At 63.5% G+C, this 111,812-nt stretch carries 113 protein-coding genes and 5 pseudogenes (1 of these 118 running past the window's edge); 61 read left to right on the plus strand and 57 right to left on the minus strand.

Annotated elements, in window-relative coordinates; all coding sequences use genetic code 11:
- The 12 genes and pseudogenes from SAMIE_RS21375 to SAMIE_RS21430 all read left to right on the plus strand — a co-directional run bounded on the left by SAMIE_RS21375 (window position 1) and on the right by SAMIE_RS21430 (window position 12,644).
- Window positions 1-2,163 carry a ParB/RepB/Spo0J family partition protein gene (locus SAMIE_RS21375; RefSeq protein ID WP_107917700.1) on the plus strand — a complete coding sequence of 721 codons (2,163 nt, stop codon included), beginning with the start codon at window positions 1-3 and terminating at the stop codon, window positions 2,161-2,163.
- Between the two features lie 78 nt (window positions 2,164-2,241).
- Window positions 2,242-2,976: pseudogene (locus tag SAMIE_RS21380) on the plus strand (ArdC family protein); the annotation flags it as partial.
- A 168-nt stretch (window positions 2,977-3,144) separates the two neighbouring features.
- Complete coding sequence (locus SAMIE_RS21385) at window positions 3,145-4,536, plus strand: tyrosine-type recombinase/integrase (protein WP_030538911.1); 1,392 nt, start codon at window positions 3,145-3,147, stop codon at window positions 4,534-4,536.
- Entirely contained in the window at window positions 4,533-6,320 is a 1,788-nt protein-coding gene (locus SAMIE_RS21390) for a hypothetical protein (RefSeq protein ID WP_030538912.1), read from the plus strand. The genes SAMIE_RS21385 and SAMIE_RS21390 overlap by 4 nt, the downstream gene beginning before the upstream one ends.
- Complete coding sequence (locus SAMIE_RS21395; RefSeq protein ID WP_030538913.1) at window positions 6,317-8,542, plus strand: site-specific integrase; 2,226 nt, start codon at window positions 6,317-6,319, stop codon at window positions 8,540-8,542. The genes SAMIE_RS21390 and SAMIE_RS21395 overlap by 4 nt, the downstream gene beginning before the upstream one ends.
- Before the next feature lie 44 nt (window positions 8,543-8,586).
- The gene (locus SAMIE_RS21400) at window positions 8,587-9,489 is read left to right on the plus strand and encodes an ArdC family protein (RefSeq protein WP_030538914.1); all 903 of its coding nucleotides are present in this window, start codon (window positions 8,587-8,589) and stop codon (window positions 9,487-9,489) included.
- The gene (locus SAMIE_RS21405; protein WP_126516957.1) at window positions 9,486-9,776 is read left to right on the plus strand and encodes a zincin-like metallopeptidase domain-containing protein; all 291 of its coding nucleotides are present in this window, start codon (window positions 9,486-9,488) and stop codon (window positions 9,774-9,776) included. The genes SAMIE_RS21400 and SAMIE_RS21405 overlap by 4 nt, the downstream gene beginning before the upstream one ends.
- A gap of 10 nt (window positions 9,777-9,786) precedes the next feature.
- Window positions 9,787-10,104, plus strand: a complete 318-nt coding sequence (locus SAMIE_RS21410; RefSeq protein ID WP_048939587.1) for a DUF5983 family protein — start codon at window positions 9,787-9,789, stop codon at window positions 10,102-10,104.
- Between the two features lie 26 nt (window positions 10,105-10,130).
- The gene (locus SAMIE_RS21415) at window positions 10,131-10,742 is read left to right on the plus strand and encodes a DUF6927 domain-containing protein (RefSeq protein WP_048939588.1); all 612 of its coding nucleotides are present in this window, start codon (window positions 10,131-10,133) and stop codon (window positions 10,740-10,742) included.
- A gap of 44 nt (window positions 10,743-10,786) precedes the next feature.
- Window positions 10,787-10,987, plus strand: coding sequence for a hypothetical protein (locus SAMIE_RS21420; RefSeq protein WP_041380157.1), 201 nt, complete (start codon window positions 10,787-10,789; stop codon window positions 10,985-10,987).
- Window positions 10,984-11,499 (plus strand): thermonuclease family protein, encoded by a 516-nt coding sequence (locus tag SAMIE_RS21425; RefSeq protein ID WP_048939589.1) that lies wholly within the window; start codon window positions 10,984-10,986, stop codon window positions 11,497-11,499. Before SAMIE_RS21420 ends, SAMIE_RS21425 begins: the two co-directional genes overlap by 4 nt.
- Before the next feature lie 116 nt (window positions 11,500-11,615).
- Entirely contained in the window at window positions 11,616-12,644 is a 1,029-nt protein-coding gene (locus tag SAMIE_RS21430) for a deazapurine DNA modification protein DpdA family protein (RefSeq protein WP_048939590.1), read from the plus strand.
- A gap of 45 nt (window positions 12,645-12,689) precedes the next feature.
- On the opposite strand, the gene SAMIE_RS21435 is transcribed toward SAMIE_RS21430, so the two are convergent.
- Together SAMIE_RS21435 and SAMIE_RS21440 are read right to left on the minus strand one after the other, a co-directional pair.
- Window positions 12,690-13,178, minus strand: a complete 489-nt coding sequence (locus SAMIE_RS21435; RefSeq protein ID WP_048939591.1) for a hypothetical protein — start codon at window positions 13,176-13,178, stop codon at window positions 12,690-12,692.
- 72 nt (window positions 13,179-13,250) lie between these two features.
- Window positions 13,251-13,946 (minus strand): hypothetical protein, encoded by a 696-nt coding sequence (locus SAMIE_RS21440; protein ID WP_232037492.1) that lies wholly within the window; start codon window positions 13,944-13,946, stop codon window positions 13,251-13,253.
- Window positions 13,947-14,140: 194 nt separating this feature from the next.
- On the opposite strand from SAMIE_RS21440, the gene SAMIE_RS21445 reads away from it, so the two are divergent.
- Window positions 14,141-14,785 carry a hypothetical protein gene (locus SAMIE_RS21445; protein WP_048939593.1) on the plus strand — a complete coding sequence of 215 codons (645 nt, stop codon included), beginning with the start codon at window positions 14,141-14,143 and terminating at the stop codon, window positions 14,783-14,785.
- Between the two features lie 3 nt (window positions 14,786-14,788).
- Here the strand turns inward: SAMIE_RS21445 and SAMIE_RS21450 are convergent, their stop codons facing one another.
- Entirely contained in the window at window positions 14,789-14,968 is a 180-nt protein-coding gene (locus tag SAMIE_RS21450) for a hypothetical protein (RefSeq protein WP_066704209.1), read from the minus strand.
- A 104-nt stretch (window positions 14,969-15,072) separates the two neighbouring features.
- Here SAMIE_RS21450 and SAMIE_RS21455 point away from each other — a divergent pair.
- From SAMIE_RS21455 to istB (SAMIE_RS21475), 5 genes and pseudogenes are all read left to right on the plus strand, one after another.
- Window positions 15,073-15,441: pseudogene (locus SAMIE_RS21455) on the plus strand (hypothetical protein); the annotation flags it as partial.
- Window positions 15,442-15,680: 239 nt separating this feature from the next.
- Window positions 15,681-16,178, plus strand: a complete 498-nt coding sequence (locus SAMIE_RS21460; protein WP_048939410.1) for a TIR domain-containing protein — start codon at window positions 15,681-15,683, stop codon at window positions 16,176-16,178.
- Between the two features lie 49 nt (window positions 16,179-16,227).
- The gene (locus tag SAMIE_RS21465; protein ID WP_232037493.1) at window positions 16,228-16,587 is read left to right on the plus strand and encodes a toll/interleukin-1 receptor domain-containing protein; all 360 of its coding nucleotides are present in this window, start codon (window positions 16,228-16,230) and stop codon (window positions 16,585-16,587) included.
- 106 nt (window positions 16,588-16,693) lie between these two features.
- Entirely contained in the window at window positions 16,694-18,220 is a 1,527-nt protein-coding gene (istA, locus tag SAMIE_RS21470; RefSeq protein WP_066704330.1) for an IS21 family transposase, read from the plus strand.
- A complete protein-coding gene (istB, locus tag SAMIE_RS21475; protein ID WP_066704332.1) occupies window positions 18,210-18,980 on the plus strand; it encodes an IS21-like element helper ATPase IstB in 771 nt (256 codons plus the stop codon). Before istA (SAMIE_RS21470) ends, istB (SAMIE_RS21475) begins: the two co-directional genes overlap by 11 nt.
- A gap of 78 nt (window positions 18,981-19,058) precedes the next feature.
- Here the strand turns inward: istB (SAMIE_RS21475) and istB (SAMIE_RS21480) are convergent, their stop codons facing one another.
- A complete protein-coding gene (gene istB, locus SAMIE_RS21480) occupies window positions 19,059-19,898 on the minus strand; it encodes an IS21-like element helper ATPase IstB (RefSeq protein ID WP_126516958.1) in 840 nt (279 codons plus the stop codon).
- Window positions 19,895-21,397: an IS21 family transposase gene (gene istA / locus SAMIE_RS21485; protein WP_011950689.1), complete on the minus strand. Its 1,503-nt coding sequence runs from the start codon at window positions 21,395-21,397 to the stop codon at window positions 19,895-19,897. The genes istB (SAMIE_RS21480) and istA (SAMIE_RS21485) overlap by 4 nt, the downstream gene beginning before the upstream one ends.
- Before the next feature lie 230 nt (window positions 21,398-21,627).
- Between istA (SAMIE_RS21485) and SAMIE_RS21490 the strand changes: the two genes are divergently transcribed.
- From SAMIE_RS21490 to SAMIE_RS21550, 13 genes and pseudogenes are all read left to right on the plus strand, one after another.
- Complete coding sequence (locus SAMIE_RS21490; RefSeq protein ID WP_232037494.1) at window positions 21,628-22,431, plus strand: site-specific integrase; 804 nt, start codon at window positions 21,628-21,630, stop codon at window positions 22,429-22,431.
- Between the two features lie 4 nt (window positions 22,432-22,435).
- Window positions 22,436-24,238 carry a site-specific integrase gene (locus tag SAMIE_RS21495; protein ID WP_048939390.1) on the plus strand — a complete coding sequence of 601 codons (1,803 nt, stop codon included), beginning with the start codon at window positions 22,436-22,438 and terminating at the stop codon, window positions 24,236-24,238.
- Window positions 24,222-24,686, plus strand: coding sequence for a hypothetical protein (locus SAMIE_RS21500; protein WP_048939391.1), 465 nt, complete (start codon window positions 24,222-24,224; stop codon window positions 24,684-24,686). The genes SAMIE_RS21495 and SAMIE_RS21500 overlap by 17 nt, the downstream gene beginning before the upstream one ends.
- Before the next feature lie 103 nt (window positions 24,687-24,789).
- Window positions 24,790-25,392: pseudogene (locus SAMIE_RS21505) on the plus strand (hypothetical protein); the annotation flags it as partial.
- Window positions 25,389-25,739: a DUF3768 domain-containing protein gene (locus SAMIE_RS21510; protein ID WP_030090586.1), complete on the plus strand. Its 351-nt coding sequence runs from the start codon at window positions 25,389-25,391 to the stop codon at window positions 25,737-25,739. The pseudogene SAMIE_RS21505 and the gene SAMIE_RS21510, both read left to right, overlap by 4 nt.
- 45 nt (window positions 25,740-25,784) lie before the next feature.
- On the plus strand, window positions 25,785-25,979 hold the full coding sequence (locus tag SAMIE_RS21515; RefSeq protein ID WP_083216155.1) for a hypothetical protein: 195 nt from the start codon (window positions 25,785-25,787) through the stop codon (window positions 25,977-25,979).
- Window positions 25,976-26,305, plus strand: a complete 330-nt coding sequence (locus SAMIE_RS21520; RefSeq protein ID WP_062787874.1) for a hypothetical protein — start codon at window positions 25,976-25,978, stop codon at window positions 26,303-26,305. The genes SAMIE_RS21515 and SAMIE_RS21520 overlap by 4 nt, the downstream gene beginning before the upstream one ends.
- A gap of 73 nt (window positions 26,306-26,378) precedes the next feature.
- The gene (locus SAMIE_RS21525; protein ID WP_030090587.1) at window positions 26,379-26,699 is read left to right on the plus strand and encodes a DUF7673 family protein; all 321 of its coding nucleotides are present in this window, start codon (window positions 26,379-26,381) and stop codon (window positions 26,697-26,699) included.
- A 163-nt stretch (window positions 26,700-26,862) separates the two neighbouring features.
- A complete protein-coding gene (locus SAMIE_RS21530) occupies window positions 26,863-27,375 on the plus strand; it encodes a DUF736 domain-containing protein (protein WP_062787872.1) in 513 nt (170 codons plus the stop codon).
- 190 nt (window positions 27,376-27,565) lie between these two features.
- Window positions 27,566-27,826, plus strand: a complete 261-nt coding sequence (locus tag SAMIE_RS21535) for a type II toxin-antitoxin system Phd/YefM family antitoxin (protein WP_037505398.1) — start codon at window positions 27,566-27,568, stop codon at window positions 27,824-27,826.
- 147 nt (window positions 27,827-27,973) lie between these two features.
- A complete protein-coding gene (locus tag SAMIE_RS21540; RefSeq protein ID WP_255250192.1) occupies window positions 27,974-28,267 on the plus strand; it encodes a hypothetical protein in 294 nt (97 codons plus the stop codon).
- 65 nt (window positions 28,268-28,332) lie between these two features.
- A complete protein-coding gene (locus SAMIE_RS21545; protein WP_062787870.1) occupies window positions 28,333-28,524 on the plus strand; it encodes a hypothetical protein in 192 nt (63 codons plus the stop codon).
- Window positions 28,525-28,923: 399 nt separating this feature from the next.
- Window positions 28,924-29,244, plus strand: coding sequence for a single-stranded DNA-binding protein (locus SAMIE_RS21550; RefSeq protein WP_062787869.1), 321 nt, complete (start codon window positions 28,924-28,926; stop codon window positions 29,242-29,244).
- A gap of 32 nt (window positions 29,245-29,276) precedes the next feature.
- Here the strand turns inward: SAMIE_RS21550 and SAMIE_RS21555 are convergent, their stop codons facing one another.
- Window positions 29,277-29,633 (minus strand): hypothetical protein, encoded by a 357-nt coding sequence (locus SAMIE_RS21555; protein ID WP_066703409.1) that lies wholly within the window; start codon window positions 29,631-29,633, stop codon window positions 29,277-29,279.
- A 512-nt stretch (window positions 29,634-30,145) separates the two neighbouring features.
- Between SAMIE_RS21555 and SAMIE_RS21560 the strand changes: the two genes are divergently transcribed.
- Window positions 30,146-31,120, plus strand: a complete 975-nt coding sequence (locus SAMIE_RS21560; protein ID WP_030090592.1) for a DUF2493 domain-containing protein — start codon at window positions 30,146-30,148, stop codon at window positions 31,118-31,120.
- Between the two features lie 211 nt (window positions 31,121-31,331).
- Entirely contained in the window at window positions 31,332-31,910 is a 579-nt protein-coding gene (locus SAMIE_RS21565) for a hypothetical protein (protein WP_030090593.1), read from the plus strand.
- A 72-nt stretch (window positions 31,911-31,982) separates the two neighbouring features.
- On the opposite strand, the gene SAMIE_RS23525 is transcribed toward SAMIE_RS21565, so the two are convergent.
- On the minus strand, window positions 31,983-32,147 hold the full coding sequence (locus SAMIE_RS23525; RefSeq protein WP_157077779.1) for a hypothetical protein: 165 nt from the start codon (window positions 32,145-32,147) through the stop codon (window positions 31,983-31,985).
- Between the two features lie 731 nt (window positions 32,148-32,878).
- On the opposite strand from SAMIE_RS23525, the gene SAMIE_RS21570 reads away from it, so the two are divergent.
- Window positions 32,879-33,106, plus strand: a complete 228-nt coding sequence (locus SAMIE_RS21570) for a hypothetical protein (RefSeq protein WP_066703412.1) — start codon at window positions 32,879-32,881, stop codon at window positions 33,104-33,106.
- Window positions 33,107-33,219: 113 nt separating this feature from the next.
- Here the strand turns inward: SAMIE_RS21570 and SAMIE_RS21575 are convergent, their stop codons facing one another.
- Window positions 33,220-33,438 carry a hypothetical protein gene (locus tag SAMIE_RS21575; protein ID WP_030090596.1) on the minus strand — a complete coding sequence of 73 codons (219 nt, stop codon included), beginning with the start codon at window positions 33,436-33,438 and terminating at the stop codon, window positions 33,220-33,222.
- A gap of 658 nt (window positions 33,439-34,096) precedes the next feature.
- Between SAMIE_RS21575 and SAMIE_RS21580 the strand changes: the two genes are divergently transcribed.
- The 5 genes from SAMIE_RS21580 to SAMIE_RS23875 all read left to right on the plus strand — a co-directional run bounded on the left by SAMIE_RS21580 (window position 34,097) and on the right by SAMIE_RS23875 (window position 40,663).
- Complete coding sequence (locus tag SAMIE_RS21580; protein ID WP_030090597.1) at window positions 34,097-34,387, plus strand: hypothetical protein; 291 nt, start codon at window positions 34,097-34,099, stop codon at window positions 34,385-34,387.
- Window positions 34,377-36,671, plus strand: coding sequence for a type IV secretion system DNA-binding domain-containing protein (locus SAMIE_RS21585; protein WP_030090598.1), 2,295 nt, complete (start codon window positions 34,377-34,379; stop codon window positions 36,669-36,671). The genes SAMIE_RS21580 and SAMIE_RS21585 overlap by 11 nt, the downstream gene beginning before the upstream one ends.
- A 3-nt stretch (window positions 36,672-36,674) precedes the next feature.
- The gene (gene mobF / locus SAMIE_RS21590) at window positions 36,675-39,734 is read left to right on the plus strand and encodes a MobF family relaxase (protein WP_066703415.1); all 3,060 of its coding nucleotides are present in this window, start codon (window positions 36,675-36,677) and stop codon (window positions 39,732-39,734) included.
- 46 nt (window positions 39,735-39,780) lie between these two features.
- On the plus strand, window positions 39,781-39,981 hold the full coding sequence (locus SAMIE_RS21595; protein ID WP_066703418.1) for a hypothetical protein: 201 nt from the start codon (window positions 39,781-39,783) through the stop codon (window positions 39,979-39,981).
- 268 nt (window positions 39,982-40,249) lie between these two features.
- On the plus strand, window positions 40,250-40,663 hold the full coding sequence (locus SAMIE_RS23875; protein WP_228227682.1) for a hypothetical protein: 414 nt from the start codon (window positions 40,250-40,252) through the stop codon (window positions 40,661-40,663).
- Window positions 40,664-40,798: 135 nt separating this feature from the next.
- Here the strand turns inward: SAMIE_RS23875 and SAMIE_RS21605 are convergent, their stop codons facing one another.
- Entirely contained in the window at window positions 40,799-41,140 is a 342-nt protein-coding gene (locus SAMIE_RS21605; RefSeq protein ID WP_126516959.1) for a hypothetical protein, read from the minus strand.
- A gap of 33 nt (window positions 41,141-41,173) precedes the next feature.
- On the opposite strand from SAMIE_RS21605, the gene SAMIE_RS21610 reads away from it, so the two are divergent.
- Both SAMIE_RS21610 and SAMIE_RS21615 read left to right on the plus strand, forming a co-directional pair.
- Window positions 41,174-42,499: a hypothetical protein gene (locus SAMIE_RS21610; RefSeq protein ID WP_126516960.1), complete on the plus strand. Its 1,326-nt coding sequence runs from the start codon at window positions 41,174-41,176 to the stop codon at window positions 42,497-42,499.
- A gap of 109 nt (window positions 42,500-42,608) precedes the next feature.
- A complete protein-coding gene (locus SAMIE_RS21615) occupies window positions 42,609-44,135 on the plus strand; it encodes a hypothetical protein (RefSeq protein WP_066703424.1) in 1,527 nt (508 codons plus the stop codon).
- On the opposite strand, the gene SAMIE_RS21620 is transcribed toward SAMIE_RS21615, so the two are convergent.
- Window positions 44,132-44,653 (minus strand): SOS response-associated peptidase family protein, encoded by a 522-nt coding sequence (locus SAMIE_RS21620; RefSeq protein ID WP_066969933.1) that lies wholly within the window; start codon window positions 44,651-44,653, stop codon window positions 44,132-44,134. The genes SAMIE_RS21615 and SAMIE_RS21620 overlap by 4 nt on opposite strands.
- A 57-nt stretch (window positions 44,654-44,710) precedes the next feature.
- Here SAMIE_RS21620 and SAMIE_RS21625 point away from each other — a divergent pair, with 57 nt between their 5' ends.
- Complete coding sequence (locus SAMIE_RS21625; protein ID WP_066703426.1) at window positions 44,711-45,328, plus strand: SOS response-associated peptidase; 618 nt, start codon at window positions 44,711-44,713, stop codon at window positions 45,326-45,328.
- Window positions 45,329-45,332: 4 nt separating this feature from the next.
- On the opposite strand, the gene SAMIE_RS21630 is transcribed toward SAMIE_RS21625, so the two are convergent.
- Entirely contained in the window at window positions 45,333-46,109 is a 777-nt protein-coding gene (locus tag SAMIE_RS21630) for a hypothetical protein (protein WP_066703428.1), read from the minus strand.
- Window positions 46,110-46,161: 52 nt separating this feature from the next.
- Window positions 46,162-47,190, minus strand: a complete 1,029-nt coding sequence (locus SAMIE_RS21635; protein ID WP_233423699.1) for a hypothetical protein — start codon at window positions 47,188-47,190, stop codon at window positions 46,162-46,164.
- A gap of 13 nt (window positions 47,191-47,203) precedes the next feature.
- On the opposite strand from SAMIE_RS21635, the gene SAMIE_RS21640 reads away from it, so the two are divergent.
- From SAMIE_RS21640 to SAMIE_RS21650, 3 genes are all read left to right on the plus strand, one after another.
- Window positions 47,204-47,740 carry a hypothetical protein gene (locus SAMIE_RS21640; RefSeq protein WP_066703440.1) on the plus strand — a complete coding sequence of 179 codons (537 nt, stop codon included), beginning with the start codon at window positions 47,204-47,206 and terminating at the stop codon, window positions 47,738-47,740.
- The gene (locus SAMIE_RS21645; protein WP_066703444.1) at window positions 47,737-49,140 is read left to right on the plus strand and encodes a HEPN domain-containing protein; all 1,404 of its coding nucleotides are present in this window, start codon (window positions 47,737-47,739) and stop codon (window positions 49,138-49,140) included. The genes SAMIE_RS21640 and SAMIE_RS21645 overlap by 4 nt, the downstream gene beginning before the upstream one ends.
- Window positions 49,141-49,219: 79 nt before the next feature.
- Window positions 49,220-49,717, plus strand: coding sequence for a GNAT family N-acetyltransferase (locus tag SAMIE_RS21650; RefSeq protein WP_096367890.1), 498 nt, complete (start codon window positions 49,220-49,222; stop codon window positions 49,715-49,717).
- Window positions 49,718-49,795: 78 nt separating this feature from the next.
- On the opposite strand, the gene SAMIE_RS21655 is transcribed toward SAMIE_RS21650, so the two are convergent.
- The 8 genes from SAMIE_RS21655 to SAMIE_RS21690 all read right to left on the minus strand — a co-directional run bounded on the left by SAMIE_RS21655 (window position 49,796) and on the right by SAMIE_RS21690 (window position 61,334).
- A complete protein-coding gene (locus tag SAMIE_RS21655) occupies window positions 49,796-50,893 on the minus strand; it encodes a DUF4238 domain-containing protein (RefSeq protein ID WP_066703447.1) in 1,098 nt (365 codons plus the stop codon).
- A 17-nt stretch (window positions 50,894-50,910) separates the two neighbouring features.
- Complete coding sequence (locus SAMIE_RS21660) at window positions 50,911-52,827, minus strand: hypothetical protein (RefSeq protein ID WP_145988142.1); 1,917 nt, start codon at window positions 52,825-52,827, stop codon at window positions 50,911-50,913.
- Window positions 52,828-53,006: 179 nt separating this feature from the next.
- Window positions 53,007-53,735, minus strand: coding sequence for an IS21-like element helper ATPase IstB (gene istB, locus SAMIE_RS21665; protein ID WP_054590669.1), 729 nt, complete (start codon window positions 53,733-53,735; stop codon window positions 53,007-53,009).
- Window positions 53,722-55,236, minus strand: a complete 1,515-nt coding sequence (gene istA / locus SAMIE_RS21670; RefSeq protein WP_030093251.1) for an IS21 family transposase — start codon at window positions 55,234-55,236, stop codon at window positions 53,722-53,724. Before istA (SAMIE_RS21670) ends, istB (SAMIE_RS21665) begins: the two co-directional genes overlap by 14 nt.
- 80 nt (window positions 55,237-55,316) lie before the next feature.
- A complete protein-coding gene (locus tag SAMIE_RS21675) occupies window positions 55,317-55,517 on the minus strand; it encodes a hypothetical protein (RefSeq protein ID WP_126516961.1) in 201 nt (66 codons plus the stop codon).
- Window positions 55,518-55,859: 342 nt separating this feature from the next.
- Window positions 55,860-59,129, minus strand: coding sequence for an error-prone DNA polymerase (locus SAMIE_RS21680; RefSeq protein ID WP_066701113.1), 3,270 nt, complete (start codon window positions 59,127-59,129; stop codon window positions 55,860-55,862).
- Window positions 59,126-60,682, minus strand: coding sequence for a DUF6504 family protein (locus SAMIE_RS21685; protein WP_066701114.1), 1,557 nt, complete (start codon window positions 60,680-60,682; stop codon window positions 59,126-59,128). The genes SAMIE_RS21680 and SAMIE_RS21685 overlap by 4 nt, the downstream gene beginning before the upstream one ends.
- Window positions 60,603-61,334 (minus strand): ImuA family protein, encoded by a 732-nt coding sequence (locus SAMIE_RS21690; RefSeq protein WP_066701115.1) that lies wholly within the window; start codon window positions 61,332-61,334, stop codon window positions 60,603-60,605. The genes SAMIE_RS21685 and SAMIE_RS21690 overlap by 80 nt, the downstream gene beginning before the upstream one ends.
- A gap of 288 nt (window positions 61,335-61,622) precedes the next feature.
- Here SAMIE_RS21690 and SAMIE_RS21695 point away from each other — a divergent pair, with 288 nt between their 5' ends.
- Window positions 61,623-62,042, plus strand: a complete 420-nt coding sequence (locus SAMIE_RS21695) for a hypothetical protein (protein ID WP_315850630.1) — start codon at window positions 61,623-61,625, stop codon at window positions 62,040-62,042.
- Here SAMIE_RS21695 and SAMIE_RS21700 read toward each other — a convergent pair.
- The 6 genes from SAMIE_RS21700 to SAMIE_RS21725 all read right to left on the minus strand — a co-directional run bounded on the left by SAMIE_RS21700 (window position 62,028) and on the right by SAMIE_RS21725 (window position 69,973).
- Complete coding sequence (locus SAMIE_RS21700; protein WP_066701117.1) at window positions 62,028-62,246, minus strand: hypothetical protein; 219 nt, start codon at window positions 62,244-62,246, stop codon at window positions 62,028-62,030. The two genes, SAMIE_RS21695 and SAMIE_RS21700, sit on opposite strands and share 15 nt — an antisense overlap.
- Before the next feature lie 261 nt (window positions 62,247-62,507).
- On the minus strand, window positions 62,508-65,744 hold the full coding sequence (locus SAMIE_RS21705) for an efflux RND transporter permease subunit (protein ID WP_066701118.1): 3,237 nt from the start codon (window positions 65,742-65,744) through the stop codon (window positions 62,508-62,510).
- Entirely contained in the window at window positions 65,741-66,889 is a 1,149-nt protein-coding gene (locus SAMIE_RS21710) for an efflux RND transporter periplasmic adaptor subunit (protein WP_066701119.1), read from the minus strand. Before SAMIE_RS21710 ends, SAMIE_RS21705 begins: the two co-directional genes overlap by 4 nt.
- On the minus strand, window positions 66,886-68,154 hold the full coding sequence (locus SAMIE_RS21715) for a TolC family protein (RefSeq protein ID WP_066701120.1): 1,269 nt from the start codon (window positions 68,152-68,154) through the stop codon (window positions 66,886-66,888). Before SAMIE_RS21715 ends, SAMIE_RS21710 begins: the two co-directional genes overlap by 4 nt.
- Window positions 68,155-68,208: 54 nt before the next feature.
- The gene (locus tag SAMIE_RS21720; protein WP_066701121.1) at window positions 68,209-68,577 is read right to left on the minus strand and encodes a hypothetical protein; all 369 of its coding nucleotides are present in this window, start codon (window positions 68,575-68,577) and stop codon (window positions 68,209-68,211) included.
- A gap of 58 nt (window positions 68,578-68,635) precedes the next feature.
- Window positions 68,636-69,973: an MFS transporter gene (locus tag SAMIE_RS21725; RefSeq protein WP_066701122.1), complete on the minus strand. Its 1,338-nt coding sequence runs from the start codon at window positions 69,971-69,973 to the stop codon at window positions 68,636-68,638.
- A 91-nt stretch (window positions 69,974-70,064) separates the two neighbouring features.
- Between SAMIE_RS21725 and SAMIE_RS21730 the strand changes: the two genes are divergently transcribed.
- From SAMIE_RS21730 to SAMIE_RS21750, 5 genes are all read left to right on the plus strand, one after another.
- Complete coding sequence (locus SAMIE_RS21730; RefSeq protein ID WP_066701123.1) at window positions 70,065-70,334, plus strand: metal-sensing transcriptional repressor; 270 nt, start codon at window positions 70,065-70,067, stop codon at window positions 70,332-70,334.
- A 136-nt stretch (window positions 70,335-70,470) separates the two neighbouring features.
- Complete coding sequence (locus SAMIE_RS21735) at window positions 70,471-71,322, plus strand: chromate resistance protein ChrB domain-containing protein (RefSeq protein ID WP_066701124.1); 852 nt, start codon at window positions 70,471-70,473, stop codon at window positions 71,320-71,322.
- Window positions 71,319-72,734, plus strand: a complete 1,416-nt coding sequence (gene chrA, locus SAMIE_RS21740) for a chromate efflux transporter (RefSeq protein ID WP_066701125.1) — start codon at window positions 71,319-71,321, stop codon at window positions 72,732-72,734. The genes SAMIE_RS21735 and chrA overlap by 4 nt, the downstream gene beginning before the upstream one ends.
- A gap of 31 nt (window positions 72,735-72,765) precedes the next feature.
- Window positions 72,766-73,491, plus strand: a complete 726-nt coding sequence (locus tag SAMIE_RS21745; protein ID WP_083216031.1) for a superoxide dismutase — start codon at window positions 72,766-72,768, stop codon at window positions 73,489-73,491.
- Between the two features lie 331 nt (window positions 73,492-73,822).
- The gene (locus SAMIE_RS21750) at window positions 73,823-74,026 is read left to right on the plus strand and encodes a hypothetical protein (RefSeq protein ID WP_066701126.1); all 204 of its coding nucleotides are present in this window, start codon (window positions 73,823-73,825) and stop codon (window positions 74,024-74,026) included.
- 8 nt (window positions 74,027-74,034) lie between these two features.
- Here SAMIE_RS21750 and SAMIE_RS21755 read toward each other — a convergent pair whose 3' ends face one another.
- The 19 genes from SAMIE_RS21755 to SAMIE_RS21845 all read right to left on the minus strand — a co-directional run bounded on the left by SAMIE_RS21755 (window position 74,035) and on the right by SAMIE_RS21845 (window position 93,351).
- A complete protein-coding gene (locus SAMIE_RS21755) occupies window positions 74,035-76,848 on the minus strand; it encodes a conjugal transfer protein TraG N-terminal domain-containing protein (protein WP_066701127.1) in 2,814 nt (937 codons plus the stop codon).
- Window positions 76,849-76,866: 18 nt separating this feature from the next.
- Window positions 76,867-78,321: a conjugal transfer protein TraH gene (locus SAMIE_RS21760; RefSeq protein ID WP_066701128.1), complete on the minus strand. Its 1,455-nt coding sequence runs from the start codon at window positions 78,319-78,321 to the stop codon at window positions 76,867-76,869.
- A complete protein-coding gene (locus tag SAMIE_RS21765) occupies window positions 78,321-79,148 on the minus strand; it encodes a conjugal transfer protein TraF (RefSeq protein WP_083216030.1) in 828 nt (275 codons plus the stop codon). The genes SAMIE_RS21760 and SAMIE_RS21765 overlap by 1 nt, the downstream gene beginning before the upstream one ends.
- A gap of 283 nt (window positions 79,149-79,431) precedes the next feature.
- A complete protein-coding gene (locus SAMIE_RS21770; RefSeq protein WP_066701158.1) occupies window positions 79,432-81,225 on the minus strand; it encodes a conjugal transfer protein TraN in 1,794 nt (597 codons plus the stop codon).
- 38 nt (window positions 81,226-81,263) lie between these two features.
- Window positions 81,264-82,010 carry a type-F conjugative transfer system pilin assembly protein TrbC gene (trbC, locus tag SAMIE_RS21775; protein ID WP_066701129.1) on the minus strand — a complete coding sequence of 249 codons (747 nt, stop codon included), beginning with the start codon at window positions 82,008-82,010 and terminating at the stop codon, window positions 81,264-81,266.
- A gap of 12 nt (window positions 82,011-82,022) precedes the next feature.
- A complete protein-coding gene (traU, locus tag SAMIE_RS21780; protein WP_096367889.1) occupies window positions 82,023-83,042 on the minus strand; it encodes a conjugal transfer pilus assembly protein TraU in 1,020 nt (339 codons plus the stop codon).
- A complete protein-coding gene (locus tag SAMIE_RS21785) occupies window positions 83,042-83,311 on the minus strand; it encodes a hypothetical protein (protein WP_066701131.1) in 270 nt (89 codons plus the stop codon). The genes traU and SAMIE_RS21785 overlap by 1 nt, the downstream gene beginning before the upstream one ends.
- Window positions 83,311-83,898 (minus strand): type-F conjugative transfer system protein TraW, encoded by a 588-nt coding sequence (gene traW, locus SAMIE_RS21790; RefSeq protein ID WP_232037495.1) that lies wholly within the window; start codon window positions 83,896-83,898, stop codon window positions 83,311-83,313. Before traW ends, SAMIE_RS21785 begins: the two co-directional genes overlap by 1 nt.
- A gap of 65 nt (window positions 83,899-83,963) precedes the next feature.
- The gene (locus SAMIE_RS21795) at window positions 83,964-84,500 is read right to left on the minus strand and encodes a S26 family signal peptidase (protein ID WP_066701133.1); all 537 of its coding nucleotides are present in this window, start codon (window positions 84,498-84,500) and stop codon (window positions 83,964-83,966) included.
- Complete coding sequence (locus SAMIE_RS21800) at window positions 84,481-85,155, minus strand: TrbI F-type domain-containing protein (RefSeq protein WP_066701134.1); 675 nt, start codon at window positions 85,153-85,155, stop codon at window positions 84,481-84,483. The genes SAMIE_RS21795 and SAMIE_RS21800 overlap by 20 nt, the downstream gene beginning before the upstream one ends.
- The gene (locus tag SAMIE_RS21805) at window positions 85,148-85,507 is read right to left on the minus strand and encodes a hypothetical protein (RefSeq protein WP_066701135.1); all 360 of its coding nucleotides are present in this window, start codon (window positions 85,505-85,507) and stop codon (window positions 85,148-85,150) included. Before SAMIE_RS21805 ends, SAMIE_RS21800 begins: the two co-directional genes overlap by 8 nt.
- Window positions 85,508-85,512: 5 nt before the next feature.
- Entirely contained in the window at window positions 85,513-88,104 is a 2,592-nt protein-coding gene (gene traC / locus SAMIE_RS21810; protein WP_066701136.1) for a type IV secretion system protein TraC, read from the minus strand.
- 1 nt (window position 88,105) lies between these two features.
- Window positions 88,106-89,101 carry a TraV family lipoprotein gene (locus tag SAMIE_RS21815; protein WP_066701137.1) on the minus strand — a complete coding sequence of 332 codons (996 nt, stop codon included), beginning with the start codon at window positions 89,099-89,101 and terminating at the stop codon, window positions 88,106-88,108.
- Complete coding sequence (locus tag SAMIE_RS21820) at window positions 89,098-89,976, minus strand: DsbC family protein (protein ID WP_066701138.1); 879 nt, start codon at window positions 89,974-89,976, stop codon at window positions 89,098-89,100. The genes SAMIE_RS21815 and SAMIE_RS21820 overlap by 4 nt, the downstream gene beginning before the upstream one ends.
- A complete protein-coding gene (locus SAMIE_RS21825) occupies window positions 89,963-91,303 on the minus strand; it encodes a TrbI/VirB10 family protein (RefSeq protein ID WP_066701139.1) in 1,341 nt (446 codons plus the stop codon). Before SAMIE_RS21825 ends, SAMIE_RS21820 begins: the two co-directional genes overlap by 14 nt.
- A gap of 1 nt (window position 91,304) precedes the next feature.
- Entirely contained in the window at window positions 91,305-92,114 is an 810-nt protein-coding gene (locus SAMIE_RS21830; protein ID WP_066701140.1) for a type-F conjugative transfer system secretin TraK, read from the minus strand.
- On the minus strand, window positions 92,114-92,680 hold the full coding sequence (locus SAMIE_RS21835) for a type IV conjugative transfer system protein TraE (protein WP_066701141.1): 567 nt from the start codon (window positions 92,678-92,680) through the stop codon (window positions 92,114-92,116). The genes SAMIE_RS21830 and SAMIE_RS21835 overlap by 1 nt, the downstream gene beginning before the upstream one ends.
- 1 nt (window position 92,681) lies before the next feature.
- Window positions 92,682-92,972 carry a type IV conjugative transfer system protein TraL gene (traL, locus tag SAMIE_RS21840; protein ID WP_066701142.1) on the minus strand — a complete coding sequence of 97 codons (291 nt, stop codon included), beginning with the start codon at window positions 92,970-92,972 and terminating at the stop codon, window positions 92,682-92,684.
- 58 nt (window positions 92,973-93,030) lie between these two features.
- Window positions 93,031-93,351: a TrbC/VirB2 family protein gene (locus SAMIE_RS21845; RefSeq protein WP_066701143.1), complete on the minus strand. Its 321-nt coding sequence runs from the start codon at window positions 93,349-93,351 to the stop codon at window positions 93,031-93,033.
- Between the two features lie 377 nt (window positions 93,352-93,728).
- On the opposite strand from SAMIE_RS21845, the gene SAMIE_RS21850 reads away from it, so the two are divergent.
- A complete protein-coding gene (locus SAMIE_RS21850; protein WP_066701144.1) occupies window positions 93,729-94,193 on the plus strand; it encodes a hypothetical protein in 465 nt (154 codons plus the stop codon).
- A gap of 101 nt (window positions 94,194-94,294) precedes the next feature.
- Entirely contained in the window at window positions 94,295-94,873 is a 579-nt protein-coding gene (locus SAMIE_RS21855) for a hypothetical protein (RefSeq protein WP_066967399.1), read from the plus strand.
- Here SAMIE_RS21855 and SAMIE_RS23880 read toward each other — a convergent pair.
- Entirely contained in the window at window positions 94,870-95,319 is a 450-nt protein-coding gene (locus SAMIE_RS23880; protein ID WP_232037496.1) for a lytic transglycosylase domain-containing protein, read from the minus strand. The genes SAMIE_RS21855 and SAMIE_RS23880 overlap by 4 nt on opposite strands.
- 642 nt (window positions 95,320-95,961) lie before the next feature.
- On the opposite strand from SAMIE_RS23880, the gene SAMIE_RS21865 reads away from it, so the two are divergent.
- Entirely contained in the window at window positions 95,962-97,260 is a 1,299-nt protein-coding gene (locus SAMIE_RS21865; RefSeq protein WP_066701145.1) for a hypothetical protein, read from the plus strand.
- Between the two features lie 15 nt (window positions 97,261-97,275).
- Here SAMIE_RS21865 and SAMIE_RS21870 read toward each other — a convergent pair whose 3' ends face one another.
- Window positions 97,276-97,545, minus strand: coding sequence for a hypothetical protein (locus SAMIE_RS21870; protein ID WP_066701146.1), 270 nt, complete (start codon window positions 97,543-97,545; stop codon window positions 97,276-97,278).
- A 154-nt stretch (window positions 97,546-97,699) separates the two neighbouring features.
- Here SAMIE_RS21870 and SAMIE_RS21875 point away from each other — a divergent pair, with 154 nt between their 5' ends.
- Window positions 97,700-98,008: a hypothetical protein gene (locus SAMIE_RS21875; protein WP_066701147.1), complete on the plus strand. Its 309-nt coding sequence runs from the start codon at window positions 97,700-97,702 to the stop codon at window positions 98,006-98,008.
- Window positions 98,009-98,032: 24 nt separating this feature from the next.
- Here SAMIE_RS21875 and SAMIE_RS21880 read toward each other — a convergent pair whose 3' ends face one another.
- The 7 genes from SAMIE_RS21880 to SAMIE_RS21915 all read right to left on the minus strand — a co-directional run bounded on the left by SAMIE_RS21880 (window position 98,033) and on the right by SAMIE_RS21915 (window position 103,163).
- Window positions 98,033-98,278: a hypothetical protein gene (locus SAMIE_RS21880; RefSeq protein ID WP_019052496.1), complete on the minus strand. Its 246-nt coding sequence runs from the start codon at window positions 98,276-98,278 to the stop codon at window positions 98,033-98,035.
- Window positions 98,279-98,295: 17 nt separating this feature from the next.
- A complete protein-coding gene (tnpC, locus tag SAMIE_RS21885) occupies window positions 98,296-99,960 on the minus strand; it encodes an IS66 family transposase (RefSeq protein ID WP_019052497.1) in 1,665 nt (554 codons plus the stop codon).
- Window positions 99,961-100,031: 71 nt separating this feature from the next.
- Window positions 100,032-100,325: an IS66 family insertion sequence element accessory protein TnpB gene (tnpB, locus tag SAMIE_RS21890; RefSeq protein WP_232037497.1), complete on the minus strand. Its 294-nt coding sequence runs from the start codon at window positions 100,323-100,325 to the stop codon at window positions 100,032-100,034.
- Window positions 100,326-100,369: 44 nt separating this feature from the next.
- Window positions 100,370-100,717 carry an IS66-like element accessory protein TnpA gene (tnpA, locus tag SAMIE_RS21895; RefSeq protein ID WP_019052499.1) on the minus strand — a complete coding sequence of 116 codons (348 nt, stop codon included), beginning with the start codon at window positions 100,715-100,717 and terminating at the stop codon, window positions 100,370-100,372.
- A 697-nt stretch (window positions 100,718-101,414) separates the two neighbouring features.
- Window positions 101,415-101,756 carry a winged helix-turn-helix transcriptional regulator gene (locus SAMIE_RS24180; protein WP_076605463.1) on the minus strand — a complete coding sequence of 114 codons (342 nt, stop codon included), beginning with the start codon at window positions 101,754-101,756 and terminating at the stop codon, window positions 101,415-101,417.
- A gap of 412 nt (window positions 101,757-102,168) precedes the next feature.
- On the minus strand, window positions 102,169-102,897 hold the full coding sequence (locus SAMIE_RS21910) for a methyltransferase family protein (RefSeq protein ID WP_083216029.1): 729 nt from the start codon (window positions 102,895-102,897) through the stop codon (window positions 102,169-102,171).
- Window positions 102,894-103,163, minus strand: a complete 270-nt coding sequence (locus SAMIE_RS21915; protein WP_066701148.1) for a DUF2933 domain-containing protein — start codon at window positions 103,161-103,163, stop codon at window positions 102,894-102,896. The genes SAMIE_RS21910 and SAMIE_RS21915 overlap by 4 nt, the downstream gene beginning before the upstream one ends.
- Before the next feature lie 252 nt (window positions 103,164-103,415).
- Between SAMIE_RS21915 and SAMIE_RS21920 the strand changes: the two genes are divergently transcribed.
- From SAMIE_RS21920 to SAMIE_RS21940, 6 genes and pseudogenes are all read left to right on the plus strand, one after another.
- Entirely contained in the window at window positions 103,416-104,876 is a 1,461-nt protein-coding gene (locus tag SAMIE_RS21920) for an MBL fold metallo-hydrolase RNA specificity domain-containing protein (protein ID WP_171012665.1), read from the plus strand.
- Complete coding sequence (locus tag SAMIE_RS21925) at window positions 104,873-106,411, plus strand: thymidine phosphorylase family protein (protein WP_066701149.1); 1,539 nt, start codon at window positions 104,873-104,875, stop codon at window positions 106,409-106,411. Before SAMIE_RS21920 ends, SAMIE_RS21925 begins: the two co-directional genes overlap by 4 nt.
- Window positions 106,408-107,314 (plus strand): annotated as a pseudogene (locus SAMIE_RS21930) (ribose-phosphate pyrophosphokinase); the annotation flags it as partial. The gene SAMIE_RS21925 and the pseudogene SAMIE_RS21930, both read left to right, overlap by 4 nt.
- A gap of 147 nt (window positions 107,315-107,461) precedes the next feature.
- Window positions 107,462-107,658 (plus strand): annotated as a pseudogene (locus tag SAMIE_RS21935) (hypothetical protein); the annotation flags it as partial.
- A complete protein-coding gene (locus SAMIE_RS23885; RefSeq protein ID WP_140159542.1) occupies window positions 107,632-107,907 on the plus strand; it encodes a hypothetical protein in 276 nt (91 codons plus the stop codon). The pseudogene SAMIE_RS21935 and the gene SAMIE_RS23885, both read left to right, overlap by 27 nt.
- A 344-nt stretch (window positions 107,908-108,251) precedes the next feature.
- Entirely contained in the window at window positions 108,252-108,872 is a 621-nt protein-coding gene (locus SAMIE_RS21940) for a response regulator transcription factor (RefSeq protein WP_030541612.1), read from the plus strand.
- A 143-nt stretch (window positions 108,873-109,015) separates the two neighbouring features.
- Here the strand turns inward: SAMIE_RS21940 and SAMIE_RS21945 are convergent, their stop codons facing one another.
- From SAMIE_RS21945 to SAMIE_RS21955, 3 genes are all read right to left on the minus strand, one after another.
- Window positions 109,016-110,782, minus strand: a complete 1,767-nt coding sequence (locus tag SAMIE_RS21945; protein ID WP_066701150.1) for an oleate hydratase — start codon at window positions 110,780-110,782, stop codon at window positions 109,016-109,018.
- A gap of 79 nt (window positions 110,783-110,861) precedes the next feature.
- Window positions 110,862-111,710, minus strand: a complete 849-nt coding sequence (locus SAMIE_RS21950; RefSeq protein ID WP_021245233.1) for a F0F1 ATP synthase subunit gamma — start codon at window positions 111,708-111,710, stop codon at window positions 110,862-110,864.
- Window positions 111,707-111,812: the final stretch of a F0F1 ATP synthase subunit alpha gene (locus SAMIE_RS21955; protein WP_021245232.1), read on the minus strand. The gene runs 1,415 nt beyond the window's last position; 106 of the gene's 1,521 nt are visible here — the last part of the coding sequence; the start codon falls outside the window, past its right edge; the stop codon is at window positions 111,707-111,709. Before SAMIE_RS21955 ends, SAMIE_RS21950 begins: the two co-directional genes overlap by 4 nt.

A 111,812-nucleotide genomic window follows, 5' to 3' on the forward strand; every position in this document is an offset into this window, starting at 1 on the left:
GTGATCGACAGCGTCAAACTCAACAAGCTCCGCCTCTCGCCGATCAATGTGCGCAAGGTTTCGGAAGACCGGCTGCGTCTCGACGAACTCACCCCCGACGTCGAGGCCCGCGGCATCCTGCAGAACATGCTGGTGACCCCGGCCAAGCCCAAGGGCACGTTCGAAGTGCTCGACGGGGGACGGCGCTGGCGCGCACTGATGCGCCTGGTCGAGGCGGGTTCGATCGTCGCGGCCGACTATGACGTGCCGGTGCGCGTCATCACAGGCGACATCGCGCATCTGAGCGAAACGTCCTTCGCCGCCACCTATCACCAGCTGCCGCTCACCCCCGCCGAAGAATGCCGCGCCTATGAGCATTTCATCGGCAAGGGCGCCGACATCGACGGGGTCGCCAAACGCTTCGGCAAGACCCGCCGCTTCGTCGAAGGCCGCCTGCGCCTGGCCTCGCTGGCCGAGCCGATCTTCGACGCGCTGGCCTCGGGCGCGATTACGCTCGACATCGCCAAGGCCTATGCCTCGACGGAAAGCCACGACAAGCAGCTCGATGTCTGGAGCACCTACGGCCAGAACAGCTACGTCAACGCCGATTCCATCCGCCGCGTCATCGCCAACGACGCCCTTAAATCCAACGAACCGATCGCGCTCCTGATCGGCGAGGACCGCTATGCGGCCGCCGGCGGCCGGGTCGATCGCGACCTCTTCAGCGAGGGCGGCGACCGCTGGATCGATCCCGAGATCGCCAAGGGCGTCGCTGCCGAGATGATGGAAGCCGAGGCCAAGCGCATCGGCGAGGAATCCGGGCTCGCCTGGATCCGGCCGATCGCAAGCAGCTATGCCTATAACCACGCGCAGGATCTCTACCGCGTCATGCTCGATCCGCCCGAACTGACCGACGAGCAGGCCGCGCGCCTGGAAGCGATCGAGGCGCGGCGCAGCGAGCTCGAAGAGCTGATGCAGGACGAGGCGCTCGACGAGGATCAGTTCAAGGCACTCGACAGCGAGGACGACGCGCTGATGGCCGAGGCCGAAGCCATCGAGAACCGGCTGCCGGTGCTGCCCGACGAGCTCAAGCCGCATGTCGGCGCGTTCCTCCTCCTGACCCCGCAGGGCGAAATGCGCCTCGACACGCAGTTCTTCAGCGAACAGCCCATCCAGCGCATCGATGACGAGGCGCAGGGCGAGGGTGAGGAGGACGACGGCGAGGGCGGCGAAGAGGGCGAGCGCCTGGCAGGCGGTTTCCGCATCGGCGGGGCCGACAAGGAGGCGCCCAGCCTGCCCGAGGAAGCCGTGGGTCCGGGCGGCAAGCCGCTCAGCGCCCGGCTCTACGACGAACTCGCCATGCAGCGCCGTGACATCCTGGCGGCTTCGCTCCTCGCCGAACCCGCGCTCGCGCTCGACTATGCCCTCTTCACGATGATCGACGCGCGCAGCCAGTCCACGCGTCATACCGGCTACCACAGCGTCCACTATGGCTCGACGCTGCGGGCCGGAGCACCGCAAGACCCGGTCTCGGGTGATATGCCGGTGACCCGCGCGCGGCAGTATCTCGCCGAGGCCCATGACGGGCTCGACGCGGCCTGGACGGAACCGGCCGATATCGTGGAGCGGTTCGAGGCCTTCCGCGCGCTCGGCGACGACGCCAAGGCAGCCTGGCTCGCCTATATCGTCGCCGTCTCGCTCGAGGCCAAGGGCGGTTTCAAGGCGGAACAGATCCCGCTGCAGAACCGCCTCGCCTCGATCCTCGAGATCGATGTCGCCGCCTGGTGGCGGCCCACCGCGGAGAACTTCTTCGACCGGGTCAACAAGGGCACGATCCTCACCCTGCTCAACGATGTCGGCGGGGGCTCCCTGACCGCGCGCCATGCCACGCTCAAGAAGGGCGAGATCGCCGCGAGCTGCGAAAAGCTCTTTGCCGGGGAGTCGATCGTCGAGCCTGACGTCAAGGAGGCGGCGCTCGCCTGGGTCCCCAATGCCATGCGCTTCCTGGATCGCGTGCCGGAACAGGCAGAGGAATCCCTTGATGCGTTTGGCGACCCGGACGTGGCCGAAAGCGACGGGGCTGATGACAGCGAGACCGACGACGGTGACGCGGTGACCGCCGGGCCGACGGCTTCCGCGCCGGCCGAGGCCGACGAAGACGAACTCGCCGCCGCCGAGGCCTGAGCCTCAAATCCTGTCCGCAAGCGACCACCGGCGTGTTCTCGCGCCGGTGGTCGTCTCGTCTGTGAGGAGTTTTCCATCATGTCCAAGCCTGCACGAACCGGCCGGGATGCCGCGGCCGAAATCAGCGCCATCATCATCGATCGCCTTGAAAAGGGCGTACCGCCCTGGACCCGGCCCTGGCGCACGAGTGGCAGCGGCGGCCGGCCGCTCCGGCACTGCGGCACGCCCTATACGGGGATCAACAATCTCCTGCTTTGGGCGCTCGGCGACATGCACGGCTACCGGTCGCGCTACTGGATGACCTATCGGCAGGCGAGCGAGCTCGGCGCGCAGGTCCGCCGCGGAGAGCAGGGTGCCCTGTCCCTCTATTATTCCTCGTTCAAGAAGACCGAGACAGACGCCGTGAGCGGTGAGGCCGTGGAACGCAGCATCCGCTTCCTGCGCCATTACATCGTCTTCAACGCCGACCAGATCGATGGCCTGCCCGGCTATTATTACCCGCCCGAGGTGCCGGCCACGCCGCTGTCCCCCTCTCTGCGGCAAGCGGCGATCGACAGCTTCTTCGCGGCGATCCCCGCCGATGTCCGTCATGGCGGCAACGGCGCCTTCTACTCGCCCACCTTCGACTATATCCAGATGCCCAAGCGCTCGAGCTTCATCTCGATGGACCATTATGCGAGCGTTAGGGTCCATGAAACGGGGCATTGGACCGGCCATGGCGACCGGCTCGCGCGCACCTTCGGCAAACGCTTCGGCGACAAGGCCTACGCATTCGAGGAACTTGTCGCCTTATCTGGACAGTCTGCACCGTGCCTCACGCACACTTGAACGGTATGTTTTGGCGCAACGCAGGGGGGCATCAGGCCGGATGAAGCGCTATCCATAAGCTGGCGTAATCCGGCCTGATGACCACCGTCCCGCAGGCGCGCAACGTGTGCGATCTGGAGTTGGGAGGGGGTCTGGGGGAGGGACTGACAAGCTGTGGATACTTCAGGTGCGTCGATCGTCATTCAGGAGCGCCGGACGGCGGATGGCCTGGACTCCTACATCCCGGTAATCCTGCGTGATGGTGCGATCTATGATCTCCACCTTGAGCGCTACTTCCTCGATTTGCCGCTGAACGGTTCGCGTTCGCGACACTCGTTGCGCGCCCATGGCTATGATGTTCTGGTCTGGGTTCGCTTTCTCGCTTCGGCCCGTGGCAAGTCTGTTTGGCAAGCCGATGCCAATGATGTCGGTGCCTATCATCGTGCCCGGCGGCGCAGCGATGCTGAGTTCCGGATTTCGGCATCGACGTGGAACCGGGCGATTGCCTCGCTCGACAAGCTTTATCGATGGGCCGAACGGGAGGGTCTGATCGAGCGTACACCTTTTACGCATCGTCAGGTCTGGCGACGATCGCACGATGGGCGCCGGGCGGCAGTCACGGGCCGCAATGACGCCTATGAGCGCGCAGCCCGTCGTTCCGACGTCCGTTTCATCGATCTCACCGATTACCGCGCCTTCCGGGAAGTTGGTTTGCGCGGCCTGACCGTTGAAGGGACCGAGCGTCCTGGAGCGCGTGACCGCAATGGCGCGCGCAACGCGCTGTTCGCCGATCTGCTGGTCACCACCGGCCTGCGCCTGGAAGAGGCATCCCACTTGCTCGCAGCTGAGATTCCGGTTTGCGACGCCCGCTCGGAACGTCAGCGGCGGGTCGAGCTTCCGGCGGCACTTACCAAGGGTGACAGGGGGCGAAGCATGCTGCTACCGCGCCGTTTGTTGCCGGTGTTTGACGCCTACATCGCCGTTGAGCGAGCGGCGGCCGTCGCCAAGTTCGCACAGCGCCGTGGCTGGGAAGCCATCGACCGCCCGATCTTCATCCACAGCCCCTCATTCGGGCAGCGCGCATTGCCTCTCGTTGGCGGTGGCACGATGGACATGGAGGTCGTCACACCGGATGAACGCGCAAGGCTTGTTATTTGCGCTGACGATGGAACGCCGCGCGAAGCCGCGGTCCTCTGGCTGACCGAGGTGGGCCATCCTGTGTTGCCCAACTCGTGGGAAGCGATCTTCGCACGGGCAAGCCGCCGTTGCACGGACGCAGGCATCCCGGTCCGGCTTAGCCCCCATCAACTCCGGCATTCCTTTGCAGTCCACATGCTGGCCATGCTGATCCAGCGCCGCCTCGCCGACGCAGCGGCACCAGTGGGCGCCATGGAAGGTTATCGCCAGCTGGTCGGCGATCCGCTTCAACAGGTCCAGCGATTGCTTGGCCATTCGAGCCTCGCGACGACCTCTATTTATCTGGATCACCTCGCCACGCGTGCCGATACCGTCGATGCGGCAGTCGAAGAGCTGTTGGCACTCGTACCAGGCTATCTTCGATCATGAGCGCTGCTCCACGCAAAGGACGCAAGGTCAGCTTCGAGACCGAGGCGGCTGCGCCCCAAGCCGATCCATGGTCGCAGATCAGCACGCTGCGCTTCATGATTCATCCCTTATATGGCGGCGAGCTGCTCGTCGATTTCACGGGCTTGCGGCCGCGCGGCCTGGCGCTCGCTTTTGCCCGGAGCCTGTTCAAGCTGGCCGCACCGCGCGGCCCCATCATGGTACGTTCCTCCCTCAAGACATACGCCAACCAGCTGCCAAGCTTCTTTGCCTACCTGGCCGGGACAGGCGACCGGATCAACGGCCCTGCTGACCTTCGCGCCCATCACATCGATGGATTTGAGACATGGCTCAGCGCGCAGGGCAAGTCTCGCGTGCATGGACAAACCTATGTCGCCAAGGTCGTTTCCGTCCTACGTCGCATCGCGGACGACAGCCCTGAGCTTGTCGATTGCGGCTTGCGGGAACGACTGCGCTACGTCAGCTCACACGCACACGTTCGTTCCCGTCCACGCGATGCCTACAGTCCGTATGTAGCCCGCCAGCTGCGCGATGCGGCACGCGCGGATATTGCTGCGATCGAGGCCCGCTTGCGATCGGGGCCACAGATCGATGAGGTGGCGCAGATCGATGGCGCATATTGCAAAGCCCATGCTGCCATCGAGACATACGGTGTTCTGGGCTACCGTGATCCCACGTTTCAGAGCCTGTACAAGCTGCGCAAAAAGCGCGATCTCACCAGTGACAGGCTTAACCTGAGCCTCCACGCAGCCCACTATCTTACTGCCGACGATATCGTCCCGCTTCTTGTTCTGCTCTTACTCGAGACAGGGCTTGAGCTGGAGTGCTGCAAGTCGCTCACCCTCGATTGTCTGCGCAATGCCGCAGGTGGTACCGTCGATATCGCCTACACCAAGCTGCGGGCACACGGTGCCGAGCACAAGACAATCCGGGTGCGTGATCGCGGCTCATCCACCCCTGGCGGTCTGATCCGACGCATCATCGCCCTATCGTCCAAGGCCAGGGTCCATAACTTTAGCGATAACCTTTGGGTCTATTTTCAGCCGGGCGAGATCACCGCAGGTATTCGTCAACTGCGCTTGAAGGTCAGTGCCTGGACGCAGCGCCATTGTATTACCGATGATCAGGGTAAACCGCTCCATCTGTGTCTTTCGTATCTGCGCAAGACGCACAAGGCCTTGTGGTATCTGAAGACCGAAGGCCACATGGCCCGCTTCGCCGTAGGTCATACCGTCGATATCGCGGCACGGCACTACGCCGATATTCCCTCCCTCAGACCGCTGCACGAGCAAACCGTGGCAGATGCCCTCGAAGAGGCGCTCGCTGGTCCAATGATCCTGCCTCCTCAAGACGAGGACCGGCTGCGCGGCAAGTTGGCAAGCCCTGATCCCGATGATGGGGGCATTTCAACCGCACTGCTCGATGGCGAACAAGACGTCTGGCTTGCAAGCTGTGGCAACTTCTATTCCAGTCCCTTCGCATCCGTCGGCACGCCATGCCCAACACCGTTCTGGGCCTGCCTCGATTGCCGCAACGCGGTCATTACCGCGCGCAAGCTGCCTGCCATTCTCGCCTTTCTCTCCTTCGTCGACGCTCAGCGGATCGGCCTGAGTGCCGCTGATTGGACCGCCAAGTTTGGTCATGCCCATGATCGCATCGTTCAGCAGATCCTGCCTGCCTTCGCCGAAGGCGTCGTGGCAAGGGCCCGTGCGCAAGTCGCGAACGACCCTCCCACGGTCTATCTGCCGCCAGAGGCACGGGTATGACCGTTGTCCAGCTTCTGGCGGAGAGCGACGATGAGCGCGATGCCCTCCCTGTGCTTATGTCCGCGCCTTTGCGCCCCGGCTGCGATCGCGCGCATATTTCACGATACGGCGATCCGGTGTGGGATCTGGCTCCCGGCGTATTTCGCGACAACGCGCGGCGCTGCCATGTCACGGTACATTTCGGCGGTATTGAAGACCCATCTATTGCTGATGCCCTGCGCCAGATTCTCCATGCGCGGCTCAATGTCGATCTCCCCGGTCACCGTTCGCGGCTTGAGCCGGCCGGGGTGCGCGGCGAGGCCAACCGGACCTTGCGCTTTTTCGACTTCGTGAAGGCTCAGCTGGGGCGTTTCGATCTCGGCCGGGTCGATCAGGCTCTGGTCGATCGCTACGCCGGATCTTTGCGCCTTGCCGGGCTGCGCCCAGTTGTAGCGGCAGCGCTGCTGCGGATCGTCTTTGACCTGCACGAGTTGCAGCATCATCTGCCGACTGCGCACCTGTCCTTCGAACCGTGGCCGGGACGAAGTCCGTTTTCCGTGGCGGGCGCAAAGCATATTGCAGGGGAGAACCGGACGCCGCGCATTCCCGAATCGATCATGACGCCGCTGCTCTCCTGGTCGTTGCGCTACGTGACCTGCCACGCAGGCGATATCCTTGCCGCACGGGCGGAACTCGATCGCCTTGAAGCAACGCGCAACCGTCTGATTGCCGCTGGGGAAGGTCTGGATCCCGCTGTTCGTCGGTTACGGCAACGCGAACGCCTTCTCGACTATGTTGCATCCTTGCGGCAGCATGGGCGCGGCATTCCGATCTGGACCACGGCACATAACGGCGCAACGCGAACAGACCCGCAAACCGGCGCCGTCACGCCGCCGATCAACTACCACCTGATCCACCTCCATGCCGGTATCAACGCGCAGGCCGAACCTGCCATGCACCTTGGCCTCGCCACCGGTGCACCAGACCTCATCGCCGCTGCCATCGCAGAACTCGGCACCGAGATCGGCGGCATGGATACGCCCATTTCTGCCGATCCCGATACTGGCCTGCCTTGGCGCACCCGCTTCGATGCCAAGGTTTTGCCCCTCGAGGAAGTCATGCTGCAGTCCGCAGCCTATATCGTATGTGCCTTTCTCTCAGGCATGCGGGACAGCGAGATCCAAGCCATGAGGCAGGGATGCCTGTCTATTACCAAAGCCGAAGACGGTACGATCTTGCGGCATCGTATCAAGTCCACTGCTTACAAGGGCAAGCGCGGCGGCGGCGAGGAGACCGAGTGGGTTACCATCGCGCCAGTCGCTGAAGCCATCGATGTCCTCGAACGCCTTTCCGCGCGTGCAGGGCAAGCGCGCGGAACAACGACCCTGTGGCCAGTCCTCACGCTCCGGGCCAATACCAAGACGCACGTCTCTGCAGAGATAGTCCGGCAACTCAACCGGTTCCGCGATCACCTCAATGACCAATTCGGATCCGCGCAGGCACCCGTCATTCCTGCCGGACCCGACGGCCGACCATGGCGTCTGACAACGCGTCAGTTTCGCCGCACAATCGCCTGGCACATCGCCAACCGGCCCTTCGGAACAATTGCCGGCATGATCCAGTACAAGCATGCCAGCGTTGCGGCTTTCGAAGGCTATGCTGGCAGCAGCCGGTCCGGATTTCGGGGAGAGATCGAAGCCCAGCGTGCGCTCGGGCAGATCGACGATATCCTTGTCTACTTCGACGAGCGGCAAAGTGGCGCACGCCTTGGCGGACCTGCCGCGAACAGGGTCGGAGTTGTGCTTGATACTGCCGCCCACGAGTTGGCGCCGCTACCTGCCATGATTGCCGACCGTCCACGTCTGCGCACCATGCTGGGCAGTCTCGCGCGGACATTGCATGTCGGCCCGCTGGCCGATTGCTTCTTTGATCCGGCAACTGCCCTGTGCCTGAACCGGAGTTCGGAGCCAGGCGCAAGCGGGCCAATGATCTCCATGTGCGAACCGGTCCGCTGCCCCAATGCCTGCATCGCCGAACGGCATCGCCCGGCATGGCAGCGCGGTGCTGATGAGGCACGGTTGTTGTTGCGCGAGAAGCGGCTTCCAGAGCCGCAGCGGGTGACGCTTCAGGCCGAGGTGGCCAGAATCCAGCGTGTTCTTGAACAGATCGCACCGGGTACCGCCACACCGCATAACGGTATGGCGGGAGAGGAAGAGGAGGCGGGTTTGCGGGTGACGGATTGAAGGAGCGGAAGACAGTTTCCCTCCGCCCGTCGTGGAGACCTGCCATGTCCCGATCCTACCCTGCTACGCCGCGAGCCGACGTCTATTCGCGCATTACTACCGAGATTGTATGTGCCATCGAAGCCGGTGCCGGCGATTGGCGTATGCCCTGGCACCATGATGGCGCTGCCACCACCAGGCCGCAGAACGTCACCTCCCGCCGCCGCTATCGCGGCGTCAACGTGCTCGCGCTCTGGATCGCAGCCGAAGCGGCTGCCTATTCCAGCGGTCTTTGGGGGACCTATCGCCAGTGGGCATCGCTTGGCGCACAGGTCCGCAAAGGTGAACGCGGAACGACGGTTGTGTTCTGGAAACAGGCCGCATCGCGCACCGATGATGATCATGACGATGGCGAAGCCGGACCCGGCCGCATGTTCGCGCGGGCCTTCACCGTGTTCAACCTCGCCCAGGTCGAGGGCTATGAACCCTCACCTGTCGCAGTTCTACCCGAGGGCGAGCGGTTCGGGCACGCCGAAGCTTTCGTCGCGGCCCTCAAGATCCCGGTCACCGAGGGCGCCTACGATGCGCACTACCGGATCGACCTCGATCACATCTTCATGCCGACCTTTGCCTCGTTTCGGGATGCATCAGCACAGATGGGCACGCTTTTGCATGAGGCGGCCCACGCCACAGGGGCAAAGCACCGGCTCGACCGCAACTTTGCCGAACGTTTCAAGCGCGACAGCTTGGCGATCGAGGAAATTTGCGCTGAACTGACCGCATCGTTCGTGCTCGCCGACCTCGGGATCGCTCACCATCCGCGGGCCGATCATGCCGCCTACGTAGCATCGTGGTTGCGCGCACTCAAAGACGACCCTCGTGCCATCTTCACCGCCGCCAGCAAGGCGCAGGCGGCCGCCGACTGGATGCACGCCCAGCAGCCCCAGCCTGAGGAGATGGCCGCATGATCCGCGCCCCGAAAATTTGCGGTGGAAGTCACATTAGGGCTGGACTGTCAGGATATGCGGCCGAGATCACCGCCGGGCTGGTCTGCGCCGAGCTTGGCCTCCCCAACGAGTTGCACGACAGCCACGCGAGCTATGTTGGCCACTGGCTCGGCATCCTCAAGGCCGACAAGACCGCCATCATCCACGCTGCGTCCAAGGCCGAACAGGCCTTCGCCTATCTGACGGCGTTCGGCGAGGCCGGGCAAGCGGGCAGCGCCCCGCCGCCCGCACTTGCCGCGGCTGCATGAGGCGGCCGCCATGACCCCTGAAACCAAGATCCTGGCCTGCCTGTCGACGGCCCATCTCTCAGCCGAGGTCGCGGCGGAACTGGACGCCATCCTCGCCTATCCGCCGCCGCTTGCGGCCCGCCTCAACCCCGCGCTGTGGCAGGCGCATATCCTCATGGACCGCTGGCTGGATTATGGCTGGTTCATCTGGGTCGCATCTCCTGCCCGCGCGCATATGCCCGGCTCGCTCAAGGCCTGCCTCGACCTCGCCGAAGCGTCCGGCGCCGCCTGGCTGCAGTTCGACCGCGACTGCGCACCGATCGCCGAACTGCCGGTCTACGACTGGTAATCCCCTCTCATCCAAGGAGAACCCTCATGGGTTGGCTCACCATGTCTCGCCATTCGATGGGGGGGCACGCAACCGCGAAAGCCTATCTCGACGACCAGTTCACCTATGAGCGCGACCATCCCAAGGGCGGCACGCGCGGCCTCAAGGTGCTCGCCTCGTCCTGCCCTGCAAACCGCGTCTATTATGCGGCCGCTCAGGTGACACGCGACGGCATTGGCGGCGAGGTCTTCGCCATCGTCTGCCTCGTCCTGTGGAACCCGCGCAGCGCGAGCGGCGAAAATTTTGGCTACAAGGATATGACGGAAAATATGGGCCCCTGCGAGGCTGCCTGTCCCGCCGCGATCCTCGATCTTCTGACACCGACCACAAACGAGCATGCGCTCGACTGGCGACGTCGCTGCCGCGAGGCGCTCGCCCGCCGTTCCCGAAAGATCGAGACCGGCGCTCGCATCAAGCTGCCCGCGCCGGTCCGGTTCTCCGACGGGCATGTGGGCGAAGAATTCATCGTTGACCGGATCGGCCGCCGGGTCATCCTGCGCGATCCCGAGACGCGCATGCCCTACCGGATTGGCCGCTTCATGGACCAGGCCTGGACGATCGTCCCGGAGACCAAGGTCCACAAGACCCTCTTCGCCTGAGCGCTCTTGCCTCCCGTCCCTCCTGCGAAGACAAGGATCTGATCATGTTCCCTTTTCCCTTTCCCCGGTCCGCCAAGCGCGACCTCCTGTGCAGCCGACAGAATGCCGAGCGCGTCGCTGCACGTCTGTTCGCCGCCGGCGGCGGGCCGATCAGCGTCGTGCGCACCGGCGATCTTCTCCAGCCCTACCGCGTGGCCCTGGTCCCGGCCCGCTATGAGCAGGTCGAGACGGTCATGGTATCATGATGGGTCGCAAGGTCATGCTCTCAAGCGTCTTTGCAGCCCTGCTTATGGGCTCCAGCCTGTCGGACGCCCAGAGCTTCCATGCGCGCGGCCGCGCGCTCGACGGCGATACAGTCGCTGTTGATATCCGCCTGCTCGGGATCGATGCCTTCGAGACAAGGCAGATGTGCGAGCGCCGGAACGGCTGCTGGTCGTGCGGCAAGGCCGCGCAGGATCTCGCAGCACGGGCTCTGCGCGACGCCGAGGCGGTCATCACGTTGACGCCCTCATCAACCTATGGCCGTCCGGTCGCCACCGTGACCGTTCGCGGCGCTGACCTCGGCGAGACGCTGCTCCGCGCCGGGCTTGCAATCCCGCAATCGCAGTATCTTCGCCGCGATCCCGCGCGCCGCGCGCGCTATGAGGCGGCCTTCGCCGAGGCCCAAGGCCGCAAGGCAGGGGCCTTTGCCGGCACCTGGCTGCCCCCCGCACGATGGCGCAAGGGCGAACGCCTCGCCTGCGAGCGCCGACAATAATCCCTTTTCCGCAAGACCTCGGCGCTTGAAGCGCGCGGCACACCCCGCAGGCACCTGGGCGCGCCGAGGCTGGCGGCGGGCTTTGCCGATGAGGCTGGTCTCCAAGGACATGTCGCATGGTTACGTCCTCATCCCAATCGCGCGCGATCACGCTGATGGTCGGGCTGCCGCATCTTCGCTCCGGCCCGCTGCTCGCCCGCGCGCGCAGCCTTGCGCTGCCGGTCCTCGTCTCCGCCAACGCCTTCTCCCGCTGGGTGGACGCAGCGCAGGGACGTGAATGGGCCGGCTGGAAACTCCAGGGCCTGAAGAATGCGACCCGTCTCCACAGTCTTTGCCTGGACAGTGCCGGGTTCAGCGCCATGGCTCGCTATGGCGGCTTTCCCTGGACCATCGACGACTATGTCGCGCTCGCATCTGCCTTTCCCTTTCGCTGGTGGGCGAGCCTCGACTATTGCGTGGAGCAGGAGGTTGCCCGAGACCGCGAGGAGGTTCTCGACCGGATCGCGCGCACCGTCCGGGCCAATATCGAATGTCATGCGCGCGCTGTCGATCGGAATATCGCCAGCACGTTCCTGCCGGTCATCCAGGGCCGCCTGCCGCAAGATTACGAACGCTGCGCCACTGCGCTCGCAGGCCTTGTCGAGCGTCATACCCTCATCGGTGTCGGATCGATGTGCCGAAGACCCATCCATGGCGACGCCGGTCTCATCGCGGTGGTGGATCATCTCGACCGCGTCCTGCCGCCAGCGGTGCGGTTGCATCTCTTCGGCGTGAAGGGCGCGGCCATTCCCTTCCTCAAACCCTTCGCGCGCCGCGTCGCCTCGATCGACAGCCAGGCCTATGGCATCGCAGCGCGCAGCAAGGCGCGGGCGCATGGTTGTCGAAAGTCCGATGACCTCGTCGCCGACGAGATGGAGCGGTGGGTCGAGCAGCAGCGGGCGCGGCTACGCCAGCCTGCCCGCGCCCTGCCGATCGCGGCGCCAGCGATAGCGCCGCCGCTGCGGTTCGATCCTTGGGAAGAGGCGATCGCCCAAGCGCGGGAGGATCTGCGCGCGCTCATCGAAAGCGGCGACCTCGATCATGATGCGCCTGTGACCGGATGGGTCGAGCAATGGGCCGCAGACCTGATGCACGTTGAGGCTTGATGGCGATCACCAAGCACGGCGCCGGACGCGGCACAGCCCTGCAGCTCAGGATTTGACGACCGGCTCCGCCCACCAGGACGCACCTTGGACAAAATCGGCACGACTCTCGACGAGGGGGCCATCGGGCTCCGCCGCGACATAGGGGTTGGTCAGCGGGAGGATCGTTCGCTTTTCACGGTGGATCTGGCCGGCGACCCGGCCGCGCCGCTCGAGCAGATCCTCCAACCAGGCGAGGTCGTCGAGCATCTCGACCACGCCGCGACCAGCCAGGCAGAAATAGATCGTCCGCTGAAAGTCGTCGGCCTGCGGATTGGACAGGAGGCTTGCGAGCTTCCGTTTGCCTTGCGCCAGCCCCTCGTGGATCCACTGGGCCGCCTCGCGGATCTCGCGCACGGCATAATAGGCATCGAGCGCATCCATGCCGATGGCCGCATTGGCGATCATCCGGCGCGTCGGCCGATTGTCGGGATCAAGCGCGGCATCCCGTAGCGTGATATCGAGATCGAACCGGTCGAGAAAATTGGACATGCTCATGGCGGAAACTCCCTTCGCGTGGGAACGTACCGTGAACATCTGGCGTGGTCAACTGGTCGGCATCGACCTGGATCAGGCCTTGTCGGCCGCGTTGGCGAGTTCGCGATGAACGGCCCTGGCGAGATTGAGGTCGTAGCTGAGCGCGCTGCTGACCGGGAGGCTACGCACGCCCAGGGTCTGGAGCGTATAGTTGAGGTCGGGCGTCACCGCCGCGCCCGCCGCTTCGATCGGCAGGTCCCAAGGCCGAAGCGGCGAGACCGGCCATCGCACGCCCTCGGCCTCGCGCATTAGTGTATCGCCATGCAGGCAGAAGGCGGACGGATCGCAGCGATAGTCCATGTCGATCCGGGCCGCGATCGTGTTGTCGCCCGCGTGGCGCGCGACGAAGGCCCGGTGACGCCCCTCGATGACCTGATAGAGAGCGGGAAGTCCAGCCATCGTCAGGCGTTGCACCTTCACGGGCAGGCTGTTCTGCGCGTCCCGGCGGTCGCGTACGGCTCCGACCAGCCGGTCGAACCGGACCGGCTGGGCTAGCACGTAGCGCAGTTCGATTGCGGCCGCCTCGGGCGGCGCGACAATGCCACGGGAAAAGGCGGTGGCGCAGACGGCCCGCGCGAAAAGATCGACCTGAAACGGTCCTATGACGCTGAAGATACCGGTCGCATCCGGCCCGGCCATCTCGTTCGCGCGCTCACCAAGCTCAGGATGTCCAGGGATGCGCAGGTCCGACACGCCGCCACGCAGGCATTCCATCATGTCGATGCCCATCGCCTGAGTCCTCTCCATTTCGGAGGAATTTTATACCTTGCCGAGGCGTCTGACTATCCGGCGGTTCTTTCCCGTGGCCGCATCGGAAAGGTCCGCAGTCTGCAAGGACCTCCCAGCGCCAGGCGCCGGAAAAAGGGGAGGGGGGCCGAGAGGACGAGCGACGTGGATCGCTTGGCCCCTCGGAGACTTTCCCCATGAGCTACGATGTTGCGTTTCGCCACCAGCAGGCCCTCGACCCGAGCGCGCTCTCGAGTGTCACCACCACATTGCACGCGATCGGCGCCGCGATCACCGACTGCCGCAACGCTGGCAAGGACGCCGAGATCGACCCTGCGGTCATCCTCCTTATCCGTCACCTGTCGCAAGTGTGCGAAGCCCGGCCGCCCAGCACCCTGCTGCGCCGCGAATGCCTGGACGCGATCGCTGAGATCCGGCGGCATCCTGTGCTCAAGACGCTCGCCTATCGCGGCGTTGCCTATGACGAGCCCGCCAAGCGCCTCTTCCACAGCGAGGGACGGATCGCGATGCGGCGGCTCGCCGAGGCCCTGGATCTGGCCGAGGGCAGCTTCGATGTCCGGTCCAACAAGGGCGGCGTTGCCGTCTCCGGCGAAATCACGCTCCACGGCGAGGACATCTGGGTCCAGCTCAGCCTGGGCCTCATGGGACCGGACCGCGAGATCCTCTACCGGCGCGTCCACGGCCGAAAGGACCATATCGGCGAGCGCAACCATTATGCCTCGATCCGCGACCTCATGGCGCCCGATCGCTTCGCCCGGAAGATCTGCCGGGATCTCAATCTGGCACCCGCCACCCGATCGGACGGCCGGCTGTTCGCCTGACCCTCAGGCCGGCGGCGGCTCGACATGGCCCAGCCACCGGGCCAGCAAGCGCGCCATGGTGGCGCGATAGTCAGCGGGACTGTCGGGTTCGGCCGTCGCTTTCCATCCGCATTGGCACTGAACGGTGCGCACCGCGTCATGGGGCGGCGCTGCGTAGACGATCATATGCGCCCTGAGCGGCATCTTTCGTTTCCCCCCGCGGCGCGATGCTGCGCGCGCGCGGGGCGGCTGTCCACATTTTTGTCCGTAGCGCCCGCCTGCGGGCAGACTCCCTGAAAGGAGACCTCATGCACCGCTTGCCTAATGACGCGGCACCTTGCCGCGTGCCCGACAGGATCGCCCTCGATCCGCAGGCGCCCATCATCCTCGCCTATGGCATCGGGGTCGATTCCACCGCGCTTCTCATCGAGCTTCACGCGCGCGGCGAAACGCCCGATCTCGTCCTCACCGCTGACCCTGGGGCCGAAAAGCCCGATACCTATGAATATCAGGCGATGATGGCCGCCTGGATGGCGGCCCGGGGCATTCCCTATGAAGTGGTTGCTTACCGGCCCAAGCGCTTCAAGCACTATCCGCCCTATGCGACGATCCTCACCAACCTGCTGGCGAACGCGACGCTGCCGAGCATTAGCCTGGGCCGTCACAGCTGCTCGTTAGGTCTACCCATTGAAACTGTCTCCTTTGCGCGCGATGAGGGACGGGCCGACTGCCGCGCTAACCCAAAGAGCTGGCGGTGGTCGGCCCGTCCCTCGCGTCGCGCAGCGACGCTTAAGCGTCGCATGAGGCGCCGCACAAAAATGCCGCGCTTGTTATTCAAGCCATTCGTTTCCGAATCGATTTCTCTAGCGGAACGATGGCCGCCTCTGTAGAAGGTCGGAGAACAAAAGGGGGCCTTATGGCGCGGCGCGTTTTCTTCAGTTTTCACTTCGCGAACGATTTTTGGCGTACTCAGCAGGTGCGTAACATCGGAGCCCTCGAAGGGCAGACTCTTTGCACTGCGAATGCTTGGGAGGAGGTCAAGCGGAAGGGCAAAGCCTCCATCGAAAAATGGATCGATGACAACATGTACGGCAAGAGTTGCGTGGTGGTGCTCGTCGGTTCGGAAACAGCGAACCGGCCATGGGTGATCCGCGAGATCGTCAAAGGTTGGGACGCAGGCAAAGGCGTGGTGGGTATCCGGATAAACAAACTTCTTGGTCACGATGGGAACTCGTGCGTGGCAGGCAGCAATCCATTTGATGAAATAGGCTACGCCAATACAGGGAAGAAGCTTTCGTCCATAGTGAAGCTCGTCTCTCCTTCCGGAGCAGATAGCAAAGCCGCCTATGACTCGATTAAGAATGGGATCGAGACTTGGATTGAAGAGGCCATTGCGATCCGAGCAAATAACTGAAGTGCAGAGAATCGGAGATTTTGCGCGGAATTAAGAGCGGGCGGCAAGAATGATAGAATATATTACCAAATCCGAGCTTCGTAATTTCGCTGGCAAATTGAACATCAACGAGCAGGTAAACCTCAGGAAATCTGCTTCTTCTCGGGCGCTGTCGGGTGCTACATTTCTTTCGCACTCAAGCAAGGACGATGATCTCGTCGTTGGCGCCATTCGTGTATTAGAAGGGCACGGCGCCAAGGTTTATGTCGATGAAATCGACCCGGAAATGCCCCCATACACGACGGAGGAAACGGCAGGGCTGTTAAAGAGCCGTATTCGTCAGACCAAGCGCTTTGTCCTTCTTGCAAGCAAGAACAGCAAGGACAGTCGTTGGGTGCCCTGGGAGTTGGGCGTCGCGGATGGGTGTTGATTTCCACTGAGAGTTGACCCGGGAGGGGCATAAGTTTCCACTGAGAAGTGACCCATGTTTTGACTTCCCTCTGGCTGATTGGTCGGAGGATTCAGGAGTGATCGACATGGCGTTATTGAGTGTAATCCGGCGCTGGCATTTCCGGCAGCAGGTTCCGATCCGGGAGATCGAGCGGCGCACTGGTTTGTCGCGCAACACGATCCGCAAGTACCTGCGGGCGGACACGGTAGAGCCGCAGTTCAAGGTTCCCGAGCGGCCGAGCAAGCTGGACCCGTATGCGGAGAAGCTGTCAGGCTGGCTGCGGATCGAGGCTGGCAAGTCGCGCAAGCAGCGGCGCACGGCGAAGCAGATGCACGCCGATCTCGTGGTCCTGGGCTATAACGGCTCATACGGGCGCGTTGCGGCCTTCGTGCGGACCTGGAAGGCCGATCGTCAGCGCGAGCAGCAGACCAGTGGTCGCGGCACGTTCGTGCCGCTGGTCTTTGCGCCGGGCGAGGCGTTCCAGTTCGACTGGAGCGAGGACTGGGCCTTGCTGGGCGGCAAGCAGACCAAGCTGCAGGTGGCGCACACCAAGCTGTCACACAGCCGCGCCTTCACCGTCCGAGCTTATCTGCTCCAGACTCACGAGATGCTGTTCGACGCTCTGACCCAGGCCTTCCGGGTGCTGGGCGGCGTGCCGCAGCGCGGGATTTTCGACAACATGAAGACCGCGGTTGATCGGATCGGCACGGGCAAGGCTCGGCAGGTCAACGCGCGCTTTGCCGCGATGGCCAGTCATTACCTGTTCGAGCCCGAGTTCTGTAACCCGGCTTCCGGTTGGGAGAAGGGACAGGTCGAGAAGAACGTGCAGGATGCACGGCGCCGGCTGTGGCAACCCATGCCCAGCTTCCCCGACATCGATGCGCTCAACGTCTGGCTCGAGGAGCAGTGCATCGCGCAATGGGGTCAGATCCAGCATGGCGTCCTGCCCGGCACCATCGCCGATGTGCATGCCGAAGAGGTCGCCAGTCTGATGCCGCTGGGCCGGCCCTTCGATGGCTTCGTCGAGCACACCAAGCGGGTATCGCCGACCTGCCTGGTCTCCTTCGAGCGCAATCGCTACAGCGTGCCAGCCTCTTTCGCCAACCGGCCGGTGAGCCTGCGGGTCTACCCTGACCGGCTCGTCATCGCCGCCGAGGGCCAGGTCCTGTGCGAGCATGGCCGGATCATCGAGCGGTCCCATGACCAGCCAGGGCGGACCATCTATGACTGGCGGCATTACCTGGCGGTGATCCAGCGCAAGCCTGGCGCCCTGCGCAACGGCGCGCCCTTTGCCGAGATGCCCGAGGCCTTCCGGCAGTTGCAGGGCTTCCTGCTCAAGCGCCCCGGCGGTGACCGGGAGATGGTGGAGATCCTCGCGCTGGTCCTGCAACATGATGAGCAGGCGGTGCTCTGTTCCGTCGAACTGGCGCTGGAAGCTGGCGTGCCGACCAAGACCCATATCCTCAACATCCTCCACCGGCTGCTCGACGGCAAGCCAACCAGCATCGCCGCCATCGATACCCCACAGGCGTTGAGCCTGCGCCGGGAGCCGAAGGCCAATGTCGCGCGCTATGATACGCTGCGCGGGAAGGATCTGCGTCATGCGTCATGATCCCGCCAGCGCCGCCGTCATGGTCATGCTGCGCTCCCTCAAGATGTACGGCATGGCCCAGGCCGTCGCTGACCTCATCGAGCAGGGGGCACCCGCCTTCGATGCGGCCATCCCCATCCTCTCCCAGTTGCTCAAGGCCGAGATGGCCGAGCGCGAGGTTCGGTCCATCGCCTACCAGATCAAGGCGGCCCGGTTCCCGGCCTACAAGGACCTGGCCGGCTTCGACTTCGCTTCCAGCGAGGTCAACGAAGCCATGGTCCGCCAGTTGCATCGCGGCGAGTTTATCGATGGCGCCCATAACGTCGTCCTGATCGGTGGCCCCGGCACCGGCAAGACGCACGTCGCCACCGCACTTGGCGTCCAGGCGGTCGAGCATCACCGCAAGAAGGTCCGCTTCTTCGCCACCGTCGACCTGGTCAACGCGCTGGAACAGGAAAAGGCCATGAACAAGGCAGGCCAACTGTCCGAACGGCTCCTGCGCCTCGACCTCGTCATCCTCGACGAGCTCGGATACTTGCCGTTCAGCCCGTCAGGCGGCGCGCTGCTGTTCCACCTGCTGAGCAAGCTTTACGAGCGCACCAGCGTCGTCATCACCACCAACCTCAGCTTCAGCGAATGGGCTGGCGTGTTCGGTGATGCCAAGATGACAACGGCTCTGCTGGACCGGCTCACCCACCACTGTCACATCCTCGAGACCGGCAATGACAGCTTTCGGTTCAGGGCCAGCGCCGCGGACCCCAAATCACGAAAGGAAAAATAACCCGCTTGACCCACCACCCGCATAGCGGGACATACCTTCCAACCGGGTCACTTCTCGATGAAAATCCCGGGTCAACTCTCAGTGGAAATCAACATCGCTGATCGACATTTTCTCGATGGATTTGATTGTCGCGTATTTTGGGGTCCTTCCAGCCCCTGTCTGTCGCTGGAGGGCGGCCCTGCGACGATAGCTCTCGACATTCATCTCGAAGATGGTGGCGTGATGAACGAGACGGTCGACGGCCGCGAGCGTCATGGCGGGATCCGGGAAGACCCGGTTCCATTCGCCGAAGGGCTGGTTGGCCGTGATGAGCATGGATCGGCGCTCATAGCGTGCGCTGATCAACTCGAAGAGCACGGAGGTTTCAGCCTGATCCTTGGCGACATAGGCGAGGTCGTCCAGGATGAGCAGGTGGTATTTGTCGAGCTTGGCGATGGCGGATTCGAGCGCCAGTTCGCGGCGCGCGAGCTGAAGCTTCTGGACCAGCTCGGACGTGCGGGTGAACAGCACGCGCCAACCATTCTGGACAAGTTGCAGGCCGATGGCTGCCGCCAAGTGGCTCTTTCCTCCGCCCGGCGGGCCGAACAGGATGAGATTGGCGCCCTTTTCCAGCCATCCGTCGCCCGAGGTCATGGCCGTGACCTGCGCCCGCGAGACCATCGGCACGGCGTCGAAGGCGAAGCTGTCGAGCGTTTTGCCCGGTGGTAATCGTGCGTCGCTCAGATGACGTTCGATCCTACGCCGGTCACGTTCGGCCATTTCATGCTCGGTAAGTGCAGCGAGCAGTCGGGTGGCGGGCCAGCCCTCCTTGTCGGCACGTTCGGTAAACTCGGGCCAGATCACCTTGATGGCAGGAAGCCTCAACTCGTTGAGGATGAAGCTCAGGCGCTGGGCATCGACGTTATGGGCCTTGGTCATGCGGCCTCTCCCAGCAGCAGGGCATCGTAGTCGGTCAGGGGGCCAAGCTCGACCACCACCTCGGGCAGCGCGGCCGGATCGGGCGAGAAGCGCGTTCGCAACGCGGCGATGTCAGGCAGCCGGCCTTCGTCAAGGTCCTGGGCGAGAAGATCGGCAAGCTCGGCCTCGCAGGCCCGTTCATGGGCCATGGACAGCAACTCGACCATCTTACGGCAAGCGTCACGCTCGGACATGGCTTCGAGCAGCCGTTCGAACATGAGCCTGTACGCCTCGCGCGGGAACAACTGGTCGCGATAGGTCAGCTGCAGCAGGGCCATCGGCTTACGCCTGAGGCTATGGATCACGTGACGGTAATCCACCACATAGCCATGTTCGGTAGCGCTTTTCGGGCGACCGCGTGGCCGGGTCATGAGATAACTGCCGCCCAGGAACAGATCGAGCCGATCATCGTAGAGGCGCACACGCAGTCGATGCCCGATCAACCGTGACGGCACCGTGTAGAACACCTTGCGCAGAACGAAGGTGCTGGACGAGGTGACGGGAAGGATATGTTCCTCGTAGTCGCTGGTGCGACGATCAGGTAGCGGTTTGAGCGTTGCCCTTTCGGTGTCGATGCGGGCGGCACTGCGCCGGTTCTTTCGGGCAACGATCTCGTCGATGAACCTGCGATAGGCCGCGAGGTCCTCGAAGTCGGTCGATCCACGCATCGCCAGCGCATCCTCCACCGCCGCCTTGAGATGGCCGTGGGAGCTTTCGACGCTGCCATTCTCATGTGCGATGCCGCGGTTGTTGCGGGTCGGCGTCATGCCATAATGTTCGCACAAGGCGTCGTAGCGTGTGGTCAAGTCCGCACGGGCATCGGCATCAAGGTTGCGAAACGCGGCCGACAGACTGTCGCTGCGGTGTTCGCCCGGCGCGCCGCCCAGCATCCAAAGCGCGTTCTGCAGCCCCTCAGCCAATGCGACATAGCTCTCGCCGCCCAGGATGACATGGGCATGTTCGAAGCCTGACCACACCAGGCGGAAGTGGTAAAGCAGGTGATCGAGGGGCGCACCCGCGATCGTGACTTTGAGGCTCCTCATGTCGGTGAAGTCCGAAAGGCCCATTCGCCCCGGCTCATGAGTCTGGCGGAAGATCACTTCCTGTTCCGGGCCATGAACGGCCCGCCAGGCACGGATACGACGCTCCATCGTGCGGCGAACCCCAAAATCGAGATCGGGATGGCGACGGCGCATCTCCTCGAAGATCGCCACCGCCCGCAAGCCAGGTGCCGCCTTCAGCATTGGTACGATCTCGCTCTCGAAGATCGATTCCAACGGATCAGGTCGCCGTCGGCCGCGGGGCGCTTTACGGTGTGAAGGAAGCACCGGATCGCTCGCGATCCGGTAGCCCGTCGCGGTGCTGAACCCGGCCTTCGCCGCAGCCACCGGGACCGGGTTGGTCTGTCGCAATTTCATGAAAAGCCTCATTTGATGATCGTTGACTTGGCAACCCGGCACTCACGGCATCTCCCTCCAATCTGGATATGCCAATGAATATTGGGTCGGCCCCGACGATCTGCGGCTCCTCCATTAAAGGGCCATCGGTTGTTGGGGTCTCGGCTACGGGCTTCGGGCTACGCCCTCCGCCCTTCACCGACACCCCAACAACCGATTCTCATCTTGATTGTCGCTACGCTCGCATCCTGTCAGTCGCCGCGCAGCCGCGCCTGATCGAAAAGCTCCTTGCGATGACGGCGCCCCTATTACCGCATGTGGAGCCGTCCAAACGCGACCGGCTGTTCCTCCACCGCTTCCTCATGACGACAGGACGCCTCGAGCGCGAGCATCACGCCGGTCATATCGTGCAGGCCACGTTGCGATCGGCAATGTTGCGCTTCTACGAACGGCATAATGGCGCGATCGCCTCCTGGAACGATGCGCATCCGGGCAAGTCCCGTTCCTTGCTTCCCGACTTCTCGCCCAAGCTGTTCCGCAGCAGCATGGCAAGCGCCCACTACACAGCGTCGCAGGGCGATATCATGGCGGCCAAGGCGGTCCTCAATCATGCGAATGTCGCCACCACCGACATCTATGTCGATGGCGAGGCCGTCCGCCGCCTCGAACGCGATACGATCGCTCGGCTCCAGTCGCTGATGATCACATGGGTCACCGGCGAGACGCCCGCCCATGACTCGCAACATCAAGGGCCGGATACCAGCGCGCGGGTGACGGCGCTGTTCGGCCACGACTGCCTTCGACCGGTCGACGGCGGGCAGGCACAGCCTGGCCGCGTGTGCCCGAAACTGGGAGGCTGCCTTGCCTGTCCAGGCCTAATCGTCCCGATCGACCCGGGTCATCTGGCGCGCATTGTCCAGGCCACCATGCATCTTGAAGCGGCGCGGGAACGCATCGACCCGATCCGGTTCAGCCTCTTCTATGCCCCCAGCCTTCGGGCGCTGACACAAGACCTGCTGCCGGCGTTCCCGCCCGAAATGATGCCGGACGCGGAACGGCACATACCCGCCTTGCCGCCGCTGCCGGACCTGGAATAGCCTCATGGCCTCCGTCCCGACATCCACGCCTACCCAACTTCCGGCGCCATTGCTCGGAAACGAAGGCGTCCCCGCCGCCACGACGTTCAACTGGGGCTTCGAAATGCCGGACGGGAGCCGGTTCACGGACGATCAGTGGACGCCGCTCCGGCACGCCGCCGAACTGTTCCTGTTCTCGCTGCGGGCCGATCCGCCCGAAGGGCGGATGCCACTTCGCAAGGAAACGGTCGATGGTCACTTCAGCCACATCCGCTTCCTCGTTCGATGGATGGCAGCCGAGAACGTCCGATGCTTCAAGGATCTCGATCAAGACGCCGTCGACCGGTTCGTGGCCATGTTGCGCGCCCGTCCCGGCAGGAACGCTTCACGGCTCTCCCTCAGCACCGCCGAAGGCTATCTCGGCACGATCCGCACGTTCCACATGCAGCGCGACAAGCTGGACGACGCGCCGCTGATGGCGCCGCCTCGCGCCGGTTCGGTTGGGAAGCGGCACTGGAAACCTTATGGCGGCCATCCCTATACGCCCGACGAGATCGCCGTGCCTCTCATCAGCGGCGCTATGGAACTGCTCGGTGACCCAGCGGACCAGATACTCGCGCTGCGCGATCGCCTCGAAGATCTGTATGAGAAGTTTCGACAACAGCATCAGGGGCGAAGGCTCCACTGGCATATCAGACGCGCCATGTTGGCTGAGCCATGCCCCCACGCGGATCTGTATCCGAATCCGGAATGGCCGCTGCGCCGCCTGACGTTCATGCTCGATCGCCTTGGCGACGCCTGCTTCGTCGTCATCGCCTATCTCGTTGGCGCGAGAGCCTCCGAAATACTCAGGCTTGAGGAGGGTTGCCTCGAACGGCGCGCGGCCGACGGAGACGGCGAGGAACACGTCTATCTGGTCGGCACGATCACGAAGACGTCGCTGACGGAACATGGGGACGTCCATCGCTGGCTCGCGCCCGAGCCGGTCCAGCGGGCGATCCACATCCTCGAACGTCTCTCCGCTCCGCTTCGCGAACTTAGCGGGAAGAGGAACCTCTGGCTCCACCAGCTCGGCCGGGGACGCTCGCCGCTTCCGACGATGATGCCCGTCGCTCGACTGCGATCACCCATGGTCAATATCCGCTTGAACGAACGACTTGCGCCGTTCCTTGCCTTGCCGGAACACCAAGGCGGAACCTGGCACCTGACCACCTATCAGGGTCGCAAGACGTTCTCACGGTTCATCGGGCGGCGCGACCGCACCGGCCTGACGGCGCTGCAACGCCATCTCGGCCATGTCCACCGCGCGATGACCGACCGGGCCTATGTGGGCACCGACTTCGAGCTTGCCCAGCTGATCGACGACCAAGCCGCCGAAGAAACCCGCAAGGCGCTGGAAGACCTGCTCCTGGCGCCGAACGTCGCCGGGAAGGCGGGCGTCATGCTCTCCGAGCGATCGCCGTTCCGCGGGCGCACGCTATCGAGCGACGTCGATGGATATATCACCGAGATCCTCGCCGGCACGGATATGCGCCTCGGCGTATGCGACTGGGGCTACTGCCTCTACCGCCGGGAGACCTCCGCTTGCCTCGGCGGCGAGCGCGAGCCGAACCCGGTGCTTCGCACACAAAGCACCTGCTCGACTTGCGCCAACTTCGCCGTGACCGACCGGCATAGGCCGGTCTGGGAAGCGCGGCTTGAACGAAACACCGCATTGATCCAGCGCGATGACCTCGATCGCGAGAGCCGAGCACTTGCCGAAGCCCGCATCCAGGAATCTCGCCGTATCCTCGACCAGCTCGACGAAGGAAATGCCGGTGACGTCTGAATCTGACCTATCCACCCCGCAGGCCCGTCGCCGGGCGAACACCAATGCACGTCTGCGCGAAGCCCTTGGCGTCCTTGCCAAAGACCCGTCCGCCGCGCCAACGGTCGCCGCTCTTGCACGAGCAGCCGGGGTCGGCCGCAACATCATCTATACGCACCATGCCGACGTTCTTGACGCCCTGCGCGAGCTTCAATCGCAACGTGAGGGCGCCACTGAAATGGCCGCCGGCGATGCCGATCGCACACGCTCTGCTCTTCGGCACGTGGAAGCCAAGAACATCGCCCTCGCAACACATAATGCCAGCCTGCTGAAGCGCGCCCTCGAGGCCGAACAGCGCGCGGAGCGCCTTGAACGCCGCAACGCGCAACTCGTGCAGGAACTCGATCGGATACGCCTGCCCGTCCCTATCCGCATCAACGCCGAAGCGCCCGATCCCTCCACTGCCTGAAGGCGGTCACGCCCTAATCGGGCGTCTTGGAAGGGGAGGAGGACTGGGGATGTCGGAAATGCGGGCTTTGCGCAGCCAATACGACAGGTCGATGCAGACCTAATGCTCGCTCAAATGGAAGGTGGCGCCGCAAGACGCTTTCCTGAAGCAATGGGCACCGGCTCGCGCCGCATGGGCGAATGGGCAGAAGGTCGAGCGGCTGATCGGCTACGACACGTCGCCCTCCGATTCCCGGCGTCATGCCCATGCTGCCGGGCTGGACGATCCGCTGTTCCAGTGCCGCTATCCGCTGCGCGAATGGAACTGGACGCGCGATCGCTGCATCGCCCGGATCGAGGCCGCCGGTCTCCCGGTGCCGCCCAAGTCGAGCTGCTTCTTCTGCGGCGCCATCCGGCCCGATGAAGTACGCGCCCTGCCGGCGTGGTGCCTTCGCTTGATTGTCCTGATTGAGGCCCGCGCCGAACCGCGCCTGCGCACCGTCGAGGGATTGTGGCGCCGATCGACCAGGACCCGGCCCGGCAGGATCACCGATTTCATCCGCGCCGAGCGGCTGCTCCCCGAGGCCGAGATCGACGCGATCCGTCGCGATGCGCCGACCGATCTCATCCGTTTCCAGGACGCCGCCAGCATCGTGCCGATCGCCGAGCGGCCGACGATGGAAGAATGGATCGCGAGTTTCAACGCCGGCTTGATGGAGGCAGCATGACCAGCACCATATCCCGGATCGCCGAGCTCAATGACCGCGTGCGGCTCGGCCTCGATCGAAACGCGCGGATCGTGATGACGGCGACCTGTCTCGCCACATTGGCAGGCGGCGACCGCATCGTCAGCGAAGCCGTCGCCCAGGCCGCGGTACTCGCGGCCGTCCGGCGCTACGAATTCAAGCCTGATGACGGCCCGGAACGCAACTACGGGCAGTTCGAGCTCGAGGGTCACATCGTCTGCTTTCGCATCGATTATTACGATCCCTCGCTCGAATGGGGCTCGGAAGATCCTGCCGACGCCGCGGTGACCGTCCGTGTCCTGACGATCATGCTCCCCTGCGACGATTGAGCCGATCAGTCGCCTCGCCAATTTCCAACCAAAATGGAGGTAATCTTGCGCCGCATCACACCCGCGACGTCCGAGGACGGACAAGCCATTGCGATTGCCGTTGAACGCCTGCGCGAAGCCCGTAACCTGCTGCGCAGGGCGGGCGCGCGCCGCGCGGCATCGGCAGCAGGTCAGGCCATCAACAGCGCCGAAGGCGCCGCGCGGCACGTCGCGCACAGAATGCGGAGGACACACGCATGAGCAGGCACATTCTCCCGCCCAAGGCCGGCCATCCCGACGTCATCTGCGCGGCGGTAGGCTGGGACCGACCGCTCCAGACCTATTATGCTCAGGTGTGCTTTCGCACCGATGATGAGCCCGATGAAGGGGAAGCGCTGATCTGGCGGGGCACGGAACCGGGCGAGCTTCCCACGCCCGAGGCCGCGATCGCCGTTATCACGCCCTATGCGGAAATCCCGCCGAGGCTTGCCGAACAGCTCCTCGCCGACATGACCGCGACGATCGGCGAGAAGGATGGCCGGCACCAGGCCGAGGTCAAGCGGCGGCTGTTCGGCTCGATTCATTAGGATCGGGCCGTTCGAGGCAGAAACGCTTGCGCCCGGGTGTCGCCTCGATACCCTCTGCGCGCGGAGAAAACCGATGACGTCCGTACCGACAGATTATGATTCCGCCCGTGCGGCGCTGACACGGCTTATCCCGCTCGCCATGGGCGACACCGGGCAGGCGCGCCGCGTCGCGAACTTTCTGATGGCCTGGTGGAATGGCCCGGAGCTTGGTCATTTCGAGATCGCCGACATGTTCGGCCTCGACATCGACGTGGCAAACGACATCACGAGCGTGATCGGCTTTCTCGGCCAGAACGACCGCGGCGCCGTCTATATCGACGGTCTCGGTTTCGCCGAAGAGATGCAGGATGTCATTGCCCTGTGGCGGCCATCGGCAAGCGCTCCCCAGACTTGACACGCATCGCGTGATTGCGAGGCCCTGAAGTACCCGACGGCGCCGAAGTGGCGCGTCGGAGCGGCGCTGGCGCGCCTTACTCGGCCGAACGGCCGAGGAGAGGAGCGGGTGAGAGAAGGTGTTCGGACAAGGGGTTCGAGCGCACTTTCTCAGGAGACTTCCCATGAACATCGGCACCATCACCCAGAACGCCAGCGGCACCTACACCGGCAAAATCTCGACGCTCACGGTCGCGATCGTCATCGCCCTTCGCACCGTCCATTCCGCCAATCCGCGTGCGCCCAAGTTCGAGATCCTCGCGCTCTCGGCGGCACGCCAGTGGGTCCAGGTCGGCTCACTGTTCGAGCTGGCGTCCAATGCGACCGGCGAAATGTTCCTCAACGGCAAGATCGAGGATCCCAGCCTCGACAAGCCGCTCTACATCTCGGCGTTCCGTCAGGACGACGGCTCGTACAACATCGTCTGGTCGCGTCCCAACCGCCGCCGCGATGCGCCGACCGACACCGCCCCGGCCGACGACAGCCTGCCGCCGCTGCCCGGTGCGGACGAGCCGGCCAAGCCGAACGGCCTCGCCGGTACGGATGGCCTGGGTGAATCCTCGGCCGAGGGCGCGTTCGGCGGCGAGCCCGCGCAGGGCAATGGCCGCCGTCGCCGCACGCCCGAGATGGCCGACTGACGATCCTCTCTCCCTGCCGCGCGCGTCCCTCCGGCGCGCGGCAACCCCGCAGGGCTCGTTTGCCTCACGGCAAGCGGGCCCTGCCTTCGTTTCCCTGTGACCGTGTCCTCAGCTATCGTCCTCGCGCGCGCGACAGAGAGGACTTGAAATTTATCCGGAAACTCCGTACTTTCCGGACAGGAGAATCACCATGCCCCAGACTGTCAGTTCCGTTGAGGCGTCAAAGGCCTTCGGCCGCATCAGCCGCCAGGCGCTGGTTGCGCCCCTTACCATCACGCATCATGGCCACGATAGCCTCGTGTTGATGTCGGCCGCCGAATATCAGCGGCTCAAGCGGCGCGATCGCGAGGTCTTCACGTTGACTGACGTGCCGGAGGAAATCGTGGAGGGGGTTCGAGCGGCGCGAGCGCCGGCAGAAGCCGCTGCCTTCGATCACGAGGTCGAGTCCTGACGAGTGCAAATTCCCGATCCAGTTCCCGGCCTAGTAATTCGCTACTCGTATCTCTGGAGCCATGAAGCAAAGGCAGGTCACGAAGAAGGCAGCAAAGACCGTCCCTGCGCCGTGCTGCTCGCGACGACAAATAAGGCAGGCGCCAAGATGGTCACCATCCTGCCAGTGACCCATACGCCGCCGTCCGACACGAGCCTTGCCGTTGAAATTCCGCACGCGACGAAGGTTCGTCTCGGGCTCGATGATGATCGCTCGTGGGTCGTCCTCACGGAGCTCAACTATTTTCAATGGCCCGGGCCCGATCTTCGGACGGTGCCCGGAGATCCATTGGGCGAGGTTGCATACGGTCAGCTTCCAACCGCCTTCTACGAAACCATCCGCACCCGCTGGCTCGCCGCCTACGACGCCGGCAAGGTCACGCAGGTCAAGCGTACCTCCTGACCAGTATCGGCCGCGCCCGCATTTGCCACGCGGCGCGGATCATCGCGACTTCGGAGTGAGAACACATGGGAACGAACCAGCGGCACGGCAATCGGGCGGTGAGCACGGCCGAGACCTTGAGCGACAAGCAGCGGGCCGATCTCGCGGGCGCGCGACCTACGGACGAAGAGATCGCCGCCGACCGATGGGCTGATGAGCATGATACCGCGCGCGAAAGGTCCCGCCGCGCGAAACTCCGTCTGCCATTTCGCGCCTGAGGCCGCCGAGGCCGAGCAATACGAGGCTCTGCCCTCAATCCCGATCGCTGCGTCTAGCGGGCCTCGCCGAACGGGCTTGCCCGTGACCGATTGCTGAGCACGAACTCCTGAGGGCGCTCCGCCGCCGGCGCCGGGGTCAAGAGCAGCGCGCCGCGCGATCGTCCATCGGGTAGAGCCCCGCCGCGGCCAGCAGCCTTCCTTCGCCTGTTCCTGACACCTGCGGCGAGACGAAGACGTCCCGCAACCCCATCCGGTCGCCCGTGTTGCCGCTTCGCGGCTGCCCGCGCCAACTCCCTCCAGGGGTTCCCCTCCGCTGACGCTACGGTGCGGACCCTCTCCGCACGCCGCTCTTCGGTGTCACCGGCGGGAAGGCCGCTGGACCCAACGAGGAGCACTACCATGAACAACGTCAATCTCGCCGGCCGCGTCGCCAAGGACCCCGAGACCCGCGGCGCCGTCACCACCCTCATTGTCGCGACCGATCGCGTGAAGCTCAGGGACGGCAAGACCTATGTCGACGACGCCACCGGCTACACCGCCAAAGAGACAGAGTTCCACAAGGTCACCTGCTTCAACGGCCTCGGCAAGGCCGGCGCCTCGCGCAAGAAGGGCGATGTCGTCGCCATCACCGGCCGGCTGCACTATTCGAGTTGGGAGGATCGCGACGGAGTCACCCGGTACGGCTGCGAGATCATCGCCGACAAGATCGACTTCTTCTGACCCGGTAGAGCGGCGCCTGCGGGCGCCGCCCTTCAGCTCAACTGGCCCGGGAAGTTCGCGCGTCGCCCCGTCTCGAGGTTGTGGACCATGTTCTCGACGCCGATCGCGTAGAACTCGCCGACATGGAAGCTCGCCCCATCCCGGAGCTTCCACTCCTGATCGGTGACGACCTTGATCACGCTGTTCACCAGCGCGATCACGTCCTGCTCCGCCAGCGGATAGAGGATCGGCTCGATCTGCCACAGGCGGTCGCCATGAATATCACGTTGCCGCAGGAGCTGCTGATAGACGGCGAGTTTCGCCACCAGCCCCGGTGGCTCATTGCCATGCAACAGTGCAGCATATCGCGATAGACGCTCCTCATAGTTCGCCTGAATCTGGGCCTTCACTCTTCATTCCTTCAACATTGCCTGCGGCGTCGGTGCTCGATCATTTGGCGCATCCCGGCCCTTCGACAGGCTCAGGCCGGGACCGGCGCTCTACTCGCCTGCGGCTCCCGGAGCCACGGCCTTGCCGCGTCTCCGCCCTGCCGGGTTACGATCACCTTGCGGGGGTGATGGGGAGGGGGTTTCTCCTGGGACAGTATGGAGCGATTTGCTGTTAACCCGGCCGCCGCGCGGCCGGGGCAAATCCAATTCTCTCTCTAACATCTCGGTATCAGACAAGCTTCATCGCCGTAGTGTGATGTGCCTTGGGGGGCTTTCTCAAGGATGCGCGGTCCCCCCAATTTTCCCGGGACCGTCGCTGCGCTCTGGCCCCAAGAAAATCGGTTCCCCCACGCCCCGCCGAGGCGGCGCGGGGACTTGTCCCCGCGTCCCTGACAAAGCCCCGTCGGCCCATCCGATGAGATTTCATCTTTCATCCAATCCCGGATGAGAGATCGACTTGTTCGGAGGCTTTTATGACTTCTTTCAACAATTTCGCCGACCTTGCCAGCTTCGTCGCCGCGTCGCGTGAAAATGACGGACTGACCCAGACCTACGAGGGCGCGTTCATCGAACATAGCGAGATGGCCAAGCTCAGCATCGTCGAAGCGCCCGAAGCACTTGACATGCCCGATCCCGAGCAGGTGCGGGCCGCCACCGAGATGATGATGCAGACCATGTTCGACGTGCTGCGCGACACCCGCATGGAGCCGTTTGCGGCCGATCTGGCGTGGGGTTTCGCCAACAGCTTCCATGTCGTGGCGAAGCGTATCGAGGGCCGCGAGGATGACGCCGCCAAGAAGCTCGGCGATCTCGCACGCAGCTATGATCCGTCCGAGATCTACGCGACCGAACTCGAAGACACCCAGCTCCTCTGCCAGACCCTCCAGGGTTGCCGCGAGGCGATGGAATGCATGCGCGACCATGCCGCCGAGGTCTATCGGGTCGAAACCGGCAAGCCCTTCTCGCCGGTGCGGGGAAGCCGGGTTTCCAGCGCGCTTACCGCATCGATGATCGAGGCCCGCGACTATCTTGCCTCGAAAGCCCGGGAGCGCCGCGAGCAGTTCGCCCCCGAAGGCCCGGTCGTGGCGTTCTCCGGTGGTCAGGTGTGGGAGGACGTGGACCTGCTCTGGAACGGTCTCGACAGCATCAAGGCACGCATCCCGGAGATGATCCTCGCGACCACCGCGCAAGCGAAGGGCTGCGATGCCGTGGCGCACGCATGGGCGGCATCGCGCGGCGTCAAGGTCATCCAGTTCCGCCTCGATCGCAGTCAGGGCAACCGCGCCGCCTTCGTCCGCAATGACCGCATTCTCGGTCTCAAGCCGGTGGAAGCCGTCATCTGCGAAGGCTCGGGCATCCAGCAGAACCTCGCCCAGAAGCTGCGGCAGGCGGGGGTGCCGCTGCACATCGTCCGCCTCGCGCACCAGCGCACCCAGCGCAGCGCGTGAGTGCTCGCTTGGAGGGGCTCCGGCTTCGGCCGGGGCCTCTCCATCTTTTTCTGCGTGGACATGCGGCGCTCAGGGGCATCGAGCCCCTTCGCGCCGCGGGGGACTGAGCGCTGGCGCGCTCGCGCAATGGCCACCATTCGCACCGACTTCGCCCCGCCAGGCGGCCAGAGGGGAGAAGGGACGGGTGCTGCGTTCAGCAAGGGAGGACGAGATGTCCATTGTGTTTCGCATCACCACATCGGCCGACCATCAGGAACGCCAGACCGCCGTCATCAACGCCCGCCAGCTCGCCGCCTTCCGGGAATTTCTGCGCGGCCAAGGCGAGCGTCTCGACATGACCCTGCTGGATCCGGATTTCGCGGAGGACGACTATCTCTCCTATCGGTTCGAGGCGCGTGTCTGCCCGCTGGCGCTCGCCAGCATCGCACGCATCTTCGACTATCAGACCGATGTCATCACGGTGCTGGATGAGGCCCAGTTTCGCGGCCGCCGGGTCAGCGTCTATCGCGAGGGCGACACTGGCCCGATCACCCTGTCGGTCGGGCTGACCTCCGATCTCGGCCTCGAACTCGATCTGGCCTATCAGAATGCGTTCGCGCTGCTCGAAGGGCTTGGACTGCGACCGGAGAGCGTCGGCGAAATCCCGGTCGACAATGTCCGTGCCCGCCTCGCTGATCCCGCGATCCGGCGCAGCGTCGAAGCGCAGGGTGCAGCCCCATACCTGTCCCGGCTCGACCGCCTGATCGCGACCGGAGATCTTGACGACAGTTCCCGTCTGGAATGGGCATAGCCTCCGCCCGGACCAGACGTCGCGAAGGGGCGCGTCGCCGCGCGCGGCGCGCCCCGCAATGCCGCTGCGAGCCTATGCCGCGACCGGCGTTCGCGGTGTCAGCAGGGTATCGATCGCGCGCTGCAATTGGTCGGCGGCATCGACATCGTTTGTCGCCGCCAGATACTCTTTGGCCTGCCGCATCAATGCCAGCGCAAGCGCCCGTGTTACCGTCGGGTCCGTCTCCGAGAGGTCCATATCGCTACCTCGAGCGCGGTCCATCCTCGCGAGCTTCCGGGCCGTCGCTCCTCCCCGGAGAGCTCCCGCGCCGTGCGCGGGAGCCGGGGCTGGTAACACGTCGAGACATGCGCCTACGCTTTTAGTGCCAAGGCACCTGGACATGTGCGCAGGCACCCCGGCGTGAGATCACACCGAGCTGCCTTTCTCGACGGGATTACCAGTCCCGGCGCCGCAGCCTTCGCAGCGCAATCCGGCGCCTAACACAGACCTCCTGTGACACCAAGGCGAAGTCGTTTCGGCCCTGTCCAGCACCCTCCCGGATCAGTGGATTGTCCATCCGCTCCGCCCGCTGGCCGAGATCGGTGAAGGGTCCGTGCACGCCGTTCTCATAATTCGCAAAAGCCATGATGGGGCGGCGTTTCATCGTGACGACACCGGCTCGCTCGCGTGCCGCACGGACCCGTCGGTCCGCGCGCCGCTACGCCTTGCCGGAGGCGCTTCCCCGAGAGGAAAAATCTCTCACAGTCTTCCCATTCTGTCGGGCGGACGAGACCGTCTCAAGCCCGGCGGGGCCCCACCATTTTCTTCGGCGGATCGGGCGCTGCGCATCAATCTCGAACGACGGTGGCCGCCGAAGAAAATCGTGACCCCCACCGCCGCTTTGCGGTCGCCGGCAAGCCGGCGAGGCCTGACACGGTCCCGCCCGCCCGACGCCATTCCCCTGTCATTCAAGACGACAGGAGACGAACATGCAGACGATCACGAACATCGCCGCCGCCGATCAGCACGCCGCCTACTTCGCCGCCGTCGCCAATGCCGAGCGCCGCGCGATGCACAGCTACTTCGACCAGCATGTGGTCGAGCACGATGAGCTGGGGTTCCTCGCCATTGACGAGGGCGACTACGGCGCGCTCGGACAGGCGATGATCGACCGGATCGTCTACACCGCGCCGGGCGGCATCATCGACGAATTCTGAACGATAGGGGAGGGGCTGCGGCCTCTCCCCTTTTTTTGCTGGGAGAGGAACGGTCACGGGGGGCATCGAGCCCCCCATGACCGTGCCGCGGCGTTGCCGCGGCGGGGGATGATTCAGGCCTTGAGCCGCTTTTCGACTTCCTCGAAACCCAGTGTCTTGATGCGGGCCGTCAGATCGGCGAGCCGCTTAGGTTCAAGCTTCAGCAGTCCGGATTTCTCGATCGTCGCGATCGCCTGCTCGCGCTCTTTCTCTTCGAGCTTCCTGCGCCGCTCTTCCAGCCGGCGCTGATCCTCTTCGAGAGCCTGTCTCTCCTGTTCCAGTGTCTTTGCCATAGGTGCCTCTTGTGAAGGCTAATCGGGCTATGAACTGGCTGAACATAGCGCTGGTTGGTGAGGGCAGGAAGAAGAAGATTCATGGGGCTGGGCGCATCGGGCCTGCGCCCGACGACGGCTCTATTCGCTAGGGCTCCCGATGCCCTTCAGGCAACGAGAGCCCAACCTCACGGAGCCAAGGCATGCGCCTTGTCTCCGCCCTTCGGGTCACGATCCTCGCCTTTCCAACGCGGCCCTTTGGCCGACGTTGATGCTGCGCATCGGGGCTTTTCGCGCCCTGATCGGATCGGTGACACCGGCCTCGCGCGTTCCGCCTCACGGCGGCGCGTACCTCGCCGGTCCCGGCAACCGGCTCCTCTCCGACGACATCGTAACAGGCCCAGGGACAGGGGATCGGGCTCTTGGGATTAGCACACCCTACGCACCTGAAGGTGCATGAGTTCCGTTGTTTCACAACGGGTTAGCGCGGAAGGAAAGGAGACTACGTTGTAGTACGAGCTGGTGGGCGGGCAAAAACGGCGGAAATCAGCCATTCGCGCGTAGTCTGTGAGACTACGGCCTGCTGGTCCATGACGATCAACTTGCCGGAACCGGGTCGCTCGGCTATAAATAGAGCCATTCTTCAGTCCCCACCAGCCTCCCTGCTAGGAGGTTGGTCTTGGCTACCAGTTACCGGCATTACAACGTCCGCCTGGAGCGCGCCCAATGGGACCGCCTCAGCGTGATCGCCGCCGAACAGAAATTGAGCGTCGCCGACGTCATCCGGTCGGCCCTCAATGTCTTCCTTTCATCCTCCGACGTGCTGACCGCGAGCCAGCGCCGCCTGGCCCGGATCAGCGAGTTCCAGCAGCTCGTGCTCGACGTCATTCTGCGCGAGCAATATCCTGAGCTTCGCGACCGCCTCGTTGCCGAAACCGACAAGCGCCTGGTGCAATATCATGGCGCGTGAGGACATCCGCTCGAACGGGAAAAACATCCCGCTGACCCACCACTCTGCGCGCGGCCGCGTGCAGCGAAACTCGGGCAATTTCACCCGCGGCTCACAGCTTCTCACCCACGAGATGCTGATGTGGTTTTCGGGCGCGCGGCTGCCCATCATGGTCTGGTTCTTCGCCTTCCTCGCGGCCTGGTTCGTCATCCTCTCGATCCGCCTCGACGAGCACGGATTCCAGCTCGTCTGCATGAAGATCTATTCGGCGCTCTGGAACTGGGTCGACCTCAATCCCAACAAGCGCGTCAACGTCACCCTGCCCAATGGCGAGATCTACAAAACGGTCATGCCCGTGGTGCCCTATATCCCGGCCGTGCAGCAGGCCTGGGAGACCACCATCCGGGCGCTGATCGGCTCGATCCTCGTCTCGGTTTTCGTGGTCGCGCCACTCACCATCTGGTTCGTCGACATCTCGCGCAGGCGTGGGCGTTCGATCCTTCAGGAACGCCATGAGCGCGGCGCCATGCTGGTCGATCGCGCCGTGCTGGTCTCCGAAATCGCGCAGCACAATGCGGAAAAATTCGCGGAGGACGCGCGCGAGTTCTTCCCCGGCCGCTCGTCCGCCGCCGTGCTCAAATTGCCGTTCGCGACACGGAAGGCGGGCGGCATCCACCATCCCTATACGCTCGCCGGCATCCCCTATCCGCACCGCCTCGAGCAGTCCCATTCCATGCTGATCGGCACCACCGGCGCGGGCAAGACCACCGAGCTCAGGAGTCTGGTCAGCCAGATGCGCCAGCGCCAGGACAGCGCCGTGATCTTCGATCTCACCGGCGCCTATGTCGAAGCCTTCTACGATCCCATGCGCGACACGATCCTGAACCCGATGGACCAGCGCTGCCCGGCCTGGTCGATCTTCAACGACTGCTCGACCTACAGCCATTTCACGTCGGCCGCCGCGGCGCTCATTCCCTCCGATGGCGGCTCGTCCGAGCCCTTCTGGGCGCTCGCGGCCCGCACCCTGTTCATCGAGATGTGCGTCCGGCTTCAGGAGCGCGGCCAGACCACCAACCTGGCGCTCGCCGAGAACCTGATGACCGCCGATTTGAAGCGGGTGCATCGCTTCCTCGCGAACACCATCGCCGACCCGCTGACCGCCCCGGAAGCGGCCCGCATGGCGGAATCGATCCGCGCCGTCTTCAACACCAATGCGCAGGTCCTGCGTTTCCTGCCCGACGAAGGAGAGCCGTTCTCGATCCGGCACTGGATGACCACCGAGCGCGCGCCCGGATCGATCCTGTTCGTCACCTCCGACTACGACGATCTGGAGATGAACCGGCCGCTGCTGACGCTCTGGATGAACATCGCCATCACCAGCCTCATGACGCTGCCGCGCACGCGCAGCTTGCGGACCTGGTTCATGTTCGATGAGGTCGGCGCGCTGCACCGCCTGCCTGCGATCGAGAAGGGCCTGCAGACCGCGCGGAACTTCGGCGGCGCAATGATCCTGGGGCTCCACAGCTTCCAGAAGCTCGTCGAGGTCTATGGCGAGGAAGGCGCGCGAAATCTCGCCTCGCTCGCCCGCTCCAAGCTCATCCTCGCGACCAGCGAGTTCAAGACCGCCGAGGAGTGCTCGCAGTACATCGGCAACCGCGAAGTGCGGCAGATGGATGAGGCCTATAGCTACGGCTACAACAACAATCGCGACGCCTCGACCCTGACTCCGCGCAAGCAGGTCGAGCCCCTCGTGATCCCCGACGACATCACCAACCTGCCCTCGATGCACGGGTTCGTGAAATTCCCCGACGGTTTCCCGGCCGCGCGCATCCTTCTCGAATGGAAGAACTACCCCATCGTGGCGCCGGGCTTCCTGAAGCGTCCCGTGATGCAGCCCGTCCGGTCCAAGCGCGGGGAGGAGATTTTCGACGAGGAGGGCGGTGAGGCCGGCGGCAGGGACGGCGCCGTCCAGATCGTGGATGAGGTGGTCGAGCCAACCAATCTTGCGAAGGAAATGGCGGCGCGGATCCTGCAGTCGCCGAGCGAGGACCAGGCCGCCGAAACCCATCGTACCGCCCCGCGTAGCGATGACCGGCCGGTGCCCCCGCAGGCGAAGGGAGCGGGCGGCGGCAAGGAGGACGGCGCGCGCGGCAGGGACGCCCAGCAGGAGACCGGCCAGCGGCCCGCCGACGACCGGCGCGGACCGTCACCGCAGGCGCCGCAAGTCGAGGATCAGACCCTCATCGAACTGCGTCAGGGCTTCGCCGCGGGCCGTGACCAGGACGATCTCGACATGGGGATCTGATCCATGCTCTCGGTCGCCGCCGTCCGTTCCGCATCAGGCGCCGCGAACTATTTCGCGAAGGACGACTTCAAGGACAATTACTACACGGCCGATGGCTCCTCCGAGGTCAGTGCCTGGGGCGGGGCAGGGGCCGAAGCCCTCGCGCTTGAAGGCGAAGTCAGCCGCGAAAGCTTCGAGCAGATTCTGAGCGGCGTCCTGCCGAGCGGAGAGGGCGTCGCCCAGGTCGAAAACCGGCGCAACGGTGTCGACCTCACCTTCTCCGCGCCCAAGTCCGTGTCGGTCATGGCCTATGTCGCCGGCGACAAGCGGGTGCTCGCCGCCAACATGGTCGCGGTCCAGAAAACCATGGCCTGGGTCGAGAAGAATCTCGCCGAAGGGCGCAAGGACGTCGAGGGTCGCAAGGTGCCGGTGCCGACCGGCAAGCTCGTCTATGCGCTGTTCCAGCACGACACCAGTCGCGCGCTCGATCCGCAGGCCCATGTCCACTCCGTCATCGCCAATCTGACCCAGATGCCCGACGGCAAATGGCAGGCGCTGCACGCCGACAAGATCTGGTCGAATAACGCGGTCGTCGGGGCGATCTACCACGCCTACCTGCGCGCCGGGCTGGAGAAGCTCGGCTACCAGGTCGAGCTCAAGGGCAAGCACGGCACGTTCGAGATCATGGGCGTGCCCAAGGCGATCATCGATGCCTTCAGCCAACGGCGCGAGGCGATCCTCGAGAAGGCGGCCGAGCTCGGCATCGTCTCGGCCAAGGGGCGCGACGGCGTGACCACCACCACCCGCGATCCCAAGCTCAATGTCGAGGACCGCGACGGGCTCCTCAAAGGATGGATCGACAAGGCGGCGGAGCTCGGGTTCGACGGCAAAGGACTGCTCGCCTCGGCGCTGGCCCGGGCAGGGCAGGGCGCCGCCGACAACAAGCTGGAGCGGGGCTTCCGGGCGGTCACCGACGCGATCGCCGGCGCGCGCGATCTCATCGGCGGCTTCCTTCGCTCGCCCGATCCGCTGATCGACAGCGGCCTTGCCCGCGCCACCAAATCGCCGGCCGTCGCCCGGACGCAATTGGCGGTAGCCTCGGCCGTCCGCATCCTCGCCGAACGCGAGGCGGCGTTCGACGTCAACAAGCTCTCCAAGACCGCGCTGGACCTCGGCCTGAAGGGCGTCACCATCGAGACGGTCGAGCACCGGATCGAGCAGCTCTACGACAACCGCCAGCTAATCCCCGGTGTCGCCCGCGCCGGCGACAAGGGCGTCCGGATGGTGACCACCCAGGAGGCGCTGCGCACCGAGGAAGCCGTTCTCAAGGCGGTCGATGCGGGCGTGGGCAAGGCGGTGCCGATACTCCCCGCGCAGGATGGGCCCGCCCGCCTGCAGGAGGTCGCCGATCGCCCGCTCAATGCGGGGCAGCTCGCAGCCGCGACCCTGATCCTCTCCTCCGAAGATCGGACCGTGACTGTCCAGGGCGTCGCCGGCGCCGGGAAGTCGACCATGCTGCAGGCGGTTGCCCGGATCGCGGAAGGCGAAGGCAAGGATGTGCTGGGCCTGGCCTTCCAGAACAAGATGGTCGCCGACCTCGCCGAAGGGGCCGGGATCAAGAGCCAGACGATCGCCTCGTTCGTGCTCGCCAACGAGCGCTACCTGACCGAGCGCGATACGCCGCGCTACGAGGAGGCGCGCGAGCGGCTCGGCGGCGCGATGCTGGTCGTGGACGAGACCTCGATGGTCTCCAGCGCCGACATGCTGAAGCTTCACAGCATCGTCGAGGCGCTCGGCATCGACAAGCTCGTGCTGGTTGGCGATCGCCAGCAGCTCTCCTCGATCGACGCCGGCAAGTCCTTCGCGATGATCCAGGCCGCCGGCGGCACGATGGCCCGAATGGACGAGAATATCCGTCAGCGGACCGACACGCTGCGCACCGTCGCCGCGCTCGCCAATGTCGGTAAGGCGGGCGAGGCGATGAAGGTGCTGGGCGATAACGTCCACGAAAGCGCGAACCCGCCCGAAGAGGCCGCCGACAGGTGGCTCGCGCTGGGGGCGGACGACCGTGCCGCGACCCAGGTGTTTGCGTCTGGCCGGGAGTCCCGCGCCATCATCAACCAGCGCATCCAGGACGGCCTTGCCGCCGAGGGCACCGTGCGGGGCGAGGGCATCCATCTCATCGTCTATGACCGCGTGAACCTGACCCGCGAGGAGCTTCGCTACGCCGCCAGCTATCGGCCCGGCCTCACCCTCGATGTCGGCCGCGGCGGCGCGCAGGACGTCGGGCTCGCGCAGGGACGCTATGACGTCTCCAGGGTGCTGCCCTCGGGCAAGGTCGAACTGGTCGATGGGCGCCGCAAGATTCGCTTCGACCCGCAGCGCCTCTCGCCCACCGAAAAGCGGGACCGGCTCGAACTCACCGAGAAGAAGGATCTGCATGTCCGCGAGGGGGATCGCATCCGCTGGACCGCGAACGACAAGCCGCGCGACCTGCACAACGCGGCGCTCGCCCGGATCATCTCGGCCGATGCCTCGGGCATCACCGTCGAGACGGCGGGCAATCAGACCCTGACATTGGCGCCGGGCGATCCGATGCTCTCGCGTTTGGACCTCGCCTACGCGCTCAACATGCACATGGCGCAGGGCATCACCACCGACAAGGCGATCACGGTCATGGACAGCCATGAGCGCAACCTGTCGAACCAGCGCCTGTTCAATGTGGGCGTGACGCGGGTGCGCGACGAACTCACCATGATCGTGGACGATAAGGAAAAGCTCGAACGCCAGCTCGACCACAATGCCGGCAACAAGACCTCGGCCCTAGAGACGGTCGGCCGCCTCGATATCGACGGCAAGAAGGGCGGCGCCAAGCCGGTGAAGTTCGATCCCGGCCCGATCGACGGGATCAACCTCGCGGATCAGCCGGACATCCTCGCCGATCTTCCCCCCCTTCCGGACGGGCCGCTTGAGCCCGCAGCACCGATCAAGGGCGACGGCCTCAAGGCGCCCCCGGATCTCAAGCCCGAAAAGGCAGACCTGCTGCCGCCGCTGCCCGAGCGCAGCCTGGGCCTTGCTCTTTGATGACGAACGGTCGGCGCGGTGCCGGCTGAAAGCAAGGAGAGTGACGATGGCATGGGATTTTGACGAAGGCGGCAAGTTCGGCAGCGAGAAGGCCGCCGAGGACTATGCCCGGCGCAACGGCCTCAGCAATGCGGACTTCCGCACCCGGCGCAAGGGTGATGAGGTCGAGCTGGAGATCCGCCGCTCCGCCATCGACGGCCGAAACCTTCGTGACGCGGGCGAAGGCCGCAAGGGCGGTTGGTTTTGATCCGGACGTCGGCGGCCCGGACATTCGGCAGGAGGCGGCTGTCCAATGGGCATCGATGATCGCGACTATATGCGAGCGCGCCACAGACAGCGCGCCAACCGGACGAGATGGAACGAGGGTAGGGGGCGGATCGAGGCGGCCTGGCTTGATCCGCGCCACCAGCGATATCGCCGACAACCGTCTGCGGCGGCGATCGCTGTCCGTTTCGCCCTGCCGGTGCTGAGCCTGCTGCTGATCCTGATCCCATTCTATGGGGACGCGCAGCGTCATGGCTGGATTCCTGATCTCGAGCCGGCGCAGCCGTTTCCGGAGCGGGTCGGTTACGGTTGGGGCCAATGTTATCGGTCTGATCAAACGCAGCAATCTCACGATCGAGGCAGCCGATTCCAACACGGTGGTGCAATTGGTGGACCCGGATACGAACGCCCATGCACTGTCGATCTATGTTGCCGCCAATGACCGGGTGTCCCTGCCGGTGCCTGCGGGTACGTACCGGGTCCGCCTGATCGAGGGGCGGAAGTGGCACGGCGCGAGGCGCTATTTCGGGCCGAACACATCCTACGAGACGGTGGCCAGTCTGATAGAGTTCACGCCGACGATGGGTCACGTCATCGACCTGCATCGTCGGCCCGGCGGCAATCTGGAGACGCGGATGATGGGCTCTCGACCAGCGCCGCTTTGACCGGGGCGGCCCGCCCCACCAGAACCTAAGATGCCATCAATGACACTTTACCCCGAAACGCCTGGTAGAGTGTCATTGATGACAATCATTCGACGAGGGAAAGTGCGTCCATGATGCTTGGGCCAGGCAGGCATGTTAGCGAGGGCGACCACCATAACGACGAGAATCGCTACCTGAATGCCGCACCAAATCTTCTATTCCTGGCAAAGCGACACGGAGAACCGGATCGGTCGCGGCTTGATTCAGTGGGCGCTGGACCGCGCCATTCGAACCGTCAATGCGGACGCCGACGTTGATCCCGCCGATCGTGAGCTTCGCGCCGATCGCGACACTGTGAATGTGCCGGGCATGCCGCCGCTCGCGGACACCATCTTCGGAAAGATCGACCGGGCGGTCGCCTTCCTGTCCGACCTCACGCACGTTGCCACGCGCGCCAAGGGCCAGCTCTCGCCCAACCCCAATGTCCTGCTCGAGCATGGCTGGGCGCTAAAATCGCGCGGGTGGGGCAGGATGATCGGCGTCATGAACACAGCGATGGGCCATCCCGACGAGCATCCTCTTCCGTTCGACCTCACCCATTTCAAACGGCCGATCCTCTTCCACTGTCCGGCCGACGCGACCGACGAGGAGCGCCAGGCGGCGCGGGCAGGGCTTCAGAAGGATCTGGAGAGCGCTCTTCGCCTGATTCTCGACGACGAGGTTCTTATGGCGGCTGCGCCGCCGGCCGAACCTCACCCTCATGATGTTGAGCTGTTGCAGCGGTATCGCCAGCAAATCCCGGAGCTGCTGCGCCAGTTCCTGCGCGAGCATAATTTCGGGACGCCCTATCCGCGCAAGGCACTCGATCCCCTCGATGATATGGCTGCTACCTGGGCGGGCGCTGCCTTCGATTTCGAGGACACCGCGCTACAGGAGGCCGCCATGGCGCTTCGCGCGGCGAACACCTCTCTCATGGAGCTGGTCTATGAGCGCATCCATGTGATGGACCGGAACCCCAACATGGTCTGGCCGAAGACCGACTATGACGTGCGGCACGGCACGCAGCAGGTCACCCTGGATGCGATCCGGGAACTCAATGCGCGCGCCGGAACGCTGATCGGCGCGATAGATGCGTTCGAGAAGGTTGGGCGCTCCCGAATTCGTGTCGCGCCGCCGGCGCCAACGGCGCCGCAGGTGGATCCCCGCTGGGAGGCCGCGCGGACCGCGATTTCAGAGCTGGCGGCGGACCGGATGCGAGGAGGGCTTCCCGAGATCGTCGCCATGCCCAGCATGACGCTGCGCATTGTGCCGCTCGCTGCGATGGATCGGCCGGCTCTCGATCCAAAGACCGTCCTCGCTGCGGCGCTCCGCTTTCCGCCTGACAGCCAGGTCCGGGTTCAGTCAGATTCGGATGAGCGCCAATGGTGGAGCTATGGCCTGCCGCTCATTCAGACCGAAAATAACCCGGAGACCCGGTGGCGCACGCGCCTTGTTCGACCCGGCCTGATTGAATTCGAGGCGATGATCGGCGCCCGGATCGACGATGATCCCGAGATCCTGGTGAATGGTCGCGAGCTGGAAGCATCGATCGCCGCCCATCTCGAGCGTCTTGCCGCCGTGCTCGCCGACGTGGGCCTGGCCGGTTCCGGCCTCGTTTCCATCGCATTCCGGGGAGTGGAAGACGTCCAGTTGACGCGCGCCCGCGGTGGCGGTCGCAAGATCCGAAAGCCCGAGCTGTTCCTGCCTGAGCTTCAGGTGACCGATCTAGCCGCGCCGATGCAGCCGCAGCTGCAGGAGCAATTCAATATCCGCTGGCAGGCGTCGGGCTGGGCCGACGGCTCGCCGTCGTTCGACTGACCGGGTGCGCGCTGTGGAGCTCAAGCCCCCGTCACCGGAAGAGGGAGATGCCGGTCTTCAGGCGTTCCGTGAGGCAGCCAAGCTCCATGAGGATACGTTGCGCAGCCGGATGTCCCGCGAATTCTATCGAAAGGACCTGGCAAAGTGGCAGAAACTCTACGCGACGCTCGCAGGGAAACGCGCGGCAGGCTCGGCAACGGCCGTTCATTTCACTCGACTATCGGCGCTCTGCGGTGAGCTGCTGACAGAATATGGACCGGAGGCGCCGCCCAAGAAGCGGGTGCCCAAGGCGGTGGAGCCGGTGCCGTTGAGCTATCCCGACTTCCCCGACGACATTACCCATCGCATTCACTTCCTCGAAGGGCCGGGGATCCGGCGGCAACGCGCCGTTAAGCTTTCCGTCCATGCGCCGGGCATCTTCCGGCAGATCTCGGCGCGTGGCCGCGTCCTGCTCTCGATCGGGGTCCGTCAGGATCAGGTCCGGCTGTTCGAGCGCATCGTTGAAGCTATCGGCGATCTCGCCATGGCTGATTACGCCGCCGCGGGATTCGACATCGGCTATGTGATGCGGCCCGATGGAATCGCCCAAGGTCAGTCCTGGACGCCCAATCCCCTCGATCCAGCCTTGCCGACTGCCCGCGTATGGGAAGACAATCAACGGGCCCGGAGTTACGGATTGCAGGCACGCCTGCTTGGCGACCAATGGCGTGGCGCTGACGGCACCGGCCTCCCAGGTGATCTTCCGGATGTCGATGGCGAACCTTGGGATCCCGATCCGCATTGGCAGCGCGTTCTTGAACTCACACAGGCTGATCGGCTCGACGAGGCACTTACGCTGGTCGAGGCGGTGCCCGGCCGCGATCGTGAGCCTCTGTTCGACGAGGTCATCTATCTCAGATTCCTGACAGGATCGCCGCTGCGCGCGCAGGATATTCGCGTACTGGCGCGCAAACATGCGGAATCATCGCTCATTGCGGGGCGTCTGCTGGAGGAATTCGAGGCATTCCTGGGCCATCTCGATGCGCAATTCACGCTGGAGCCGCCTGTCCTGGAGGAAATGATCAGGCTTCGGCCGGATTTCGGGTCGACCATGATACCGCCCATGCCGCCCGCTTCGGATTGGGCCGCCTATCGGCGTCATATGGCGCAGTTCACGAACCACGGTGCGCGGCGCGGCCGGATTTTCTCCATCAACATCGGGGCCGCCGACACCGGGGCATCCGCGTTCTTTGCGACCGCCATGGTCGCTGCCGAAGAGGCGTTCCGCCGCGAGAGGTCGATTCCCGAGATCGGACGGGGCTGGGTGTCCGAGGTGGCGCTGCTCGATCTGGTTCGAACCCTATGGCCCTCCGCGGTCCATCAATGGCGCCCGGCGTTCCTCGGCATGCAGTCCGTCGATATCCATGTGCCGGAGCTGGGCCTCGCCATCGAGTATCAGGGGCAGCAGCACTACGCGCCCGTGACGCTCTTCGGCGGCGAAGAGGGGTTCAAGCTCACGCAATTCCGCGACGAGAAAAAGCGCGCGCTGCTGGCTCGCCACGGTGTGCGGCTCCTTGAATGGCGCTTTGATGTTCGGATCACCAGGGCAGAGCTGATCGCTCAGATGGCGGCGATGGAAATCCAGATCCCGGACTAGACGGCAAGCCTCTTCTGCCTCGGGCCGCCGTTTATTTCCTCGACGATGAAGGTGCGGGCCGGCGGTGTTTCGAGAAGGTCGATCTCTGGGAGCAGGTGGTCGAGCCATTGCATGCGTTGCCGGCGCAGGATGATGGCATCGTGTCGATCCTGATAGTGGCTGACTTCAGGATTGGCCGCGACGGTGATGACCCGGAAGGACAGGGGCCACTCTGCCATGGCCGGCTCCCAGATCGCCGCGAGATAGAAGAAATTGCCGTCTTCGAGCCGCACCCGATACTGCTTGCCGCCGCTAACGGTCATGTGGAATTCCGAGGCGGGCACCAGACAGCGCTGGCTGGGGAAGATCTGGCCCTCCGAGCGCACGAAGCGGAAGGAGGCCCCGCCGCTGAAGCGTGGATTGGAGCCCCACCGGGCCTCGACCATTTCCATTTCTTGCATATCGTCCGGATTTCGCCGGATGATGGGCAAGAGCTTTTCGAGGGGGGCCTCGGAGTCGAACGGTGTTGGCGTCGCCATGACAAGAACATATATAGAACGACGATGAGTCGCAAGGACCAGTGGAACGGATGACCGATGTGCAATGATTATCGCCTGGAGGTCGATATCGCCTCGATCGTTGAGGATTTCGACGACCTCAAGATCAAGATCAAAATGCCCGAAGGGACGCCCAATGTCGCGGCCCGCGCAGACATCAACATCAGCGACGTCGCGCCTATCGTGCGCAGCGGCGAGGGCAGGGGATCGGGCGAGCTCGTCAATCGGCGATGGAGCTGGCCTGGCCAGAATGGGCGGCCGGTCTATAATTTCCGCTCCGAGGGCCGCGAGTTCACTTCGCACCGCTGCCTCATTCCGGCCGACGGTTTCTATGAGTTCACGGCGCCGCTCGAACCGGGCCAGAAGCGCAAGACAAAATGGCTGTTCACGATGAAGGACCATCCCTGGTTCTGCATCGCCGGCATCTGGCGATCGCATCCGGAAATCGGCGAGGCGTTCACCATGCTGACGATGGAGCCCGGCGAGGATGTCGCGCCCTATCATTCCCGTCAGATCATCCCGCTACCGCGCGACCGGTGGGCCGACTGGCTTGATCCCTCAGTACCAGCAGAGGAGGTGCTTGGCCTCCTGCCGAAGGGCAGCCTCCTGCCGCTGCAGGTCTATCCACCGGCCGCGGCGCAAGCGTCGCTGCTTTGAGGTCTCAGGCCGCCGGGGGCTCGACATCCGGCGGGTTCATATAGACCCTGAATCCAGCAAGATCCTCGTCGCTCGGATTCTCCATCTCGGGGATATAGCGGATCGTCTCAGCCATATCGCGCCGCGTAACATAGTCGATGATCGAGCCACCGTTGGAGAGCTCATATTGCATCGATCCGCAATGGCGATCGACGGTGGCGAGCCCGGGCGCGAAGGCGATGGGCTTCTTGTTTCCCTTTTTGCTCACCTCATGCTTGGCGAGCGCAACGCGCAGGAATTCCAGCCTGGTGAAGCCCATTTCCGTCCGGCGTAGATCGATCCGCATCTGATCGACGAGTTCGGGTCGCTCCTGAGCATCGCGAAGCTGTTGGGCCCGCAGCTCCCTATCGTAATGCCGGTAGCCGAGATCGCGTTCGAGGTTGGTGGCCTTGAGATTGATCCCGCCATTCTCCGCGAGCTTGATGACCTCCTCGCACCGTTGGCGCCAGGTGCGGAGCAGTTCGTAGGCCGCATAGATCCACATGGGTGTCAGGGCCGACAGCTGCGCCATCCGGCCGCGCGGCGGTTCGTCGTCGAGCTGATGCTCAAGGATCTCCTGCTCGATGTGATTGAGCATGTTGTCGACCAGGCACAGCTGGCTCGCCTGCATCCTCAAAAATGGATTCTCGCCGAACCCTGCCAGGGTCATCAGGGCTTCGTAGAGTTCGGCCTGTCCGATCTCAGCCACCGGACGATATCGAGGCTCGTCATCCACCTCGTCGGGATAGGGTTCGTAGTCCACGGTCAGTCCTTTCGCGCCGGCCGTGATCGCGCCGGTCCGGGGGTGATAGTGCTCACGAGACCTTCTCCCGGAGCCAGGACGACAGCCCTGCGTCGAGGACCATTCGCGCGAGGCGCTGCGGCCCGAGTAGGATTACCCCGTCCGGGCCTTCATTCTCTGGGATGTTGCCGGTGTGCCATACGAAGAACATGCGATCATAGGCCTCCGCTTCGGCCAGCCGGCCGACATAGTCGTCGAGAGCTGCCCGAGTGGCTTGAGATTTCACTTGCACGAAGGCGCGTTCGGCAGTGCTCGGAAGCACGAGTTCGAGGTCGATCGTTTTCTGGGTCCGGCCGACCTGGCTGAGCCGGCGCCATCCGCTACTCGAGAAGACCAGATCAACCAGCAGTTCGAAATCCTGCCAGGTCAGCAGTCGCATCAGGGGAATGATCGCCGCTGTGAGGGCGCGTTCCGCCTCTTCCGCCGCTGCGACCTCCGGTGACAGCTCATCGCTCAACCGGCGCAGCAGATAGTCGGCCGCGCGCACGTCGCAGATCGTCCCGCGGAACATCTGGACCTTGAGCAGTCGCCCGGACAGCCGGTCAGCCGTCAACAGACTGCCGCCGACCGACGTGCTGTGCCAGCCATCCAGGGTCGCGCGGCGATGGCTGTTGTCGGGCAGGATCTCGATCTCGCCGACCGGCCGACACCAATAGAGCAAGCCGCCGACGAAGGTGATGAAGATGGTATCCTCGTCGCTCTCGTAAAATGCCCGGATTTGCTTCACATCGCGAGTTGCAGCGCCGGCGTCCCCTCGACGATCCTTCATCGCGTCCCAAACGCCGGGCCAGTCGCCTGCCACGCAAAGGTCGTGCGGCACTTCGCGGTAGCCAAAGCGCAGCACGCCGTCGCGGATGCTCTCCGTCTCCCAGTCACCGCCCCGGCCCAGCTTGATGTAAAAGACGTTCGCCGCCGTAACTGCGGTCATGGAATCCCCCGTTATAAGCAGGGCAATTCCGATCAGCCCGCCCGCATCGCAAGCTATACCTTCATCGTAGAAAAGATATTGAAGAGCTTGCCCTGATCGGGCGGCGGGCAGCAAAATTGGGGGGCAAATGGCTAAGGCAAACAGCAACGCACATCGCGAGAAATCGTCAAAGCCCTATAACGAACGCACCGATCTCGAAAAATTGCAGTCACAATGGACCAAATTATCCGGCCTGCACCTTCGAGAAGAGCCATCTGCGGCGATCGTCCGTTGCGCCACGGCAGCGGAGATCGCGGCCAACTATGCCATTCGGACGGAATGGGCCCGCAAGACCGAATTCGATGACACCATCGTCGACATGTTCCTGCGTTGGGCCAATGGCCTTCCGCTAAAGGTCACTCGGCTGTTCGTTCCGATCTATTTCGAGACGCCGGACAAGAGTCCGATCGGAAAGGCGCTCAAAGCGTCGGCCGAGAAGATCAACACGGTGCGCAATGCCGTGGTGCACCAAGGAGCCTTCAGCAATCCCGAGGAGGCTGAAGCCGTGATCGCCGAGGCGAAGGCCTTCATCAACACGATTGTCGGCCTGTCGATCGAAGGGTTCGACATCGAGGCGGCGGCGCGAGAATGGCAGGCGTCCCGCAAGAGCGAGGGGGGCGAATGACCTCGACGCTCGGCGGTCTGACCGTCACGCTCGGCAAGAAGCTCAAACAGTCCGACGATTTCCTGAAGGCCAAGCACAACCTGCTGACCCAGTTCGACAGCATCGACGATCTCGTCACGGACGAAACCAAGCTGTCTGCCAAGGATCGCCAGGCGATCGAGCATCATATCCTGCAGCTCCGCGCGGCGATCGCGCGCACGCTATGGTCGAACGAGTTCTACATCGGGCGCTCTCTGCTCGACGACTATATCCTGCACACCGCCAAGAATGGGGGCGGGGATGTGCCCGCGCGGGTCATCGCCGGGCTCGCGACCGCAGGCGCCGACAGGCCGGGCTTCGTCCTCTATCCGCTGACAGGTTTCGGGATGGAGATGCCGCGGATCTTCGCGAAGGACAGCAAGCTCCGCTCCGAGGCGATCTTCAGGAGCGCGGGCTTCGCCGTGAGTACCCAGAGCAATTCGTTCGACGCGGCCGTCGCCAGCATCGAGCGGATGGCAAGGGGGCTCGGCGTGAAGCAGCGCATAGACAAGTCGGATTTCCGGCACTTCGCTTACTCGGCAAAGTGGTTCGGAAAGAACCCGCTCATGCTGGTCCGCCTCACGTCGTTCACTGGCGATATGTACGAGAACCAGTTCGTCTATTCACTCAAGATCAGGGTGGCAGCGGCGAACCTGCTGATGCTGCATAGCCTGTCGCAGGAGGCAGTCGGGCCGCTCGACCGGCACCGCAATTCGTCCTTCGTCAACAATTTCGAGACGCTCGACATCGCCCATTATATGATCGGTGAGGCGATCCCTGGCCGCCCGATGTCCACGCGCCGCGTGCCCATGAACGTCTCCCAGCTCGAGCTGGCCAAGCTCTCTGACGTCGCCGCGACGCTCTCCACCACCGCACTGGCGACGTCCCGCATGCGGCGGCTTGCGGCGAAGGTGACGCAGGCGTTGAACACGGTGGAGCGAGGCTATTTTCGTCACGTCAGTATCGCCACGCATTCGAAACCGGAGAACCGCCTTTACCGCCGTCTGCTCACTGCCTTGGACTGGTTCCGGCAGTCGTTCAGTGCCCGGGCGAACGAGGCGGAGGCGATCGTCGCGCTGGCGGTGGCGTTCGAGACGCTGCTCACGGACCAATATGCCCCCGCGATTGCAGAGCGCCTGCGGCGCCGGATTGGGATTTGCATCAAAGGGGTGCCAGGCGTGGCGAACTATCAGGCCAGCGTTCTGGCGATCTACTATGCCCGCAGCGCCATCGTTCATACGGGCGAGCCTGACCACGCGATTGACATTCATCGCGGCCAGGTCGCCTTCGCGCGCTGCTTCTGTGCAATCGCCGAACGGCTCACGGCTTGGACACCGACCTCGAACAACGCCATGGGCGACCTGTTGGGCGATATTGCATGAGACCTTCGTCAGGCTGAACCTATCGATAGGCCGCCGCCCTACCGTTGAGGGCCTTCGACACTTTGCTATGATGATACCGATGCAGATACGACCCGAGAAACCTGCGGACGAGGAATTTATCCGCGCCGTAACTACTTCCGCTTTCCTCGCAGCGGAGCACAGTGACGGCAACGAGGCCTCAATCGTTGATGGGCTGCGCAATGCGGGTGCGCTGACGATCTCGCTTGTCGCTGCCAACGGTGGGAATATCGTAGGCCATGTCGCATTCTCCCCAGTCATGATCGACGGCATTCTCGACGGGTGGTTTGGGCTTGGCCCCGTGTCGGTTGACCCAAATTGCCAACGAGAGGGCGTCGGCAGTGCGCTGATCGAGGCAGGTCTCACCGACCTGAAGCGGCAAGGCTCGAAAGGATGCGTGGTTCTCGGCGATCCCGCTTACTACCGCCGGTTCGGCTTTGCCGTCGATCCCGACCTGCGGTTAGCAGGAGCCCCGCCAGAGTTTTTTCAGCGGCTCTCGTTCGATCAGCAGCACCACAGCGGCATCGTCACATATCATCCCGCATTTGGCGGCGAGTAGAGAGCCCTATTCGCTGTTTCTTGCGCTGCGTTCCGGGCCGGGTGCGTCAGCGGAAATCGCGCTATCGGCGCCCACACGCTAGACCGAGATCTTTCGATAGCCGCTTCCCTGCACGAATCCCTGTTCAAGGCACCATCGGCGGGTCAAGCCGGCGCCGGTGTCATTCGAGTAGGCGTGCGCGTTCGAGCGGAAGCGCAGAAATGAGGGCCAGGTCGAAGGGGCTGGGTGGTTCGTCGCTACATGGACAAGGACCTTCTCCCCGTTTCTGATATCGGTGGGCTTCCTGACGGCGTAATATTCGCCCCAATCGTCGCTCTTTTCGAGGACGGCCTGGGTCACCGTTTGCCGAGTGGCAGGCCGTCCGGGTTTACCGGCCTCTACCTGCGACGCAATTGTATCGCGATCGCCCCATTCCCGGAAATACACGTTGGCCCAGCAGCCAAGAACCTGATGGGCGTTGAGCGCCTCGATATCCTGGTGCCGATCGATGTCGATCCAGTGCGCCCGGTGGCCAGAGGTGTAGACAGCCCCGTCGTAAAGGATTGCGCAGAGAGAAGGTGAGAGCGGCAGGAAAAAGATGGCCCCAGCGGTCTTTACCCCGAAACTCGGTCGGCCCTTGCGCGGCCGTTGAATATGCAGGCGGTTGGTCAGGATGGCCGGATCGTCGGAGGTGAAGAATGGGAGGTCTGACCGGTTTCGCGCGATGCAAAGCGTGAGATCGTCGACGATCCGCATCGTGTCCTTGTAGTTCAGCATCGCGGCCTGGACGGCCTCCTTCGATGCCTCCTTCACCGTTGGCACGGGAAGGTCGGATCCAGGAACATCTTGCAGCGCCAGCGCCATTTCACTGGCTTTCAGCGAGGCGGCTTCCGTCCGGAGGTATTGGAGATAGATGAACCGCTTGAGGACGACCTTGACCGCTGAACCGACCGCGCCGCCATCGGACAAGTGGCGGACGATCGGCCCATAAGGGTCCTCGATGAAGTTGATCGCGTTCTCGAGAAGCTTGTTTTGCCCGTAGAAATAGTCGCCCGAGCATTGATTCCTGACGGGTGCGTTGGGAATGGCCTTCATGCGATCGAGATTGAACAGGTTGATCGCCAGCCCCTCTCCGTTGACCGTGAACGGCCGAAGGTGGACCCGAGGGACGAAGTGCTGGTTCTTGTTGTCGGCCATCTATCGGCGTGTCCGCATCATGCGTGTTCAACGGCCGGGTAGCTTGCCTCCATGATCCCCTGAAGTTTCAGAGGATCAAGGACATAGGTCGCGAGCGTAAGTCGCCTGTATCCCATCGCGACTTCCCAGTCTGTGGGGTCGAGCGCCGCAAGTTGTTTGGCGGCGATGGAATCGCCCTCGAGATAGGTCACAAGATCGAGCGCATGGAATTCGCTTCCGGCCCAGATCGACAGACTGCGCTCCTCACCGCTCAGCTTGCCCATGGTCAGGACATTGATGAGTTCATGCGCCTGGCGAACCGGATGGCCGTTCAGGGCCGCACCATGAAAGATACGATTTGCGGTGACGATTCCGGTGTGGACTTCGGCAGACGGATCGACCGCCCAGCCATGCTTCTTCAACAATTGGCTCTTGTGGGTCGTCTCCGAAAAGACCCGCCGCCGCTTGTCCAGCTGGTCGCGCCCGACCTTAATGTGATCATAGCTGTTGCGCATCTCGTGTGGTGAGCACGGGTGGTAGGCGTTCTTGCATTCGAAGAAAAACAGATGGCCATCGCGCCAGGCGACGATGTCGAGTTCAAAATCGAGCCCGCCAGCACGCAGTTCCACGCCGGATTCAACCTTGAACCCCGCGGATTTGAGCGCGTCGATCACTGCGTTCACCATCTGGTCTTCGGGGCCGAGTGCGATCGGTCGCAGGCCGTTGGCCACGATGGTGTTACGGACGAGATTCGAGGCGGCCAGCACCTGAGGGGCAATGACGTAGTAGCCGCCGAGGTCGATCAACGGTCGATATTGCAGATCGATGTGACCGGTGCTGATGGTCATTTTCATCAGATCGATCAGGGAGCGCACCTTTGCTTCGCTCCTAAAAATCAACATCATCTGCATGAAGAGATTGTCGTGAGACATCACAAAGACGGTCGACGTGAAGGTGAGGAATGTGCGCTCGGCCTCGTCCTCAATCCGCGCCAAGGCCCTTTGGTACACACCGCTCAGGAAGGTGAAGTACCTCTGAAATTTGAAGATGTCGGTGGTGGTGACATGCTCATTCACATCGGCGATCAGATCGCTGACGTTCCCAAAGTTGTTGACATCGAGGAGGAGGAGGCTCTCCACCTCCTCGCGAAACATCTGGTCCCCAGCGAAGATCGAGAAGATTTCCGGCGCCGTCGGCAGCATCATTCGATAGCGTCTGACCGGCTTTTCCGCGAGTTCGAGCAAGCCGGGAAAGGCGTCACGTTCAAAGCCCATGTCGAGAAAGTCACTCATGGACATCGGCGGGTTTGAGTTCCGGAAACGGTGGATCCGGATGATCGCTTGATTGTCGCTCTGAATGTAGCCCAAGCGGACGGAGCGCTCTATGTCCGGGTCGATCGATGAGATTGTGACGGTCTCGCCTTCGAGCGTCGCTTGATAGGGCAACCCATCAATCTGGGTTTCCGCGTCCTTGAATTTTGTGAGGCGCACGGCCGCGAGGAGCAGTCGTTCATAGACCACCGCGTCCGTCGTGATGGCAGCAATATCGACGTGATTGCAGCATTCGTCGGTGATCGGGAACAGCGAGGCATAGATCGAGAAGATCAGCGAGGCGCCGTCTACATATTCTTCCGTGGTGTAGCGGCGAGGCGACCAGGACGGCTGCGAAGGGTCGGCGACCCAGCCCTGGTAGAACTGGTTATTGAGAATCACGAGCAGGGTCTTGAGAACGCAATCTCGCCGGCTCCCGAGGATTTTGACGATTTCGTCGTAGAGCGCGCGCGCGTTGGAGGCCAATTTGCTGAGCGCAATCACGGACTCGAAATAGCGAGCGCGTTCTGGAGCGTTCAACAACGGCCGTATCTGGAGTGCGGTCTTGGCGAGGGTGCCGATCAGATTGCCGGCGTAGCCGTAACGCGAAGCACGCAGCACACCTGCCCGGCGCAGGCGGGGCACCACATGTCAATCGGCGTGCAAACGGGACCCCCTATCGGCGCGCAAAAGGGACCCCCTTTTCAAGATGGCGCAAGGTTGATCGGACACGCGCCCTTGCGCTGCGCGCGGCGTAGGGAGGGCGGAGCCCGACCGGAGGCGCGCGCAGCGCAAAGCATCTTAATCCCGGTGTGCAGCGGAGATCAGTTTCGGTTCTTGAAGCGCCAGCTGTCATTGCCGGTCTCGATGATGTCGCAATGATGGGTGACGCGATCGAGGAGCGCGGTGGTCATCTTGGGATCGCCGAAGACCGTGGGCCATTCGCCGAACGCGAGGTTGGTGGTGATGATGACGCTGGTCTGCTCGTAGAGCTTGCTGACCAGATGGAACAGCAACTGGCCGCCTGAGCGGGCGAACGGCAGGTAACCTAGCTCATCGAGCACGATCAGATCGAGACGGGATAGCTGGGCGGTGAGTGCGCCGCTCTTGCCGATCCTGGCTTCCTCTTCGAGACGGGTCACCAGATCGACGGTGTTGAAGTAGCGGCCGCGCGCACCGGAGCGAACGACATTGGCGGCGATAGCGATGGCCAGGTGGGTCTTGCCGGTGCCCGTGCCGCCGACCAGGACGATATTGCGCCGAGCGGGCAGGAACGCGCCGCTGTGCAATGAACGCACCAGCCCCTCGTTGATCGGTGTGCCCTCGAACCGGAACGCGTCGATGTCCTTCACGACCGGCAGCTTTGCGGCCGCCATCCGGTATCGGATCGACGCGGCATGGCGATGCGTCGCTTCCGCTCGGAGAAGGTCGGTCAGTATCTCCATCGTGGTGCGCTGACGCTGAAGGCCGGTGGTGACCGCATCATCGAACGCGCCCGCCATGCCCTTGAGCCCAAGCCCGCGCATCGCCTCGATCATGTCATGCCGCTGCATCGAAGGTCCTCAGCTGGTCGTAACGGGCGCAGTCGGCGATCGGCGGATGGCGCAGCGCGCTATCCTCGGAGGTGATGATCGTAAGTGGGCGCGGCGGCTCGCGGTGCCGCGCCAGGATGTTGAGGATCAGATCGTCGCTCGCCGTGCCGGTCGCCAGCGCTTCGCGCACGGCCGCTTCGACCGGATCCAGGCCATCGATCAGCACGGCCGACAGCACACGGACGAACCGGCGGTCGGCATCGTCGCCATTACCAAGCTTGCGGCGCAGGCGCGCCAGCGCAGGTGGCAGGTCCCAGTCCTGGAAGGGCGCGCCGTTCCGCAGCGCGCCGGGCTTGCGGGCCAGCACCGGCAGATAATGCCAGGGGTCGTAAATCGTGCGGTTACGCCCGAAGGTGCGAGGATGCTCGGCGACAACCTCCTCGCCGCAGCGCACGATGATGCGGTCGGCATAGGCACGGACCTGCACCGTGCGCCGCGCCATCGTCGAGAGAACCGAGTAGCGGTTGCGGTCGAAGCTGATCAGGCAGGTGCCCGTCACCGCATGCTCGCTCTCGTTGAAGCCGTCGAACGGCCCCAACATCGGTTGCAGTGCCGATCGTTCGATCTCCAGCGCCTGCGCTACGGTTAGCTCGCCCTGTTCAGGATGCGCCTGCCGTTCCGCCCAGCGCCGACACTCGGCCTCCAGCCAGCCATTGAGCTCCTCGAGGCTGGCGAACCGCAACCGGGGCTGGAAGAAGCGACCCCGGATCGTCTGCACCTGGTTCTCGACCTGCCCCTTCTCCCATCCCGCCGCAGGTGAGCAGGCGGTCGGCTCGATCATATAATGGGCGGTCATGATCAGGAACCGCCGGTTGAAGACCCGTTCCTTGCCGGTGAACACGCTCGTCACCGCCGTCTTCATATTATCGTAGATGCCGCGCCCTGGCACCCCGCCGAAGAAAGCAAAGCCGCGCGCATGCGCGTCGAACAGCATCTCCTGGCTCTCGCGCGGATACGCCCGGACATAGACTGCCCGCGATGCACACAGTCGCATATGCGCGACCTTCACCCGCATCGGCTTGCCCGCGATCTCCACATCCTCATGGCTCCAGTCGAACTGGTAGGCCTCGCCGGGCTTGAACATCAGCGGGATGAAGGCCGTGACACCATCGCCGGCATCCTTGCGCCGATCGGCCTTCCAGCGCGCCGCGTAGCGCCGCACGGCATCGTAGGAGCCCTCAAAACCCTCGCGCTCCAACAGATCATGGATCCGCGTCATCCGCAGCCGCTCGCGCTTGCCGCGCACCTCATTCTCTTCCAGCAGTGTGTTCAGGCGATCCTGAAACGGACCGATCCGCGGCAACGGCTGAACCTTACGCTGATAATCGAATGCGCCTTCCGGCGCCCGGATCGCCTTGCGGATCACCTTCCGCGATACATGCAAATCCCGCGCGATCGCCTTGATCGCCTTACCACCGGCATACTCGCGCCGAATCCGAACCACTGTCTCCAAAACCAACATCCCGATCTCGCCGCCTGATTATCCAGCCGGCTGCTTAAACCATCGAAATGAGGGGTCCCTTTTAGACGCCGATCACCCCGCTAACGGGGTCCTTTTTGCACGCCGATCCACAGCACCACATAGGCGGCATCGATGTACAACAGCGCGAGGAGCGTCACGGTCGCCTCGCGGCGGCGTTTTGCTTCGATATGACCGCCGAGCGTCTCGATTGCGGACCGGATCTCGGCGCCGATCGCCTTGGACATCGCAGGCCGCGGCGATTGGCCCAGCTTGGCAATCATGTCGGTCTGATTCCGTGTCGCAAGCAGTGTCGCGATGAGGGCTTCAACTGTCGCGGCGGACGAAGATACCATGAAACGCTGCTTTCCTGCTCCGGCTGTTGCTGGCGCGCCTCGTTCACCCGCTCACACGTCAATGGCGTGAACAGAAACACTGTGACGCGTTGGCCGTAAGCTGGCCCCCGAAGGCGATATAGGAATGGTCCAGGCTCCCTGCCATGAGCTGGAATGATGTCTCTCGCCCGAATACCTATGCACCGACCGGCTAGTCTAATGACAAGCTCCCACTGCGCCGAACTTCTCTCGTTTTCCCCCGGAGCTGCGAGCCGGCGAGTTTGGACAGGATCAGCGGAAATCACGCGAACGGACCCTTATGCCGGGATCAGGCGGTGGCGTCAGCGATCTGCGATCCCACGATACCAGATCACGGGGATCGCACCGCAGCGGATGTTTGGCCACGTCAGCGCGACTAACCCGGTAGATATCGGCGACATCCGTGCGTGTGCCAACGCTGGCAAGGAGCGGCGACAAATCATCGAGCCGCTGGGCGACCACATGGATCACCTCGCCCTCGCGCTGCACCTGGCCTCGCACGCCCATCATCGACGCACCCAGGACGGCGCGCCGATGCTTCTCGAACACGTTGGTCCATACCACCAGGTTGGCGACGTTCGTTTCGTCCTCCAGCGTGATGAACATGACGCCCTTGGCGGAGCCCGGCTTCTGTCTGACCAGCACGATCCCCGCGAGATTGATCCAGCGGCCGTCTTTCATGGACTGCAGCTCATCGCAGGTGATCATCTTGCGATTGCGCAATTCGTCGCGCAGGAACGCCAGCGGATGAGCCCGCAGCGACAGGCCAGAGGCCCGATAATCCTCGACCACTTCCGCGCCGGCGCCCATAGGCGCAAGGATGACCGTCGGCTCGATCGCTTCCTGGCGTAGCTTGCCTTCACGTTCGTCCGCCGCAGCGAACAAGGGCAATGCTGCATTGCCGAGCCCCTTAACGCTCCACAGTCCCTCACGCCGATTGTTCCCCAATGAGCCGAACCCATCGGCTTCGCCGATCCGATCCAGAGCGCCGCGCCCCACGCCGGCACGCCGCTGGATTTCCTCGACGCTCTCATAGTGTTGATCGGCGCGCGCCGTGACGATCGCCGCGGCATCGCGGTTGGCGAGCTCATTCACCATGCGAAGGCCCAGCCGAACGGCGAGATAGCGGCCGCCCGTTGGCTCAAGGGTGCAATCCCAGCGGCTGTGATTGACGTCGATCGGGCGGATCTCGACGCCATGCTGACGCGCGTCGCGGACGATTTGGGCCGGGGCATAAAAGCCCATGGGCTGGGCATTTAGCAGCGCGGCGCAAAACACATCTGGATGATGGCATTTCACCCAACTGCTGGCGTAGGCGATCAGCGCAAAGCTCGCGGCGTGGCTTTCCGGGAAACCATAGGAGCCGAAGCCCTCGATCTGTTTGAAGGTGCGCTCCGCGAATTCCTGATCGTATCCGCGCGCGACCATGCCATCGATCAGCTTGTCCCGAAAATGTGAGACGCCGCCTGTCAGCTTGAACGTCGCCATCGCGCGCCGAAGCAGATCCGCTTCGCTCGGTGTGAAGCCAGCGCATTCGATGGCCACGCGCATCGCCTGCTCCTGAAACAGCGGCACCCCCAAGGTCTTCTCGAGCACGCGCCGCAGTTCCTCGGTCGGATAGGTGACGGCCTCCTCGCCGTTGCGCCGGCGACGATAAGGGTGGACCATATCGCCCTGGATCGGCCCGGGGCGCACGATCGCCACCTGAATGACCAGATCATAGAAGGTGCGCGGCGCCATCAACGGAATGGACGCCATCTGTGCGCGGCTCTCGATCTGGAAGACACCCAAGGTATCGGCCTTGCGGATCATCGCGTAGGTCGCCGGATCCTCGGCGGGGATGGTCGCGAGATCGAGCTTCAGGCCCTTGTCATTCTCCATGAACTCGAACGCCCGCCGCATGCACGACAACATGCCCAGCGCCAGGACATCGACCTTCATGAAGCCCAGGAGATCGATATCGTCTTTGTCCCATTCGATCACCTGTCGATCTTCCATCGCAGCCGGCTCGATGGGCACCAGTTCGTCAAGCCGATCGCGCGTCAGCACGAATCCGCCAGGATGCTGCGACAAATGGCGCGGCGTATTGATGAGCTGACGGGCCAATTCCAGGGTCAGCACCAGGCGCCGGTCGGCGAGGTCCAGATTGAGCTCTTCCGCGTGTTTTTCCTCGACGCCATCCTGGCTCCATCCCCAGACGGACCCGGCCAGACCCGCCGTCATGTCCTCGCTCAGGCCGAGCGCCTTGCCGACTTCGCGGACCGCGCCCCGCGCGCGATAGCGGGTCACGACGGCCGTCAGCGCCGAGTGCGTCCGCCCATAAGTCTCATAAATCCACTGGATCACTTCCTCCCGGCGCTCATGCTCGAAATCGACGTCGATATCGGGCGGCTCGCGCCGCTCGGCCGACACGAAACGCTCGAACAGCAATTCCGAGCGCACCGGATCGATCGAGGTGATGCCCAGCACGTAGCAAACGGCACTGTTCGCGGCCGACCCACGTCCCTGGCAGATAATCTCGCGCCGCCGCGCTTCGGTCACGATGGAATGGACGGTCAGGAAATAGGGCGCATACTCAAGGTCCGCGATGAGCTTCAGTTCGTGCACCAGTTGCGAGCGCACCTTGTCATCGACCCCCTCGGGATAGCGGTCGGGGGCTTTCTCCCAGGTCAGCCGCTCCAGCTCCTCCTGCGGCGTCCGGCCGGGCACATTGATCTCATCCGGATATTGGTAACGGAGCTCCTCAAGGCTGAAACTGCACCGCGCTGCGATCTCGAGCGTGCGAGAGACGGGCGACGCATCCTTGAGATAGCGACGGAACAGCCGCTCCATTTCCTGGCCGGTCTTGAGATGCCGATCGGCGAACCGCTCGCGCCGAGCGCCCAATTCGTCGATCGTGCATTTCTCCCGGATGCAAGTGACAACATCCTGCAGCATGTGGCGCTCCGCCGCGTGGTAGAGCACGTCATTGGTCGCGACCGTAGGAACGCGAGCCGCAGCCGCCAGGTTCGCGAGATCACGCAGCCGGATCGCATCTTTCGGTCGCCGCCGGATCGTCAGAGCCAGATAGGCACGGTCGGCGAAAATCCGTTTCGTCCGCGCAAGGGCGGCCTCGGTGCCGACGTCTGCCCGGTCAGGACTCAGGATCGCGATGAGCCCGTCATTCCATTGTTCGACATCCGACCAGTCGAGATGACAGGCTCCCTTGCCGCCGCGTTCTTTGCCGATGCTGAGCAGTCGGCACATTCGGCCATAGGCTGCGCGATCCGTCGGATAGAGCAGTAGCGCCGTGCCGTCGCTCAGATCGATCCTGCATCCGATGATGGCACGAACGCCGGTGGTCCGTTCGGCATCCCAGGCCCGGACGATGCCGGCGACCGATCCTCGATCAACGACGCCGAGAGCAGGCAATCCGAGCAATGCGGCCGCGGCGAACAGCTCCTCGGGGGATGATGCGCCCCTCAGGAAGCTGAAGTGCGTCGTAACCTGCAGCTCGACATAGTTGGCGTCGACCTCGCTCATGCGAACGCACCGTGGATGAACCAGCGCATGGTGCCCGTAGCCGGATTTACGCCGTCACCGAGCCGGAACAGCCAGTACCGACCGCCTGTCTCGGTCTCGACCTGATAATAATCCCGGACGATCAGCGCCTTGTCGGCCTCATTGCCGCTCTCGCGCCACCATTCGCCGTGCAAGCGTTCCGGACCATCGCCTCGGGTCACCCGATAGCGCTTTCGACGCCACACGAAGAGGCGAGGGGCATCGTCTGGCAGCAGGGCGACCACGTCGATTGGCTCGGGTCGATCCAACATGCGGGCGGGGCGAGGGAGGTCATCGTCCCACTGGGCGCCGCTATCTTTCGCAAGGGCGGGCATCGTGGTGATCGAGCGCTCAGGCATACTGCTCGCGTGCGGTGCCGCCCGATGCAGGCTCCGTGGACCAAAACGGTTGGCGAGCGCATCGACCAGAGAGGCGAGGTTCGGCCCGCGTCGCGGGCTTTCCAACCCTTCATCCTGTTGGGCCGCGAGCGCGTCAGCCAGCGGCGTCACGAGGGTCATTGCCTCAATGCCAAGCCCTGGCTCGACCGTCTCGATCTTAGCGCACAGCAATTTCGCGAGATGGCCTGCGTCGCGGGATGCGGTTGCGGTCCCGATGCGGATCGCCTGATTGTGGCCGTCCACACGGTGGAAATAGCAATCCAATCGGCGAGCACCCTTGCCGATACAGGTGAGCTGCCCCACCACATCGGCAACGAGATCGCCGATCACCTGGGCGAAGGCTTCAGGTGTCGCGATCGGCTCCATGAAACCTCGACGGGCCCGCGGCAGATGTTCAGGGTAGATCGGCTCGATCGGCTCGGGCACGAAGCCGAGCGCCTGATCCAGCCGCCGATGCAATTCGCGGCCGAACCGTTTGGCGAGAGGGCCGCGCGGCGCACCGATGAGCTGTTCGATCCGCTCAAATCCGAGCTTGCGCAAACCTTCGACCTCGCGTCCTGGCAATCGCAACGCCGATATCGGCAGGATGGAAATGGCAGTGCGGTGTCCGCCCGGCTCGATCGTGACCGGCCGGCCGGCGGGTACATGCCGCGCAACGGCATGGGCGCAGCCTGCAGTGTCGGCCACAGCGATCTGCAGAGCCAGCCCCGACGCGGCAACACGGCGATGGAGATCCTTGAGCAGCGCCTTCTCGGTGCCAAAGAGACCCGCGCAGCCGGTGATGTCGAGCCAGATTCCGTCGGGCGCATCCGGTGATACGAAGGGTGAGTATCGGCGGCCCGCCCATAGCGCGAGATCGCGAAGTCCCTGCAGGTCGCCCTCCGGGTCGGCATCGACGACCTGCAATTCAGGGGCAAACGCTCGGGCCTTCGTCACGGTCATGCCGACGCGGACACCGAGCGCCTTAGCCTCGGCATCGACGGCAGCAATGACTTTCCTGCCGTGATCGGGCACCGCGGTCACCAGCGGAAGATCAAGGACCAGGCCGTCACGGCACTCAGGCGACAATTTTGCGATCTTCCGCCGCAGCCGGTCGGTCGACCAGTGCGGCAGGAAGAGCGATACGACCCGTCGCATCGCACGCCTCCACGATCCAGGCGTGCGGATTACCACCGCGCACACGTTCCAAATCCACATGCCAGCGAGGGCGACCCAGGCTCGGCAGACCGAGATCTTCGCTTGGTGAAGCGGTGATCCGCCAGCGTGTCATCGCTGCCGTCCCTTCGGCGACCTGTTCGGCCTTCGCCGCGCGACGAAACACGAAGGCCGCTACACCCGAGCTTTCCGCCGCCAATTGCAGGCGCTTCGATGCAGTAGTCGAATATTTCCCGACTTCGCCAACCACACCGGCGATGCCAGGGTGATGCAGGCACTCCTCCATCGCGAGCAGGACATTGGTGTCGCTGCCGGCCTCGACATAGATGACCCGATCTGGATGAAGACCGGCGAGATGAAGGGCAGGGGCAAACAGGTCGCGCCAGCGCAGGCACCAGAAGACGGGACCTTCCATTCGCGCCAGGATTCCCGCCAGAAAGACCGTCGCACTCGCCTCGTCCGCGAGATCGGGACTGCCCATCATTTCATGGAGAGCACCTGCAGCAATGCCTCCGCCCGGCAATCGCTGATCCAGTTCGTCGATGCCGAACGGGATCGCTTCGCGCTGAACGCCTACGCCCTCGATACGCGCGATGCGCGCTCGCAAATCTTCAAGGACGGTTGATTGACGCATGGCATTCAGGAGACTCGGGACTCGTTGATTCGTTCCTTATTTGTTCCTGTTCCCGGCGATGAGTCAAGCAGCTCAAATGCACCGCTTCCGAAGCCTGTGGAATCCGCCAGAAAAAAAGCGCCTTCGGTCCTTTGTGGGATTCACATCCACCAAAGTGCATAGTAGATTCATGCTATGTTCCATCAGGCAGACCTATTCGAAGCATCCGTCGAACCCGCGCGAGGGATGGACACGCCGGGGCTTTTGGCGGCGATCGCCGCAGCTTCGCCGCGGCCAAAATTCTCCTACATGCTCCTCCAGCTCCTGGAGGAAGTCGCTGACGAAAAGGGCAGGGCTGGACCGAGCGTGATGGTGAACGGCGACGCCGTGCCTGTCCGCGACTGGCTGTGCGATGCGCTGGCTCCGATCGCGCAGCGTACACCCTGGCGCCGTTCGACGATCGAAACCGTGCGGTCGGCACTTGAGCAGGCTGACGAACTACCGGCCGATCCGACACAGGCTGACCGTGTCATTGAAGAAAGGGTCCGTGAGCGGGTTCGCCAATCGGGCCGCTGCAATGTCAGCCGCGCAGTGTCGGATCTATGTCGGGGCGGCCTCCTGCGACGCCACTATCAGGGCTATCGGGTGGATCATCAAAATCGCGGCGCCCAGCGCGAGGCAGTCTACACGATCATGCCGGACACCTTGGCGGCGCTACGCCGGCGATGAGCTGCCGCTGATCGCAAGATCGGCTTCTACTGCGGTCGCGCGCATCAGGCGATCGGGCATCTCCAACAACTTCACGGCCGCCGCGGTGATCGCTTCGGCTTCGGTGGGATAGGATTCGGCCGAGCTGATCGATACCCCATCGGGCAATGCGACCGTTGCCTGAAATCCGTTGCCTTTAGGTGTCGCGCTCAATCGGACTTCCATGAAAGGTCTCCGCGTTGTATCGGGACTGATATTCTTATAAGATATTGATATTTAACATAATTCTTATTATCGCTCTAAGAATTTGTAAGCGCAACTTCGAAAAGAGACACCTCCGCAATTTCCAAATGAGACTCGTCTCTTGAGGACGCCCCTGCCGCGATCCAATGCTGCTCTTCGAAGCCCGACTTATCCCGCCAACCAGCGGACGGTCAACTTAGCTGACCGTCCACTCCTCGGTAGTGTAGCCTTCGTGGCCCGCCGTTAACTCTGGACAGCGGCGTCGATCTTGGATCGTTGATCACGGCGGACTTGCCACCGAGCAGCAAGAGCCGTGATCGCCGGCAAAACGAGCAATGTGAGCACGGTCGAGGTGATCAGTCCGCCGATGACCACGGTCGCGAGCGGCCGCTGGACTTCGGCACCCGTACCGGTTGCCAATGCCATCGGCACAAATCCGAGACTGGCGACTAACGCCGTCATCAACACGGGGCGCACGCGCTGCATCGCGCCACTGACGATGGCGTCTTCCTCGCCCGCCCCTTCTTCGCGTCGCTTGCGGATCGCGCTCATCATGACAAGGCCGTTGAGCACCGCCACGCCCGACAGCGCGATAAACCCGACCGCCGCGGTGATCGAAAACGGGATGCCGCGCAGGAGCAGCGCGAACACGCCGCCGGCGAGCGCCATCGGCACCGCGCTAAAGACGATCGCTGCCGGCACGAGCCCGCCGAGTGCCATGTAGAGCAGTGCGTAGATGGCAACGAAGCAGATTGGCACGACGATCAGCAAGCGCAGCCGGGCCGATTGCAGGCTTTCGAATGTGCCGCCCCAGGCTGTATACATGCCGGGCGGAAGATCGAGGTTGCCGATCTTCGCCTGCGCTTCCTGCACAAATCCGCCCAGATCTCGGCCGCGGACGTTGACCTGCACGACCACCATGCGCTTGCCGTTCTCGCGGCTGATCTGGTTCAGCCCCTGGGTGTAGCTGAACCGCGCCACTTCGCGCAGCGGGATCGAGCGGGCAATCTGGCCATCGGCCGCGGGCAGCATCACCGGGATGGCGCCGAGCGTTTCAAGATCGTCGCGCTGGGCGTCGGGCAAGCGAACGACCACCGAGAATCGCCGGTCACCTTCAAACAACAGCCCCGCCTCACGGCCTCCCAGTGCTGCGGCGACGGTACTGGCGACCTCCTCAACCGTCAGTCCGTAGCGCGCCGCCGCGAGCCGATCGATCTTCACATCGAAGGTCGGCGCACCGTCAGTCTGTTCGGCGCTGACGTCGCCCGCGCCGGGTATCGTGCGCAATACGCCGGCGATGCGCTTGGCCTGCGCGCTCATCGCATCAAGATCGTCGCCGTAAAGCTTGACCGCGACATCGGCGCGCACGCCCGCGATCAGCTCGTTGAACCGCATCTGGATCGGCTGCTGGATCTCGGTGCGGTTGCCGATCAGCGGCTTCATCCGCTCCTCGATCCGCCGCAGGATATCCTCCTTGGATTTGACCTCGGCGGGCCATTCGCTCTCGGGCTTGGGGATCACATAGGTGTCCGAGGCATTGGGTGGCATCGGGTCGGTGCCGAGATCGGCGTTGCCGTTCTTCGAGAAGACCAGCGCCACCTCGGGCAGCGTCTTCAGGGCGTTTTCGATCTGCAGCTGCATCTGGGTCGACTGGTCGATCGATGCGGAGGGCACGCGGAAGTTGGTGACGGTGATGTCCTTCTCGTCGAGCTGCGGCATGAACTCCTCACCGAGGAACCCGAACGCGAACACAGCCGCGGCAAACACGCCGACCCCACCGAGAATGAACGGCATCGGGCGCGCGACCGCCTTGTCGAGCAGCGGGGCGTATTTCTCCTTGAACCAGCGGATCGGCTTGACCTCGGTCTCGCTGACCCGGCCCTTGATGACGATCGCGATCATGGCGGGCACGAAGGTGATCGACAGCACGAATGCGCTGGCCAGCGCGACCATGAGCGTGATCGCCATCGGCGAGAAGGTCTTGCCCTCGACCCCCTGGAAGGTGAGCAGCGGCACGAACACGAGGAAGATGATCAGCTGACCATAGACGGTCGGCCGGACCATCTCCTGCGCCGCCTCGATCGTCTCGCCCATCCGCTCCTCGAGCGTGAGCAGACGGCCTTCATGCTCCTGCCGCTCCGCAAGGCGCCTGAGCGCATTCTCGACGATGATGACCGCACCGTCGACGATCAGGCCGAAATCGAGCGCGCCGAGGCTCATCAAATTACCTGATACGCCGAGCCCATTCATGCCCGCCGCCGTCATCAGCATGGTGATCGGGATGACCGCCGCCGTGATCAGCGCGGCGCGGACATTGCCGAGCAGCAGGAACAGGATGACGATGACGAGCAGCGCGCCTTCGACCAGGTTCTTCTCGACCGTGGCAATAGTCGCGTTGACCAGTTTCGAGCGGTTATAGACCGGCTCGGCGAAAACGTCAGGTGGAAGGGCCTTGTTGATTTCGGTGAGCCGCTCGGCCGCGCTGTTGGCGACGATGCGGCTGTTCTCGCCGACCAGCATCAGCACAGTCGAGATGACCGCTTCCGATCCCATGCGGCTGCCCGAACCGGTCCGCACCGCGCCGCCGATGACGACCTGACCGACATCCTTGACGCGCACGGGGACGCCCGCGCGGGTCGCGACGACGGCCTGCTCGATCTCGTCGATCGATCTGAGCCGCGCATCGGCGCGGACGAGGAAGCTCTCGCCCGCGCGCCGGACATAGTTGGAGCCGGCCGAAAGGTTCGCCTTCTCCAGCGCATCGGCGAGGTCGGTGATCGATAGGCCGTAGGTCGAAAGCGCATTGAGGTTCGGCTCGACCAGATATTGCTTCACATAGCCGCCGTTTGAATCGACGCCGGCGACGCCTTTCACGTTGCGCATCTGCGGACGGATGATCCAGTCCTGCACCGTGCGCAGATAGGCCGCCTTGGCGAGTTCGGTGGTGAGCCGCTCGCCCTCGGGCGTCAGGTAACTCCCGTTGGACTGCCAGCCGGGCTTGCCGTCGGTATGTTCGGCGCCGCCCTTGCCGTCGGGATGCCGGAACGCGACCGAATAGAAGAAGATCTCGCCAAGCCCGGTGCTGAGCGGTGCGAGGTTGGGCTGGATGCCGGCAGGCAGGCTGTCCTTGGCCTGGGCGAGACGCTCGGTTACCTGCTGTCGCGCGAAATAGATGTCGGTCGTGTCCTCGAACACCGCCGTCACCTGGCTGAAGCCATTGCGCGAGAAGGACCTGGTCATCTGCAGGCCCGGAATTCCGGCGAGCGCTGTCTCGACCGGGAAGGTCACCTGCTTCTCGATATCTACCGGTCCAAGCGTCGGCGCAAAGGTGCTGATCTGCACCTGCCGGTTGGTGACATCGGGCACCGCGTCGATTGGCAGCTTGGTGATCTGCCAGGCGCCGAACGCGACGACCAGCAGGGTGAGACACGCAACCAGCCAGCGGCCGCGCACCGAGAGTTGGAGGATGCGGCCGATCATTCCGCCGACTCCTTCTCGAGTTCGGCCTTGAGCAGGAAGGCGTTGATAGTCGCAATCGGCGTGCCGGCCTTTAGCCCAGATACGATTGCAACCAGTCCGCCGCTGCGGCTGCCGACCTCCACATTGGTCGCCTTGAAGCCGTTCGCCGTGCGGACGAACACGACCGTTCGGTCGCCGACGGTCTGGACCGCGTCCTGCGGCACCATCACGCCATCCTTGGCGGCGCCACCGCTGCCGAAGATGCGGGCCTGTATGAGCTGGCCGGGTGCCAGCATCGACACGCCGGCACTTGGTTCGATGACCACCGTCGCACCGCGCGTGTCGGGATCGACCACGCCCGTCGAAGACCGCACCCGGCCTTCGATGATCTGGCCGTCAGCCAGGCTGAGTTCGACGCGATCTCCCGCACGGACACGCGGCGCATCGGCCGACGGCAGGCTCGCCGTGATCTGGAGACGGCTGGGATCGGCCACTCGGAACAGCTCGGTCTCGGCCGAAACGAACTGGCCAAGGTTGGCGGGAGCTGCGGTGACACGACCTGAGACCGGGCTGGCTACCACCACCGATCGCCCGTCACGCGCGACCCGCGTTGCGCCGGCGGCAGCGCTGGCGCGCATTGCGTCGGCGCGGGCGACCGCGAGGTTGGCTTCAGCCGTTTCATAGTCCGCGCGCGGCGAGACGCCCTGCGCGAGCAGGCTGCGCTCGCGCGCCAGTTGCCGGGCCGCGAGCGTCACCCGCGCGGAGGCAGCAGACTGGTCTGCGGCGATCGCCGAGGCATCGCGACTCTCGACCAGCGCCAGCGTCTCGCCGGCGCGAATGGGATCGCCGATCCGCTTGAAGATGCGGCTCACCGTGCCGGCGGCGCGCGAGGTCAGCACCGCCTCCGCGTCGGGCGTCGCCTCGAGCGTTGCGGATGCCGCGATCGCCGCGTCGAGTTCGCCCGAGGCAGCGGGCGCGACCGAGATCTGCGAGGTCTTGATCGCCTCGGCGGTCATCGCGACGCTGTCCGATGGCGCGGCCGATTGTTCGGCGGCTGCTTCGACCTGTGGTGTGGGAGCGGTCAGGCGAGCAATGCCGAACCCGGCGCCGGCAGCCAGCACGAGCGCCAGCGCAGCGCCGGCAGTGAGTTTCTCATTGGCGTTCATTGGATGGGTTCCCCCGTGATGGTGCGGCCAGCGAGGCGGGCTAGGCGTGCGCGCGCTTCGAACCGGGCGGTTTCGGCGTCGAGAACGGTGCTGCGGGCGGTGCCGAGACCGTGGCGGGCGGCGAGCAGTTCGACGAGCGGCGACTTGCCTGCCTCATAGGCGATGCGGGCGAGACGATAGGTCTCGTCGGCGGTGGCAAGCGCGCCGCGCGCGGCGGTCACCCGGCTTTCAGCGGCGGAGAGCTCGGCGGCCGCCGATTGCGCTTCGGCACGGGCCTCGGCGCGTAGCACCGCAAGCCGGGCTTCGGCGGCATCGACCTCGGCGCGCGAGGCGGCGATGTTGCCGCGGTTGCGGTCGAACAGGTGAAGCGGAATGGTCACGCCGCCGAGCACCGCGGTCGCACCCTCATATTCCAAGCGGCGCACGCCCACGCTCGCGGTGATGTCGGGTGTCGCACGGCGGCTTTCGACATCGAGCCGGCGCGCTGCGGCCGCGCGTTCGGCTTCGGCGACGAGCAGCGCGGGACTGGCCGTCGGATCGACTGGGCCAACCATGTCCGGGCTGGGACCGGTATCGAGCAGCGATTCAGCGAGGCTGGCAAATGGCGCATCCGCTCCGACCAGTGCCGACAGCCGGACATAAGCGGAGATGCGGTTCGCTTTGGCGAGATCGAGCTGGGCGCTGACCTCGTTGAGCGCCGAGCGTGCCTGGAGCGCGCGGAGCCGCGTTTCCTTGCCCGCACCGACCAGCGCTTCGGCTGCCTTCAGGTCGCTCTGCGCTTCCTCGACTTCGTCTTCGGCAAGGCCAACGCGCCGGTCACCGATTTCGGCGGCGGCGTAGGCGCGTGCGAGATCATAGGCGAAAACGACCCGGGCATCGCGGTCGCGAGCACGCGACGCGACCACGCCGGCTTCTCCGGCAGCGATCCGTGCCGAGCGCTTTCCGCCCAGTTCGATCGGCTGGCTATATTGCAGCGTCGTCTCGGCGCGCCCGAACCCGGAATAGGGTGACGATCCCGCCACATTCTCGGTCATCACATTGATACTCGGATTGGGCCGTGCGCGCGCCTGATCGCGCAGCCCTTCGGCCTGGCGGACGCCGGCTTCGCTTACCGCGAGCCGCGGAGCGTCCTCGCTTTCACGCAGCAGCGTGGCGAATGGCGGCGCTACCTGCGCATAGGCGCTCTGGGCGACCGCCATGAGGCAGGTCGCGGCCAGCATGCCGGCAACCGCACGCCGCGGCAGCCGGCCTCGAAAGGCTTGCATCGGTATTTCCCCTTGAAGGCTTGAAGATCGGGCGCGCCAGACGGGCGCGCGACTTCAGCCTCGCGGGGGTCTCAGGAGTCCGTCGGGGTGGATCGCGCCGGGCGCCTGCGGGCCGGCAATGCTCCACTGGAGCGGCACCGGCTTGAGCATCGCAGCCAGCACGGGCTGGCGCGGTACATCGATCGTCTGGATCACGGCGTGCGCCGCCATGTGCAGGACATCCGCCATGTCGGGCGTCTTGCTTGGCGCATGCTCGTGATGATCGCGATCGACACTGGTTGCATGAACTGCGGCATGGCTGTGCGGCATGCCATCGTGCCACGTCGATAGCGCCAGCACGCCGATCATTGCGAACAACGCCATAAGCGCGGCGACGCGCCCGAGCGCGCCACCGGAGCCGAAGCGCCGCGTGGAGATCGACATTGCTGTCATACGACAAGACCTATCGCGAGAGCTGTGAACTCACAAGACGAACGCGCGATCATTGGCGCGGCCAATGCTGGTGCAGATCGTCGATCACGAAGACATGGCTCTGGTTGCCGCCGCTATGATCTTGGCGAAGATGCGGATGGTCCGGGCCAAGCGTCTCGTGATCATGCGCGATCTCTTGCGGATCGCTCTTCGGCCATAGCGCGACGGCTGCAAAGAACCCGATCCCGGAGAGACCTGCCATCGCGGTCAGCGCCGCGGGCATTCCAATCGTCGCGCCAAGCTGGCCGACCAGCGGATAGGCGATCAGCCAACAAACATGGCTGAGCGCGAACTGGGCGGCGAACAGCGCGGGCCGGTCTCCGGCGCTGGCCGAGCGACGCAGCAGGCGCCCCGATGGCGTGACGCTCATCGAATAGGCGATGCCGAGCAGCGGCCATGTGAGCAACAGCACCGTCCAGCCAATCCGCCCGCCGCCCGCGGTCGCGCCCCATGTGGCGAGGCCGGCGAGCATGACGGTCAGCAAGGCGGCGGCACTCACCATCACCGCGCGATCGGCAATACGATCGAGAACGCGCGGCAACAGCAGCGCCGCGAGCATCGAGCCGCCGCCATAGGCGGCAAGCGCCAGGGCGACCTGCGACTGGCCGAAGCCGAGTCCGCGGACGATGACGACGGTGTTGACGATGACCATCGCGCTCGCCGCGGCCGCAGCAAGCGTCACCGCGAGCAGGCCGCGCAGGCGCGGTGTCTTGAGATAGATACGGATTCCGCGGGTCGTCTTGTCGTAGATGCCAGTATCGGCCTTCGGTGAAGCGGCGCTCCTGGCGAGGCCTGATGAGACCACCAAAGCCGCCGAGGCGAGGAACCCGATCGCGGTCCCCGAGAACAGCCAGTGGAAATTGATGATCGTCAGCAATGCCGCCGCGAGCATCGGGCTGGTCAGGCTCTCCATGTCATAGGCCAGCCGGGACAGCGACAGAGCGCGGGTATAGTCGCCCTCGTCGGGGAGCACGTCGGGGATGGTTGCCTGGAACGTCGGCGTGAACCCTGCGGACGCGGCCTGCAGCACGAAGATCAAGACATAAACCTGCCAGACCTCGCTGACGAACGGCAGGCAGATCGCGACCGCCGCGCGGACCAGATCGAGCGCGACCAGCAGCGCCTTGCGCGGCACGCGGTCGGCGAACGCGCCGGCGATCGGACCAACGCCGATATAGGCGACCATCTTGATCGCCAGCGCCGTGCCAAGCACCGCGCCCGCATCACCACCGGCGATGTCATAAGCGAGCAGGCCGAGGGCGACCGTCGCCAGGCCGGTCCCGACCAGCGCGATGAGCTGGGCGAGGAAAAGATGACGATAGGTCCGGTTGGCGAGCACGGTAAGCACGCCCGCCCCATATCCCCCTGGGGGGATACATGTCTATCCCCCCAGGGGGATATTTTCTCGACAGTCGGTCGCCTGCATGCGATGCTATCTCATGGCCCACTATGCACACTCCAATCATCCGGCGATCATCAAGCGGCTGAACCGTGCCGCTGGTCACCTGAAAAGCATCGTCGGGATGATCGAGGAGGAGCGGCCGTGCGTCGATATCGCGCAGCAGCTCCAGGCGGTCGAAAGCGCGATCGCCAGCGCGAAGAAGGCACTGATCAACGATCATATCGACCATTGCCTCGTCCATGCCGAGGAGGGTGAAGGACCGGCGGAGGCGATCGCGCAGTTCCGCGCGATCTCCAAATATCTCTGACCAATGCGCTTTCTTGCGCAGAGCTTTCTTGACAGTCGCGGGCTCCGGAGGCTTATTCGCGGCATGGGGATCGCGATCACCCCATGAGGCGACAGGCTGAAGCATCGCGTCCTTCTTGATAACTCAAGGACGCATCATGCCTGCGCTCAATTCCATCCAAGTCGACAAACTATTTCGCCTGATCGGCACGCCCAAGGCGCCGGTCATCATCGATGTTCGCACCGACGAAGACTTCGCCGCCGATCCGCGCCTCATTCCCGGTGCGATGCGCCGACCCTGGGCCGAGGTCGCCAACTGGGCGGGCGGCTTCCGCGGCAGGCCGGTCGTGGTCGCGTGCTGGCAAGGCCACAAGCTCAGCCAGGGCGCTGCCGCATGGTTGCGGCAGGATGGCGCGGAAGCTGAAGCACTCGACGGCGGCGTCAAGGCGTGGGTCGATGCCGGTTATCCGCTGGTGCCCGAAGCGATCCTGCCAACGCGCGATCCGCAGGGTCGTACCGTGTGGGTCACACGCGCGCGGCCGAAGGTCGATCGCATCGCTTGCCCTTGGTTGATCCGCCGCTTCGTCGATCCGAACGCGGTCTTCCTGTTCGTTGCGCCCGGCGAGGTGGTCGGGGTCGCAGACCGGTTCGGTGCGGCGCCGTTCGACATCGAGGGCGACGGCATCCGCTGGAGCCACGACGGCGATCGCTGCACCTTTGACGTGATGCTCGACGGGCTCGGCCTGGCCGGGGTCAAGCCGCTTGCCCATCTCGCCATGATCGTGCGCGGCGCCGATACCGGGCGTCCCGATATCATTCCCGAGGCAGCGGGGCTGGTCGCGCTGTCGCTCGGTCTGTCGCGCATGTATGCCGACGATCTCGAACAACTCGACGCCGGAATGCTCGTCTATGACGCGCTCTATCGCTGGTGCCGCGATGCGACCGGGGAGACCCATGACTGGGTCTCGCATCAACCGAAAGGCGCGCGCGCGAAGCCGGTGACGGCATGAGCACCGCATCCGTGGAAGTGGGCGTCGCGTCGTCGCGGCAGCCGGGACCGGTCGCGCCGGTCACACTTGGCGAAGCCTTCTGGGTCTGGCTGCGCATCGCCGCGCTCTCGTTCGGCGGTCCCGCCGGGCAGATCGCGGTGATGCACCGCATCCTCGTCGACGAGAAACGCTGGATCGGCGAGCATCGGTTCCTGCACGCGCTCAACTATTGCATGCTGCTTCCCGGTCCCGAGGCGCAGCAGCTCGCTACCTATATCGGCTGGCTGATGCACAAGACGCGTGGCGGCATTGTCGCCGGCGCGCTGTTCGTGCTGCCCGGCGCGGTCTCGATCATGGCCTTGAGCTGGATCTACGCGCTCTACGGCCGGGTCGGCATCGTCTCTGCCTTGTTCTTCGGCCTCAAGTGCGCGGTGCTCGCGGTGGTGTTGCAGGCGGTCGTGCGGATCGGCAGCCGCGCACTCAAGAACACCATCATGCGCGGGTTGGCAGTGCTGGCATTCCTGCTCATCTTCTTCCTCGGCGTGCCGTTCCCGGTCATCGTGCTCGGCGCTGGCCTGATCGGCTATTTCGGTGGGCGCGCGGGGATCGCCGCGTTCCAGGTCGGCGGCGGGCACGGCGCGGCCAAGGGCGAGATCGTCGAGGATGCCGACACGCTGCTCGGCGAGGCGCTGCCCGCGCACGCCAATCCCACGATTCGTCAGTCGCTGCGCCAGGCGGTCGTCTGGATGGTGCTGTGGCTGGCACCGGTTGCGGTGCTCTTATTGCTCCTCGGGCGGACCAATGTGTTCAGCCAGATCGCCACCTTCTTCTCGACCATGGCGGTGGTGACGTTCGGTGGTGCTTACGCGGTGCTCGCCTATGTCGCGCAGCAGGCGGTCGAGGGCTATCACTGGCTCAGCCCGACCGAGATGCTCGACGGTCTCGGTATGGCCGAGACGACGCCCGGACCACTGATCATGGTGCTCCAGTTCGTCGGGTTCATGGGCGCCTATCGCAATCCGGGGATGCTCTCTCCGTTGCTCGCGGGGACGCTCGGCGGACTGCTCGCAACCTGGGTAACGTTCATTCCCTGCTTCCTGTGGATCTTCCTCGGCGCGCCGTTCATCGAGCGGATGCGCGGCAACAAGGCGCTCTCCGGCGCGCTCGCGGCGATCACCGCGGCTGTCGTCGGCGTAGTGCTCAACCTTGCCGTCTGGTTCGCGATCCACACGATCTTCCGGCAGGTGCGGCCGCTGCGGGCCGGCCCGATCGAGTTCGACATGCCGATGCTGACCAGCGTCGATCCGTGGGCGCTCGCCATCTCGCTTGCGGCGATCATCGCCATGTTCCGCCTGAAGGTCGGTATCTGCCTGACGCTCGGCGGCGCTTCGGCCGCAGGCGTCGCCCTTCACCTCGCCGGGCTGGTCGGATGACCGGCCACAGCCATTTCCAAAGGAGACGCCCATGACTGACCCCACGATTGATCGCCGCAACCTTCTCGCCGCCGGCGCGATGGTGACTCTTGGTGCCGCCGCCCTCGGTTCGGCCGAAGCCGTGGCACAGGCTCCGGCCGCGGCCGGTCCCGCCGGCAAAGCGTTCGCGCCGCAGCCCGTTCCGCTGCCGTTCGATCCGAAGTCGATCACCGGCTTGTCCGAGCGGCTGCTCGTCAGTCATCACGACAACAACTACGTCGGCGCGGTGAAGCGGCTCGGGGCGATCAGCACGCAGTTCGCGGGGATCGATCCGATCAAGGCGCCGGGGTTCACGGTCAACGGCCTCAAGCGCGAGGAACTGATCGCCTGGAATTCGATGATTCTGCACGAGCTCTACTTCGCTGGCCTTGGCGGAACGTCGCGCCCGGGTCGCATGCTTGGCCAGCTGATCGAGCGTGACTTCGGCAGCTTCGATCGCTGGGCAGCGGAGTTCACCGGGATGGGCAAGGCACTCGGCGGAGGATCGGGCTGGGTGCTGCTCCAGTGGAGCCACCGCGACAACCGGCTGACCAACCAATGGGCCTCCGACCACACCGCGACCCTCGCCGGGAGCACGCCGCTCCTCGCGCTCGACATGTACGAGCATGCCTACGCGATGGATTACGGCGCCAAGGCAGGAGACTACGTCGATGCGTTCATGCGATCGATCGCGTGGAGCCATGCCGACACGTTGGCCAGCCATTTCGGTGGCGGTTAAAAAGACGCCCGCCAACGAAGCTTTCGCTCTGTCTGTTCAATATTGAGGGAGCTCATCGCAGAGCGATGGTTCCTTTGGTTTGTCGACAGCGAGCGTCGTTATGAGCCGGGGCAGCGTTGAGCTGTGTGGAGGGCTCCACACTGCCCCGGCTCATAACGACGGTTGGGCAGCCCTATCGCCAGCGAGAGTCTCGTTTCTAACTTGCGCGAGAATGTCTCTTTTCAAAATTGGTTTAACAGAATTTGCGATTGTGGCACGTGTCCGCATCGGCCTATTCCGGTTTGAATGCGAAGTTACTCAATGATATGATGTCGGCGGTAGAAAGTCGCCCATGTTTGATACGATCACATACGCATTCACCAAAGATCTACCCGGCGGCCCAATCTATAGGCCGGCCGATCCGATGCCGCATGAGATCAATTCCGACGAGAGCGATGACGATACTAGCGAGCTTTCGCGTGGCCGCCTGATCGGTGGCGTGATTTCGCTTGTCCTGCTCGTGGCGACGGGTGCCTATCTTTACCTGACGCTCTGACCGGTCCTTTACTTCCGCAAGTTCGGATCGGTGAAGAAACCGCGATTGAGTTCGCGGCCGACCTCGGATTGTAGATCAACATTCGCGCCACCGCGATTGTTACGGGCGGCTTCCGCTGCCGCCCGATCACCGTCCAGCTTCGCCTGTCCATCAGCGATCATGCGGGCAGCGGCGCCAGGGTCGCCGCCTCCCCCACCGCTACCGATCCCGCTAACCCCGCGCGGATTATAGGAGCCGCGCACATCGCCGGCGTCGAGATCGATCCGCGACACGTCGACCAGCGACGGGTCCTTGATATCGCCGCTGATCTCGGACCAAAGCGCGTCTCGTTTTTCCTGTGCCCACTGTTGAATCAATTGGTCACGGACCGCGCGCTTCTGCGGCGTTAAGTCGGTCGCCCAAAGCTCGGGCGCATCAAGGTTGGGATGAAGGGCCTGTTGCAGCCTGTACCATTGCGCAAGATCCTGGCTCATATTCTCGCTGAGCTGCATCCCGTGCGATTCGGCGAAGCTCGCATCGCGCGCGAGGGATTGCGATAGCTCTTCCATACGCCGCGCGGCCTCGGAATAGGATCGTGCCCGCGAAAGGGCGTCCTCGGTGCTCACCGAGGACGATGACGTCACCGATGACCGGCTGAACGAGCCTGAACGAACATAAGTGCCGTCGGATGTGCTAGCTCCGCTGCCGTTGGAGTGCTCGTCGCGCACACCGCTTGAAGACGAGCTGGAGCTGTCGGAGGAACGCGTTTGATCCGTGCCATAGCGAAGATTGTCGACCTGTTGCCCGGTCTTGCTGACCCCAAGGGAACCGCCGACATTGGGAAGAAGTCCCCCGCCGCCTGCCCGCCCACCGCCACCCTTACGACCTCCGCCGCCGCCGATGCCGCCATTGATCCCGCCGGTCACCTGATCGAGCGTGCCGGCTGACCGATCACGGCCCATCGAGATCCGATCGGTCAACCCGGTCGAGGAGCGCTCCTCTAGGCCCTGCGAGCTCGACCCGGTAACACGATCGAACTTCTCGACATTTGTATTTGCGGTGGACCCGCTTCCAGATTCAAAGCCTCTGGATCGCTCGGACGAGACCCCAAACGCACTTCGGTTCGTGTGTGTGCTGGTCAGAATATCCTGCGCGGCATTCTCCCACGCTTGCGCTTGGCGATGCGCCGCGCTCGACATTTCCCGCCATTCCGCGACGGTGCCGCTGTTCATGGTTGGCGTGAACCCCAGCCGCGAGATCGCGCCCGACATGTCGATGACATCTTGTCCATTGCCGAAGCCCGACACCACGGCGCCGTTGTCCTGGCGCCAACCCACGCTGGTCGCACCGCCCGTGAAACTCGGCGCAATCGACCATTGGTCGCTCTGGCGCATGTTCGACGTCGCATTCGCCCAGCTCACATTGCCGTAAGAATAGTTTCCCGTGGTCTGTTCCAGCGCGGCAGCCTCGGCGGCGTTCTGTGCCGGCGCAAGCATCGAGGTCGCCTGGCCCGCGATCGACATCGCGCCCCGTGCAAGACCCGCGGCGAGAAATGGGATGCTCATCAGCATGAAGCCGGCGATCGTCGCAGTCTCTCCATTCACGGCGCCGATGCCGGCATAGGTGCCCAGCGTGACGCCGCCGGGCGCGACCCCCGCGGCGGCGGCCTCGGCTCTTGTCATGCAGATCATGTGCAGGATGACATAGAGAGGCCCCCAGGCTGCGAGATAGAAGAAGCCCATCGCATAGCCCTTCAGGGTCGCGAGACCCGTTTGCGGCATCAGGAACAATGGGAATATCACCGGGAACATCGCGAAGAAGACCACGGTCAGCACGATGTTGAGGATGGGCACCCAGGCCATCGCCTGCTGTGCGATCGAATTATAAGTGTTGCGTGCCTGAATGTCGGCGCGGGTCTGCGCGAAGGTGTCGATCGTCGCCGCGCCCGATCCGCCCGCCATGCTGTTGCGGGCTTGCATGAAGGCGTTGATCGCCGTGTTCTGCCGCATGGAATCGCTGTAGTTGCTGCCCGAGCCGGTGAACGCGGCATTGGCGATCGGCAGATCGTGCCTCAGCTTGTCGGCCGCCAGCGCGTTGCTCAGCTTCGGGTAAAGCTCCTTCCCCCAGAACGGCGTGTTCGCCTCGATCATCGGCGCCCACCGCGCATTTAGCATGTCGTAAGCCTGCCGGCAGGTGACGATCGCGCTGGTGACGGTCCCATCGCCCTGCCGTTCGAGCCATTCCTGCGATCGGGCTTCCGAGCCGGGACCGATTTCCGCCCAGAGATCCTTCGATTGCGCCAGGACGGTCAGCGACTTCCGGTAGAGCATCACGTCCCCGAAGACGCATTTCTTGAAATGCTCCTCAAGATTGGTCGAGAACTCGGCATCGCGGATCACGAAGTTGCGAGTGGCGTCGAACAGGCGCGCGCCATAGACCATGCCGTTGGTCGAATAGTTGAGCTCGCTCGGCATCACGAAAACGGTCTCGGCCGTCCGCGTCAGCCAGTCGCCAATCTGCGTGGTGAAACTTGCCAGAACACCAAGCCCGAGCGGCACGTTCGCGACCGTTGCCGGTGCCAGTGACGGATTGATCCGGTCGGTGACCTTCACGTCGATGGTCGGCACCATGAGGCAGAGATAGATCGCCGTCGATTGCAGAAACCAGTTCATCCACACGCGAAAGTTCATCGTGAAGGCGACGACGAGCAGAGAGTAGATGAGCCCCATCACCATCACGACGCGGAGGAGCGAGCGGTATCCACCTCCCCCGGACCAGGCAGCGACGGCGTTGAAGGTGTTGACGAGATATTCCCCGCCCCCGACCGTAAAGACCTCGAGCATCGCGCCGGCTCCCCTGCCCTAATTCAGCCCTTGTGCGTTCAACCCGCGCGAGAAATTGAGCGCGGACGCCATGCCCGGCGTCATCGAATTCTGGAGCGTGGATTCGAGCATGATGCTGCGATCGATGATCTGCATCGTCACCTGCAGCTTGTTGGAGAGCTTCACGTCACGCTGCGCGAATTTCTGCCGCGTCGCAGCGATTTGCTGTTTCCACTGCGTCGCGGTGGCCTGGTCGAACGTCTGATAGTGAGTCTGCGCCTGCTCGACGCGATCGAGCATGTTATCGAGCATCGCGGCCAGCAGATCGACTGCGACGATCTCTGAGAGCGTTTCGATTTCGCCGTCGGTCAGCGCGTAATGCGCATAGGCCTGGACTGACAGGATCTTGTAGAGCGGTACGGTCGCGAGGTTGAGGAGCTGCTTCTCCGAACCGTCGAGCGCGGTGTCCGTCCTGATCTTGCTGCTCATCGAGCGGATCATCCCTGCGATCCGCGGCCGCAACGCCGACGAGGCCGGCACCGTCAGGGTCTGCTCACCGACATCGTAGCAATCCGTGTCGTTGCACTTGAGCATCTTCACCGCCGGTGCGTTCGCCGTGCCGTCGAGCAGCGCCGTAACCACCGCCTCCTCGGCGGGCCCGAACATGATGACCTTCCCGCCTACGCTCGGATCGGTTGATGGCGTGGTGATCACCGTGCCGACGAGCGTCATGATATATTCGGAGAATGACTGGTCGAACGCCCCGAATTTGGCGGACTTCTTCAGCGCCTCCCAAGTGTAGTTGTGTGGCTCGCCGACGAGCTGGTCCTTCATGCTCGCATCGGTATTGCCAGCGATTGTGCTGTCCCGGCGGTTGCCGTTGTTGCAGCCTTGCCGTGAAGCGGCCCAATCGGAGAATATGCCCTGGCTGTTGCCGACCGCCTCGCAGATCGTCGAGCGGGTGGTTTCCATCTGCGGCCAGATTCCACCGACCAGCGCCTGCGCCGTCTCGCAGCTCGATATATTCATCTGGTTGAGAAGCTGCGCCTTCTGGCTGAACTCATCCATTACCTTCCCGATCTCTGGCGAAACGGAATCGATCGCGAGCTTGAAGGCGAAACCAAGGGCATTGTTGGCGGTCGCCTTCAACATCGCCACGATTTCCGAGGCGTTGATGAAGGAGAAGCTGCCTGCGAACAGGTCGATGCCGCCGCAGCCCGCCCGCGCGCTCGGAAGCTGCAGATTGAACGGCGAGACGCTCTTCTGCGGAAAGCGGGTCCACACGTTGCCAAGCGAGTAATAGCCCGCGGACTGACCCTGGAATGCCGTCGGCCCGGTGACATTTGCGGCGCCACCGGCATCGTTGAAGAAGCCGTTCATCTCAGACGCGACATCAGCGTGCGCGACGCCGACGATCGCGAAATGGGAAGCTGCGATTAACGCCAGACCAGAGCCGAACTTCCGGCGCAGGACGCCCTTTTTTGCCTGTGTCATCAATAGTCGCTCCCGACCTTGGTGTTGGTCAGCATGAAGATGCGGTCCATGATTTCGTCGGCGCTGAGCACGCCGTAGCCGACCGGAATCGTCCGCTTGGTCTGGGTATCGAACAGGACCAGCGCAGGCGTTTCATTGCCCGGCACACCCATTCGTGCCCGCTGCCCGGAATCGACGACGTAATTCGGAAAATCCCTGCTCGGCCCGCCGTCCATGGATACGGCCATCACCGTCATCCGATGACTATCGGTGACCGATCGCAGGATCGGCGCGAACACCTCGCACGCGCCGCAACTTTGGGCATAGAAATAGAACAGCCCGTAGCGCTGGCCGAGGCTGGTGAGGACAGCATCGCGGTCGGCCTTCCGATTATCGAGCCACAGACGCTTGCCGACCGTCGAAACCGGGCGTTGCAGCGTATAGTCGAGGTCCGGGTTCTGCCAGAGCGCGCGTTGCCAGGTGTCCGAGAATGTCGACGCGCGATCGAGCTGTTCGCGCTGGAAGCGGATATAGTTGATGACGTTCGCTTCCGTCGGCTCGAGGATGGCCTTGGCCTTCAGCTCGTCGAGTTGCTTGGCGATCGCGGCGATCCGATCCGTGGCGCGATCCGCTTCGACAGGCGTCGCCGGCTTGGCGTTGTCCATCGGCTTTGGCTTCGCGCAATAGAACCACTGCCCCAGCCTGCGCTCGCCGCAGTAGAATTCGTCCGGCCGATCCTGCTCGATGGTATCATTTCGGGCCGCGGGCGCGTCCTGGGCAAGCGCGGGCGCCCAAATCGCCGCCGAGAGAGCTGCCGCAAGGATCACCGTCCGGTCAAGAATTGCCATGTTCCGTCCCTCCCTCGGCCTTACCGGGCGACTGTGCAGGGCGTTCGCGGGGCGGGCTTTCTTTGCGCGCTTCCCAATCCGGTAAATGAACACAGCAATCGGCCACCGTTGCGGCGTGCCGGGAGGCGCACGGCGGGCGCGGCGACGGGCTCTCGTGCGCTGGCTGAAGCAGCAGCGCTGCCGCGATGACGGGCAGCTCAAGAAGCGGCATCGACATGATCATTCTCCCTGACTTTCTGGCTTCGGACGGCCTCCCCCCGGCGTGGTGCACATCTGACCCGCCTCATTTTCCGTGGAGGTCGTAGTAGGACTGAATTTTCGCCTGGATGTCCGTCATCGTCTGGACTTCGTCAGGCAGCTTCGCCGCATCCATGAAGTCCGCATACACCTCGGTGAAATTCATGACGGAGAGGTCGAGGCGGGCAAATTCGTCGACGGTGAAGCCCTGACACGTTTCCTTTTTGGCGCTCCCCCAAGGCTTGCCGAGCTGTGGCCGGCCCTGTTCCTGAAGCACGCGGCTGAGCTTGCTTTCAAAGCAGCAATAGGCGGTCCGCTTCGTTGTGCAGATGCCGAGGATCTTCGATGAGCAATAGGTTCCGAGATTGTGGCACAGACCCATCCGATCCTTGATGTCGAGCTTCATCTCGTCCTGCGAACAAGCGAACAGGGTCAGGAAGGGCGTCGCCAACGCGGCGATCGCCGCAGGCCCGCCGGCCAGTGCGGCTGCGCCTGCACCGACCGTCAGCAGGCCTGACGTTTTGCCGGCGCAGCAGTTGATGAGCCCGAACACCGGCTTGTGACAGGTCTCGCGATTGCCCTTGAAGACCGTGAAATTGGTCTCGTCGAACTCCTCACCGGCCTGGTCGATCGAATGCAAGGCGACGAGCGCATCCTTGAATTCGGTCGACGCCTCGCGAACGATCGGCTCGCAATCACCGTTGATGCAGTAGACATCGTCGCCGCAAATATATTGCGGTGCGTCGCTGGTCCCACTCAAGGGCGTCGGGCATTTATAAACCCGGTTTTCGACCTGACATGCGCCGCCGTTCGGTTCGTCATCAAGGCATTCGGTCCGCAAATAGGTGCAGGCCCGATTGCTCTCGAGGTCGCCGCAGTCGCTGGCGGGAGTCAGCGTGTGGCAGGTGAAGTCTCTTTTCCACGCCCAGCATGCCTGGGTTATCGGCACCCCATTGATGACGCGGGTCTCCGGGCCCTCGGTGCAAATCTCCCCCGCAGGATCGGCCATGCACATGGCATCCGCTGTAAGAGGTCCACAGCCGTCGGCCCTCTTGACGGTGACCTGCGTGTCGGTCGTTTTGGCATGCCAATCCCGTCCGGTAATCGGGCTAGGGAGGAAGGCAATTCCCGTCAGGTCCTGGGAGCAAACATATTCGGTGGCGTTGTAATCGTCGCAAAATTTGTTCGTCGAAACGCCGTAGATGCGATGGGCGGCGCACGCCTGCATCACCACGCCAGTCGGACGGCATGTCCCGGCCGTTATATGCGGCGCCATCGAATCGTACCGTGCGAACGGGGTGCCGTAGGCGCTGTTGGGAACCACAAAGAATTTGAAGGCGTCGACCGTCGTCGTCTCCGGCACCATCGTGATCGAGCAGGAGCGCGGCTGGTCCTCGATCTTCGTGCCCTGATTGCAGGTCGCTTCGTAGTAGCCTGCGTTCCCAACCGCCGGTGGCAACGGCACACAAGACCCGCCACCGCCGCTATAATCTTCACCGGCCAGATAGGTGGATGGATCGTTCTCAACCGACGTCGCCCTCTGCGTGGCCGCCAAGATCTCCGAATTGCTGAACGTCGCGCGCGTCCGATCGGCGTCCGTCGTGATGCGATATTGCTCGTTCGAGGACTTCGCCGATTGACCGGCCGCCTCAAGTCGCTCGGGATCGTCGAAATAGGAACCTTCGGGCAGGCTCGGGCCGGAATAGCCGGGGACCGCTGCCGCCTGGGCGTCACTCGACGGTACGAGCGTCGGATCGTTGCGCTTCTGGGTGCCGAGCTCCTTGCCCTGCTCCCGCGCCTCCTCGACGGTCGTTTGCGCCAGCGCCGGCGTTACGACCATCAGCGCGACAACGAGCGCAGCCGAGGCGGGGATCGACCTCACCGATTGACCTTGCGCATGTTGGAGAGCCCAACGGCGGCGACGCGGGCACCCGGGCCATTCCCCTCGGCAAACTGCTCGAGCGCATATTCAACCGAGACGTTGCCAATGAGACGGTCGTGGGGCGGAACCTTGGTCTGGCACGAGAAACCGGCGCAAAGGTCGAAATCGGACGAGACGGCGATATAGGTCGGAACAGCTTGGACGTCGAAAGCGCGGAAGAGGCGCGGATCAATACCGACATTGGCGAAATCGTCCTGCCGGGTCACGATCTTCCCGAGGGCGGACGAAAACTCCTTCATCGAATTGTTCGGAAAGCCCCGGAAGACGACCACACCGCCCGCGCGCGCGGTATCGCCGATCAATTGCTTGAGCGCCTGTGGCGGCATCGACAGGCTGGCAAACACTATGAACTGGGGTGCTTCGCCCTTCCCCACCGTCGCGTTCGACGCGGCGCCCGCTACGATTTCGTCGAAGTCGACCGGACCAGCGGGCCCCTTGGGCAGATCGGTCTTCGCAACGCGCTGCATGTTGGCCATGCCACCGTCATTCACATTGGCCGCCTCCTCGCGGAACGCATCACCCCTGTCCTTCACCTGATTGACGAACGCCTCGGCATCAGCCTGAAGCTCGGCTGAGCGCTTCTTGATCGCCTGAACGTCGATCCCATCGACGCTCTGCGCAAGCACCGCCGATATGCTGGCGATGCCGAGAACAGCAGTAGAAGCCCAAAGATATCCGCGCATCGAAAGGCCCCCCTAGAGAACGCAGCAGTTGCGTTTGCGCCAGACCAGGTAGCCCATGTCCTCGCCACCGGCGGGATAGGCGCGGCCTGCGTCGGGCGGCATGGTGGATGCCCCGATCGCGGAGCAAGCGAAGCGACCGCTCACGGTCGGGATCGGATTGACCATCTGAAAGCGGTATTGCTGCTTCCGCATGATCGGCATGAGGTACTTCTTGCAGAGGCCCGCCGACCCCATCGTTCCCCACGCCAGCGCCTCGCGGTGCATCTTGTACGCAAAGCGCGACAGCGCGAGCCGCGAGGACTGAACGTGGCCGATCGACGACGGCACGTTTCCATTGAGCGGATACATGCTGCCCTGGCAGCCAGCGCACCAGAATAGCGGATCGAGCGGCAAATGGGCGGTGCCGGCGATGCAGTCTCCGGCGCAGGCAACCTGGGCGATCGGATTGGCAAAAACGATGGCTTCCGGGTTGATAAGTGCTGTCAGCGAGTCGTCCTGCCAGAGCGGGTCGATCTCGGTCATGTACGCGATATCGAAACTTGCCTGCTCGAAGCAGACGAAGTCGGTCAGGATTTCCATCCAGTAGAGGAGCGGGTACACATACCAATGGACGTGCCATTTGGCCGTGCTCTGGGAGCGGCCGCCCACCATCGACGGGCCGGCCAAATAGCCCTGTCCGATGTCGAAGCCGGGTGCGATGCGGATACCACCAAGGTTCGGAAAGCACCAAGGCTTCATGGTCACGTCCGCGAGGCGCGCTGGTTCCCAGAAACCGACGGAGATACCGATCCGAGGAATGGGGCTGCCGCAGGCGCAAATAGGCGAAGCCGGATTGGCTGTATCCGGCCGGCCGCTCGGCCAGATCTTGAGGCCGCCCACCGACAGCGGGAAGAGGCACGACCAACAGACATCGGTGATCGGGTTGACGAACTTCCCGTGACAGGTCGGTCCCGCGGCCTGAGCGCTCGGCGCGAGAATGAAGGCGGCGATCATCGTCAGGAGGAGCCGCAGAGCCCATCGCGCGCTATGCATCATTGCTCCTCCCCGCTTGCTTCCAGAAATGAGGTGTCGGCGCGATGCTTCCGCGCGAGGTAGACGGCGGTCGTGCAGATATTGGCAAGCAGAAGTACTGCGATCGCGCATGGCGCCGCCCGCCCGAAGGCGAGCGATAGCGGCTGCAGGCCAATAATCGCGGCGCCGAGCATCAGACAAAGCATCTGCCAAATCAGGCGCAGACGTCGCAGCGCGCCGGTCTCGGGGGCCGCCATCGGCGTGCGAAGCATGTCTAGCCAAGGTGGCATCAGCCTGTTTTTCCGGGCTTGAGCGCGACTTCGGACACGCGCATCACCCTGCCGGCCTGGGTGACGATTGCCGGTGTGTGCTCGATGCCGAACCGGGTCGTGAGCTTGCCTGCCTGGTCGAAATAGAAACGCCGCTTTTTCGCGGTCATCAGCTCGACCGGCGAGCCATTGACCAGGATGATCTTGGCCTTGATGTCGGAGTAATGCTCGATGGCCCACGCCGTCTGCGCGGGGTCGTCACCATCGATGAAGACGAGGTCCTGTCGGACCGAGACGAAGTCGAGCGGATTGATACGCTGGCCGGCCGCGGCGATCAGGTTTCCTTTCTGATCGCGAATGTCGCGCTCCATCATGACCGAAGGATCGAAGTCCCAGCTTCGGGCCGCTCGCGCCGCGGTTATCCCCGCCACGGGATCAGGACGCCGAACCTTCGCCTCGACGCGCTTGGCAAACATCTCATTGGTGCGCGCGAGTTCGCCACTCGCCTCGGCCCTGCGCAGTCGGGCTTCGATCGTCGAAAGCAGATCCGGCTCGATCACCGGAAATGCCTGTGCCGCCTGGCCATAATCCTTCGCTTCCGACCGCATCGGGGGAAAGACGAGCGCCGCGCCTAGCGCCGCAACCGCGCACACGCAGCTCGTGACAAGCATCCTCATAGGATTGGCTCCCCTGTCCCAATGATCTGGCGCCCGCAGACGAAGCCAATTTCGCCGTAACGGCTGTCGAAGCCGTCCTTGTGAGGCGTCGCCGCGAAATAGCATCCGGCCGGCACCCGTCCGGTGGCGCCAGGAGTCAGCGGCTCGCCGAAGCGTGTGAAGGGCTTCATCTGCGCGACCGGGTGACCATTCACGGCGACCGTCCGGCCGATATGGCTGATGATGTCGCCGGGCACGCCGTAGGCGATCTTCCCGAACATCTGTGGCTTCGCGCCGAAATGGCGGCGGAGGAGCTCGCCGGGCGGCGGATCGAAGAACACATAGTCGCCGCGTGCCGGCAGCTTGTGGCGCTGGATGAGAAACGCCCAATTCGGGAGCGAGTCCGTCGTGTTGATCAAAAGGGCGTGGCCATCACGCCATTCGCCGATCGCGCCGAAGCCAAGCGTCCCGGCGACGGCCACCGCCAGCATCCCCCACATGCGCGTGCGGGGACGCCAACGCAGGGCTTCCACCCTATTGGCCGCCGTTGCCATCAGGTCCTCCGAACGTCGAGACGGACGCACCGGGAATCTGCGGCGGGATTGGCTGGGCCGGAAAAGCCTGGCCCGCGGGCACCTGAGGGCTGGCGCCGGGGACGCCAGCCATCGGATCGATGGTTGCCCCCGGCGCCGCCAGCGGTGCTGCACGCGAGGCGGCCAGCGCCGATTGGGCAGCCGAGAGCTCCTGCATCCGCTGCAATTCCTCGACGGACATACGCTTGGGTTCGGGAACGCCCGAGGCAAAGACCGCCATTTTCAGGCTGTCGGTGATGTCCGGCACGTTCTTGGTGAGCACGGCTTCACCGACAAGCACGATCTGGCCGTCTTGGCTCCTGCGCTGCAGTTCCTTGTCGAGCGAGGACATGAACGCCTGCATCTCGGCGCGCACGCGGTCGGGCGGCGAGCCTGAGAAGCGCTGTGCCTCGACATAGTCGCCGACCAGCGCCGACAACCGTGCCGAAACGATATGGTCTTGTTTCGACTGGGTCAGTGCCCGCGTCACCCACATTCCCCAGATGATCGCAGCGACGAGCAGCAACAGGATCAGCATCTGGACGCGCGTGAAGCCGCCAAAACCGACCCTGCGCTTCGCTGCTCGGGTCTCAGGCGCGGAAGGGGGAGGAAGGTCGAGTTGGGGTTGGTCAGCCATGAGGCGGAACTCCCTCATCCGCACGCTGCGGAAGGATGCGATTGGCGCGAAGAGCGACGACGGCGGTGGAAAGGATCATGTGCGCGATCGCGAACATGTTGAGGAAGGCGGCGGTGCGCGCCGGGTCCGCGGCAACGTAGCGCGTCGTGAAATTATTGAGCTGATGGACGAAACCATCGAACGAGAAGCCGCCGATCGCGAGGAAGAAGAGGCAGAAGAGGCCCCAGGTGATGAGCATCGTCGACGCGACAAAGCCGAGCCCATGCAGCAGGAAATGAAGCATGGTCTGCCATTCATGGCGCGTGAACCCGATGTATCGCCGGGCGGTGGTCGGGACCGGATGCGTCGCCATCCCTGCTACTCCGCCGCGATCGCGATCTCGTCCTCCGGGACGAGATTGCTGACCCACTTTTCGGGATTGTTCGGAAACGCGATCCGCTCGATCGCCTCGTCCATGCTGAGGCCCTCGGCGATCAGAGCGTCGATCGCCGCAAAAGTCTTCGGACTCGAGGAGAACAGCGCTGCGGAATAGGGGTCGAGGACCAGGCGGCCGACAGCGAGGGTGTCGGGCCCTTTGATCATGATGTCCGAATATTCGAAGCCGTTGCGCTTCAAGGATCGCAACAGCGCATCGGTGTGATCGTCCATCTCGAAGCGGTCATGCTTCTTGAAGTCTGCGATCGTCTCCGGCTTTTGCTGGAGGATCACGAACCAGTCGGAATTTTCGAGCGCCGCGACCGATCCGGCCGATTTGTAATAGTCGTTCAGCGATTGCGTCGCCGTGACCAGCGATGCGCCATATTTCCGGCAGGTACGCGCGTAGGTCTCGATGAAATCGGCCATCGCCCCGCCGCGGAGCATCTGCCATGCTTCGTCGAGGAGTAGCGCTTTCGGGATCGAACGATCCAGCTTGCGCATCATCTGCTGCGACATGAACATGATCGCCGTCAGGACGACGCTGCGCAGCTCCTCACGGGCAGACAGATCGGAGAGCTCGAAGACCGTGAGCTGGGCCGAAAGTTCGAACGAGACCTCGCCCTGAAAGAAGCGGCCGTAGGTGCCGCCCGACGAGAAGGGCCGCATCGCGATCGCAAGGTTCGCGGCCAGCCCGTTTCCGGTTGCCTCGAGCGCCTCGATGACAAGATCGATCGAGCCGCGGCTGCCGTGCGCCTCCCAGACCTGGTTCACGGCACCGTCGATCAGCCCGCGCTCGGTGTCGTCGAGCAGGTTGATATGCCGGGACATCTGATTGATGATGGCCTTCAGCATTGCCATGCAGTCGAGGAGATAGTCCTCGTCTTCGGCGGCCTGGGCCTCGTCGATCATCGAGAAGGGATTGAGACAGAAGCCCGAGCTCATGGTGAACTCGACAAAGGCGCCGCCCTGAAGTTTGGCCGAATGCTCGAACGAACGCCCGTCGTCGATCACGACCACTCGCGCGCCGGCACCGCAGAGCGAGCCGCATAATTCCTGCAGCGCGACCGACTTGCCGGAGCCCGATTTGCCGAACACGGCGACGTTGTGATTGCCGGCGGCATTCTCGAAGGGGCTCCAGAAGAAGGGCTGTCCGCGCCGGCCGATCAGCAGCAGGTGGGGAATGCTTCCGCCGAGATATTCCCCCTGCAGCGGCGCGAGATTTGCGGCCGTCGTCGTGAGCAGAGTGCGCATCCGCTTCATGCGCTCGAGATCCTTTGACAGGCCATTGGCCATCGTCATGGGCATCGCGCACAACAGACCCATCACCTGCAGGTAGCGGTCATCGAGAAGATCCCAGCCCGCCGCACGGTAGACCGACTTCAGCACTCGCTCGTTGCTGTCGCCCTGCCCTTTCGGCGAGAACGACGTGACGCTGAAGAACACGCGCACGAGCTTCCTGCCCTGCCGGATCTCTTCATTGACGTGTCGCCACTCCTGCGACTGCTCGCGGAGCTGCGGCAGGAAGCGGGACGATTTGGAATCGGCCAGGCTGGTCGTTCGCATGAACTTGTAGCTGGCCTTGTTGGTCGACGCCTGCGGGTCCGGGAACTCGATGCACAGGTTGGTCGATACGGGGCATGGCATGCGCAGCTTGTCGGTAAAGATGTCGCCGATCAGCCGGGTTACGTCCCATGGCGCCCAGCGCGTGGGCAGGTTGCGCACCGAGAAGGAGCGCACATCGAACACGTCGGGGTAGATCTCCCCGATCTCCGGCGCGCCCTTCAGCGTTTTTCCGGTCGGCCGGAAGCGCTCGGTCCGCAGCAACATGCGGTCCGGCTCGATATGCAGCTCGATATCCCTTCGGATCGCCTGATCGGCGATCGGGTCGAGAGGGTTGTAGCTCACCGCATCGTCGCCAGCGGCGGTGGTCGGCGACGTGATATCGTCGATCCAGCCGATGAGCGCGACCGGGTCCATCTTGCGGGCGGATACGTTCACCGATTGAAGAGCCGAGATCAGCCCGTCCATGAGCGATACGATCTGCTCGATCGTGATGTTTGAGGACTCCGGCGTCGAGTAGGATATCGCGACCCGATGATGGCGAAGGCAAAACGGCGCGTCGGCTGAAAGCGAATTCCAGACGCCGTCCGTCAGGAAGTCGACCCGGTGCTTGGCCATCCGTTCGTAAACGCCGCGCGCCGAGTAGCGGGGCAGATACCATTTCGAGAGCTGCTCGCCGATGCGCGGCGACATCCATTGGTGAATCTGAAGGCAGCCGGGCGCGGGAATGCCTTCGGACAGGAACTGCGCCAGGATCTCACCCGTCCGCTCGTCCGCGCCGACCAGCGGCGCGGCCTCGATCACGAAGCCGCGCGAGGCGCTATTGTAGAAGATACCGGTCTTCGGGTCGAAGCTTCGATAAGGGAGCCAATGCGCAAGCATCGGGACCACCAGGTCCGGCCGCTGGGTGTCCGGTCGCTTGCTGTCGCCGAAGATACCGGACAGCAACTCATCGAGGAAGCCGCTCGCCATCTCAATTTTCCTCTGGAGCAGCGGCCGGGAAGTTCGCCGCGCGCACGGTGGGCTTCGTCTTGGGCTCGGGTGTCGGCGTCGATCCGGTCAGAGCTGCTGCCTTCGCGTCGCTCGCTGCCTGAGCCGAGCGCGCCTGGTATTCGGTAGAGCCTCTCACCCGCGTGATTGCTTCGCCGATCGCGGTCGCACTGTCTGCGCCCTCCGGCGCCGGGGCGGTCCCGGCCGAGGCTTTGTCTGCCGTTGCGAGCGGCGGCACCTTCGCTTCGATAGTCGGCGCCCCCGGCACTGCTCCCTCGACGCTGCGCGATTCCGCGCGCCTGGAGGAGACGTTAGTGGCCGGGGGCGTCGGTGTGCGGCCCGCCTTGGGGGCTAGACGGGTCGCAACATCGTCCTTGATCGCTTTGACCGGGTCGGCTGCACGGGCGCGGGCTGCCGCGACGGCCGCAGGATCGGGTAGATTGGGGTCGACGCCGCCCGTCGCTCGGCTTGCCAGTTCCGCTCGATCGACCGCTTCGGCGAGCGATTCCGGCTGCTCAGCAGCGACAATCGCATCTCGGTCCGGTATCGCTGTTGCATTGACGAGGAATTGTTGTTGCCATTCCCCGCTTTGCACCACGGCATGGACTGCCGTCACCTCATGAAGGCGGCCACGCTCATCGATATATGGCTGAAAGACAATGCGCAGCACGCGCTCCTGGGTACGGCGCGCATCGATCTGAGGTGCCGGCGCTTGTCCTAAAAAGGCGATGTGCGAGGATCTGGGTGCAGACTGCCTGGCCGGCCCGCTGCTGGCCGGCGATGAACGCTCGACAGTGCCCTCTCCGGTGATCATCGCGAGTGCTCGATCGTCGATCGAGGACGATGGCGCGCAGATGCCATCGGGCGCTTTACAGGAAAAACTTCCCTTCACATTGCTGCCGAACGTGGCGCACCCGCCAAGCAGGGACAGAGCGGCGATCGCGCAGCCGCGCAGCGACAGGGCGTGCCGCGCCGTCACGACCGCGTCCCCTGCAGCCAGGCCTCGAGAAACTCCTTGGGCCGATATCCTTCCAGGACGGCGCCATCACCCCGAACGATGATTGGCGTCGCATTAAGCCCATGCTCGCGCGCGAAGCGCTCGTTTGCATCGAGCCCCTTGGTGTCGCAGCTCGCCGGCGCTTTGAATGGCTCACCGGCATAGGCGGCATGCAGCGCCTGTTCCTGGTTTTTGGAGCAATAGACGCGGTCGGCGATGTCGCGGCTACCGAGGACCGAGATCGGACGCTCGACCACCTTCACATCCATGCCGCGCAAGACGCTGGCGAGCGCCCTGCAATAACCGCAACGGAAGTCCGTGAAGATGGTGATGCTCTGTTTGGCCGACCGGTTGCCCCAGACAATGGCCCCGTCGGCCGGAAGCCCAGACAGGTTGAGCGAGACGGGGCGGACCGGCGCGGATGTCTTGCCGACACCGCGCGCCGTCGCTGCGATTTCGCCAGCCTCGCCGTCATCGGATACCGCGGCGTTCGCCTTGGCGGCCCCGCCCACCAGCATGTCCGGATTGATCTCGAGCAGCCGCGCCGCGGTCAGGTCTTGGCGCGTCTCCATATCGTAGACACGACCGATGATCAGATAGCGCGCGCCATGATTGACGTAGAAGAGGTTCGCGCCCGAGGTGACTTCGCACAGCCCGTCGATCTTATCGCAATCGAGCTTGTTGATCGGCGTCTTCGGAAGCCTGGTCTTCAGGAGCAGGCTGACCTTGGCGTCATCCTTGCCGGCGACATCGGCTGCAAGAGCGATTCCGGCAACGCCGAGCGCGGCAGCGGCCGCTACAATCGGCGCCGGGCGAGCGAACGCGCGCAGCTTTCGCAGACGATCAATTGCGGACATAGACACCCTCCAGGAAAACGATTTCGACATCGATGCCGGTCGGCATCTCGATCACGGGCTGATATTGCTCGGCCCGCTCGATCAGATATTTCGAGACGTCCTTGCCCGATTCCGCGGCACCGCCGCCGAGCGCGCGCAGGCCGACGCTGCCGAAGTTGGGCGTGCGGTTGACGCCCCCCTCCCCGTCGGTGCTGATGCTGGCGAGCGGCTGATTGAAAGCGGTGTTGAGAGCGTTGCCGCCACCACTGACCAGACCGGCCAGAAACGCCTGCATGGCAAGCGAGCCTTCCCGGCTGACCACTCGGCCGCGCACCCCTGTCTTGCCGCCAAAGGCGATGAACCCCTTGACCTCGGAGACGGCGTAGCGCCCGCCAGGCTGCGGGCACGTCATCTTTTGCAGTTTGACGTAGACCTTCTCGCTCGAGAGCTCGCCGCGGGCGGCACCGTTCACGAGGCAGCCTTCGATCTTGGTCGTTAGGAGGCGCCCGTTCTGATAGACGGAACGGGCCGGGCCAGTGACGCGAAGCACGACCGGCAAGGGGTCGGTCTGGCTGTTGACGCCGGCGCTCGCGTCAACGCCGACTATGACCTTGGCACTGGCGAAGCTGTTGGGCGGCAGATAGTTGATGCTGTCGCTGAAGGTGGTCGTTCCCTTAGCGACGCGCGTGGCATTGCCGGCATCTGCGGTCTGGAAACTGACCAGCTTGACCTCGGCGGCGCCTCCCATCGGCATCGGGCGACCATTGGCAGACGCGTTCGGCCCATCCGGACGCTGATAGGCCTGGGTCCCGTTGGGCCCGTACATCGCGCCCGGCCCGGTCGCGGGCGCTGGCGCCGGCGTAGTTCGGGCGGAAGCCACCTGTCGGCGCAGCGCCTCATTCTCTTGCTGATAAGCCGAGAGGACGCGCGAGCCGTCCGCCCGCATCGCCTGATTTTCCCCCTTGAGCAGTTCGACCTGCTGCGAAAGCTGGTCCAGGCGTTGCTGCTGGCCGTTGACCGATTTCAGTTGATTCTCGACCGATTGCATCTGGTTTTCGGAGAGCGCCATCCACTCCTGCTGGTTGAGATTCTTGTTGACCATGTCCTTGGTCGACACCTCGACCTTCGCGGTCCCGTCGTCGTTCGTACCGGTCGCCTTCTCGTCGCCGCCGAAGATCCAGAAGGACGATGCCACCAGGCCGACGCCGGCGACCCCGGCGAGCAGCATGCGCTGCTTTTTTCGGATGCTTTCGTTCGCGGACAGGTCGGCCGAGATGGGCGAGACGCCCTCAGTATCGCTGCCATCCAACGGCTCACGATTGCGTTTTAGGAAGTCATTCCAGGCCATGTCACTGCCTCCCGGTTTGTGAGACGAGGTAGGCCGTGGTGACCTTCCCAGGTTCCAGCTTCGGCTCGGCGATCGACACGGCGAGCGCACTGCTCGGCGCGACCGTGCTCTCCGTCAGCGTGACGGCTTCCCCGCCGCGATTCTCTATGCGCAGCACGCGGCCGGTCAGTTCCGACCCCCGATATTCAGCGATCATCTGGACCTTGAGATTGCCGACATAGACCGGCCGCAGAGTGCGCTGGCGCATCTCGTAGCCATCGGCGACGCTGTTTGAATACATCGCCTGGATGAGGACGACCGCCGCTTCCTGCGGGCTGGTTGCAACCACCGCCTGGGGCGCCCCATTCTCCTCCACGTTGGCCTTCGCGATCGCCGGATTGGAGATGAAGAGCTGCACGGCCTGCTCGCCGGCGATCCGGCACACGATCTTGTAGACGTAGCCGCGCTTGCTGGTCGCAAAGAACGAAAGCGCCGGGCGCGCGAAGCCCTCCGGCACCGAGAGGTAGATGTCTCCCCGCACCGGTTCGTTGACGACGGAAAAGTCATCCTGCGGATTGCCGGTCGAGATCTTCGAGACCGACGCAAACTCGTCCTCGACCAAGCTGATCCTGGTGAGATCCTTTGCCGACGCTGCGCAATCAACCTGGCTGCCGTCGGCTGCCATCACCGTCTGGTCCGCCCAAGCCGGGGAGGTGATGAGGAAGAAGCTCACGGCGACTAGGGCAACGCCGATCATCCGGCTCACGATGCAATAATAGCGCGACAGGAAGACCGCGCCGGTCGCGGCGCTGCCGATGATGTAGACCGACATCACTGATCCTTTTCCTTGCCGGTCGTCACCATTCCGAAGCCCACGAGCTTCAGGGACAGTCCGGAATATTGCCAATCGAAGCGGAAGGAGCGGCGCTCGCTGGAGACGACCTTGTTGCCGACGATCGTGTGCAGGTCGCCGGTGACGGTCGACCGCAGATTCTTCGTATCCAGCTCCATAGTCTGGATGGTGAAGAACTGGGCGATCGACGAGCCGCGCTGCTCGTTGACGATCTTCATCAGGTCGGCGCGGATCTTTCCTTGCGCGCTGGGCGCGGTGATATCGAGTACCGACTTCATCCAGTATTCGAGATTCGCCGGGCTGCGATCGAGCGTCAGCACCGCGGTGTCGCGGGTGACCAGCTCGAGATACTGCCGCGAGACACCTGAAGAGTTCACGACCAACGGCGATGCCAGGATCGGTTGAAGGACAATCTCCCTGTCGCGCGTGACTGTCACAAGACCGAGGATGGCGCACAGGCTGCCAAGGACGCCGGCGACGATCACAAGCAGGTTGCGCTGCTTCAGGACCCGCTGGCTTTGAGCGTGGGTGTAGGAGATTTCCATCTCAGCCCGCCATCAGCCGGAGATAGGAGGGCGGTGTGGCCTTCATGCCGGTGAAGCCGGCCGGAAGATGCCAGTAGGCCATGTGAAGCAGCCAGGAGATCGCCCGTCCTGCCTTAGCCTTCTTCAGTCCCCACCAGCCTGCGCCCGCAAGCAACATGCCAATGAGAATATGCTGAGACAGGATACCCCAGACGAATGGCAAAACCATCGCTAGGAACTCATCCAGCGTCCACAGCCCGATTAGCTCGGGATCATCCAGATGAGACGGAACGACGTACTTGTCCGCGGCCATATCACCACCCTCCCCGCAGGCCGACCGGATCTGCTATTCCGGCCGACCCTTGGACTGTTCAGATTGTTGCCGTGACGGTGGAGGTGACGATCGGAATGCCGGTCCCGGCACCCACACCGACGCCGACAGGAATGGCGATCTGGCCCATCGAGAAGCGGCCTGAGGCCAACGCGACGATGCCGCCCGCGAGCGACAGGACGGTGATGATCTTGCCGCCCGACCCTTCGAGGAAGTCGGTGAACTTCGTGAGCGCCGTATCGAACGTCGTGTCGGCACCGGCGAGGGCCGGGCCGGCAAAGAGCAGGAGCGCGAACGCGAGTGCGACCAAAGCGAAGATCGCCAGCTCCGCACGACCGCTGTACTTTATGACAGACTGCATGAGAGTTTCCCTTCAAACGGAACGCGACTGACCCGCGCCCAATTGAAGGGTGGTCCCGGCGAGCGATCGGCGGCAACGCAGTTCCCGACGGCACGGTCTCGCAAACGAATTTTATGTGAGTCTGATCGGACCCTGCCCCGATGGCCGGGGCGGCGCGCCCCGGCATGCGGGGCAGCTCGCCCCACTATCTGGGGCACGCCGCCCCATTTCTCGGGGCAGACGAATTTTTGATTCGGCGTCCGCGCCTCTAATTGCGATCAATGACGGGCGAAGTTAGAATCGCTAACCGGATTCGGGGGGATCCCGTCAGCCCGGCTTAATCGTGTCTACGTTATCGAACCACAGCTAAGGATGGAGGATAGCCAGGTGCAGGTGCCATGACAGGAGATCAGTGCACCCTCGCGCTCGACATATCGGAGCATTTCTTCAATTTGACGACGGAGAGCCTGCGCCTGCGTTCGAACGAAACCAGGTGCTATCAGACCCTCGGAAATCTGGTTTCCGATCGGATCGGGTTGCCGTGTGCGCTGGAGGACCATGCACCTGAAACAATCCGGGAGCATCTGTCGGCGATCCCTACAACAGGCGACATTCGAATCGATCTGACCATCACCAGATCAAGTGCCGACAGCCTGGATGCAGTAAAGAAGCTCATCTCTGAGGGGCTTGGGTCCGAAATAAGCTTGGGGGACACACTTTCGATCATGCTCTTCCACTACGTGGTCGGCCAGAAAGCTGCGCGCGTTCTTGAGCGACTGGGATTGGAGGGCACAGATAATCCGCCACGAAAATCTGCGATCAGCGAAGAACTGGGTAACGAGAAGATAGTCCCGCTAAGATAGTTGCTGCTGGCTTTTGCTGCAGGCGCACAAAATGCAGAGGCTTGCTAAGTCACTGCCTGTGTGTTTCGTTTCAGGCCTTGCGTGCAAAAGGGGGCCATGACTTGTCATCGCTTGCCCATATCGAAGCTTCCGACGATGGCTGCGTTCCGGCCAGGGTCGAGCAGTGGGACTTCATCCCGCTGATCCTCGAAGCAATGTCTGAACAGAATGTAGGCCAACGCAAGCTGGCGCTGAAGACCGGCATCAGCAAAACGCGTCTCGGTCTCCTACTTCACAGTGATCCCGCTAAGCGCGCGCCGATGTTCGTGTATGAACTCCAGCAGGTTTTGGCCGCCCTGGACATCAACATCGTGCAAGCCATGATCGCGATCGAGACCTACAGTGATCCAGCCCTCTTCCTCGACGAGCGCTTCCAAACCTCGCTTGTGATGCTCGCCGAGTTATTCAAAGGCCTCCCGGCGATGCTCGTGGCGGCGCTCGACGAAATCGAAGGGATGGATGGCACAGAGGTACGCAAGGAGTGGGCCGGGCCGCTACGACAAGCGGTAGTTGAGAAGCTAGTCAAGGAGGTCAGTGCCGTGATGGCTCGGCGGGTACAACTCGCTCAGATTTCCACCCTCAGCCTGCTCTTGTGGATGTCGACGATGGCCACGGACTTGCTCGATCCGCTTCTCGCCTAGTACGAAAAAACTGTTACCCTTCGGGCTCTGTGCTGCTGCCGCACGGCAGCGAGCTCCGACATGACCTGGACCGTCGCCCGCGGCGGCAGCGCCGCCAAACGTCGCCAATTTAGAAGCACGTTATCGACATAGGCCTGGGTCTCGGCGATCCGCGGCAGCATCCCGTCCCTCACGCGGCTCGGTCCGGCATTATAGGCTGCAAGAGCCAGGTGGACCTGTCCGAAGCGATCGAGCTGCTGCCGGAGGTATCGCGCCCCGCCTCGCAGATTCTGCTCGACGTCGTAGCGATTGACTCCAAGGTCGGCGGCCGTGCCGGGCATGAGCTGCGTCAATCCGAAAGCGTTCTTTGGCGAATAGATCCCTGCCTTGTAACCGCTCTCCCGGATGATCATCGCATCGAAGAGGCCGACCGGAATGCCGTACTCACAAGCGATGCTGCTCATCATCTCATAGTATCCGGATCGTCTATATTCGGTGCGGGAATCAAGGAAACTCGCCGGTCGATAGCCGCTTGGGGCGCAGCCCGGCGCACTACTCGTTGGAACACTCGAGAAGACCACACCCTCGCGCATCCAACCTGGGATTGCTATTGGGGAAGTGAATGACACGGCGTCCTGCGACTGAAGAGGCGCAGTTGACGCGACTCCTACATGCGCAAAGGGATCCTGGTCATTGGGATCGGTTTGCGCTGTCGCCGCAGCGAAGCTGTTCGCCATCTCAAAGGCGACCCAACGCCTGCTCAGGTCATGGGTCCGAAATGCCGTAGGAAGCGAATTGGAAGCCGTCACTTGACGATTGCCTCCGTTATCCTCTGCGCGCGGAGCTGTGGCATCGACAGCAGATCCCCTCGGCGCTGGCTCCGTCCCCATCACGATCACCTCCACCGACCTGCGCTCCCTGCCTTTTTGGCTGGCACCGGCTTCCGAGCCATGAAAGGCAACGGATAGGGCGACCGCCACGAGCAAGATTGATCTCATTTCGCACCTCCTAGCCGTGCTCATGGGGAGTGGAGGTCAGGGCGAATATTGTTGTCAATCCTGAACGCTTCAGGGACGATCGGATCGAAACCCGCTTCGACAGGTTAGTCCATGTGGTTGATTGATCGCCATAGCGACGGACTTGACGCCGCTCGCATCCCCCTTCCGCTCCCCCTTCGGGCGGCTCTCGTGCGCTGGTACATCGGTGAAGGATCCCGACATGACGAAGAGGCCGGCATCACGTTGGTGCAGCAGGCGCGTATCGGCTCGAAGTGGATTGCCTGCAACTGCCGTGGCACCAAACAGGCACCACCCATTTTGACACCCGCGTTCCTGTCGGAAGCGGAGACCTATTACCTGCGGCGGCTCACAAGCACAAACCGGCCCGAACACGTTTCGTCCTGTCCCTTCTTTCGGGACCAAGCCACGAACCGCATCACGGAAACGCGGAGAGCCCAGACGCCGGCAGACCCCCCCGTCGGCTATTTCGAGGTTCTGCGCCCGGCGCCGGAAAAGCTCGCTCAACGACCAGATGACGACGCCAGCGACGACCGCACGCGAAGTGCTTCCGTTCCGCGCCTCGCCCGCCTGCTCTGGAGGCTGATCGCCAATGCCGGTCTCAACATTGCCGTCCCCAGCGATCAGGAGCCGTCAGAGCGTGCCATCGGCGCGGAGTTCAAGCTGCTCGCAGCGGCCGCCGCGAGGATCGAAGTTGCCCCTGGAATCGAACTCGATCGTGTTCTCTGGACTCACGGCGACGCGCTTCACAGCAGGCGGGCCTTCGCAGGCATCCGAGCGCTATCTCGCCGATGGCCGCGCGGCCATGCACCCCAAGGCTTTCTCACGATCTTTGCCAAGTCGTTCAAAGGCTCGACGATCTTTCCGGCAGGATCCGAGCCGATCGCAGTCGCCAATCGCGTCCAGTCGCCATCGGTGCGGGATAACTCGATCACAGGGCCGTATCTGGTGATTGTCGTTATCGGCCAATATCCCGAAGCGCAAGGCTATGCGCCACTGCGAGCCTACGCCCAACCGATTTATTCGGGTCTGAGGTTCATACCGGTCGATAGCAATTTCCATAGGACCTTGTTGAGAGCCCTCCTCCGATCGAGGCACCGCCTCATGCAAGATGGCATCGAACTAGCAATTGAGAAGCCAGTTTTTGACCGGCTGACCCCGCTTGGAAGCTGTCGACCGGAATTCCTCCTCGAAGCGCGCTCGCGTCTTACTGGTGAGATTCGACGATTCATAGTGCAAGCTCTAGAGGAGACGAGCGTCGAGCTACGTATCCCGAAGCTGGCTGCTCGCCGGAGCCTTGAACAGATCGCTCCCGTTCTTTCAATCACGCCGAAGGACGTTGAGGATGAACAAATCTGGCGCCTGATCGTCGAAGCGTTCTACCGATCCTGATGGAAGGGCGTAGCCCTAAGGCCAAGACAATGTCATGGCGAATGCACTCACGATGGCAAGCGTAACAGGGGTCGAAAGCAGGTACAGCTTCTGCCATCTCCACCAGGTTTTAGGGATGAGCCGGAGCAGGTTCCTCGGCGTGGTGACCGTTTCCCATGTCCGTTCGCGGCACAGCTCGACGGTGATGAAACCCAAGGACATGATAAGAGCAAGGGCGCAGCAAAGCCCCGCAGCGGCATAGAGCGCGATCCAATTCTGAAGCTCCGCGGCCGAAAGATGTTCCACGGTTCACAACCCTTCCATCCGCTCTGGTCGTATCAGTCGACCACGGCCGTCGTTTCCATGAGACTTACACCAGTCGCAATCAATCGACTACACACGCAAAGTTGCTCCAATTTGGAGACGATTTTCAGCGATCTCGAACGGCGTCGGGCTTAGCATGGTCAGCAGCCTGGAGACAGTTCATAAATTGGTAGGTACACAGGGCGAGCTTCAAGGTGTCATGCAGGTATCGGTTCTTGTGATACTCTATCGTGGGCGAGAGCGCATCACGGTTCACGACGACAGTGATAAGGCCTGGTCTGAACTTGTAAATTTTGTCGACGCCTTCTGGAAGAATTCTGACGTGGCGGTGCTGACCTCTACCCCCGCCTCAGAAGAGCAGCGCGTCAAACTATTCTTTTCCGAGACGGGTGCATCCTATATCCTAGGCCATGCGTACGCATCCGGTGAGGACCGCGGCTACTGACGGTTTGCTGGGGGTTTTGGCATCTTACTTGCCGAGGAAGGCCTCGACGCCTTCTTGAGCGAGCACATCGCGGAATGCAGCATCGGCATCGCGGTCGGTGGGGAATAGATTGTCCCAGACCGTCGAGGTGCCGTGCTCGTTGACGACCTCGAGGGACCAACCACGTTCGGTGGCGAGCCGCACGATGTTGATGGTCAGCCGTACGCCCGCCTGTTCGATGGACCGGCAGAGAGAGGATTCAATCAGTTCGGGTTGCGGGTCAAATTCCATGCCGTGATGCTATGAGGTCACGGCTCCAGCTTCAACGCTGTTGGTTTCCAATTCCATGGGAGCAGATCGCCAAGCCGATTAGCCGGATGACCGGCGATGCGGGCAAGGACGTCGGCGAGCCAAGCCTGGGGATCGAGGTCGTTGAGGCGACAGCTTTGAATGAGTGAAAACATGATGGCGGCGCGCTGACCGCCGCGATCGGAGCCGCAAAATAGCCATGCTTTCCGCCCGAGTGGCACACAGCGTAGCGCCCGTTCCGCTGCGTTGTTCGTGAGGCATACCCTGCCATCGACGAGGAAGCGGGTGAAGGAGTCCCAGCGCCGGAGCATATAGTTGATAGCCTTGGCGAGATCATGGTTACGCGACAGCTTGGCGAGTTGGGCGTTCAACCAGTCGTGCAGTTCGGCGATCAGTGGCGCGCTCAACTCCTGACGGGCGGCAAGCCGCTCCGCTGGTGTCTTGCCGTTGATACCGCGCTCAACGTCGAACAGGGCGTCCAGCTTCTGCACCGCCTTCAGCGCAATCGGATAGATCGGGCCAGTCCGCTCGCCGCGGCTCTTCTTGCGCGCAGCGCCCTCGACGTCAGCAAGTTCGAAGAACTTCCTGCGCGCGTGAGCAAAGCATCCTGCCTCCAGGATGAGACCAGGCTGGCGGTTGGGAGCGTACAGCTCAAAATAGCCCGCATAGGCATCAGCCTGCAGAATCCCGGACCAGGACGCGAGGTGCGCCTGGGGATGTTCCCCGCGCCGGTCGCGCGAATAATAGAAAACCACCGCCGGCGGATCGGCGCCGCCGAACGGGCGGTCATCCCGGACATAATCCCATAATCTACCGGTATCGGTCTTGCCCTTGGCCATGACCGGCACGGTGGTATCGTCGCCATGCACGCGCTCGGCGGCAAAGACATGGGCCTCGATCAGCCGAAAGATGGGCATCAAGGCGAAGGACGCCGCACCAACCTGATCGGCAAGCGTGGAGACGCTCAGCGGCACGCCTTCGCGAGCGAAGCGCTCCGCCTGGCGGTTGAGCGGCTGGTGCTGCCCATACTTCTCGAACAGCAGCATGGCGAGGAAGCTTGGCCCTGCCCAGCCACGCGGCACGACATGGAATGGCGCGGGCGGCTGCGTGATCTTCTCGCAGTCACGGCAGGAGAACTTCTCGCGTACGGTCTGGATGACCTTCCAGGCACGCGGGATTACCTCCAGCGTCTCGGTTACATCCTCGCCCAGCTTCGACAGGCGCATGCCGCCACAGGCCGGACAGGAACAGGGCGCCGGAACGACGACGCGGTCGCGGGGCAAATGGTCGGGGAACGGTTTTTTAACTGGCCTCTTGCGCTCAAAGGCGGTGACGTTCGTCGCCTTTGTCGCGGCGGTCTCGGCGGCCAGATTATCTTCGGCGGCGTCGGCCTCCAAATCTTCGAGCTCAAACTCCATCTGCGCAAGAAGCCGGCGGGTGCGTTCGGCGCTGGGGCCGTACTGCTCGCGCCTGAGCTTGGCGATCTGCAACTTGTAGTGCGAGATCAACGCCTCGGTGGCGCTCTCCCGGGCACGGGCATTGGCCAGTTCTGCTTCAGCGCTCGTGGCCCGCTGTTCGGCTTCATCGGCGCGCTGCGCACTGAGCCGTACCAACGCCTTGAGCGCTTCGATATCGTCAGGCAGGGGCGAAACGGCGGCGTCCACAACTTGGATGGAATCATAGAAAACCTCCCGGATGAAGCGGAAAATGCAGCCTCCGCCGAGAAAATCTGCGCCTATCCTGCGCTCTGTGGGCGCCAGCTATATTGCGGGTTCCGCCAGTCCACTCCGTCGAGCAGACAGGCCAGCTGTGAGCTCGTCAGCGACACCACGCCGTCCTTCGCGGCGGGCCAAATGAACTTCCCTCGTTCCAATCGCTTCGAATATAACGACATCCCCAGGCCGTCGTGCCAGATTATCTTCACAAGCGCCCCGCTGCGCCCGCGAAAGACCCAAAGATCGCCGGCAAATGGGTCTCGCGAGAAGCTCTGCTGCACCATTGCTGCCAAGCTCTGCATGCCGCGCCGCATATCTGTGTGGCCCATCGCAATCCACACCCGCGCGCCAGCTGGGATCATCGCAGGGCCTTGAGCGCTGCCGACACCAAGGCAGCTGGTGCCGACGCAGATATGCTCACGCGCCCTTTGCCACCCAGATCCACGATGATTACCGGCATTGCGGCCTGGTGCGCATTCTGCTGTTCGCCATCGTCAACCACCGCCTGGGCGAACTCCGTCAGGGCGGGCGGCTGCCGCAGCTTGTTGCGCCACGTGTAAATGCGCGCCGTGGAAATATCGTGCCGACGCGCCACAGCCAAAACGCTGGCCCCAGGCGCAAAGGCTTCTGCCAAAATCTGGAGCCGTTCCTCGTCGCTCCAGCGCCGCCGCCGTTCCGGCCCAGTCATCACCGTGATCTGCCGCATCCACTGCTCCTAAGCGTGCTCTCGAGAGCGTTCTTAAGAGCAGGCCCCTACCTCACGACAAGGCGCGTCTCGCCGGATGCATACGGCCATGCCGACGTGTCGGCGCTTGCTGCACACGTTATGGCAATGGAAGACTAAGCAAGGCCGAGTTGGTTCCAAGTTCTGTACCGTCCGGCAATCTCAGTCGCCTCTCTACACGAGGATGTGCATGTTCGCGTGCCTTGTTATCGGTGACAGCATTGGCGTCGGACTGTCGGGAGCGATCAATAACCGATACGCCAGTGGGTGCGATTCGGTGGTCGAGGCAGGCGCTACCATCGACCAGATACTGGCGTGGCGTAAACCCGCCAGGCTATATGGCACCACCGTCCTCGCCGTCGGATCCAACGATCAGCCGAGCCGACAGCTAACGCTCAAACTGACCAGACTACGCCAAAATATCGCGACAAAACGAGTGATCTGGATGCTGCCCTACTCCCGGGAGCGAGCCTATCTCATAAACTCGATTGCTGTGACGTTCGGCGACGACACGTTGGACATCGCGCGTTTCCGCACGAGCGACCGTGTCCACCCGATCAGCTACGATGAGATCGCGGCTGTTCTCCTGCCGAGGGGCCAACCACGGGGGAGCAGGAAATCCACTGTTGAGTGGTCTCAACGCAGTCGACGATAAAGCATCGACCTAAAACGCTGCATTTCATTCGAGTAAGCTGAGCTTAGTCCTCCATTGCTCCAGATGTTGGAGCGCAGGTCTCAAACCATGCGCCAATGGCCCCAAGCCATAGAGTTGATAGGATTCAGGCGGTGGCGACATCATTCGCGAGACCAGAGATACGCCTTCCAATTCCCGTAGGCGGACCGTGAGCACATTAGCGCTGATTTTCGGTATGGCTCGACGAATGGATGTAAATCGCAGCTCGTCTTTGCTCAGGGCTACCAGGATGTGCAACACCCATCGGGCACTCAATGTATGGAATATCGCGTCGGCCGCCGCAGGGTCTATCGCTTGAAAAAGCTGTCTTTCTGACTCGATGCACATCCAGTTACTTTCTCACCCTAAAAGGCGCACGGCCGGACTGAGTCAGCTACGCCGTTCGCGGTTCCGTCGGGCCCGGCTTGGCGGTGCTTGGAGGGTCGCCGACCCGCTCATGGACAATTGCGGAGGGCGTGCGCGAACGGCGGCGGCGAGCGGCCGAACTTGTGACCACCACTGCCTTGGTACGTCTTCGTCCCAGTGAAGAGCAGATGAGGGAAGGCGCTTTTTGACATCACGATTTGCCGATGCGCGAAGGTCCGATGAGGGACGACTCTGGGGCACCACGACGGATTTCATGTCACGCGATCCGCCAAATCAAGTGAAGCTACTCCCGACAAATCAAAGTACCGCAGTGCAACGCGCCTGATGCGTGCGTCACCGTTCGAATATAATACGCGGCGAAGCGTCCAACCCCTCAGCCTCGGCGCGGCGGAGCTTGCTCTTCGGGCCTCATCGCCTTACCTGCCGCCTCCCCCCGAGCGGGGTTGGAGTCGGAGAAACGAGCCGACCGACCACGTAGCCGCGGAACAAAGGCGGGTACGCGGTCCATATACGCACGATATGCCTGGCCAAATTCCGCGAGCGCCGCCTTCTCCTCATGCCGGGCAAGGCGAATATACATCACCACCAACACCGGAAACATGGCGAGCGTCAGTAACGTCGGCCATTGCAGCAGAAATCCGAGCATCACGAGGATGAACCCGATATATTGCGGATGGCGAACCTTGGCATAGATTCCCGTCGTTGCGGGCTTGTGAACGCGCTGGGCTGCGTGAAGCGGCGCCCATCCGGCCGAGATCAGCCAGAAGCCCGCGCCGATCAGCACGAAGCTGGCAAGATGGAACGGGCCAAAATGTGGGTTGACCCTCCAGCCGAACATCATCTCGAGCAGATGGCCGGCATCGTGGCTCCACCAGTCGAGGCCGGGGAAATGCGACTGGAGCCAACCCGAGAGCAAGAAGATGGTGAGCGGGAAGCCATACATTTCGGCGAAGAGTGCAACGATGAATGCGCTGAATGCGCCGAAGCTGCGCCAGTCGCGCCCGGTGGCGGGTTTGAAGAAGCTGTACGCGAATAGGATGAACACGGAGGCGTTGACCAGCGCCAGCCCCCAAAGACCATAGCCATAATCGGTATGCGTCATCGCGGCCCCCCTTCCACGCGCTCGTTCGAATTCGCAGGCAGTCCGGTCGGGACAGCACCCGGCATCTGGTCATGGCCATGCTGATGGCCGCCATGACCGTGATGCATGAACAGGTGCATGAGCGGACAGGCGAGCAGGATCAGATAGGGCAACACACCCAGGAAATGTGCGGTGTGCTCGGTGATGAGGAAAAAGCCCGCGACTAGCAGGAAGCCGATCAAAACGATCTTTCCACGCTTGCGCATGCGATGGTCATGCCCGTCCATATGCCGCTCTTCTCTCGCCAATGTCTTGCGAGCATAGATCCGAGTCCCGGGAGCAAGGTATAAGTAGAGACCGAAGTCCGTCATTCGCCCAAGAAGGCGATGCCGGCTGGTTCACAAACCTCACCATCCCTATCGGCGTTACGCAGTGGTCATGACGCGGCCGTCATTCTGCGGCTTTTGCGTATAGGCGTGCGCTGGTCGTCCACCAATGCTGCGCTAAGGACAATAAGCGTGAGAGGCAGGCCAGAGTTCATGCACAAGAAAAGGAAAAAGCATCATTCCCGCGGCCATGTCGGGGTGAACCTGCTCGAACGGGAAGCAAGGATCGACCTCGCCACGCGACCTGCCGACGGCCTTGGCGTCGCGTTCCTCGGCGCATCGGAAACGGTGACAGGGTCGCGCTATCTGGTGGACGACGGCGATACGCAGGTCGTGGTCGATTCAGGCCTGTTCCAGGGTCCGAGGGATTTGCGCCGCCTCAATTGGGCGCCGATCGCGCCCGAGGTTGCCGATGTCGGCCTGTTGCTGCTGACGCACGCGCATCTTGATCATTCCGGCGCGCTGCCACGCATGGCGCGCCTTGACTGGGACGGGACCGTCCTCAGCACCCGGGCGACCGAAGCTTTGTGCGAGCTTCTGCTCCCCGACAGCGGGCACCTCCAGGAAAAGGATGCGGAGTTCGCCAATCGCCACGGCTTTTCCAGGCACCAGCCCGCGCTGCCGCTCTACACGCAGGCTGACGCCCGCCTTGCGCTGCAGCTGTTCCGCACGGTCGAGTTCGGGGCGTGGCACCCGATCGCGGACGGCATCAGGGCGCGCTATCATCGCGCCGGCCACATCCTCGGCGCCGCCTCGATCGAGATCGATTGGAAGGGCCGCACGATCCTCTTCTCAGGTGATGTCGGGCGCTATGGCGACGCAGTCATGAAGGATCCCGAGCCACCTGCCCGTGCCGATTATGTCCTCGTGGAATCCACCTATGGCGATCGCCGCCACGAACAGGTCGATCCGACCAAGACCCTGGGGGACCATGTCGAACGGTGCGTCAAGCGTGGCGGGACCGTGGTGATCCCCGCCTTCGCCGTGGGCCGCGTCCAGTCCCTGCTCTACCATTTTTCCCGGCTGCGCGCCGAAGGCCGTCTGCGCGACATCCCGATCTTCCTCGACAGCCCGCTGGCGATCAACGCGAGCGGGCTGATGTGCGATTTCATGGACGAGCATCGCCTGACACGCGCCGAGTGTGAAGCGGCGTGCGGGGTCGCGCACTATGTGCGCGAAGTGGAAGAATCCAAAGAACTCACCGCCAACCCCGCCCCTAAGGTCATCATCTCGGCCAGTGGAATGGCGACGGGCGGCCGCGTGCTCCACCATCTCAAGCGCTTCGCGCCGGATGGGAAGAACCTCATCCTCTTCTCGGGCTTCCAGGCGGCGGGCACCCGCGGCGCCGCCATGATCGGAGGCGCCCGGACGATCAAGATCCACGGTGAGTATATCCCGGTCGAAGCCGAGGTCGCCAACCTGACGATGCTCTCGGCCCATGCCGACAGTGACGAGCTGATGCGCTGGCTCGGGTCTCTGCACGAGGCCCCACGCCATGTCTATGTCACCCATGGCGAGCCGACCGGCGCCCAGGTTCTGGCAAAGCGCGTCTCGGAGGAGCTGGGCTGGGCATGCAGCGTACCGGCGCTGGGTAGCTGGGGCATGCTCGCATGAAGCCCGGGATTATCGAGGACGCCGAAGCAGAGCCTGTCGCGACGACGCTGCGGGCACACCGCATCGGCCTGTCGGCTGCCGGAAGCGATCAGATCGCGGTCATGCGCCACGACTGTCCGGTCTGCCGCTCGGAAGGTCTCGCGTCGCGCGCGCAAGTTGCGCTGCGCGCCGGCGGGCGGGAAATCGTCGTCTCGCTGCTGCATAGTTCCGCGGAGGCTCCAGCGCCAGGCGAGATCGGCCTGTCCGAATCCGCTTGGCAGCGGCTCGGCGTCAGTGACGGCGATCCGGTCGAGATCGCGCACGCCCAGCCTCTCGCCTCGCTCAGCGACGTGCGTCGGCGCGTCTATGGCAATCGGCTTTCCGATGGGGCTTTTTCAGCGATCATCACCGACATCGCCGAGCGACGCTATAGCGATGTCCATCTCTCGGCGTTCGTCACGGCCTGCTCAGCGGTCCCGCTCGATACGGACGAAACGATCAGCCTGACCAGGGCGATGGTCGATGTCGGCGAGCGATTGCAGTGGCCCGAAGAGGTCATCGTCGACAAGCATAGCGTCGGTGGATTGCCGGGCAATCGCACCACGCCGATCATCGTCTCGATCATGGCCGCCGAGGGCCTCATCATGCCGAAGACATCGTCGCGGGCGATCACCTCGCCGGCCGGCACGGCGGACACGATGGAGGTGCTGGCCCCTGTCGACCTCGACGTTTCCGCAATCCGCAAAGTGGTCGAGCGCGAAGGCGGCTGCATCGCCTGGGGCGGCGCCGTTAATCTCAGTCCGGCCGACGATGTGATCATCGGCGTGGAACGGGTGCTCGATATCGATGCCGTCGGGCAGATGGTCGCCTCGGTGCTGTCCAAGAAAATCGCGGCCGGTGCGACCCATCTGGTCATCGACATCCCGGTTGGGCCGACGGCGAAGGTACGCGGCGCCGATGCCGCCGACACGCTCGAGCGCGCGCTGAGCTCGGTCGCCCAAGCCTTCGGGCTTCGCACGCGCGTGATGCGCGGCCCCGGCGCCGAGCCGATCGGACGGGGCATCGGTCCGGCGCTCGAGGCGCAGGATATCCTTGCCGTGCTCCAGGGGCAGCCGGGCGCCGAGGATCTCGCCCACCGGGCCTGCGAGCTGGCGGGAGGACTGCTTGAGCTCGCGGACGCAGCCCCGGCCCGCGAAGGTTATGCGCGTGCGCGGGCGTGCCTCGAAAGCGGCCGGGCCTGGGCCAAGTTCCAACGTATCTGCGAAGCGCAGGGCGGCATGCGGGCTCCACCGGTCGCCCGGTTCCAACAGGATATGATCGCTCCCTATAGCGGCCGCCTGGTGAGTATCGACAATCGCAAGCTCGCGACGGTCGCGAAGCTTGCCGGCGCGCCGATGGCCAAGGCCGCCGGCGTCGCGCTGCAGTGTCGGCTGAACCAGATGGTGGATGCCGGGGCTCCCTTGTGCACCATTCATGCCGAGAGCCCGGGCGAGCTCGACTATGCGGCGGCCTATGCGGTGAGCGACGGGCCGATCTTCGGGATTGAAGCGCTATGAACCGTCCCGTGCTGTTCGCGCTGTCTGGCAGCGAGGCCCTGGCACAGCCGCTATCCGCCGCGCTCGATGCAGAGGTCGGCACGATCGAGCATCGTCAGTTTCCTGACGGGGAAACCTATCTCAGGGTCGTAAGCGACATCAGCGACCGCGAGGTCATCCTGCTGTGCAGTCTCGATCATCCGGACGCCAAGCTGTTGCCGCTGCTGTTCGCAGCCGACACCGCGCGCGATCTGGGCGCTCGCAGGATCGGGCTCGTCGCCCCCTACCTCGCTTACATGCGCCAGGACATTCGCTTCCATCCCGGCGAGGCGGTGACGTCGCGAACCTTTGCCGCGATCCTGTCTCGCCATCTCGACTGGCTGGTGACGGTTGATCCGCATCTCCATCGCTATCATGCGTTGTCGGAAATCTACCGCATCCCGACCCAGGTCGTTCATGCCGCGCCGCTTCTGGCCTCGTGGATCAAGCGCAATGTCGCTCGTCCGCTGATCATCGGTCCGGACCTGGAAAGCGAACAGTGGGTCTCGCAGGTGGCGGCCGATGCCGATGCTCCGTTTCTCGTGTGCGAGAAAATCCGGTCCGGCGACCGTGACGTCACCATCTCGATTCCGAATGCCCCAGCGTTTCTCGATCGCCAGCCGGTGCTGGTCGACGATATCGCCTCATCCGGCCGAACCCTCGCCGAGGCGGCGCGCCAGCTGGTCGACATGGGGTTCACGCGACCGGATTGCGTGGTCGTGCATCCGCTTTTCGCCGGCGATGCAGCGCAAGTCCTGGGTGGGCTCGTCGAGAGGATCGTCAGCACGAACGCTGTTGCACATACTTCGAATGATATCGACGTGATGCCGGCGATTGCGGAGTCCGTTCGCCGCGGGATCTGAACGGTGCGCTGCGCGTCAGTTCTTCAGTACTCAATGCTCAATGCACGATGAAAACGAACGCCCGGCAAACGCCGGGCGCATTCCCATTCATTGAACCTAAGCGAGTCCGAACCAATCTTCCGGGAACTCCGCTTTCGGAGAAAGTCGCGGCAGGAAAGGAGGATATGTCATGTCGCACACACGCTCGTTCCTTGATCCCTTCATCGTTGCTCGGCACCCGCAGCTTGAGCCCGAAGTGAAGCCCGCCATCCTTGCATCCTGGGCGTCCGATCGCTCCGCCGTCGAGGGCCAACCGGCCCTCCGTCGCCCGCCAGCATCCCGGTGCCGGTCGACGATGTGATGGCAGCGCTGCGCTGGCTCGATCGCGCTGAGCGCGGCGCGGGCCTGGCATCCTTGGTTCGTCAGGAACAACCCGGTATCGGTGCCATCCTCGCCGGGAATATCGAAACTGCGACACGGAAGGCGGGCGATCTCTGCGATGATCAGCCTTCGATCTCAAAACCCTATGATCACCGGTTCGTGCTGAATCGGATTCGCCGTGCCGTAGCGGCGCGCGAGCGGAGCTGCGATCCGCCCCGGACATCGGCGTTACGGCGCGCTGCTGACACAGAATAGCGATTATCAGCTTCTTGCCATGACAACATGACGCGTCGAGCTTAGGAGCAACCAGCGCGCTCATCCCCCAAGAGGCGTGCCCACTCCCGGCGGCAGCGTCTTGCGGCGCCTTGCCGCCGGGAGACCAGAGGGAGCGCCGCCCCGTTCGCAAGAGCGGTCATCTCGCAAAGTTCGGCACATGATGCCGGGTCGCTTACCCCCCTCTCGCCGAGCACCTGCCTTGCCTGTTGTGATGCGGCGGTATTTCGGCCTTGACCTTGGACCATGGTCCTACCCGTAGAAGGTCTCCCCTTTGAAGCTGTGCCCGCTGGGGTGCGCAGCAATGCCAACACGTCCGGGGGGCCATGGAGAGCAAGCGCGTCGTTCATGTCATTGATGACGAAGAAACAATCAGGAAAGCTGTAGGATTCACATTAAGGACAGCGGGATTTGCCGTCGAGACCTATGGCTCGGGAGTCGACTTTCTGAAAATTGCAGATGAAGCTGAAAGAGGTAGCATCGTTCTCGACATGCACATGCCGGACATGAACGGTCTACAGGTTCAGGCAGCGCTGACGCAGATGGATATAAGCATGCCAGTCGTGATGCTGACCGGCAACGGAGACATTGCGCTTGCTGTCCAAGCGATGAAGGCGGGTGCTGTCGATTTCCTGGCCAAACCTATCGAACGGGCGCTGCTGCTCGATGCGATAGACCGAGCGTTCGCGCGCATCGACACGGCCGAGGGGCGCGCTCTCGAAGAAGCCGAGGCATGCCGACAGGTCGATCTACTGACACCGCGCGAACGGGATGTTCTCGAAGGCCTTGCGCAAGGCCTTCCGAACAAGACCATCGCCTATGATCTGGGCATTTCTTCACGGACGGTCGAAGTCCATCGCGCGAGCATCATGTCCAAGCTTGGAGTCCGTACCCTTGCCGAAACCTTGCGGATCGCCTTTGCGGCTGGAATGGGAAGGCCGCTGTAGGTAAAGGCGGCCAGGGCTGCTGCGGTTGAATCTCTGCGTGTCACCTGATGGCGCGGACATAGTGCCTGCCGGGATGCATCGACGTTGTTCATCAGCTTTTGGCGGAATTTTCGTGAGCCCAGGCGAAGGGTCGCGCTTGATTGCTATCGCGAAAGGAGATGAAACTCTTCCAACAGCTGGGCGATCTCTGTGCCTTCAAGCTTCTTCATCAACAGCTTGCGCAGGAAGGACGGGCCGGGAATGTCGATCCCTTTGCCATCCCTGAGCGGCCCGATTGTGGCCAGAAGCGTGCGGATATCATAGGTTGAGTTGAACACTTCCGGCACGCCGCGTTCGACCTTCATCAGGGTGTAGACGGCCTCCATCGGCGTGCGCACCGAATATTCCGTCGTGAAGATACAATCACGCTGCTTCGACTCGGCAAACTGGCCGACAAAGGCGAAGTTGACCGCGCCCTCGGGCACCACGTCCGGCCGGTCGCCGGCCTGGCGCGGCATGAAGAAGGCGGTGATGTAGGGCATCATCACCGGCACGGTCTTCGCCCCCGTCGCGGCGAGGCCGGGGATGTCCTCGACCGGCACGCCGAGATGATAAAGCCATTCCTGCGTGATCTCCTCGCCCGTGCAGTCCTGCATCGGCTTCTTCACATAGTCGCCCGGCCGGTCGACGAACAAGGCATAGAACCAGGCGACGATCTGGTCCTTCGGCTGTTTCCTGAAGTGGGGTTGCCGGCTGACCGTCCAGCTCAGCAGCCAGCTCGAGTCCTTGACCGTGACGATGCCGCCAGTCACCACCGTGCCGCTGAACGGATCGCGCCTGGCGATCTTGCGAATGTACGCCGGAATGCGCGCGTCGAGCGTGGTGATGGTCGCCGACGCCCATTTGGTTTCCGGGATGTGCGATCCGAACACGTCGGGACGACCAAAGGCCGGGTCCTTGGCCGCGATCCGGCGCCACAGGTCCCAGGCCGGCGCCGGCCCCTCATTCAGCCTGGCCGGTGTATGATGATCGCCATTGTCGGAATTTTCGGTCAGCGATCCGATGGTGATGAAGACGAGATCATCGGCGCCGAGATCGACGCCGCCTTCGACGCCGTTTTCGATCCAGGCAATCCGGGTCGCCTGCTTGCGGCCGGGCTGGATGTCGAAATCGACGTCGGTGACCTCGACGCCGTAGCGAAATCTGACACCGCGATCCTGCAACCATTTGACCAACGGCAGGACCATCGATTCATATTGGTTGTAGCGGTTGAACTTGAGCGAGGAAAAATCCGCCAGACTGCCGATATGGTGGATGAAGCGATGCAGATAGAGCTTCATCTCGAGCGCGGAATGCCATTCCTCGAAGGCGAACATGGTGCGCCAGTAGAGCCAGAAATTGCTCCTGAGGAAATCATCGCCGAAGACTTCGTTGATCCGCTTGTTCTCCATCTCCTCCCGCGTCGCGAGGAAGACGGAGATCAGATCTTTTTGCGCGCGACCGCCGAGTGTCAGCAAAGCCTTGTCGGGCACATCCTGGCCCTGGTTCTGCGTCACGCGTTGAAGCGAAAAATTGGGATCGTCCTTGTTGAGCCGGTAGAATTCGTCGAGCACACTCGCATCCTCGATCTCCAGCGAAGGGATCGAGCGATAGAGATCCCAGAGGCATTCGAAATGCTCCTCCATCTCGCGCCCTCCGCGGATGACGAACCCCTTTTCGGGGACGTCGAGGCCGTCGAGCGCGCCGCCGGGAACATGCAGCTCCTCAAGGATGGTAATATGCTCGCCGGCGACGCCGCCGTCGCGGATCAGGAACGCCGCGCCTGCCAGTCCCGCAAGACCCGAGCCGACGAACCAGGCCGTCTTCCTGTCAGCGCCCTCAGGTTTGCGGGGCCGCACGAAAGCTTCGTAGTTCCCGCTACTATAGTGCATGCTCAACTCCATCCTTGATCCCGACGACAATGGCGGTTCTGCGGTTTCTTGCTGAACAGCAGAAATGCCTGCCCTGCATTCATTCTCGCCGATGTCGCCCGCCGCTCAGTTCGACGACTTCACTGGTGATCTGATCCTGACGCGTGAGGCGCTCCTCGAGGCGCAGGGCCTCGCCCTTGCGATCGATGTGGCTGCGGGCGGTCGCCATGGTGCGCAGCCGTGCCTCATTCTCGGCGACGAACGTCTCGACCGCAGCCGCGCAGATGTGGGCGAAGACATATTCCGCGGTCAGGTCGCCGATAAGGTCCGCCGCGTTGATATTGACGAGCGGCGGCAAATCCGCCGTGGACGCGGGGAAAGTGTCGAGGTCGAGCGGCAGGAGGCTCGCGCGCACGATCGAGACGCCCTTGCCGCTGCTCCAGACCGGATAAGCCATGGTGATGGGCACCGCGCCGACCTCGTCCAGATAGTCGTACAGCGCGTCGATGATGCTTGTCGCGAGTGCGGGCAGCGCATCGGCCTTGCTCGGCATGCTCGCGCTCCATGCGATGCGCAGACCGCGCTCGGCCGCAAGCGTGGCCGTGCGCGCGCCAATCAGAAGAATATGCCTGTCCTGCATGTCGGCCGCGGCGCCGTCGAGCAGCTGCTCCGGAAAGGCCCCGGCAAAGCCTTGCTCCGCACCGAACAGGATAAGGCCGCCTCTCGCACCACCGACCGCCCGCGCCGGAAAACGCGCCAGTGGCTCGTCAAGGCGGCGCGCCTGGCCAATGGCGGTGCGGGCGGTCTCCGCATAGCGTCGCACCGCAGGCAGCAGCGCGCGCGCCTGATGCGCCCGCTGCGCGGCGATGCCCTGCATGGCGTTGACCACCGCACCGAGCTGGCGGACGGTCTCGATCCGCTGGCCGATCTCGGCGAGGCGATCGCTCATGATGCAGAACCGGCCGGCTGGCTTTCGATCAGCGCTTTCACCGTCGTCATCAGAGCGGACCGCTGCGCGGTGTCGATCTGTCCAGTCCGCTCGATCTGCGCG

This window comes from Sphingobium amiense (assembly GCF_003967075.1).
In the GTDB taxonomy this organism is placed as follows: Bacteria; Pseudomonadota; Alphaproteobacteria; order Sphingomonadales; family Sphingomonadaceae; genus Sphingobium; species Sphingobium amiense.

Bases quoted from the DNA above. Each gene is read 5' to 3' on its own strand.
- SAMIE_RS21640 (WP_066703440.1), top strand. From the start codon at position 47,204: ATGGCTAAGGCAAACAGCAACGCACATCGCGAGAAATCGTCAAAGCCC.
- SAMIE_RS21850 (WP_066701144.1), top strand. From the start codon at position 93,729: ATGACAGGAGATCAGTGCACCCTCGCGCTCGACATATCGGAGCATTTC.
- SAMIE_RS21445 (WP_048939593.1), top strand. From the start codon at position 14,141: ATGAGCTACGATGTTGCGTTTCGCCACCAGCAGGCCCTCGACCCGAGC.
- SAMIE_RS23885 (WP_140159542.1), top strand. From the start codon at position 107,632: ATGGCAGCGCTGCGCTGGCTCGATCGCGCTGAGCGCGGCGCGGGCCTG.
- SAMIE_RS21420 (WP_041380157.1), top strand. From the start codon at position 10,787: ATGTTCCCTTTTCCCTTTCCCCGGTCCGCCAAGCGCGACCTCCTGTGC.
- SAMIE_RS21565 (WP_030090593.1), top strand. From the start codon at position 31,332: ATGTCCATTGTGTTTCGCATCACCACATCGGCCGACCATCAGGAACGC.
- SAMIE_RS21540 (WP_255250192.1), top strand. From the start codon at position 27,974: ATGGTCACCATCCTGCCAGTGACCCATACGCCGCCGTCCGACACGAGC.
- SAMIE_RS21410 (WP_048939587.1), top strand. From the start codon at position 9,787: ATGACCCCTGAAACCAAGATCCTGGCCTGCCTGTCGACGGCCCATCTC.
- SAMIE_RS21680 (WP_066701113.1), bottom strand. From the start codon at position 59,129: ATGAGCGAGGTCGACGCCAACTATGTCGAGCTGCAGGTTACGACGCAC.
- SAMIE_RS21915 (WP_066701148.1), bottom strand. From the start codon at position 103,163: ATGGACGGGCATGACCATCGCATGCGCAAGCGTGGAAAGATCGTTTTG.
- SAMIE_RS21760 (WP_066701128.1), bottom strand. From the start codon at position 78,321: ATGACACAGGCAAAAAAGGGCGTCCTGCGCCGGAAGTTCGGCTCTGGT.
- SAMIE_RS21655 (WP_066703447.1), bottom strand. From the start codon at position 50,893: ATGGCCGACAACAAGAACCAGCACTTCGTCCCTCGGGTCCACCTTCGG.
- SAMIE_RS21570 (WP_066703412.1), top strand. From the start codon at position 32,879: ATGCAGACGATCACGAACATCGCCGCCGCCGATCAGCACGCCGCCTAC.
- SAMIE_RS21435 (WP_048939591.1), bottom strand. From the start codon at position 13,178: ATGAGCATGTCCAATTTTCTCGACCGGTTCGATCTCGATATCACGCTA.
- SAMIE_RS21795 (WP_066701133.1), bottom strand. From the start codon at position 84,500: ATGGCAACGGCGGCCAATAGGGTGGAAGCCCTGCGTTGGCGTCCCCGC.
- SAMIE_RS21750 (WP_066701126.1), top strand. From the start codon at position 73,823: ATGTTTGATACGATCACATACGCATTCACCAAAGATCTACCCGGCGGC.
- SAMIE_RS21615 (WP_066703424.1), top strand. From the start codon at position 42,609: ATGTCCCGCGAATTCTATCGAAAGGACCTGGCAAAGTGGCAGAAACTC.
- SAMIE_RS21715 (WP_066701120.1), bottom strand. From the start codon at position 68,154: ATGCAAGCCTTTCGAGGCCGGCTGCCGCGGCGTGCGGTTGCCGGCATG.
- SAMIE_RS21645 (WP_066703444.1), top strand. From the start codon at position 47,737: ATGACCTCGACGCTCGGCGGTCTGACCGTCACGCTCGGCAAGAAGCTC.
- SAMIE_RS21745 (WP_083216031.1), top strand. From the start codon at position 72,766: ATGACTGACCCCACGATTGATCGCCGCAACCTTCTCGCCGCCGGCGCG.
- SAMIE_RS21950 (WP_021245233.1), bottom strand. From the start codon at position 111,710: ATGAGCGATCGCCTCGCCGAGATCGGCCAGCGGATCGAGACCGTCCGC.
- SAMIE_RS21800 (WP_066701134.1), bottom strand. From the start codon at position 85,155: ATGGCTGACCAACCCCAACTCGACCTTCCTCCCCCTTCCGCGCCTGAG.
- SAMIE_RS21765 (WP_083216030.1), bottom strand. From the start codon at position 79,148: ATGGCAATTCTTGACCGGACGGTGATCCTTGCGGCAGCTCTCTCGGCG.
- istA (WP_066704330.1), top strand. From the start codon at position 16,694: ATGGCGTTATTGAGTGTAATCCGGCGCTGGCATTTCCGGCAGCAGGTT.
- SAMIE_RS21695 (WP_315850630.1), top strand. From the start codon at position 61,623: ATGCTCCTCCAGCTCCTGGAGGAAGTCGCTGACGAAAAGGGCAGGGCT.
- SAMIE_RS21400 (WP_030538914.1), top strand. From the start codon at position 8,587: ATGTCCCGATCCTACCCTGCTACGCCGCGAGCCGACGTCTATTCGCGC.
- SAMIE_RS21460 (WP_048939410.1), top strand. From the start codon at position 15,681: ATGGCGCGGCGCGTTTTCTTCAGTTTTCACTTCGCGAACGATTTTTGG.
- SAMIE_RS21805 (WP_066701135.1), bottom strand. From the start codon at position 85,507: ATGGCGACGCATCCGGTCCCGACCACCGCCCGGCGATACATCGGGTTC.
- SAMIE_RS21495 (WP_048939390.1), top strand. From the start codon at position 22,436: ATGGCCTCCGTCCCGACATCCACGCCTACCCAACTTCCGGCGCCATTG.
- SAMIE_RS21720 (WP_066701121.1), bottom strand. From the start codon at position 68,577: ATGTCGATCTCCACGCGGCGCTTCGGCTCCGGTGGCGCGCTCGGGCGC.
- SAMIE_RS23880 (WP_232037496.1), bottom strand. From the start codon at position 95,319: ATGATGAGCAGCATCGCTTGTGAGTACGGCATTCCGGTCGGCCTCTTC.
- SAMIE_RS21730 (WP_066701123.1), top strand. From the start codon at position 70,065: ATGGCCCACTATGCACACTCCAATCATCCGGCGATCATCAAGCGGCTG.
- SAMIE_RS21690 (WP_066701115.1), bottom strand. From the start codon at position 61,334: ATGCGTCAATCAACCGTCCTTGAAGATTTGCGAGCGCGCATCGCGCGT.
- SAMIE_RS21685 (WP_066701114.1), bottom strand. From the start codon at position 60,682: ATGCGACGGGTCGTATCGCTCTTCCTGCCGCACTGGTCGACCGACCGG.
- SAMIE_RS21440 (WP_232037492.1), bottom strand. From the start codon at position 13,946: ATGGGCATCGACATGATGGAATGCCTGCGTGGCGGCGTGTCGGACCTG.
- SAMIE_RS21510 (WP_030090586.1), top strand. From the start codon at position 25,389: ATGACCAGCACCATATCCCGGATCGCCGAGCTCAATGACCGCGTGCGG.
- traU (WP_096367889.1), bottom strand. From the start codon at position 83,042: ATGCATAGCGCGCGATGGGCTCTGCGGCTCCTCCTGACGATGATCGCC.
- SAMIE_RS21865 (WP_066701145.1), top strand. From the start codon at position 95,962: ATGTGGTTGATTGATCGCCATAGCGACGGACTTGACGCCGCTCGCATC.
- SAMIE_RS23525 (WP_157077779.1), bottom strand. From the start codon at position 32,147: ATGGACCTCTCGGAGACGGACCCGACGGTAACACGGGCGCTTGCGCTG.
- SAMIE_RS21835 (WP_066701141.1), bottom strand. From the start codon at position 92,680: ATGGAAATCTCCTACACCCACGCTCAAAGCCAGCGGGTCCTGAAGCAG.
- SAMIE_RS21545 (WP_062787870.1), top strand. From the start codon at position 28,333: ATGGGAACGAACCAGCGGCACGGCAATCGGGCGGTGAGCACGGCCGAG.
- SAMIE_RS21450 (WP_066704209.1), bottom strand. From the start codon at position 14,968: ATGCCGCTCAGGGCGCATATGATCGTCTACGCAGCGCCGCCCCATGAC.
- SAMIE_RS21490 (WP_232037494.1), top strand. From the start codon at position 21,628: ATGACGGCGCCCCTATTACCGCATGTGGAGCCGTCCAAACGCGACCGG.
- traL (WP_066701142.1), bottom strand. From the start codon at position 92,972: ATGGCCGCGGACAAGTACGTCGTTCCGTCTCATCTGGATGATCCCGAG.
- SAMIE_RS21405 (WP_126516957.1), top strand. From the start codon at position 9,486: ATGATCCGCGCCCCGAAAATTTGCGGTGGAAGTCACATTAGGGCTGGA.
- SAMIE_RS21875 (WP_066701147.1), top strand. From the start codon at position 97,700: ATGGTCAGCAGCCTGGAGACAGTTCATAAATTGGTAGGTACACAGGGC.
- SAMIE_RS21650 (WP_096367890.1), top strand. From the start codon at position 49,220: ATGCAGATACGACCCGAGAAACCTGCGGACGAGGAATTTATCCGCGCC.
- trbC (WP_066701129.1), bottom strand. From the start codon at position 82,010: ATGCGCGGATATCTTTGGGCTTCTACTGCTGTTCTCGGCATCGCCAGC.
- SAMIE_RS21830 (WP_066701140.1), bottom strand. From the start codon at position 92,114: ATGTCGGTCTACATCATCGGCAGCGCCGCGACCGGCGCGGTCTTCCTG.
- SAMIE_RS21525 (WP_030090587.1), top strand. From the start codon at position 26,379: ATGACGTCCGTACCGACAGATTATGATTCCGCCCGTGCGGCGCTGACA.
- SAMIE_RS21785 (WP_066701131.1), bottom strand. From the start codon at position 83,311: ATGCCACCTTGGCTAGACATGCTTCGCACGCCGATGGCGGCCCCCGAG.
- SAMIE_RS21560 (WP_030090592.1), top strand. From the start codon at position 30,146: ATGACTTCTTTCAACAATTTCGCCGACCTTGCCAGCTTCGTCGCCGCG.
- SAMIE_RS23875 (WP_228227682.1), top strand. From the start codon at position 40,250: ATGGCTGGATTCCTGATCTCGAGCCGGCGCAGCCGTTTCCGGAGCGGG.
- SAMIE_RS21675 (WP_126516961.1), bottom strand. From the start codon at position 55,517: ATGATTGCCAAGCTGGGCCAATCGCCGCGGCCTGCGATGTCCAAGGCG.
- tnpB (WP_232037497.1), bottom strand. From the start codon at position 100,325: ATGCGGCGCGGCATGCAGAGCTTGGCAGCAATGGTGCAGCAGAGCTTC.
- SAMIE_RS21535 (WP_037505398.1), top strand. From the start codon at position 27,566: ATGCCCCAGACTGTCAGTTCCGTTGAGGCGTCAAAGGCCTTCGGCCGC.
- SAMIE_RS21585 (WP_030090598.1), top strand. From the start codon at position 34,377: ATGGCGCGTGAGGACATCCGCTCGAACGGGAAAAACATCCCGCTGACC.
- SAMIE_RS21940 (WP_030541612.1), top strand. From the start codon at position 108,252: ATGGAGAGCAAGCGCGTCGTTCATGTCATTGATGACGAAGAAACAATC.
- SAMIE_RS21755 (WP_066701127.1), bottom strand. From the start codon at position 76,848: ATGCTCGAGGTCTTTACGGTCGGGGGCGGGGAATATCTCGTCAACACC.
- SAMIE_RS21605 (WP_126516959.1), bottom strand. From the start codon at position 41,140: ATGCTCGAGCAGGACATTGGGGTTGGGCGAGAGCTGGCCCTTGGCGCG.
- SAMIE_RS21610 (WP_126516960.1), top strand. From the start codon at position 41,174: ATGATCGGCGTCATGAACACAGCGATGGGCCATCCCGACGAGCATCCT.
- SAMIE_RS21880 (WP_019052496.1), bottom strand. From the start codon at position 98,278: ATGGAATTTGACCCGCAACCCGAACTGATTGAATCCTCTCTCTGCCGG.
- traW (WP_232037495.1), bottom strand. From the start codon at position 83,898: ATGCGGTCGGAAGCGAAGGATTATGGCCAGGCGGCACAGGCATTTCCG.
- SAMIE_RS21945 (WP_066701150.1), bottom strand. From the start codon at position 110,782: ATGCACTATAGTAGCGGGAACTACGAAGCTTTCGTGCGGCCCCGCAAA.
- tnpA (WP_019052499.1), bottom strand. From the start codon at position 100,717: ATGCGGCAGATCACGGTGATGACTGGGCCGGAACGGCGGCGGCGCTGG.
- SAMIE_RS21820 (WP_066701138.1), bottom strand. From the start codon at position 89,976: ATGTCCGCAATTGATCGTCTGCGAAAGCTGCGCGCGTTCGCTCGCCCG.
- istB (WP_054590669.1), bottom strand. From the start codon at position 53,735: ATGCAGCGGCATGACATGATCGAGGCGATGCGCGGGCTTGGGCTCAAG.
- SAMIE_RS24180 (WP_076605463.1), bottom strand. From the start codon at position 101,756: ATGTGCATCGAGTCAGAAAGACAGCTTTTTCAAGCGATAGACCCTGCG.
- SAMIE_RS21625 (WP_066703426.1), top strand. From the start codon at position 44,711: ATGTGCAATGATTATCGCCTGGAGGTCGATATCGCCTCGATCGTTGAG.
- SAMIE_RS21425 (WP_048939589.1), top strand. From the start codon at position 10,984: ATGATGGGTCGCAAGGTCATGCTCTCAAGCGTCTTTGCAGCCCTGCTT.
- SAMIE_RS21465 (WP_232037493.1), top strand. From the start codon at position 16,228: ATGATAGAATATATTACCAAATCCGAGCTTCGTAATTTCGCTGGCAAA.
- SAMIE_RS21920 (WP_171012665.1), top strand. From the start codon at position 103,416: ATGCACAAGAAAAGGAAAAAGCATCATTCCCGCGGCCATGTCGGGGTG.
- SAMIE_RS21925 (WP_066701149.1), top strand. From the start codon at position 104,873: ATGAAGCCCGGGATTATCGAGGACGCCGAAGCAGAGCCTGTCGCGACG.
- SAMIE_RS21735 (WP_066701124.1), top strand. From the start codon at position 70,471: ATGCCTGCGCTCAATTCCATCCAAGTCGACAAACTATTTCGCCTGATC.
- SAMIE_RS21500 (WP_048939391.1), top strand. From the start codon at position 24,222: ATGCCGGTGACGTCTGAATCTGACCTATCCACCCCGCAGGCCCGTCGC.
- SAMIE_RS21700 (WP_066701117.1), bottom strand. From the start codon at position 62,246: ATGGAAGTCCGATTGAGCGCGACACCTAAAGGCAACGGATTTCAGGCA.
- SAMIE_RS21390 (WP_030538912.1), top strand. From the start codon at position 4,533: ATGAGCGCTGCTCCACGCAAAGGACGCAAGGTCAGCTTCGAGACCGAG.
- traC (WP_066701136.1), bottom strand. From the start codon at position 88,104: ATGGCGAGCGGCTTCCTCGATGAGTTGCTGTCCGGTATCTTCGGCGAC.
- SAMIE_RS21845 (WP_066701143.1), bottom strand. From the start codon at position 93,351: ATGCAGTCTGTCATAAAGTACAGCGGTCGTGCGGAGCTGGCGATCTTC.
- SAMIE_RS21520 (WP_062787874.1), top strand. From the start codon at position 25,976: ATGAGCAGGCACATTCTCCCGCCCAAGGCCGGCCATCCCGACGTCATC.
- istA (WP_030093251.1), bottom strand. From the start codon at position 55,236: ATGTTGGTTTTGGAGACAGTGGTTCGGATTCGGCGCGAGTATGCCGGT.
- mobF (WP_066703415.1), top strand. From the start codon at position 36,675: ATGCTCTCGGTCGCCGCCGTCCGTTCCGCATCAGGCGCCGCGAACTAT.
- SAMIE_RS21550 (WP_062787869.1), top strand. From the start codon at position 28,924: ATGAACAACGTCAATCTCGCCGGCCGCGTCGCCAAGGACCCCGAGACC.
- SAMIE_RS21415 (WP_048939588.1), top strand. From the start codon at position 10,131: ATGGGTTGGCTCACCATGTCTCGCCATTCGATGGGGGGGCACGCAACC.
- SAMIE_RS21825 (WP_066701139.1), bottom strand. From the start codon at position 91,303: ATGGCCTGGAATGACTTCCTAAAACGCAATCGTGAGCCGTTGGATGGC.
- SAMIE_RS21395 (WP_030538913.1), top strand. From the start codon at position 6,317: ATGACCGTTGTCCAGCTTCTGGCGGAGAGCGACGATGAGCGCGATGCC.
- SAMIE_RS21575 (WP_030090596.1), bottom strand. From the start codon at position 33,438: ATGGCAAAGACACTGGAACAGGAGAGACAGGCTCTCGAAGAGGATCAG.
- SAMIE_RS21705 (WP_066701118.1), bottom strand. From the start codon at position 65,744: ATGATCGGCCGCATCCTCCAACTCTCGGTGCGCGGCCGCTGGCTGGTT.
- chrA (WP_066701125.1), top strand. From the start codon at position 71,319: ATGAGCACCGCATCCGTGGAAGTGGGCGTCGCGTCGTCGCGGCAGCCG.
- SAMIE_RS21430 (WP_048939590.1), top strand. From the start codon at position 11,616: ATGGTTACGTCCTCATCCCAATCGCGCGCGATCACGCTGATGGTCGGG.
- SAMIE_RS21530 (WP_062787872.1), top strand. From the start codon at position 26,863: ATGAACATCGGCACCATCACCCAGAACGCCAGCGGCACCTACACCGGC.
- SAMIE_RS21910 (WP_083216029.1), bottom strand. From the start codon at position 102,897: ATGACGCATACCGATTATGGCTATGGTCTTTGGGGGCTGGCGCTGGTC.
- SAMIE_RS21620 (WP_066969933.1), bottom strand. From the start codon at position 44,653: ATGGCGACGCCAACACCGTTCGACTCCGAGGCCCCCCTCGAAAAGCTC.
- istB (WP_126516958.1), bottom strand. From the start codon at position 19,898: ATGACCAAGGCCCATAACGTCGATGCCCAGCGCCTGAGCTTCATCCTC.
- SAMIE_RS21770 (WP_066701158.1), bottom strand. From the start codon at position 81,225: ATGGTCGTAACGCCGGCGCTGGCGCAAACGACCGTCGAGGAGGCGCGG.
- istB (WP_066704332.1), top strand. From the start codon at position 18,210: ATGCGTCATGATCCCGCCAGCGCCGCCGTCATGGTCATGCTGCGCTCC.
- SAMIE_RS21710 (WP_066701119.1), bottom strand. From the start codon at position 66,889: ATGAACGCCAATGAGAAACTCACTGCCGGCGCTGCGCTGGCGCTCGTG.
- SAMIE_RS21595 (WP_066703418.1), top strand. From the start codon at position 39,781: ATGGCATGGGATTTTGACGAAGGCGGCAAGTTCGGCAGCGAGAAGGCC.